107 protein-coding genes, 1 tRNA gene, 1 pseudogene, 1 CRISPR repeat array and 1 riboswitch (2 of these 111 cut by a window edge) are annotated in these 114246 nt (G+C 68.6%); of the genes and pseudogenes, 40 read left to right on the plus strand and 69 right to left on the minus strand.

Features of this window, described 5'->3' with window-relative positions; translation table 11 throughout:
• From AC1HFH_RS21005 to AC1HFH_RS21015, 3 genes are all read left to right on the plus strand, one after another.
• On the plus strand, nt 1-1830 hold the 3' portion of the coding sequence (locus tag AC1HFH_RS21005) for an NACHT domain-containing protein (RefSeq protein ID WP_480244500.1). Its footprint begins 96 nt before the window's first position; 1830 of the gene's 1926 nt are visible here — the last part of the coding sequence; the start codon falls outside the window, past its left edge; the stop codon is at nt 1828-1830.
• 231 nt (nt 1831-2061) lie between these two features.
• On the plus strand, nt 2062-2583 hold the full coding sequence (locus AC1HFH_RS21010) for an SLATT domain-containing protein (protein ID WP_480244501.1): 522 nt from the start codon (nt 2062-2064) through the stop codon (nt 2581-2583).
• On the plus strand, nt 2584-3459 hold the full coding sequence (locus tag AC1HFH_RS21015) for an SMODS domain-containing nucleotidyltransferase (RefSeq protein ID WP_480244502.1): 876 nt from the start codon (nt 2584-2586) through the stop codon (nt 3457-3459).
• A gap of 264 nt (nt 3460-3723) precedes the next feature.
• Here the strand turns inward: AC1HFH_RS21015 and AC1HFH_RS21020 are convergent, their stop codons facing one another.
• The 3 genes from AC1HFH_RS21020 to AC1HFH_RS21030 all read right to left on the minus strand — a co-directional run bounded on the left by AC1HFH_RS21020 (nt 3724) and on the right by AC1HFH_RS21030 (nt 5335).
• The gene (locus AC1HFH_RS21020) at nt 3724-3867 is read right to left on the minus strand and encodes a hypothetical protein (RefSeq protein WP_480244503.1); all 144 of its coding nucleotides are present in this window, start codon (nt 3865-3867) and stop codon (nt 3724-3726) included.
• A gap of 81 nt (nt 3868-3948) precedes the next feature.
• On the minus strand, nt 3949-4662 hold the full coding sequence (locus AC1HFH_RS21025; protein WP_480247926.1) for a hypothetical protein: 714 nt from the start codon (nt 4660-4662) through the stop codon (nt 3949-3951).
• Nucleotides 4663-5002: 340 nt separating this feature from the next.
• Complete coding sequence (locus AC1HFH_RS21030; RefSeq protein ID WP_480244504.1) at nt 5003-5335, minus strand: SDR family NAD(P)-dependent oxidoreductase; 333 nt, start codon at nt 5333-5335, stop codon at nt 5003-5005.
• 80 nt (nt 5336-5415) lie between these two features.
• On the opposite strand from AC1HFH_RS21030, the gene AC1HFH_RS21035 reads away from it, so the two are divergent.
• The 4 genes from AC1HFH_RS21035 to AC1HFH_RS21050 all read left to right on the plus strand — a co-directional run bounded on the left by AC1HFH_RS21035 (nt 5416) and on the right by AC1HFH_RS21050 (nt 8198).
• The gene (locus AC1HFH_RS21035) at nt 5416-6321 is read left to right on the plus strand and encodes an alpha/beta hydrolase family protein (protein ID WP_480244505.1); all 906 of its coding nucleotides are present in this window, start codon (nt 5416-5418) and stop codon (nt 6319-6321) included.
• A gap of 504 nt (nt 6322-6825) precedes the next feature.
• Nucleotides 6826-7440 carry a transglycosylase SLT domain-containing protein gene (locus AC1HFH_RS21040; RefSeq protein WP_480244506.1) on the plus strand — a complete coding sequence of 205 codons (615 nt, stop codon included), beginning with the start codon at nt 6826-6828 and terminating at the stop codon, nt 7438-7440.
• Nucleotides 7441-7515: 75 nt separating this feature from the next.
• Entirely contained in the window at nt 7516-7881 is a 366-nt protein-coding gene (locus tag AC1HFH_RS21045; RefSeq protein WP_480244507.1) for a hypothetical protein, read from the plus strand.
• A 146-nt stretch (nt 7882-8027) separates the two neighbouring features.
• Nucleotides 8028-8198, plus strand: coding sequence for a DUF433 domain-containing protein (locus AC1HFH_RS21050; protein ID WP_480244508.1), 171 nt, complete (start codon nt 8028-8030; stop codon nt 8196-8198).
• A 157-nt stretch (nt 8199-8355) separates the two neighbouring features.
• Here the strand turns inward: AC1HFH_RS21050 and AC1HFH_RS21055 are convergent, their stop codons facing one another.
• Genes AC1HFH_RS21055 through cas7g form a run of 4 tightly spaced genes read right to left on the minus strand, consistent with a single transcriptional unit; the run spans nt 8356 to nt 14899 of the window.
• Complete coding sequence (locus tag AC1HFH_RS21055) at nt 8356-9363, minus strand: hypothetical protein (protein ID WP_480244509.1); 1008 nt, start codon at nt 9361-9363, stop codon at nt 8356-8358.
• Nucleotides 9360-12134: a type I-G CRISPR-associated helicase/endonuclease Cas3g gene (gene cas3g / locus AC1HFH_RS21060; protein ID WP_480244510.1), complete on the minus strand. Its 2775-nt coding sequence runs from the start codon at nt 12132-12134 to the stop codon at nt 9360-9362. The genes AC1HFH_RS21055 and cas3g overlap by 4 nt, the downstream gene beginning before the upstream one ends.
• Nucleotides 12131-13687 (minus strand): type I-G CRISPR-associated protein Csb2, encoded by a 1557-nt coding sequence (csb2, locus tag AC1HFH_RS21065; RefSeq protein ID WP_480244511.1) that lies wholly within the window; start codon nt 13685-13687, stop codon nt 12131-12133. The genes cas3g and csb2 overlap by 4 nt, the downstream gene beginning before the upstream one ends.
• Before the next feature lie 3 nt (nt 13688-13690).
• Nucleotides 13691-14899, minus strand: coding sequence for a type I-G CRISPR-associated RAMP protein Csb1/Cas7g (gene cas7g / locus AC1HFH_RS21070; protein WP_480244512.1), 1209 nt, complete (start codon nt 14897-14899; stop codon nt 13691-13693).
• Between the two features lie 245 nt (nt 14900-15144).
• Between cas7g and AC1HFH_RS21075 the strand changes: the two genes are divergently transcribed.
• From AC1HFH_RS21075 to cas2, 3 genes and pseudogenes are all read left to right on the plus strand, one after another.
• Nucleotides 15145-15612: a CRISPR-associated protein Cas4 gene (locus AC1HFH_RS21075; RefSeq protein ID WP_480244513.1), complete on the plus strand. Its 468-nt coding sequence runs from the start codon at nt 15145-15147 to the stop codon at nt 15610-15612.
• A gap of 319 nt (nt 15613-15931) precedes the next feature.
• Nucleotides 15932-16399: pseudogene (cas1, locus tag AC1HFH_RS21080) on the plus strand (CRISPR-associated endonuclease Cas1); the annotation flags it as partial.
• On the plus strand, nt 16396-16698 hold the full coding sequence (gene cas2 / locus AC1HFH_RS21085) for a CRISPR-associated endonuclease Cas2 (RefSeq protein WP_480244514.1): 303 nt from the start codon (nt 16396-16398) through the stop codon (nt 16696-16698). The pseudogene cas1 and the gene cas2, both read left to right, overlap by 4 nt.
• A gap of 192 nt (nt 16699-16890) precedes the next feature.
• Nucleotides 16891-18345: direct repeats of the CRISPR family, unit length 36 nt; unit sequence GTCGCAGCGCTTCCGGGCGCTGCGCTTCATTGAGGC.
• Between the two features lie 318 nt (nt 18346-18663).
• On the opposite strand, the gene AC1HFH_RS21090 is transcribed toward cas2, so the two are convergent.
• Together AC1HFH_RS21090 and AC1HFH_RS21095 are read right to left on the minus strand one after the other, a co-directional pair.
• The gene (locus AC1HFH_RS21090) at nt 18664-19464 is read right to left on the minus strand and encodes an alpha/beta fold hydrolase (protein ID WP_480244515.1); all 801 of its coding nucleotides are present in this window, start codon (nt 19462-19464) and stop codon (nt 18664-18666) included.
• Nucleotides 19465-19614: 150 nt separating this feature from the next.
• Nucleotides 19615-20049 (minus strand): MarR family winged helix-turn-helix transcriptional regulator, encoded by a 435-nt coding sequence (locus AC1HFH_RS21095; protein ID WP_480244516.1) that lies wholly within the window; start codon nt 20047-20049, stop codon nt 19615-19617.
• Nucleotides 20050-20108: 59 nt separating this feature from the next.
• Here AC1HFH_RS21095 and AC1HFH_RS21100 point away from each other — a divergent pair, with 59 nt between their 5' ends.
• On the plus strand, nt 20109-21086 hold the full coding sequence (locus AC1HFH_RS21100; RefSeq protein ID WP_480244517.1) for a pirin family protein: 978 nt from the start codon (nt 20109-20111) through the stop codon (nt 21084-21086).
• A gap of 132 nt (nt 21087-21218) precedes the next feature.
• Nucleotides 21219-21530, plus strand: a complete 312-nt coding sequence (locus tag AC1HFH_RS21105; protein ID WP_480244518.1) for an excalibur calcium-binding domain-containing protein — start codon at nt 21219-21221, stop codon at nt 21528-21530.
• Between the two features lie 63 nt (nt 21531-21593).
• On the opposite strand, the gene AC1HFH_RS21110 is transcribed toward AC1HFH_RS21105, so the two are convergent.
• Entirely contained in the window at nt 21594-21821 is a 228-nt protein-coding gene (locus tag AC1HFH_RS21110) for a DUF3618 domain-containing protein (RefSeq protein ID WP_480244519.1), read from the minus strand.
• Nucleotides 21822-21991: 170 nt separating this feature from the next.
• Between AC1HFH_RS21110 and bcp the strand changes: the two genes are divergently transcribed.
• Nucleotides 21992-22465, plus strand: coding sequence for a thioredoxin-dependent thiol peroxidase (bcp, locus tag AC1HFH_RS21115; RefSeq protein ID WP_480244520.1), 474 nt, complete (start codon nt 21992-21994; stop codon nt 22463-22465).
• Nucleotides 22466-22620: 155 nt separating this feature from the next.
• Here bcp and AC1HFH_RS21120 read toward each other — a convergent pair whose 3' ends face one another.
• Nucleotides 22621-23862, minus strand: coding sequence for a DUF7159 family protein (locus AC1HFH_RS21120; RefSeq protein WP_480244521.1), 1242 nt, complete (start codon nt 23860-23862; stop codon nt 22621-22623).
• Nucleotides 23863-24319: 457 nt separating this feature from the next.
• Between AC1HFH_RS21120 and AC1HFH_RS21125 the strand changes: the two genes are divergently transcribed.
• Complete coding sequence (locus AC1HFH_RS21125) at nt 24320-24964, plus strand: TetR/AcrR family transcriptional regulator (protein WP_480247927.1); 645 nt, start codon at nt 24320-24322, stop codon at nt 24962-24964.
• Nucleotide 24965: 1 nt separating this feature from the next.
• Here the strand turns inward: AC1HFH_RS21125 and acpS are convergent, their stop codons facing one another.
• Entirely contained in the window at nt 24966-25403 is a 438-nt protein-coding gene (gene acpS / locus AC1HFH_RS21130) for a holo-ACP synthase AcpS (protein ID WP_480244522.1), read from the minus strand.
• A 290-nt stretch (nt 25404-25693) separates the two neighbouring features.
• Nucleotides 25694-34960, minus strand: a complete 9267-nt coding sequence (locus AC1HFH_RS21135; RefSeq protein ID WP_480247928.1) for a fatty acid synthase subunit beta domain-containing protein — start codon at nt 34958-34960, stop codon at nt 25694-25696.
• A 394-nt stretch (nt 34961-35354) separates the two neighbouring features.
• Between AC1HFH_RS21135 and AC1HFH_RS21140 the strand changes: the two genes are divergently transcribed.
• A tRNA-Leu gene (locus tag AC1HFH_RS21140) sits at nt 35355-35436 on the plus strand.
• Nucleotides 35437-35455: 19 nt separating this feature from the next.
• On the opposite strand, the gene AC1HFH_RS21145 is transcribed toward AC1HFH_RS21140, so the two are convergent.
• The 3 genes from AC1HFH_RS21145 to AC1HFH_RS21155 all read right to left on the minus strand — a co-directional run bounded on the left by AC1HFH_RS21145 (nt 35456) and on the right by AC1HFH_RS21155 (nt 38267).
• A complete protein-coding gene (locus AC1HFH_RS21145) occupies nt 35456-36445 on the minus strand; it encodes a DUF2332 domain-containing protein (RefSeq protein ID WP_480244523.1) in 990 nt (329 codons plus the stop codon).
• A 200-nt stretch (nt 36446-36645) separates the two neighbouring features.
• A complete protein-coding gene (locus tag AC1HFH_RS21150) occupies nt 36646-37278 on the minus strand; it encodes a phosphotransferase family protein (protein WP_480244524.1) in 633 nt (210 codons plus the stop codon).
• Between the two features lie 167 nt (nt 37279-37445).
• Complete coding sequence (locus tag AC1HFH_RS21155) at nt 37446-38267, minus strand: maleylpyruvate isomerase family mycothiol-dependent enzyme (RefSeq protein ID WP_480244525.1); 822 nt, start codon at nt 38265-38267, stop codon at nt 37446-37448.
• A 61-nt stretch (nt 38268-38328) separates the two neighbouring features.
• Here AC1HFH_RS21155 and AC1HFH_RS21160 point away from each other — a divergent pair, with 61 nt between their 5' ends.
• Nucleotides 38329-38877, plus strand: coding sequence for a class I SAM-dependent methyltransferase (locus AC1HFH_RS21160; protein WP_480244526.1), 549 nt, complete (start codon nt 38329-38331; stop codon nt 38875-38877).
• A gap of 152 nt (nt 38878-39029) precedes the next feature.
• Here the strand turns inward: AC1HFH_RS21160 and AC1HFH_RS21165 are convergent, their stop codons facing one another.
• The 4 genes from AC1HFH_RS21165 to AC1HFH_RS21180 all read right to left on the minus strand — a co-directional run bounded on the left by AC1HFH_RS21165 (nt 39030) and on the right by AC1HFH_RS21180 (nt 41932).
• A complete protein-coding gene (locus AC1HFH_RS21165) occupies nt 39030-39569 on the minus strand; it encodes a hypothetical protein (protein ID WP_480244527.1) in 540 nt (179 codons plus the stop codon).
• 463 nt (nt 39570-40032) lie between these two features.
• Entirely contained in the window at nt 40033-40473 is a 441-nt protein-coding gene (locus AC1HFH_RS21170; RefSeq protein ID WP_480244528.1) for a DoxX family protein, read from the minus strand.
• A 173-nt stretch (nt 40474-40646) separates the two neighbouring features.
• Nucleotides 40647-41102, minus strand: coding sequence for a DUF4189 domain-containing protein (locus tag AC1HFH_RS21175; RefSeq protein ID WP_480244529.1), 456 nt, complete (start codon nt 41100-41102; stop codon nt 40647-40649).
• Between the two features lie 122 nt (nt 41103-41224).
• The gene (locus AC1HFH_RS21180) at nt 41225-41932 is read right to left on the minus strand and encodes a VIT1/CCC1 transporter family protein (RefSeq protein WP_480247929.1); all 708 of its coding nucleotides are present in this window, start codon (nt 41930-41932) and stop codon (nt 41225-41227) included.
• A gap of 129 nt (nt 41933-42061) precedes the next feature.
• On the opposite strand from AC1HFH_RS21180, the gene AC1HFH_RS21185 reads away from it, so the two are divergent.
• Complete coding sequence (locus AC1HFH_RS21185; RefSeq protein WP_480244530.1) at nt 42062-43612, plus strand: MFS transporter; 1551 nt, start codon at nt 42062-42064, stop codon at nt 43610-43612.
• 27 nt (nt 43613-43639) lie between these two features.
• Nucleotides 43640-44194, plus strand: coding sequence for a dihydrofolate reductase family protein (locus tag AC1HFH_RS21190; RefSeq protein ID WP_480244531.1), 555 nt, complete (start codon nt 43640-43642; stop codon nt 44192-44194).
• Here the strand turns inward: AC1HFH_RS21190 and AC1HFH_RS21195 are convergent, their stop codons facing one another.
• Nucleotides 44195-44539: a VOC family protein gene (locus AC1HFH_RS21195; protein WP_480244532.1), complete on the minus strand. Its 345-nt coding sequence runs from the start codon at nt 44537-44539 to the stop codon at nt 44195-44197.
• Nucleotides 44540-44649: 110 nt separating this feature from the next.
• Between AC1HFH_RS21195 and AC1HFH_RS21200 the strand changes: the two genes are divergently transcribed.
• Nucleotides 44650-45360, plus strand: coding sequence for a helix-turn-helix domain-containing protein (locus tag AC1HFH_RS21200; RefSeq protein WP_480244533.1), 711 nt, complete (start codon nt 44650-44652; stop codon nt 45358-45360).
• Here the strand turns inward: AC1HFH_RS21200 and AC1HFH_RS21205 are convergent.
• Nucleotides 45342-45917, minus strand: coding sequence for a dihydrofolate reductase family protein (locus AC1HFH_RS21205; protein WP_480244534.1), 576 nt, complete (start codon nt 45915-45917; stop codon nt 45342-45344). The two genes, AC1HFH_RS21200 and AC1HFH_RS21205, sit on opposite strands and share 19 nt — an antisense overlap.
• Nucleotides 45918-45946: 29 nt before the next feature.
• Here AC1HFH_RS21205 and AC1HFH_RS21210 point away from each other — a divergent pair, with 29 nt between their 5' ends.
• Nucleotides 45947-46216: an NAD(P)H-binding protein gene (locus AC1HFH_RS21210; RefSeq protein ID WP_480244535.1), complete on the plus strand. Its 270-nt coding sequence runs from the start codon at nt 45947-45949 to the stop codon at nt 46214-46216.
• A gap of 37 nt (nt 46217-46253) precedes the next feature.
• Here AC1HFH_RS21210 and AC1HFH_RS21215 read toward each other — a convergent pair whose 3' ends face one another.
• From AC1HFH_RS21215 to AC1HFH_RS21235, 5 genes are all read right to left on the minus strand, one after another.
• A complete protein-coding gene (locus AC1HFH_RS21215) occupies nt 46254-46829 on the minus strand; it encodes a (2Fe-2S) ferredoxin domain-containing protein (protein WP_480244536.1) in 576 nt (191 codons plus the stop codon).
• 113 nt (nt 46830-46942) lie between these two features.
• Nucleotides 46943-47731, minus strand: coding sequence for an ABC transporter ATP-binding protein (locus AC1HFH_RS21220; protein ID WP_480244537.1), 789 nt, complete (start codon nt 47729-47731; stop codon nt 46943-46945).
• Entirely contained in the window at nt 47728-48795 is a 1068-nt protein-coding gene (locus AC1HFH_RS21225; protein ID WP_480244538.1) for a FecCD family ABC transporter permease, read from the minus strand. Before AC1HFH_RS21225 ends, AC1HFH_RS21220 begins: the two co-directional genes overlap by 4 nt.
• The gene (locus tag AC1HFH_RS21230; RefSeq protein ID WP_480244539.1) at nt 48792-49790 is read right to left on the minus strand and encodes a FecCD family ABC transporter permease; all 999 of its coding nucleotides are present in this window, start codon (nt 49788-49790) and stop codon (nt 48792-48794) included. The genes AC1HFH_RS21225 and AC1HFH_RS21230 overlap by 4 nt, the downstream gene beginning before the upstream one ends.
• Nucleotides 49790-50818: an ABC transporter substrate-binding protein gene (locus AC1HFH_RS21235; RefSeq protein ID WP_480244540.1), complete on the minus strand. Its 1029-nt coding sequence runs from the start codon at nt 50816-50818 to the stop codon at nt 49790-49792. The genes AC1HFH_RS21230 and AC1HFH_RS21235 overlap by 1 nt, the downstream gene beginning before the upstream one ends.
• Before the next feature lie 33 nt (nt 50819-50851).
• Nucleotides 50852-51058: riboswitch (cobalamin riboswitch) on the minus strand.
• A 103-nt stretch (nt 51059-51161) separates the two neighbouring features.
• On the opposite strand from AC1HFH_RS21235, the gene AC1HFH_RS21240 reads away from it, so the two are divergent.
• Together AC1HFH_RS21240 and AC1HFH_RS21245 are read left to right on the plus strand one after the other, a co-directional pair.
• Nucleotides 51162-52580, plus strand: coding sequence for a lipase maturation factor family protein (locus AC1HFH_RS21240; protein ID WP_480244541.1), 1419 nt, complete (start codon nt 51162-51164; stop codon nt 52578-52580).
• Between the two features lie 321 nt (nt 52581-52901).
• The gene (locus tag AC1HFH_RS21245) at nt 52902-54317 is read left to right on the plus strand and encodes a glyceraldehyde-3-phosphate dehydrogenase (protein ID WP_480247930.1); all 1416 of its coding nucleotides are present in this window, start codon (nt 52902-52904) and stop codon (nt 54315-54317) included.
• A 120-nt stretch (nt 54318-54437) separates the two neighbouring features.
• Here AC1HFH_RS21245 and AC1HFH_RS21250 read toward each other — a convergent pair whose 3' ends face one another.
• The 10 genes from AC1HFH_RS21250 to uraD all read right to left on the minus strand — a co-directional run bounded on the left by AC1HFH_RS21250 (nt 54438) and on the right by uraD (nt 66067).
• Complete coding sequence (locus AC1HFH_RS21250; RefSeq protein WP_480244542.1) at nt 54438-55088, minus strand: MBL fold metallo-hydrolase; 651 nt, start codon at nt 55086-55088, stop codon at nt 54438-54440.
• Nucleotides 55089-55249: 161 nt separating this feature from the next.
• Complete coding sequence (gene puuE / locus AC1HFH_RS21255) at nt 55250-56158, minus strand: allantoinase PuuE (protein WP_480244543.1); 909 nt, start codon at nt 56156-56158, stop codon at nt 55250-55252.
• Nucleotides 56155-57126 (minus strand): allantoicase, encoded by a 972-nt coding sequence (alc, locus tag AC1HFH_RS21260; RefSeq protein ID WP_480244544.1) that lies wholly within the window; start codon nt 57124-57126, stop codon nt 56155-56157. Before alc ends, puuE begins: the two co-directional genes overlap by 4 nt.
• A gap of 8 nt (nt 57127-57134) precedes the next feature.
• Entirely contained in the window at nt 57135-58400 is a 1266-nt protein-coding gene (locus AC1HFH_RS21265) for a DUF6986 family protein (RefSeq protein ID WP_480244545.1), read from the minus strand.
• The gene (locus AC1HFH_RS21270; protein ID WP_480244546.1) at nt 58397-61843 is read right to left on the minus strand and encodes a molybdopterin-dependent oxidoreductase; all 3447 of its coding nucleotides are present in this window, start codon (nt 61841-61843) and stop codon (nt 58397-58399) included. Before AC1HFH_RS21270 ends, AC1HFH_RS21265 begins: the two co-directional genes overlap by 4 nt.
• Complete coding sequence (locus AC1HFH_RS21275; protein ID WP_480244547.1) at nt 61840-62688, minus strand: FAD binding domain-containing protein; 849 nt, start codon at nt 62686-62688, stop codon at nt 61840-61842. Before AC1HFH_RS21275 ends, AC1HFH_RS21270 begins: the two co-directional genes overlap by 4 nt.
• Before the next feature lie 178 nt (nt 62689-62866).
• Nucleotides 62867-64252 (minus strand): 8-oxoguanine deaminase, encoded by a 1386-nt coding sequence (locus tag AC1HFH_RS21280; protein ID WP_480244548.1) that lies wholly within the window; start codon nt 64250-64252, stop codon nt 62867-62869.
• A gap of 3 nt (nt 64253-64255) precedes the next feature.
• Entirely contained in the window at nt 64256-65158 is a 903-nt protein-coding gene (gene pucL, locus AC1HFH_RS21285) for a factor-independent urate hydroxylase (protein ID WP_480244549.1), read from the minus strand.
• A 7-nt stretch (nt 65159-65165) separates the two neighbouring features.
• Nucleotides 65166-65486, minus strand: a complete 321-nt coding sequence (gene uraH, locus AC1HFH_RS21290) for a hydroxyisourate hydrolase (protein ID WP_480244550.1) — start codon at nt 65484-65486, stop codon at nt 65166-65168.
• Entirely contained in the window at nt 65483-66067 is a 585-nt protein-coding gene (uraD, locus tag AC1HFH_RS21295) for a 2-oxo-4-hydroxy-4-carboxy-5-ureidoimidazoline decarboxylase (RefSeq protein ID WP_480244551.1), read from the minus strand. The genes uraH and uraD overlap by 4 nt, the downstream gene beginning before the upstream one ends.
• A 132-nt stretch (nt 66068-66199) precedes the next feature.
• Between uraD and AC1HFH_RS21300 the strand changes: the two genes are divergently transcribed.
• From AC1HFH_RS21300 to AC1HFH_RS21325, 6 genes are all read left to right on the plus strand, one after another.
• A complete protein-coding gene (locus tag AC1HFH_RS21300) occupies nt 66200-66805 on the plus strand; it encodes a nucleotidyltransferase family protein (RefSeq protein ID WP_480244552.1) in 606 nt (201 codons plus the stop codon).
• Nucleotides 66806-66817: 12 nt separating this feature from the next.
• Entirely contained in the window at nt 66818-67840 is a 1023-nt protein-coding gene (locus tag AC1HFH_RS21305) for an XdhC family protein (protein WP_480244553.1), read from the plus strand.
• 74 nt (nt 67841-67914) lie between these two features.
• Nucleotides 67915-68220, plus strand: a complete 306-nt coding sequence (locus AC1HFH_RS21310) for an ArsR/SmtB family transcription factor (RefSeq protein ID WP_480244554.1) — start codon at nt 67915-67917, stop codon at nt 68218-68220.
• Nucleotides 68220-68606 carry a VOC family protein gene (locus AC1HFH_RS21315; protein WP_480247931.1) on the plus strand — a complete coding sequence of 129 codons (387 nt, stop codon included), beginning with the start codon at nt 68220-68222 and terminating at the stop codon, nt 68604-68606. The genes AC1HFH_RS21310 and AC1HFH_RS21315 overlap by 1 nt, the downstream gene beginning before the upstream one ends.
• A 144-nt stretch (nt 68607-68750) precedes the next feature.
• On the plus strand, nt 68751-70112 hold the full coding sequence (locus tag AC1HFH_RS21320; protein ID WP_480244555.1) for a uracil-xanthine permease family protein: 1362 nt from the start codon (nt 68751-68753) through the stop codon (nt 70110-70112).
• Between the two features lie 345 nt (nt 70113-70457).
• A complete protein-coding gene (locus AC1HFH_RS21325) occupies nt 70458-71315 on the plus strand; it encodes an SDR family oxidoreductase (protein ID WP_480244556.1) in 858 nt (285 codons plus the stop codon).
• A gap of 10 nt (nt 71316-71325) precedes the next feature.
• Here the strand turns inward: AC1HFH_RS21325 and AC1HFH_RS21330 are convergent, their stop codons facing one another.
• Nucleotides 71326-71769 (minus strand): winged helix-turn-helix transcriptional regulator, encoded by a 444-nt coding sequence (locus AC1HFH_RS21330; protein WP_480244557.1) that lies wholly within the window; start codon nt 71767-71769, stop codon nt 71326-71328.
• A gap of 118 nt (nt 71770-71887) precedes the next feature.
• Between AC1HFH_RS21330 and AC1HFH_RS21335 the strand changes: the two genes are divergently transcribed.
• The gene (locus AC1HFH_RS21335; protein ID WP_480244558.1) at nt 71888-72802 is read left to right on the plus strand and encodes an NADP-dependent oxidoreductase; all 915 of its coding nucleotides are present in this window, start codon (nt 71888-71890) and stop codon (nt 72800-72802) included.
• Nucleotides 72803-72809: 7 nt separating this feature from the next.
• On the opposite strand, the gene AC1HFH_RS21340 is transcribed toward AC1HFH_RS21335, so the two are convergent.
• Complete coding sequence (locus AC1HFH_RS21340; RefSeq protein WP_480244559.1) at nt 72810-73385, minus strand: CGNR zinc finger domain-containing protein; 576 nt, start codon at nt 73383-73385, stop codon at nt 72810-72812.
• A 93-nt stretch (nt 73386-73478) separates the two neighbouring features.
• Here AC1HFH_RS21340 and AC1HFH_RS21345 point away from each other — a divergent pair, with 93 nt between their 5' ends.
• Nucleotides 73479-73769, plus strand: a complete 291-nt coding sequence (locus tag AC1HFH_RS21345) for a hypothetical protein (protein WP_480244560.1) — start codon at nt 73479-73481, stop codon at nt 73767-73769.
• A 552-nt stretch (nt 73770-74321) separates the two neighbouring features.
• On the opposite strand, the gene AC1HFH_RS21350 is transcribed toward AC1HFH_RS21345, so the two are convergent.
• Nucleotides 74322-75611 carry an acetyl-CoA C-acyltransferase gene (locus AC1HFH_RS21350; RefSeq protein WP_480244561.1) on the minus strand — a complete coding sequence of 430 codons (1290 nt, stop codon included), beginning with the start codon at nt 75609-75611 and terminating at the stop codon, nt 74322-74324.
• 78 nt (nt 75612-75689) lie between these two features.
• On the opposite strand from AC1HFH_RS21350, the gene AC1HFH_RS21355 reads away from it, so the two are divergent.
• Nucleotides 75690-76055: a DUF1622 domain-containing protein gene (locus AC1HFH_RS21355; protein ID WP_480244562.1), complete on the plus strand. Its 366-nt coding sequence runs from the start codon at nt 75690-75692 to the stop codon at nt 76053-76055.
• Nucleotides 76056-76303: 248 nt separating this feature from the next.
• Here the strand turns inward: AC1HFH_RS21355 and erm are convergent, their stop codons facing one another.
• The 6 genes from erm to AC1HFH_RS21385 form a co-directional block, all read right to left on the minus strand.
• Complete coding sequence (gene erm, locus AC1HFH_RS21360) at nt 76304-77035, minus strand: 23S ribosomal RNA methyltransferase Erm (protein ID WP_480247932.1); 732 nt, start codon at nt 77033-77035, stop codon at nt 76304-76306.
• Between the two features lie 505 nt (nt 77036-77540).
• Nucleotides 77541-78158: an ABC transporter ATP-binding protein gene (locus tag AC1HFH_RS21365; protein WP_480244563.1), complete on the minus strand. Its 618-nt coding sequence runs from the start codon at nt 78156-78158 to the stop codon at nt 77541-77543.
• A complete protein-coding gene (locus tag AC1HFH_RS21370) occupies nt 78152-79075 on the minus strand; it encodes an ATP-binding cassette domain-containing protein (RefSeq protein ID WP_480244564.1) in 924 nt (307 codons plus the stop codon). The genes AC1HFH_RS21365 and AC1HFH_RS21370 overlap by 7 nt, the downstream gene beginning before the upstream one ends.
• Nucleotides 79072-79920, minus strand: a complete 849-nt coding sequence (locus tag AC1HFH_RS21375; protein ID WP_480244565.1) for an ABC transporter permease — start codon at nt 79918-79920, stop codon at nt 79072-79074. The genes AC1HFH_RS21370 and AC1HFH_RS21375 overlap by 4 nt, the downstream gene beginning before the upstream one ends.
• Nucleotides 79921-80059: 139 nt before the next feature.
• Nucleotides 80060-81013 (minus strand): ABC transporter permease, encoded by a 954-nt coding sequence (locus AC1HFH_RS21380; protein ID WP_480247933.1) that lies wholly within the window; start codon nt 81011-81013, stop codon nt 80060-80062.
• A 32-nt stretch (nt 81014-81045) separates the two neighbouring features.
• On the minus strand, nt 81046-82659 hold the full coding sequence (locus tag AC1HFH_RS21385) for an ABC transporter substrate-binding protein (RefSeq protein ID WP_480244566.1): 1614 nt from the start codon (nt 82657-82659) through the stop codon (nt 81046-81048).
• Between the two features lie 103 nt (nt 82660-82762).
• Between AC1HFH_RS21385 and AC1HFH_RS21390 the strand changes: the two genes are divergently transcribed.
• A complete protein-coding gene (locus tag AC1HFH_RS21390; RefSeq protein WP_480244567.1) occupies nt 82763-83098 on the plus strand; it encodes an ArsR/SmtB family transcription factor in 336 nt (111 codons plus the stop codon).
• Between the two features lie 77 nt (nt 83099-83175).
• Here AC1HFH_RS21390 and AC1HFH_RS21395 read toward each other — a convergent pair whose 3' ends face one another.
• The 3 genes from AC1HFH_RS21395 to AC1HFH_RS21405 all read right to left on the minus strand — a co-directional run bounded on the left by AC1HFH_RS21395 (nt 83176) and on the right by AC1HFH_RS21405 (nt 85960).
• The gene (locus AC1HFH_RS21395) at nt 83176-84384 is read right to left on the minus strand and encodes an oxygenase MpaB family protein (RefSeq protein WP_480244568.1); all 1209 of its coding nucleotides are present in this window, start codon (nt 84382-84384) and stop codon (nt 83176-83178) included.
• An 84-nt stretch (nt 84385-84468) separates the two neighbouring features.
• Nucleotides 84469-84912, minus strand: coding sequence for an NUDIX hydrolase (locus tag AC1HFH_RS21400; protein WP_480244569.1), 444 nt, complete (start codon nt 84910-84912; stop codon nt 84469-84471).
• A gap of 136 nt (nt 84913-85048) precedes the next feature.
• Nucleotides 85049-85960, minus strand: coding sequence for an alpha/beta fold hydrolase (locus tag AC1HFH_RS21405; RefSeq protein WP_480244570.1), 912 nt, complete (start codon nt 85958-85960; stop codon nt 85049-85051).
• A 165-nt stretch (nt 85961-86125) separates the two neighbouring features.
• On the opposite strand from AC1HFH_RS21405, the gene AC1HFH_RS21410 reads away from it, so the two are divergent.
• From AC1HFH_RS21410 to AC1HFH_RS21420, 3 genes are all read left to right on the plus strand, one after another.
• Entirely contained in the window at nt 86126-86725 is a 600-nt protein-coding gene (locus AC1HFH_RS21410; protein ID WP_480244571.1) for a TetR/AcrR family transcriptional regulator, read from the plus strand.
• A gap of 102 nt (nt 86726-86827) precedes the next feature.
• Complete coding sequence (locus AC1HFH_RS21415) at nt 86828-88081, plus strand: ion channel protein (RefSeq protein WP_480244572.1); 1254 nt, start codon at nt 86828-86830, stop codon at nt 88079-88081.
• 137 nt (nt 88082-88218) lie between these two features.
• Nucleotides 88219-89304, plus strand: a complete 1086-nt coding sequence (locus AC1HFH_RS21420) for an AI-2E family transporter (RefSeq protein ID WP_480244573.1) — start codon at nt 88219-88221, stop codon at nt 89302-89304.
• A gap of 21 nt (nt 89305-89325) precedes the next feature.
• Here AC1HFH_RS21420 and AC1HFH_RS21425 read toward each other — a convergent pair whose 3' ends face one another.
• The gene (locus tag AC1HFH_RS21425) at nt 89326-89883 is read right to left on the minus strand and encodes a hypothetical protein (protein WP_480244574.1); all 558 of its coding nucleotides are present in this window, start codon (nt 89881-89883) and stop codon (nt 89326-89328) included.
• Nucleotides 89884-89896: 13 nt separating this feature from the next.
• Nucleotides 89897-90154: a hypothetical protein gene (locus tag AC1HFH_RS21430; RefSeq protein ID WP_480244575.1), complete on the minus strand. Its 258-nt coding sequence runs from the start codon at nt 90152-90154 to the stop codon at nt 89897-89899.
• A 365-nt stretch (nt 90155-90519) separates the two neighbouring features.
• On the opposite strand from AC1HFH_RS21430, the gene AC1HFH_RS21435 reads away from it, so the two are divergent.
• Nucleotides 90520-90780, plus strand: a complete 261-nt coding sequence (locus AC1HFH_RS21435; protein WP_480244576.1) for a hypothetical protein — start codon at nt 90520-90522, stop codon at nt 90778-90780.
• Nucleotides 90781-90786: 6 nt separating this feature from the next.
• On the opposite strand, the gene AC1HFH_RS21440 is transcribed toward AC1HFH_RS21435, so the two are convergent.
• The 5 genes from AC1HFH_RS21440 to AC1HFH_RS21460 form a co-directional block, all read right to left on the minus strand.
• Entirely contained in the window at nt 90787-96765 is a 5979-nt protein-coding gene (locus tag AC1HFH_RS21440) for an amino acid adenylation domain-containing protein (RefSeq protein ID WP_480244577.1), read from the minus strand.
• Between the two features lie 128 nt (nt 96766-96893).
• Nucleotides 96894-97772, minus strand: coding sequence for a metal ABC transporter permease (locus tag AC1HFH_RS21445; protein WP_480244578.1), 879 nt, complete (start codon nt 97770-97772; stop codon nt 96894-96896).
• 3 nt (nt 97773-97775) lie between these two features.
• Nucleotides 97776-98594: a metal ABC transporter ATP-binding protein gene (locus AC1HFH_RS21450; protein WP_480244579.1), complete on the minus strand. Its 819-nt coding sequence runs from the start codon at nt 98592-98594 to the stop codon at nt 97776-97778.
• A complete protein-coding gene (locus tag AC1HFH_RS21455) occupies nt 98591-99538 on the minus strand; it encodes a metal ABC transporter substrate-binding protein (RefSeq protein WP_480244580.1) in 948 nt (315 codons plus the stop codon). Before AC1HFH_RS21455 ends, AC1HFH_RS21450 begins: the two co-directional genes overlap by 4 nt.
• Nucleotides 99539-100062: 524 nt before the next feature.
• Nucleotides 100063-101010, minus strand: a complete 948-nt coding sequence (locus tag AC1HFH_RS21460) for a thioredoxin family protein (protein WP_480244581.1) — start codon at nt 101008-101010, stop codon at nt 100063-100065.
• Between the two features lie 344 nt (nt 101011-101354).
• Between AC1HFH_RS21460 and AC1HFH_RS21465 the strand changes: the two genes are divergently transcribed.
• Both AC1HFH_RS21465 and AC1HFH_RS21470 read left to right on the plus strand, forming a co-directional pair.
• Nucleotides 101355-101969: a hypothetical protein gene (locus AC1HFH_RS21465; RefSeq protein ID WP_480244582.1), complete on the plus strand. Its 615-nt coding sequence runs from the start codon at nt 101355-101357 to the stop codon at nt 101967-101969.
• A 107-nt stretch (nt 101970-102076) separates the two neighbouring features.
• Complete coding sequence (locus AC1HFH_RS21470) at nt 102077-102253, plus strand: helix-turn-helix domain-containing protein (protein WP_480244583.1); 177 nt, start codon at nt 102077-102079, stop codon at nt 102251-102253.
• Nucleotides 102254-102304: 51 nt separating this feature from the next.
• Here the strand turns inward: AC1HFH_RS21470 and AC1HFH_RS21475 are convergent, their stop codons facing one another.
• The 7 genes from AC1HFH_RS21475 to AC1HFH_RS21505 form a co-directional block, all read right to left on the minus strand.
• Nucleotides 102305-102946 (minus strand): DUF3558 domain-containing protein, encoded by a 642-nt coding sequence (locus AC1HFH_RS21475; protein WP_480244584.1) that lies wholly within the window; start codon nt 102944-102946, stop codon nt 102305-102307.
• Complete coding sequence (locus AC1HFH_RS21480; protein ID WP_480244585.1) at nt 102943-103311, minus strand: hypothetical protein; 369 nt, start codon at nt 103309-103311, stop codon at nt 102943-102945. Before AC1HFH_RS21480 ends, AC1HFH_RS21475 begins: the two co-directional genes overlap by 4 nt.
• A 632-nt stretch (nt 103312-103943) precedes the next feature.
• The gene (locus AC1HFH_RS21485) at nt 103944-104165 is read right to left on the minus strand and encodes a DUF4351 domain-containing protein (RefSeq protein ID WP_480244586.1); all 222 of its coding nucleotides are present in this window, start codon (nt 104163-104165) and stop codon (nt 103944-103946) included.
• A 135-nt stretch (nt 104166-104300) separates the two neighbouring features.
• A complete protein-coding gene (locus AC1HFH_RS21490) occupies nt 104301-104489 on the minus strand; it encodes a DUF4351 domain-containing protein (protein ID WP_480244587.1) in 189 nt (62 codons plus the stop codon).
• Between the two features lie 136 nt (nt 104490-104625).
• Complete coding sequence (locus tag AC1HFH_RS21495; RefSeq protein WP_480244588.1) at nt 104626-105087, minus strand: hypothetical protein; 462 nt, start codon at nt 105085-105087, stop codon at nt 104626-104628.
• A 98-nt stretch (nt 105088-105185) separates the two neighbouring features.
• Nucleotides 105186-105368: a hypothetical protein gene (locus AC1HFH_RS21500; protein ID WP_480244589.1), complete on the minus strand. Its 183-nt coding sequence runs from the start codon at nt 105366-105368 to the stop codon at nt 105186-105188.
• Nucleotides 105369-105430: 62 nt separating this feature from the next.
• The gene (locus AC1HFH_RS21505; RefSeq protein ID WP_480244590.1) at nt 105431-105802 is read right to left on the minus strand and encodes a cupin domain-containing protein; all 372 of its coding nucleotides are present in this window, start codon (nt 105800-105802) and stop codon (nt 105431-105433) included.
• A 78-nt stretch (nt 105803-105880) separates the two neighbouring features.
• On the opposite strand from AC1HFH_RS21505, the gene AC1HFH_RS21510 reads away from it, so the two are divergent.
• On the plus strand, nt 105881-106327 hold the full coding sequence (locus AC1HFH_RS21510) for a MarR family winged helix-turn-helix transcriptional regulator (RefSeq protein WP_480244591.1): 447 nt from the start codon (nt 105881-105883) through the stop codon (nt 106325-106327).
• 219 nt (nt 106328-106546) lie between these two features.
• On the opposite strand, the gene AC1HFH_RS21515 is transcribed toward AC1HFH_RS21510, so the two are convergent.
• The 5 genes from AC1HFH_RS21515 to ehuB form a co-directional block, all read right to left on the minus strand.
• Nucleotides 106547-108841 (minus strand): esterase-like activity of phytase family protein, encoded by a 2295-nt coding sequence (locus AC1HFH_RS21515; RefSeq protein ID WP_480247934.1) that lies wholly within the window; start codon nt 108839-108841, stop codon nt 106547-106549.
• 182 nt (nt 108842-109023) lie between these two features.
• Entirely contained in the window at nt 109024-109788 is a 765-nt protein-coding gene (gene ehuA, locus AC1HFH_RS21520; RefSeq protein ID WP_480247935.1) for an ectoine/hydroxyectoine ABC transporter ATP-binding protein EhuA, read from the minus strand.
• Between the two features lie 43 nt (nt 109789-109831).
• A complete protein-coding gene (gene ehuD / locus AC1HFH_RS21525) occupies nt 109832-110509 on the minus strand; it encodes an ectoine/hydroxyectoine ABC transporter permease subunit EhuD (RefSeq protein ID WP_480244592.1) in 678 nt (225 codons plus the stop codon).
• A complete protein-coding gene (locus AC1HFH_RS21530) occupies nt 110509-111234 on the minus strand; it encodes an amino acid ABC transporter permease (RefSeq protein ID WP_480244593.1) in 726 nt (241 codons plus the stop codon). The genes ehuD and AC1HFH_RS21530 overlap by 1 nt, the downstream gene beginning before the upstream one ends.
• 6 nt (nt 111235-111240) lie before the next feature.
• Nucleotides 111241-112125, minus strand: a complete 885-nt coding sequence (gene ehuB / locus AC1HFH_RS21535; protein WP_480244594.1) for an ectoine/hydroxyectoine ABC transporter substrate-binding protein EhuB — start codon at nt 112123-112125, stop codon at nt 111241-111243.
• Nucleotides 112126-112366: 241 nt separating this feature from the next.
• Here ehuB and AC1HFH_RS21540 point away from each other — a divergent pair, with 241 nt between their 5' ends.
• Entirely contained in the window at nt 112367-113743 is a 1377-nt protein-coding gene (locus AC1HFH_RS21540) for an AIM24 family protein (protein WP_480244595.1), read from the plus strand.
• Nucleotides 113744-113752: 9 nt separating this feature from the next.
• Here AC1HFH_RS21540 and AC1HFH_RS21545 read toward each other — a convergent pair whose 3' ends face one another.
• Nucleotides 113753-114246: the end of a hypothetical protein gene (locus AC1HFH_RS21545; RefSeq protein ID WP_480244596.1), read on the minus strand. The gene runs 730 nt beyond the window's last position; the window shows 494 of its 1224 coding nt (coding positions 731-1224); the start codon falls outside the window, past its right edge; the stop codon is at nt 113753-113755.

Below are 114246 nucleotides of genomic sequence, written 5' to 3' on the forward strand. Positions count from 1 at the left end.
TGGGCTTCGTTGGCCGGGCTAGCCGATGGCCTCGCCGCCGCAGTCGACCAGGCCGAACAAGAGGTCCAGCGGGAACTGCGCGCAGGGCCAAACGTATTCATGCCTGTCCGGTTCACCGCAGCAGCGCATCAGCAGGTGGAAGAAGGGATCGGCTCCGCCGAGGTCGACGAGATCGCCACCTACTTCGACCTGCTCGACCAGCCACGGCGGATGGTCATGCTGGGGGAACCAGGTGCCGGTAAGACAGTGGCTGCCACCTACCTCGTACGCGGCCTGATCCACCGCCGCAACGAACTGGTCCCCGCGCCCCGACGCGCCGCGGAACCGGTACCGGTCCGGGTCAACACAGCCGGATGGGACGGCGGACAAGAATTCACTTCCTGGCTCGCCATCCGGTTGGAAGTGGACTACGAGCTGCCATCCAAGATCGCCGCGAAGATGATCAGAACCGGGATGATCCTGCCCGTGCTCGACGGGCTCGACGAAATGGACGACGACACCACCCACGGACACCGTGCCCGGGCACTGCTGGACCGGCTCAACGAACACGACTGGTCACACCGTCCCGCCGTCGTGCTGTGCCGCCGGAGCGAATTCCACCGCCTGACTCAGGTCGGCGGCGACAACGGCTTGCACGGCGCGGCCACGGTAACCCTCGACCCGCTCGCCACAGACCAGCCCGCCGACTACCTCACCCGCTACCAACACCGGATCGGTGCCACGCACCGGGCCTGGCACCAGATCACCACCCACCTTCGCGAGCACACCGCGACCCCACTCGCCGTGACCCTGCGTAACCCGTGGATGCTCGGCCTGACCGCCACCACCCTGCACCACACGCCGAAGACTGCCGCCACATTGCTCGAATACCCCACGTCCGACGCTGTGCGCGACGGACTGTTCGCCGCGCAGATCCCCGCCGCGCTAGTCGGCACCGACGACACCAAACAGTTCCGTGACTACACGCCCGACAACGTCGAGAGGTGGCTCCGTACTCTGGCTCGTCATCTCGGCCACCGACGAGGAACCGGCCGCAACGGCACCTCCATCCGTCTCGACGAAGTCTGGGAAATCGCCGGTACCAAACTAGTCCGCATACTTCACATCCTGGCTGTCGCGCTCCTGTGTGGCCTTGCGGCCGGGCTAGTGTCCGGCCTTGCATTCGGGCTCGAAGCCGGGCTTGGGGCAGGGCCGACGATTGCGATAATCCTCGGCGCCTCAGCCGGTCCTGTCCTCTGGATCATGAGGTTTCCCAGCGCGAGTCACATCGCGTGGAAAGTGCCTACCCGCAGGCGGTGGCCGGCGGGACTCATATCCGGGCTCGTGTCCGGCCTAATGTTCGGGATCATGGTCGGTCTCGAAACCGGGCTTGGGGTCGGGCTCGGGTTCGGGGTTGGAATCGGAATCATCTTCGGCATCACGTCTGGGCTCACCGCCACTACCAGGGACCAACTCGCGATAGGAACCGATGCGCGGTGGCTGATTCGCAATGACCTACGGGCGGCGCACTTCTCCGGTGCGTCGGTCGGGCTCGGGGTCGGACTCATGTTCGGGTTCGCTTCCCGGCCTCTACTGGGGCTGGTGATCGGATCGGTGGCTGGACTGTTTTTCATGCTGGTGTTCGGGCTCGTGAGCGGTCGGTTCTTCGTGTCCGCACTCGTGTTCAAGATCACCGGGGTCTTCCCTGGTCGACCTGCTGCCTTCCTAGATTGGGCGCGCGACAGTGGCCTGCTTCGCGTCAACGCCACCGCCTACCAGTTTCGACACCAGACCTACCAGCAATGGCTTCTCCGCGATCCGGGCATCGTTGGCGACACCCCGCTCACCTAGAGCCCCGTACCCCGAGACGAACTAACCGGCGACCGGACGCGGCCGCGAACCTCGGAATGCCCGACCAATGAACCTTTTTCAGCGAACCCTTGCACCGCACAGCGCCTTCGGTGGCAGCATGCCAGCTGATGACCCGAGACGTTCTGCTCGACTGGTCGGGCCCGCAGGGGCGGTGTGCCTGTCCGCCAGTATTATCGGTCGAACCAGCTGGTCGAGCGTGACGAGGTTGCTGTGCCACTGATTTCCCCTGATACCCCTGAGTCCCATCGCGCAATAGCGGACGAAGTAGACCGCATCCACGAGAGCGCAATGTGGAGCGCGCAGGGACAGTTCGAGCAGGCCAAACTATGGCGGCTGATCAATCTGCTGTTCGGTGTTCCGGCCGCAGCACTCGCCGCGATCTCCGGCGGAACTGCCCTCGCGGGCGAACTCGGTGCCTGGCCAGGAATTCTCGCCCTCGTAGCCGCAGCGTGTAGCGCGATCATGACCACGGTGAACGCCTCACGCCGCATGACCCACGCGCAAACCTCCGCCAACGCCTACCTCCAACTACAAACAAATGCACGTCAGTTTCTCGCCATCGACGTGGCGACACAGTCGTACGAGGACGCCCGCGAAACCCTTCGTATACTGACGAATACACGCGACGAGTTGAACGCGACGGCTGACCCGCCGAGCGGGCTGGCGTACCGGCGCGCGCGCAAGAACATCACCCGGGGTGGGCAGAGCTACGACATCGACGGAGAGAACTGAATGGCGACAACCACCGTCCAGGCGTTCAACGAGTTCAACACCAGCATCGCGCCACCAGCCGCCACTCGGACGAAGGTGTACGACCGGCGTGACACCGTGGTAGATGTACTGCGCAAGGCGTTTCCCGAGGGCTCCGACATCGTGTTCGGATCAGCCAAGATCATCGGCTCGCTCGGCAGGTCGACCGCGACGAACCCCGTGGCCGACATCGATCTCATGGTCCACATGAAGGTCACTGATGAGGCATGGATGAAGTACCAGAACAATTCGGCCCAGTTCCTCTACCGAATCCGCAACGCCGTCAACGGCGAATCGAGGGTGCAGAAGATCGGTGCACGAGGGCAGGCCGTCAGCATCTTCTACGCCGACGGCCTCACTGTCGACGTCGCGTCGATGGTGAAGTACATGAATGCCGGCTACGGGATACCTGACGGCGGCCGTGGCTGGCTGACAACGGACCCGATCAGGCACGAAGCCTATCTGGACGACCGGAACGCGCTGCTTGACGGAGACCTCAAGAAGGTCATCCGCTTGGCCAAGAAGTGGAACAAGGCGCACAGCTCCCGCCTGTCCTCCTTCCACCTCGAGATGCTGGTAGCTCGCACCTTCGGGAAGCTCGGGAATGACTCACGCGATGCCCTGCGCCTGTTCTTCGACCATAACTACCACAACCTGACGGTCATGGACCCAGCTGGCTACAGCGGGGATCTGTCGAGCTACCTCAGCTACACGAGCTGCGATGCAGTCAACGCCAGCCTCAAGGCTGCGCGCAACCGCGCTGAGCAGGCTATAGCTGCCGAACGCCGGGGCGATCACAAGGAGTCAATCCGGCAGTGGGGCATCGTGCTGGGCAAGGACTTCCCGTCGTACGGATAGGTGCTGCCTCCTCAGGGTGTTCGGACACGACGTTCGCCGAACAGCTATCAGCCGGTGATGTGGCCGGGAACCGTGTACGGGAAGGCCAATTGACGGTAGACACCCTGCCACCGACCTTCGCCGACCACCCGGATCTCATGATCTCCGGCCCGGTGGTGGCTGGCCTGTGCGGCGCGCGCGATCTGGCTCAGTCGCCGCCCCGACCCCAGCTGAGGTCGTCATCGTCGAGTACGACCTACTCGCCCAACCCAGGCCTATGTGATGTCAGACCGTGGTGAGCAGACCGATCCCAGGGACGAGAGTGATCGCCTCACTGGTGACCGTCGCGAAGACGGCACCAACCCCGGTTCGCACCCGCAACGGGGTACCGGCCTGGGCCCAGGCGGTGCCGCGCGCGCCGGTCGACACGTTATGCCAGTGCACAGCCATGTCACTCGGGCTCGGCGTCGTCGTGAGGTCTTGCCCGAGAAAACGCACGAGCACGTCGGGCTAGTCGGCGTCGCGAGTGCCGGTGACGGCTGATACCCCTAGGTCGGGCAGCGGTCGATAGTTATCCCAGTACACGACCGGTGAGGTCACTCCCGAGGCTGCGGCAGAACCCACCGCGGCGGTCAAGGTCGCCGTTGTCGCCACCAATATCGCGGCGACCACTAGCCGAGTCAATCTGAATCGCACGGCCAGACTATCGGTTTGCTGGAAAGTTGCGTTGCAGCTCCCACAGCACGCGTTCCCGCCCTCTCGACCGGGCGCGCTCGCAGGATATCGTTCGACGTTCCAGCGCGGCAGTGATCCGAGACCGGGCAGCATCACAGTCGACAGTTCGCCCGGAGTCTGCCCCAAGCTTTCTCGTATCGCTGGAGTTCGCTCGGCGTGGCGATGCTGAAGTTCGGCGCTGATCGTCTCCACGGTCGCGGCCCAGCCGTCCCACGGGTCGAACGATGTCGTGGAGCAGATGAACGGTGCGCAGTGCGGGACGACGCCGAAGACCAGATGCACTTTTCCGAAGGCCGCGCGAAGTAGGTGCCAGAGCTGGTCGGCCATCGCGGCATCGTTCCCGAGCGTCGTCCGCAAGCCGCTTCGTGGACCAGCGCGTAGTATCCGCAAGGTGCCTTCGTGTAGGACCCGCTGACGGACCATGCGCGTTGATACCGCCGCGTCGAGATCGTTGTATGTGCCGACGAACCCGATGCAGGTCCGCAGCACCTCACGGGCGTAGTCCCGCGCCTGGAGGAGAAAGTGAACAGCAACTGATTCAACCCGCGCCAAACCTACACCAAGAACTCAGGGTGAATGCCGGTGATCATCCGTGCGCGGGCGTGCGTTCAGAATCGGCGTCATCGCAGGTAGATGACCCAACGTGATCGCCCGTGACCCGTTGTGAGCATGGATCGGCCCCCGAACCCACAACAGCGGGTTCGGGGTTCGAGTCCCTGATGGCGCACTCTCAGAAATCACCCACGACCTAATTGGTCGTGGGTGATTTGCGTTGGCCCGAGATTCGACTGCGATCCTGACCACACACCCTACCGCCCTGGGTGGAGCGTCAGGAGAGTTCGAGACCACCGTCGAGGGTGAGGACCTGTCCGGTGAGCCAGGTCGTCTGCGGGTCGGCCAGCCGAACGATCCATGTCGCGATTTCATCGGGGTTGCCGCGTCGACCGAGGGGAATGCGCTGCGCCTCTTGTTCTTTGACCTGCTCGACGACGTCGGCAGGAAGCCCGGCCGCGGTCAGGGCCTCGCTTTCGGTGGGACCGGGTGCCAGCGCGTTGACGCGGATGCCGTCGACTGCCAGCTCGAGGGCCCAGCTGCGGGTGAGCTGCTCGAGCGCCGCCTTGGAGGCGGCGTAGTGGGCGGCGGGGACAGGACCGGATCTCATCATGCAACCCGGAATCGCCGGACGATGATCCACGGAACAGCCGGCATTCCTCGGTACGGTCACCAAAAGGAGGTCCGAGGATGTCGACTACCGCCGTGGTCAGGACATGGTTGATCACCGCCACCCGGCTCGCAGCAGTCATGACGGTCCTTGCCGTCGGCTCGGCCTGCGCCGGCGATGCCGGCTCCTCCTCGCCTGCCGAATCCATTCGGATCGCCTACGGCGACGACCCGGACAACTACGGCATCCTGCACCTACCGGAAGGCAAGGGACCGCATCCGGTGGTGGTCCTGGTACACGGCGGCGGCTGGCTGGAGAAATATTCGCTACCCAGCTCCGAACCCCTGGCGGACTCGCTGGTCGACGCCGATATCGCCGTCTGGCGGATCGAGTATCGCCGAGTCGGTGGCACCGGCGGCTGGCCGATCACCCTCGCCGACGCGGACGATGCCACCGAAGCGTTGGCGACCGTCGTCCAGGAAACCGCCGACGGCCGACTGGACCTGGATCGAGTGCACCTGGCCGGGCATTCGGCCGGCGCACAGCTGGCGGCCTGGATCGCCGGCCGGCACGTACTACCCCCGGATGCACCCGGCGCACAACCGGAGGTACAGCCGCGTACCGCAACGCTCATGGCCGGGGTCTACGACCTCGCACTCGCCGCGACATCCGGTCGTGACGCGTACGTGCGCGGCCTGATCGGCGGAATGCCGGACGAATACCCCGACCGCTACGAACTGGCCTCACCGATAGACCACCTCCCGATCGGACTCCCGATCGTCGCGATCCACGGCACCGCCGACACCACCGTGGACCCGGTCCAGTCGGAACGCTACGTTTCGGCCGCCGCCACGGCGGGCGATCCGGCCCGACTGATCTTGATCGACGGCGCGGATCACGGCGATTTCGGCAACACCGAATCCAGCGCATGGATGCGAGCCCGCGAGGCCATCGTCGAACAGGTCGGGTCCTCAGCAGGCCGTTGATGTCGGCGGAACCGCTTCGAGCCCGGCGCCGCACCCCAGACGGTCACGGTTCGTTATAGAACCCCGCAATCACCCCACATCAGGGGCCCGGAAGCACGTCTCTCGCCAGAAAACACCGACTAAAACTGTGATGCCTGCCACAGTGTCGCCAGCGGAAAACCCCCTGCATACATAACGATTCCGCTACCGAACTGGAACGTAACCAAGATCGGAATCACCAGCCGTTCGCTTTTCGTTCACCCTGTGTTCACCTAACGTGACCATTCTGCAATCAGGTCACCGAAACAGACCTGCGGTTTGGTTCAGCCCCGAGTCACCGAACTCGGACCTGCCGACCGTGAGCCTGTCTCCCACGCAGCCAGCTGTGGAGTCGCAGGCGACGCACCAGCGGCCCGCCATCGAGCGCCCGCCCATTCGAGAGCGTCGCCCCAACCGAATCCGACACGAAACCCTGCCCAGGTTCGGCGTGTGCCGTCCGCTGCCCAGATCAAGGAATGAACAGCTATGCCCGACAGTGACAGACAGACCAAGACCTTCCGTCGGCCCTCGCTGCGTCAGGCGCTCATCGCCGGCGTCGCCGCGGCCGGAGTTGTCGCGGCGGCCAGCGCCACCGCGGTGTCCACTGCCGACGACACTGTCACCCCCGATGTTGCCATGACCGCGAACGAGCACGTCGACCACCGTGCCGACGACCAGCCCGCCGCCGAGGTCATCCCCGCCCCCATGCCGGAGCCCGAGGTCGCCCCCGAGCCCGAACCGGCGCCCGCCCCGATGCCGGAACCGGCGCCTCCGGTCTACCCGGACAACCTGGACGGCTGGATCCGCGAGGCCCTCGACATCATGGCCCAGAAGGGCATCCCCGGCACCTACGAGTCGATCCACCGCAACATCATGCGGGAGTCGACCGGCAACCCCCAGGCCATCAACCTGTGGGATTCCAACGCCGCCGCCGGCATCCCCTCCAAGGGCCTGCTCCAGGTGATCGACCCCACCTTCGCCGCGTACCACGTCGAAGGCACCCCCTTCGACGTCTGGGACCCGGTCGCCAACATCGTCGCCGCCTGCAACTACGCGGCCGACCGCTACGGTTCGATGGACAACGTCTGGGGCGCCTACTGAGCCCAGCGAACCCCGGGAACGCCCGTGGCCGATCCACCCGGATCGACCACGGGCGTTCGCCGTAGACTCACCACCGTGCCCGACCGCGCAACCCCGGACCCCGGCGCCCCGCGAGACGCCGCCCCCGACCACGCGCACACCGACGCCGCCGGTGCTCGCCGCGCCGCCAAAGCCCGCCGGCTGGCGATCTACCTCTGGGACCGCAACATCTCCGCCCCCGAACTCCTGGCCCTCTCCCCCGCCGCCCGCCGCAAACTGGCCCGCGCCGCCGACACCAACCCACCCAGCACCGACGAAACCTGGCAGGCCGTCGCCGAACTACTCGACGCCAAGGACGCCTGGGCCGACCGTAATCCCGGCCACCCCGCCGCGGTGCGGGAGCATGCGGACGAGAAGATCCTGTGGGTGAAGCCGCCGGTGAAACCTTGGGATGCGGGGTAACCAGCCAAGGTGGGCACATCGCGGCAGGGGTCGAGCACCATCCGCTCGACGGGACAGCACAAAGCAGGCACGTACGCTCAGTGGATGTCCAGAATCACGGTCGATCCGAATCGACTCGGAGGCCGGCCGTGTATTCGCGGTACGCGGTGCGGGTAACTGACGTACTCGGGTTGCTGAGCGCCGGTGAAACCGAGGCCACAATCCTCACCGACTACCCGTACCTGGATCGTGAGGATATCCGCGCATGCCTGGTCTTTGCGGCGTGGTCCGCGGATCGAGGTAGCTCCGATCCCAGGGGTGTAGAGGGTTTCCGATAGTCGGGCAGTCGAGTCCCGGCCTGCCCGCCGGATGGCGATCCGCCGGGCCGCGCACTGGTGGTGCACGACATGGCGATCGGCACCAGCGGCGCCCCTTCTGTCGTGTAGCGGGGCGCCCCGGCACATCGTGGTCGCATCTGAAGCCGGTTGCAGCGGTCTATTTGCGCATCGGCAGGATCTCGCCGGCAAGCACCTGCCGTTCCGGCGCGCTCACGTTGTCCGACACGTGGACCGGAAACCGGATCACCGCTGCTACTCCACGCGCCAGCAGCCACTGTCGAGCCGTCTCGTTCGGGGTGAGGTCCGAGTCTGATGCTGCTGGTAAGTGGCCTGCAAGGAGTACGGTGCGCAGGCGGGCGGGGGTGATGGGCGTCGTTGGTATGGGGAGGTGCATCCGTACGGGGTGCGTGCGTTGCGGTGGGACCTCGGCTCCTGGCGTGACCGACTGTCTTGTGGTGCGGTGGATCACCGGAAACTGGCTGATCCCCCACAGTGCACACCATGCTGTTGCGTTGTCTGTCCGCCCGGGGGCGGTGAAACCGGTGGCCGTGCGTGACTTGGATGAGTTCTTGCCGATCTCGTCGGTGGTGGATTGACCGGTGAGCCCGGCGTGCGTTGAGTCTGCGGTTCGCGCAGCGACGGCCGTGGCGAGCGGCCTGAGGCGGTCGCCGACGAATTCTTCGCCACTGTTTCTGGTTTTCATCTCCCAACGGCTTGCCCCGTCGTCGGGGCGGGGCGAGTCTTCGTGCCGCCAGTAGGCGGGCTCGCCTAATCCGGCGATCATTCGGTGGTCCAGGACGGACAACTGGCTTTCCGAATCATTGTGGGGAGCATGTCGGGCAGCCTGGAGAGCCCGCCAGGCGTCGGTCCCGGAGGGGAGTTTGATCCGCGGGCTGAACGTGGCTGTGTCGCGCTTCTCGTGATTGATCCGGTGTTGCACCCAGCTGTTCTGGTCGATATGCCGCTGAGCGTGGCGATGCACGGCGGCGGCGATATCTTCTGGCCGGATACCATCGACCTCGAGCTGGGCACGAGGCGTCCGGTCTGCTGTCCACCACAAGCGGACTCCGGTATCGAAGCTGTCCTCGCACACCGCGGCGAGACCGTAGAGCGTGAAATGAGTGAGCGCGTTGGCGATCTCGCCCGGCACGGTGAACGGTGTCATCGGCCCTCCTTGGAGATTTGGCAGTCCGCCGCCCGGAGCACGGCTTCGAGGTAGGCGCAGCCCCACACCCCCCAGTCGAGATGTGTCTGCTCGATCAACCGATCCCATTCACCGGTGTCGAACAGCGCCGCGGCGCTTTCGGTGAGACGCTGCGATTCAGGTCCGAGCAGGTCCGCTGTGGTGTGCGGGAATTCGGGCCTGCCATGTCCGTGGCTGGTCCCGATAAGCCGTAGGCAGAGGTCCCGGACGCCGGCGAAGGTGGCTTCGTCATCGGCCAGTGCTACGGAGAGCTGTTCATGGCGCCATCCCGTGAGCAGTCCGCCGGTGGTGTCGGCGCGCCGGGCCTGACGCACGGACGTGCGACTTTTCGCCAGAAGCAGGTCGGCCTGATAGTTGTGCAGCCGGTGTCTTTGAAAGCGGGGATCTCTCTTACCCACATCGTGCCAGAGGCCGGCCTCGCGGAGAGTGGCCTGAACGCCCGTGGGCAGCGACAGGGACGCCGCAATGGTTGCTGCACGGTCCGCGACGTCGGCATTGTGCGATTCGAGGGGTACGTCGTTGCGCGAGCGCACTTGACGAGTGCGTTCGGTTGCGACATCGCGTATGGCAATGGCCAGCCAGGGGGTCGCACCGTCGAGCGCACCCCATTCGAAGGAAAGATCCGCGGGGGCCCGGTCGGCGATCTCGTCGAGCCGAGAATCGTGGTCGGCGTACTGCGCGGCCAGCGAAGCCAGCGCTGAGGTGGTCGGCTCGTCATCGGACTCGTCGACGAGTTCCCTCAACTCCTCGAGCAGGTCGGCGATCCAGGCCGCAGATCGGTCGTCGGCGACCAGACGGATGCGGCCGACCGACAGGTCGTCGTATACATCGGAGCCGGGCTCGGTGGGGTTGCGGTCGATCACGCCACCGGTGCAGACCTTCACGCCGGCATCGACAACGACGATGTCGCCCGACTGCACAGCCCGCAGTCCCTCACCTGCCCCACCGGCCGGCACGAACAGATGCAGCTCGCCGCCGCGGTAGACGAAGGCGCGCCCGGTCCGGGTGTCGAGCTGATCACCGAGCACGGCAGCTACGTCACCGAGGCGCGCCGGATAGATCTCGTTGTGCAGCGGCGGGGTGGCAGCGAGTAGTTCCTTCGCGGTCGGGGTGTCCTCCGGAAGTCTCCGGACGACCAACCCCACCGAGGCGGCGTCGGGTTCGAGGGAGTCGCGCAGCCATAAACCCAGGTCCGGTTCCGCGACGAGAGCGGCCGGGCCGGTGCGGCTGAGCAGCCAGGTATCGGCGGGTTCCAGTCGTTGCAACAGTGCACGGTCCAGTGGTGTCGGCGCGGGTGGATCCATCCTGAGCGCCCAGGGGGCCATCCCGACCGGGTCGGTGCTGCGGCGGCGCAGCCATTCCCAGCTCTCGGCCAGGTGGTCGTAGCCGGTTCTGTCCCCCTTGGCCGCATACGGCGGAACAGCAAGCTTGCGTGATTCGGCACCACCGGTTCGGCCCCCTCGAAACAGCTCCGAATCCTCGCTGGGCCCGATGACGACCAGCTCGGTCGTGGTTCGGCTGCCGCTGCGGTTCACGCGCCCTGCCCGCTGAGCGATGGCCTGCGCCGGCGCGTGCTCGGTGACCGCGGCAGCGAGATCCAGGTCGATCCCGACCTCGAGGGTCTGTGTCGCCACCAAGACATCGGTGTCGGGGTTACCGCAGGGACTGAGCAGGTTTTCGGGTAGCCGCTCGCGGTCGTGGGGCCGCATCCTGCCCACCACGGTCTCGACCTGCAGCCCGTTCCGCCGCAACAGGTCCGAGAGTTCGAGGGCCAGTGGCACCGTATTGACGAAACACCCGACGGTGTGGCCGCCGGAACTGCCACGACCGTAGGTCTCGTGGAGACGGTGGATCTGCTCGACCAGCTGAGCCAGATAGCGCCGCCGCCCGCCGCCCGACCGGGCGGGGGGCCAGACCTCGCCGGGGACCAGAGTGACCGGCTTCGGGGTGGCGAGCCGGGCACCAAAGTCCGGTTCGCCGGTCAGATCCTCGCTTTCCACTTCGCAATCTACGAGGTCGGTGGAGCCGGAGTCCGGGGTCGCCGTGGTTTCCACCACCTGCAGTACCGGAACCCCGATGACACCGGAAGTAGGTGCGGCGAGTTCGGCCACTCGGCGGGCCGTATAGAGCAGTTGGCGGTTGAGGTGAGCCTCGTCGAGGACCAGCACGCTGTCGTAGGCCAGCAGTCCGGCAGCTCGGGGTGCTGCCAGAGCACCTGCGCCGTACCCGTGGAACAGCAACCGGCTCCCCCACATATCAGGGGTGGCGCAGATGACTTGGGCGGCGCACGGGTCGTCGACCCAGCCACGATCCGGTACGACACCGCCTCGAAGATTCACGACATCGAACGGGGCATCGGCGGAGTCGTCGTCGGCTGTCCGCATCGAGAGCAACGCTTTGGCTACCGCGGCCAGGACGGGGCGTTCCGGATGCTTCCGCATCATCTCCGCGATCTCGGTCGCCCGTTCTCCGTGGCGGTCGACGAGTGCACGCCTGTTGACCACCACCGCAAGCCTGCGGGGTACCCGCAGCCCTCCGACTTCCGCCGACAATGCCACCGCGAAGAGGTGGATCTCCACAACGGCCGACTTTCCGGCGCCGGTCGGCGCGATGATCCGGTCCGGCCATCGGCCGGTGTCCAGAATCCGGTCCAGTAGCCGACGCTGCCACCGGTAGGGTTTCGCGCCGTCATTGACCTCGGCAAAGAACGCTTCGAAGTCGTCGCGATTCACCGCTGTACTCCTTCGATCCGATCGAGGACAGTCTCCACCGGCACATCTCGGGGCACCAGTAGACCGCCACCGAGATGACGACTCTGCCCGATGGCAACAAGACTGCGGGCACCGGCCAGGTCACCGAGACTCACGGTGGCTCGATACGGCTGGATGACCATGTCCTTGTGGGCTTTGTGGACCCACCGGGAGGCGTGCGAATCGGCGACCCGGTGGGTATCGAACACCTCGACGTGGTGATCCGACACCGCGTCAGCGACCTGTTCGAGCCGGTCCCGGCCTGCCGGACCGGGCATCTGATCTCGCCACACCAGGCCGATCGATACTTTGGCAGCATCTTTCAGAGTCCAGGAGCGTCCCGATCGGGCCCGGGCCCGGCGTGGTGGGGAGTATTCGGGGATGGCGACCGTGTCTGTGCGCCACAGGCGGACGGTGCCCGCGCCGGGTGCCGGCCAGAACTGATCGCCGGCGTGGTCGGCGACCCCGCCGAGCTCAATCGCCCGACCCGCCCGCGTGAGCTGGGAAATCCACGCCAACCCGTCGCGGATCACCTCGAGCTCGGCACGGTTGTCCGCAGGCACCATCACGGCGAACGCCGGCACATCGATCCCGAGGTGCTTGGTGTTCGCACGGCTGAGGTACTGGATCGCGACCCTGTTCGCGGGGATCGGTGTGTTCTTCGGGTATTTACCGGTGATGGCCGGTGAGGCGCCGAACCCGATGGCCGAGATCAGGGCTTTGTGCATGGTGACGCACCAGGCGACCCGATGCTGTGGTGCGATGTCGTCTCCCGGCGCCGGTACGAGAAGGACGCGAGGCCAAGGGACAGCGGGCGGGTCCTGCTCGTCGGGTGCCCGGTATCGCAGTCGGGTGAGGCAGGCCCGCGGAACGTCGCTCGGGGCCGGCGCATCGCCTGAAGTATGGCGGTCCTTGGCAACGGTGGGTGGTGCACCGGTGACGGCACGATGCGCGGCGGTGAGCGCGGCTGTTCGACCGGGTTCTGCAGCTTCCACCTGGACCCCTCCCGGTTCGAACGGTGTCGCTTCCGGATCCAGATGGTGCGTCGCGTCGAACTCGGCAACCTCCAAGATCACCGGACTGGTGGTCTCCCCCAGGCAGCTGACATCGCGGCACAGCATGTCGAGGGTCTCCGCGACCTCAGCCGGAACCGGGTCCTGCCAGCACCATCCGAAGTAGGAGTCCACAGCGCAGCCGTCGGAGAACGGTCGCGCTACGACCTTGTCCTTCCAGACGGATCCTTCCTTGGGAACGACACCCTCCCGCCGGTAAGCGCGGATCGGAGCGCCGAGCGCAACGATCCGCGGGATTCGCAGGCCGGTAGGCGGGTTCTGTTCCAGCCAGTGCAGTGCCCGGAGCGCCGAGTCGGATGGCGCCAGACCGCTTCCGGTCTCGACAGCTGTGCTGCCCTGGCCGGCAGCGTTCATCAGCGCAGCATGCAGTCGAGCGGGGCTGGGGAGCCGATCGGGCAGATGATTCGATTGATGAGCGGTATAGGTCCCCAACAGGAACCGCGCGCGGATGCCGGTAGCCAACGCTCAGGCCTCACCTGCGTCGTCGACAGCCGACCCCCCGATGAGCGGGCTACCGATCACCTCGAACACCTGGCCGGACCAGTCGATACCGGCGGTACTCCGTGCTGCCGCGAGTGCTTCACCGAGCAGGGCGTCGGCCTGGTTCCGATCGATCGCGTCGAGCTCGGTGAACTTGCCGTGACGTGCGTCGAGCCGAACTGTCGGTGTGCTCGCCTCGACAAGATCACAATTGGCGCGCAAGGACAGCTCCTCGTCCGATCGAGCCAACCCGGCAAGGGCATAGGCAGCGAGTAGCGCACGGCACGCGGCGTCACCCTCGACTCCCGCTCCGAATCGCAGCTGGCGCAGAGCAGCGAAACTCAGCACATGGGTCCGCACGATTCGTCGGCAGGAAACGGCACCCAAGGCCTCGAGGGTCGGCGGGATGCCGCCGAGCCCCAAGACCGAGCCGGAGTTTCCCTTTTCTGCCTTGGCTTTGGCCGCCTTCTCGACCTTTTCGACGAGCTTGGGACTCAACTCCTGCCGCTGGTCGCCGACCAGGGTGAGCAGGTCGTCGGCCTTGAGCTGCACACTCATGCCGACCGGGTCGACCCGTGCGCCGCCGCGCATCGGCTCCTCGTACTCGCCTGCAGGTCGCTGATCGGACAACACACCGATGATCTCGCCGACCAACGCACTACGGTATCGGCCCTGCCGTGTCTTGCGGGTCGAGTCCCAGCCTCCGAACACCAGTGCCGTAGGGGCGAATTCGAGCAGTGCCCGAGCGTTCGCCGGCGAGGAATCGCGAGCCGCGCGGTAGGCGCTGTGCGCGGTGGCGGGCCGGCCGTCCACGGACCCGGCGCGGATATGCCCGTCGAACACCCGATGCGGCAACTCGAGGTCGGTGAACGACTCACCCGAGTTCTCGTAGGTGACCCGGACCCGCGGAACCGCATCGAGCTCGGGATGACCGTCGGCGATTGCCTGGACGATCGCCGACTCGACGCGATTGAGCTGACTCTGCTTCTGGTCGATGACCACTGTGCGGAGCGGCTCGTCGTCGATGAACCGCGTTTCGTACGCGTAGGTCGGCCTGTTTCCATCGACGTACCGGGCCGGCGCAACGGCCGCATGCGGACCGCCCGCAGCCGCGAGCTCGGTGATTGCCGTCAGCACCGAAGGACCACCCGCAGAGCATGCGGTAACCAACTGATCGTACGACAGCGTTGCCATGAATCTCCTTTTGTGGAAATGAAATTCGTTAGATAGGTGCTGCGGCCGGCCGAGCCCCCGCTGTGCACCGACATCATGACCCATCGCACCGACATGTGCGCGGCGTTATACCTCATCCACCGGAGTAGTGCTACGACTTCCCGCATTCCCCAGCATCGATAGCCGACCGATTGCTACCCTGCCGATCAGCGGGGCGGGTACCGGTAGGAGATCCGGTACTCCACGGCCGAAGGTGGGGCAGTAGCGTGGAACTGATTCCGATCAGCCTGGTTGCACATCATGTGTTCTGCCCCCGACGAGCATGGCTCGAGGCCGCGGGCGAGACCACGGATACCCATCAGGTCGAGGCAGGCTCGGCAGCCCATCGCGGCGTCGACGACCCGGCGCACCCGCCGCGCGGCGAGCACCGCGCGTTGGACCTCGGGCATCGCGAACTCGGCCTCACCGGCCGAGCCGATGTGGTGCAGGACTCGGTCGGCGGGGTGAGTCTGGTCGAATACAAGGCGACCCCGGTCCGCAAGATTCCCGAGGTCACCACCGCGATGCGCATTCAGCTTGTCCTGCAGAATCTGTGCCTGCAGAACAGCGGGGTCACCGTGCGGGAATCATCTAACACCTGGACCGACGCTGCGCGAGGGTGCGTCGATCAAAGAACCACGGCGAGCCCTCGCGGCGCATTTTCTGCAGTTCACGCCCGTTTCCGCAGCCGGTAGTACGTCGAATCGGGGGCTACACCGGCGTGTCCGGCCAGACCTCTCACAAGCTCATGCGTTTCACCTGGTCAGGGGTGGTGTAATTTTGAACCCTGTCGCAGCGCTTCCGGGCGCTGCGCTTCATTGAGGCGACGAGTCCGCGAATGCGTTCGAGCGGGACCAACGCCAGGTCGCAGCACTTCCGGACGCTGCGCTTCATTGAGGCTGCCCGGATCACGCGGACGCAGAAGGGAACCCATGATGTCGCAGCGCGTCCGGTGCCCGCTACTTCCTTCAGTTTCCCGCGCTTCTCCGCGGAGCCGACGCCGACTGGTTCCGAACAGGATGGTCCGGAAGAACCGGCCGACACGCTACCGACCCATTGAACGTCTGCCTGAACTACCTGTACGGGCTACTGGTCGCCGAAACAATCCGCGCACTTGTGGCATGCGGCCTCGACCCCCACGCAGGATTCCTACACAGCAGCAGCCGGAACAAGCCCGCACTGGCACTCGACCTCATGGAGGAGTTCCGAGCTCCGCTGGCAGACGCCGTGGTCATCGCAGCAATCAACAACGGCGAACTACGTTCGACCGACTTCAGCCTGGCCCTAGAATCCGCCCGACTACGAGACAACGGCAGAAAGACGCTGGTCGCCGCGTACGAACGTCGGATCGAAACCGAGTTCACCCACCCCGTATTCGGATACGCAATCACATGGCGACGAGCCATCGAGGTGCAGGCTCGAATGATCCTCGGATGCCTGGACGGCACACAACAATCCTACACAGGCATCACAACCCGATGAGCCGCGACTCCGCCCGCCGCTACCTCATCGCCTACGACGTCACCGACGACACCCGGCGCGACAACCTGGCCAAATGCCTGCAACGCTATGGCGATCGCGTGCAATACAGCGTGTTCGTCGTCGACATCAGCCCGGCGCGACTACTCCGACTCGAAGGCGAGATCGCGAACACCATCAACGCCGGTCAAGACTCCGTTCTGCTGTGCGACCTCGGCGTCGTCGCGCGCGCTGACGAACGGCGGTATCGGACCATGGGAAGGTCCCGCCGAATCACCGGGTCGGGTGCAGTCATCATCTGACACTCGGACCAGCGCTGCGCGAGGGGTGCGTCGATCAGAGAACCACGGCGAGCCCTCGCGGCGCATTACTGCAGTTCACACCCGTTTCCGCAGCCGGTAGTAGGTCGAATCGGGGCCACATCGGCGTGTCTGGCCGGACCTCTCGCGAGCTCATGCGTTTCACCTGGTCAGGGGTGGTATATTCTGGACCCTGTCGCAGCGCTTCCGGGCGCTGCGCTTCATTGAGGCCGTCCGGCTGGTCGTCGGCCGGGACGGTCGCAGACGTCGGTCGCAGCGCTTCCGGGCGCTGCGCTTCATTGAGGCTCGAAGGCTTCCTCGACCGCGACGGGGGTGGAGATCGGGAAGTCGCAGCGCTTCCGGGCGCTGCGCTTCATTGAGGCCTTCGACCGTGAGCGTCGCCTCATCGCGTGCTACTTCGGTCGCAGCGCTTCCGGGCGCTGCGCTTCATTGAGGCAGGCCGTCGGTCCGGGCGGCACCAGATGGAACGAGCGCCCACGGTCGCAGCGCTTCCGGGCGCTGCGCTTCATTGAGGCCAAGAAGGCTATCCAGGCTGCCCGCTCGGTAGAGGGGAAGTCGCAGCGCTTCCGGGCGCTGCGCTTCATTGAGGCGTATCCCGATGGAGGAAACGTGGCCGAAGACGACAGTCGCAGCGCTTCCGGGCGCTGCGCTTCATTGAGGCAGTAGCGACCGACCGGGTGTTGTTCGGCGTTCTGTTGTTCCGTCGCAGCGCTTCCGGGCGCTGCGCTTCATTGAGGCTTCAGTTCGGTGTGGCCGACCGGCGCCTACACCAAAGAGTCGCAGCGCTTCCGGGCGCTGCGCTTCATTGAGGCACCGCCTACGAGACCGCCGCCCGCCGCCGCGACGAACAAGTCGCAGCGCTTCCGGGCGCTGCGCTTCATTGAGGCCATGGTAGGGAGTCCTACGGCTACGCACGGGGGGCGTGGTCGCAGCGCTTCCGGGCGCTGCGCTTCATTGAGGCGAATGACCGTGAGCCCACGCCGCGCGGTCGTCGCGGTCGCAGCGCTTCCGGGCGCTGCGCTTCATTGAGGCCTGTAGCATACGGCAGGCTAGTCACGGCTAGACAGGGTCGCAGCGCTTCCGGGCGCTGCGCTTCATTGAGGCCCGAGGCGGCGGGCCAGCTGCTGGGCGGCGCGCTGGTGCCAGTCGCAGCGCTTCCGGGCGCTGCGCTTCATTGAGGCATGCCGACCGGCACCGAGGCGCCGCCCCGCGCCCCGGTCAGTCGCAGCGCTTCCGGGCGCTGCGCTTCATTGAGGCTCGACCCTGGCGGTGGACTACGGCGTGCCGGTGACGGTGGGTCGCAGCGCTTCCGGGCGCTGCGCTTCATTGAGGCCGGCCGCCGATGATGGCCGACGGTTCGGGGAGCTTGTGTGTCGCAGCGCTTCCGGGCGCTGCGCTTCATTGAGGCCTCCGGTAGCGGCCTTGGCTGTGGCCCGGAGTCGAGCCAGTCGCAGCGCTTCCGGGCGCTGCGCTTCATTGAGGCCTGCGCGACGCGCTGCCGATCGCGCGGGCCGCGGCGTCGCAGCGCTTCCGGGCGCTGCGCTTCATTGAGGCGTCCGGCAGCGCACTATGCGCTGGTTCGGGTGGGACTTCGTCGCAGCGCTTCCGGGCGCTGCGCTTCATTGAGGCTTGTAGGTGCCGGTGGTGGTGAGGCCGTGGACGATCGAGACGTCGCAGCGCTTCCGGGTGCCGCGACTCCGGCAATCCGTATGTCGGCAGGTCGCGAGAATGACCACTGCACAGCGACTCCAATGCTGTCCTGCTGGTCGCTGTCACCGAGCACATCGCCGCTGTCGCGGGGCCTCCGCTGCCGACGATAGCAACCTCGAACGCCATGGACTCATCCACCGCGGGGAGCACTTCCTGACCAACCGGTTCACAACCACCCAAGCGAAATCTCATTCACTTTCGCCCAGCCCCCACCACGATACTCCACACACCACCTCCTCAACTGTTGAAGAACCCCAAGATCGCCCGATTAACCTCATCCGGCCGCTCGATGTACCCGTAATGCCCCGTCCGGTCGATCTTCACGAATGTCGCCCCGGGAATTGCCTCGGCCACTTCGCGCCCGTATCGGATCGGGGTCAGCTGGTCGTCGGCGAAGCCGATGACGAGGCTGGGGACCTTGATCCTGGTGTAGGCGGTGCGGCGGTCGGCGGAGCGGTCCATGGCGAGTTGGGCGCGGATGCCGGGGGTGCCGCTGCCGGCGGAGAACTCGAAGATGTCGAGCCATTCCTGGGCCTTGGCGGGGTCGGCGAGGGTGTGCGGGGAGAGGTTCTGCATGGCCTTGACGGCGGCGGAGTATTCGGGCGGCAGGGTGATGCCCTTGTCGATGAGGGCTTGCTGGCCGCGGCTGAGGGCGCTCGCCACCGGGTCGGGGCGGGCGGTTGCGGCCATCATGACAGCCTTGTCGAGCAGGTCGGGGCGGGCCAGGGCGAGTTCGGCGGTGATCCGGGCACCCATGGAGGTGCCGACGACGTGGGCGGGGCCGCCCAGGTGCTCGATGAGAGCGGCGGTGTCGGCGACGAGGTCGGCCATGGTGATGCCGGTGGCCGATTCGGTGGAGGGGGCGATACCGCGATTGTCGAAGGTAGCGACCCGGTAGCCTGCCCGGACCAGGGCCGGGACCTGGTATGTCTTCCATACGCGACCGGGACTGGCGGAGCCCATGATCATCACGACCAGCGGACCGGAGCCGGTGACGTCGTAGTTGATCTGGATCCCGTTCAGCGGTGCTAGGGGCATCGTCCTTCTTCCGGTCGTGGTTCGGCGCGGGCCGCGGGCAGGCGCGGGCCGCGGGGCATATCGGTCGGCGGGGCCTGCACGTTAGCGGACTCGCGATGGTCGAGGTACAGCGCCGCGCGGAACGGGGAGCCCGGCACCGTGCACAACCGGCTAACCGCTCACCTTCTCCGCGATGGAACGCAATGCTGCGGCTTCCTCGGGACTGAGCCGGTCGATGAACTGCCCCCGGACCAGCTCGACATGACGTGGCGCCGCGAGCTCCAGAGCACGGCGACCGGCCACGGTGAGCGAGACGGTGACCCCGCGTGCATCGTCACCGGCGGTCCGCCGTTCGACGAGTCCGCGCCGCGCCATCCGAGCAAGGTGTTTGGACAGCCGGCTCTTGTCCCAGCACACCTGGGCGGCGAGATCCTTGGCGCGCAGGCAGCCCGCCTCGGCAGCAGCGAGCGGCACCAGCAGCTCGTAATCGGATATGGACAGGCCGTCCTCGGCCAGTCCGGCGGCGAGTTCGGCATCGAGGCGCTGCCGCAGCCGGATATAGGCCTGCCAGGTTCGTTGTTCCTCGTCGCTGAGCCATCGGACCACGGGAATGATCCTAGTACCGATTTGGTTGACATGGACACCAACGCCCCGAGGAGGTGCTCATGCCCGCCATCACCGTCGACGACATCATGGTTCTGCCCCGCCTGCCCCGCCCGGACGTGACCGAACGGCAGCGGCCGGTGGACCGCATCGTCACTGCACAACGGCAGCGCGAGGGCGCCGGGTTCGAGGTGACCCGCCCGTTCCCCAGCCTGGACCTGCGCAGCGCCGACCCGTTCATCCTGCTGGATCAGATGGGTCCGGTCGCCTACGAGCCGTACGAGGCGAAGGGCGCACCGTGGCATCCGCACCGCGGTTTCGAGACCGTCACCTACATGCTGGACGGGATCATGGTGCACCACGACTCGCACGGCGGGGGCGGCACCATCGCGGAGGGCGACACCCAGTGGATGACCGCGGGGTCGGGAATCCTGCACGACGAATTGCCGGCCGAGGAGCTGGTGATCGCGGGCGGCACCTTCCACGGCATCCAGTTGTGGGTGAACCTGCCGCGCGCGATGAAATTCGCCACGCCTCGCTACCAGGACCTGCGCAGCAACGAACTGACCCTGGTCAGCTCGCACGACGGCAGCGCACTGGTCCGGCTCATCGCCGGTGACCTGGCCGGATTCGCCGGACCGGGGTCGACGGTCACCCCGATCACCTACGCGCACGCCTCGATCAGCCCGGACGGGCGGCTCGAGACCAGTTGGCCGGGCGAGTTCACCGCGCTGGCCTACGTCCTGGCCGGCAGCGGCAGGGTCGGCGCCGAAGGCCGCCCGATCGGTGCCGGGCAACTGGCGGTGTTCGGGCCGGGTGCGGCGATCTCCCTCACCGCCGATGCCCGGCAGCACACCGACACCGGCGATCTGGAGGTCCTGCTGCTCGGCGGCAAACCGCTGCGGGAGCCGGTCGTGCAATACGGACCGTTCGTGATGAACACCAAGGCGGAGATCATCCGGGCGATCGAGGACTTCGAAGCCGGGCGAATGGGATCAATCCCCGCGGAACACATTTCAGGACGCCGTTTGGGTGAATGAGGAACGGCCCGGAATTCGATCGAATCGGTTGACAAACATCCGCCTCGACACGACAGTAAACTCCGCGCCCGTTGGCTGTCGGGGTTCCGGGCGCCGTCCGTAACGGCAAGTACTCATCACACAGAGGAACACATGAACGTTCGTCGGCTCACCATCAGCGCCGCTGCCGCGGGGTTGACCCTGTTCGCGGCCCCGGCCGCACTGGCCAACCCGCTGCCCACCGGTTCGGCCGGCTCCGGCTCGTCCACCATCGACAACCTCCTGATGAACTCGGGTTCGGCGAACCTGGCCCAGTCCGGGTCGGCATCGGGTTCCGCGGGCGAGTCGTTCGCCAGCTGCGACGAAGTCTACGCCGCGGGCCGCGCGCCGCTGTTCCGCGGCGAGCCCGGGTTCTCCCCGCACCTGGATCCGGACGGCGACGGGCTGGCCTGCCCGACCGTGTGACGGCCGAGAACACGAAAACACCCGATGCGGTTCCTTCCGCATCGGGTGTTCTTTTTCTCCCCGTCAGCGACGGAACATCTTCACCAGCACCAGACCGGCGACCAGCGCACCCGCGCCGACGAGCGTGTACTTCACCTTCGGCTCGTTGAATTTCGCGACCACCGCCGACTTGGTGTCGTCGGCGATCTTCTGCGGATCGGCCCGCACGGCCAATTCGTCGAGCGTGCTCGCCAACCGGGTCCGCGCGAGTTCGATCTCCCGCTGGATCTGCTCGGTCTCGTCTTTTGCCACCGTCACCTCCAGAATCTGTGCCGCACCGCGGCAGGTAGGGCCCCGGAATCGGATCTGTCCTCCGCGGCCGCTGAGCGCACCGGGCCGGGCTCGCCCGAGTCTATCCGGGTCCGCAGCCGAACCGCTGGGCGTCCATCCCGCCTCCTGGCTGTCCACGCTACATTCGTCCGATGACCGACAATCATCGACTCGCCCCCGGCGATCCCGCCCCCGATTTCACCTTGCCCGACGCCGACGGCAACGAGGTCTCGCTGTCGGATTACCGCGGCCGCAAGGTGATCGTCTACTTCTACCCGGCGGCGAGCACCCCGGGCTGCACCAAGCAGGCCTGCGATTTCCGGGACAACCTGGCCGAACTGGGTGAGGCGGGCATCGACGTGCTCGGCATCTCGCCCGACAAGCCGGCCAAGCTCGCCAAGTTCCGCGACGCCGAAAAGCTCACCTTCCCGCTGCTGTCCGATCCGGACCGCACCGTGCTCACTGCATGGGGTGCGTTCGGCGAGAAGAAGATGTACGGCAAGACGGTGACCGGGGTGATCCGGTCGACGTTCCTGGTCGACGAACAGGGTGTGATCGAGGTGGCCCAGTACAACGTGCGGGCGACCGGCCACGTCGCGAAGCTGCGCCGCGACCTGTCGGTCTAGCCTCCCGCGGGCGTGCGATCGACGGGCGCCCGGACAAGGCGCCCCAGGGCACCCGAACGCCCCTCGGCCGGGCGCGCTGCCGAGGTTCGGCGGCGCGCCCGGCCGTCAGCGTGTTGATCGTAGGTGCTGCCGGTCGAATACGCGCCGCTCCCGAATCAGCGCACTGCGGCGGGCAGTGTCGAGTCGGTCGGCTCCTCGGGCTGTTCCGGTGACACCGGAGCCGGGGCGCCGGCCTGGAGTGGAATACCGGAACCGGGCATGGTCTGCACGGCGGCCGGGACGGGGTCGACGCTCGCCTCGTCGAACGGCACAAGCGGCAGGGGTTCTTCCTGGGGTGCATCGCCCCACAGCTGGGTCGGGTACTGCAGCGGGAACCGGCCGGGGTCGGCCTGTTGCGGGTTCGGGTCGACCGTATCGGCGACCGGCGCGGACGAATCGAACGGACTTCCGGGTTCGACCCGCAGCCCGCTGCCGGACCCGATGCCGCCGGTGGCCGAGCCGGTGTCGACGATGTCCCGGGCGCGCGGTGCAGCACCCGGATCGGCGCCCTCATCGGTGTTCCGGGCCGACGCGGTGGCGCCGACCTCGTCCGAGGTGTCGAGTGCGAGCACGCCACCGGTGACCAGGCCACCTGCCAGCACGCTCGCCGCGGCCGCGAGCACCGCGGCGCCCCGGCGATGGTTACTGCCGCCGGGCTCCGGGGCCGGCTCGGCCATGTCCCCCAGGGCGACCAGTGCGGCACCGGTGGCCGGCGCGAACCCGGCGATCCGGCACGGGACCACGGGGGCACCGAACCCGGCAACGGCCTCCCGGACGGCCGGAGCATCGGCGGAACTGCCGAGCAGGACGACGGCATCGGGCCGGACCGACGCCGCTTCCAACTGCTCCCAGGTCGCGGTGACCGCGGCGTCGAGCGATTCGGGCGTGGGCGAACCGGGTTGGGTGCAGGCCGCCAACACCCGGCTGCGAGCGGCATCCACGAGCGTGAGCGCCTGGTGGCCGGGCACCACCTCGCACAGCAGCAGATTGTCGAACTCCTGCAGCCAGCTCATGGCGCCGGCGACGTACAGGTGCGCCGAGCGGCCCGAAACCAGGGAGGCTGTGCGCCAGGGGCTGGTGGCCAGGCCGGTCACGATGGCCCGGCGCTCCGCCGCATCCCGGTACGCCACTGCCACACCGGCGATCTCGTCCTCCGGCCCCAGTTCGGCGGCGACGATGTCGAGTGCGGAACGGACCGCACCGGCGGTCTCCTCCCGGCTGTCGCCGGCAGTGCGCACGGCGCGGCGCACCACCAGGCGTTCGGCCAGCGACTCACCCCGTTCGGCGAGTGCGACCGCGTGCACGGCGCCGCGCTGGGTGCTGACGCCGAGGGTTACCACCACAGATCCACGAACCACAACCATTGCCTTCCGTGTGCGAACCGCGCGGCACGGGCCACGCGGGTACCGACTCCGAGCTCACGAAAAACCCCGGCCGATCGGGCCCGTCCGGGAAACGCGACGGGGCCACCGGGCGGCACCTGGCCGAGCGCACCGCATTCGGGGCGAAACCGATCAGACACCCGATCGCCGGTGCGGCCGCGGCGCGCGCCGGCCGCGATCGGGCACGACCCGACTCGCTGGAACACCGCCGGACCCGAGGCCGGCGGACACGGTCGGATCTGCGCGCGAATGCACGCGCGCTCATTTGATGATTCGACACCGATCGACACCCGGATGGGTCCTTTTGTCCCACAAATCGGAACACGCATGTCCCGTGCGCGTGTCGCCCGCGTGTCGGTGCAGCTAGCCTGGATGGGTGGAGGTACAAACGCAGGCCGGATCCCAGCAGCGTCGACCCGATCCTGCGTTGGAGATGCAGGCCGACCCGCAGGAACTGATGCCGCGCAAGCGGCCGACCCAGGAACGCAGCAAGCGCAAGTTCGACGCGCTGCTCCAGGCATCCCGGGAACTGCTGGTCGAGGTGGGATTCGAGTCGTTCACCTGCGAAGAGGTCGCGGCCCGCGCCGAGGTGCCGATCGGCACCCTGTACCAGTTCTTCGCGAACAAGTACGTCATCGTCTGCGAACTGAACCGGCAGGATCTCGTCGCCGTCTCTCAGGAGCTGGCCGATTTCCACGGCGAGATCCCCTCCCTGCACTGGTTGCGGCACATGAACCAGTTCGTCGATCACCTGGCCCGGCTGTGGACCTCGGACCCGTCCCGGCGGGAGGTGTGGCTGGCGATGCAGTCCACTCCGTCGACGCGGGCCACCGGCGCCATCCACCAGAAGGAGTTCGCCGAGGTCGTCTCGCAGATGCTGCGCCCGCTCACGCCGCGCACGCCACGCGCCCGGCGCACCATGATGGCCGAGGTGCTGGTGCACGTCGTCTACTCGATGCTGAACTTCTCCGTACAGGACGAGCAGGCCGGTGACGAGGCCGTCGCCGAACTGAAGCGGCTGATGCTGGCGTATCTGCAGGTGGCGGAGAAGGAGTCCCGCACCGCGAGCGAGACCTGAGTCAGGCTTCCGGGGTCCGGCCCTCGATCAGGTCGGCCAGCTCGCCGGGGTCCTCCAGTACGACCATGGCGGCGGCGGTGTCGCCGTCGTGGGTCAGCGACAGGTGCACCCGGACCCGGGGCAGGAATTCGGCCGCCAGGCCGTGCAGCTTGATGCTGGGCCGGCCCCAGGCGTCGTTCACGACCTCGATCAGCGGGTACGGGTTGTCCCCGATCTGCGGACGGCGGGCGAACCGTGAGGTCGCCCAGGCCTTGAGCACGGCTTCCTTCGCCGCCCACCGCGCCGCGAAGCTGCGCGCCGGGTCGGTGCCCTTGCTCTGGCAGTAGCGGCGCTCCCCCGCGGTGAAGCTCTCCCGGAGCATGGTGGTTCCGGCACGCTGCAGCTGTTCGCTGAACTCCGAGATGGTCACCAGGTCGAGACCGATTCCGAGGATTGTCACAGCACCGGAGCCTACGGCTCCCGGCAGCGGGACACGCGCATATCGGGTCGGCACCATTCGGTAGACCGCGGTTGCCGTTCTCGGACACTGTCGCTGCCCGAAGCCGCCGATCGGGCACTTGTCGGGAGAAAGTGTCACAAACGGCAAGTCCTGGACGTGGCCCGGACGCCGACCCTGCACAGCGCGGCTATCGGTTTTCCCCCGGCGGCGTCGGACGGGTGACGGCAACGCGGCCCGGCACCGAAGTGAATGGTGCCGGGCCGCACCCGGGTCGGACGTCCGGTGACCGGTCAGGCGGTGGGCGCCGGGCCCTGCGCGAACGAACCGGTGCCGCAACCCCGTCCATCGGCCAGGTAGGCACCGTCGGCGCCGAGCCGGGCCTGCGGCGACAGCAGCACATCGGCTTCCAGCTGCCGCACCTCGGCCGCGGGGGTACCGTCGCCGCCGAGCCGGCGGTCGGCGGGCCGCTCGTACAGCGGTGCACCGCCGCACATCGCCTCGGCCAGCCGCTGCCGCCCGGTCAGCATGCGCTGATCGGCCCGCTGCCGGTATTCGGCGCGCTGCTGCGGATCCAGTGCGGCCAGGAATGCCTGCGGGTGCACGACCGCAATCAGTCCGGATACGTGGCCGAAGCCGAGCGAGGTCACCAGACCGGCCTTGAGCGGGAACCGCTCGCCGAACCGCAACGGCTCCCGGGCCCACACCAGATGCGGGTAGTCCTGCATCTTCTCGTCCACGCAGTCCAGACTGCGGTTCGGCGGCACCACACCGGATTCCAAAACCTGGCACAGGCCGATCAGCTGGAAGGCGGCCGCACCGCCCTTGGCGTGCCCGGTGAGGGTCTTCTGCGACACCACGAACAGCGGTGCCCCGGCCTCCCGCCCGAGCGCACCGGCCAGCCGCTCGTGCAGTTCCGACTCGTTGGGATCGTTTGCGGCCGTGGAGGTGTCGTGCTTGGAGATCACCGAGATGTCGTCGGCGCCGACACCGAGGGTGCGCAGTTCCCGCGCCAGCCGTGATTCGGCGCCGCCACGGCCCGCCCCGAGCGCGCCGAGTCCGGGTGCCGGGATGGAGGTGTGCACGCCGTCGGCGAACGACTGCGCGAAGGCCACCACGCCACGCACCGGCAGGCCGAGCGCCGCGGCGACGTCACCTCGGGCGAGCAGCACGGTGCCGCCCCCCTGGGATTCGACGAAGCCGCCGCGCCGACGGTCGTTGGCGCGGGAGAAGTAGCGATCGCTGATCCCCTTGGCGCTCATGGCGGCCGAGTCGGCGGTGGCGGACATGTCGCCGAAGCCGACGATGCCTTCGATCCCCAGGTCGTCGTATCCGCCGGCCACCACGACTTCGGCCTTGCCGAGCCGGATCTTGTCAACACCTTCCTCCACCGACACCGCGGCGGTGGCGCAGGCCGCGACCGGATGCACCATGGCGCCGTAGCTGCCGACGTAGGACTGCACCACATGCGCCAGCGCCACATTCGGCAGCGCTTCCTGCAGGATGTCGTTCGGCCGGGATTCACCGAGCAGGTTGTCGATGTGCAGCGAGCGCATCGACGTCATACCGCCCATACCGGTGCCCTGGGTGTTGGCGACCAGGCTGGGGTGCACCCAGTTCATCAGCTCGGCGGGGCTGAATCCGGCACCGACGAATGCGTCGACGGTGCAGGCGATGTTCCACAGCGCCACCCGGTCGATCGAGGACGCCATGTCCGCCGAGATACCCCAGACGGTCGGATCCCAGCCGGTCGGGATCTGGCCGCCGACGGTGCGGGTGAGCTTGGTCTGCCGCGGTACCCGGATCTCGGTGCCCGCCTTGCGAGTGACGCTCCATTCCGCCCCGTCCGGCAGCGGCGCGATGACCGTGTGCTCCGGGTCGGCGGTGTGGAAGGCGCGGGCCTCGGCTTCGCCGCTGACTGTGAAGGTCAGGTCCCGATCCAGGAACACCGAGGTGAGCAGTGGCGCCGAATTGTCGGTCATCGGGCCGTCGTCGGCGTAGCGGCGGACGCCGCAGCGTTCCACCACGGCGTCGTGGTAGCGCTGGGCCAGCTCGGATTCCGGTACGAATTCGCCGGATTCGGTGTCGTACCAGCCGGGCTTCGGGTCGTTCTCCCACACCACCATGCCGGTGGTCCAGGCCAGCTCCAGCACACCGGCTGCGGAGAGCCGGTCTTCGACCTCGATCTCGAACCGGGTCCGCGACGATCCGTACGGTCCCAGTTCCGCGGCGCCGACGATGACGACCATATCGGCCGGATCGGCGGTCACCTCACCCCATTCCGGTTCCGGCCGGTCCGAACGGAGCATCGGCGGGGCGGGCAGTGCCGCGACGGTCGCGGCGGGCTCGTCCGTATCGTCCTCGGCCGCGGCGGCATCCTGCCGGGCCTGTTCGGCCAGCTCGGCCAGGTTCAGCTTGGCGCGTGCCAGCCCGCCGGTGAGGTCGATCTGCTGCGGGCCGTCCGTGGTGACCTGGCGGGCCCGGGCGGTGCACCACTTGAGCAGTTCGTCGGCCATCTCGGTGGTGGACCAGGTGTGTACACCGGCCTTCTCGACGGCCTCGACCATCGGATCGTTGTGTCCCATCAGCCCGGTGCCGCGCACCCAGCCGATCAGCGCGTGCACCATGGTGACCCGCGCGGACCAGGACTTCTCGGCCCGCCAGCGAGTGACCACCGCATCGAGGGCGGCCTTGGCCTCGCCGTAGGCGCCGTCACCGCCGAACAGGCCGCGGTTCGGGGAACCGGGCAGCACCACATGCAGTTTCGCGTCCACATCGTGGTCGGCACCGAGCGCGGACAGTCCGCCGATCAGGCGTTCCACCGACCACAGCAGCACCCGCATCTCCAGCTCGGCGCGGGCACCCGCGTCGCTGAGATCGCCCGCGACCCGCGGGGCTGCGAACGGCAGCAGCAGAGTCGGCGTGAGCGCATCCTTGATCTTGACCTTCGCACCGCCGGCGGTATCGGTCTGCTCGCTTCCGATCCAGTCGATCAGGGCGTCGAGATCCTGGTAGGAGGCCATGTTGGCGGGCACCACCCAGAGCACCGCACCGTGCCGGGCGTGCTCGCGGTAGAGCTTCCGGTACATGCGCAGCTTCTCGTCGTTCAGCGAGGAGGTGGTGAGCACCACGGTGGCACCGCCGGCCAGCAGCTTTCCGGCCGCGGCGGCCGCGATCGAACCCTTGCCGGCACCGGTGATCACCGCGACGTCCGCAGACCAAGGGCCCTCGGTGCTGTCCAGGGCCGAGGCGGCGATCTGTTCGTAGACTCCGGCCAGCACGGAACGGGCCTCGTGCATGGCGCGGCGGCGCCACCAGTTCGCCTGCGCGGCCACTGCGGCACCGGCGCCGATGTAGCCGTCCAGCGGGAGCTTGCCGGTCTCGGCGTCGTCGCCGAGCCACATGGTGGCCAGGTCCTCGCGGGCGGTGGCCCAGCGGTCGTCGATGAGGACCGCGCGGCGGGCGTCGAAGGCCGGGGCGACGGTGCGCCGCCAGTCGCTGCCGAGTTCGGCGGCGACCAGATCGGCCAGATCGTCGGCGGTCGCCTCCGGCGCCGAGGCCTGCTCGGCCAGCCCGAGCTGCTCGAGCAGGGTGCGGGCGGTGGTGGCGAGCACGCCTTCGGGGCCGGTGATCTGCTCGGTGAATTCGCCGAGCGCTGCGGCGTCGACGGTGCCGCCGGCGCCGCCGCCGGTGGCCGGCAGGGCCACGGTGATCCCGCGCCGCCCGGCGACCGCCTGGACGGCGGCGTCGATGGCGGAATCCACTGCGGCGCCGTCGCTCAGCGCACCCGGCACCAGTCCGCCGAGGTCGCCGCCCCGGACACTGGCGCCTTCCCGGGTGCCGAGCGACACCTCGGCCAGCACATGGCTGGCCCAGCCGGGGCCCAGCTCCCACACCTTCTCGACCCGGTCGGTGACGGCCGCGGGCCGCTTACCGGACGGGCCGAACACCTTCCGCAGGTGGTCGCCGATGGCGTCGGTGAGCACCGAGCCGAACGGCTTGTAGGTGCGGGCCAGCCGGTCGACCGTGGCGGCCAGGGCGCCCATATCGGCGTCGGCGGCACCGTCGATGGCGCCCAGCGACAGTTCGGCGCCGAGGTCGACCAGCAGCTGGTTACGCCGCGAGGAGACGCCGTCGCACAGGCCCTCGATGGTGTCTACCGGGCCGATCTGGTCGAGCCGCAGCTTGGTCCACAGCGCGATCAGCACCCGGGTGGCATCGGCGGCGGTGAAGGCGATGTCGTCCGGCCGGGGGCCACCAGTGGTGACGGGAGCGGCGGCCGGCGCAGCGGCCGCCGGAGCGGCCGCGGCCGGAGCCTCTTCCGGCACTTCGTCGATATCGTCGACCGGGGCCGGATCGGTGTCGGTGGCGTACACCACCGCGGCGTCGCGCTCGATGTTGAGCACCTCCACCGGGTCGGTCCCGAAGCCGGGCAGCTTCAGCGTCTGCGCGGCGAGGTTGGCCACCGTCGGGGTGGCGCCGAGACCGATCTCGACGAACCGCTCGACACCGAGTCCACCCTGATCCACATCGGTGAACAGCAGGTCCTGGGTCTCGATCCAGCGAACCGGGCTGGCGAACTGCCAGGCCAGCAACTCGATCAGGACCACCCGGCACAGTTCGGCCGGCCGGTCGGTCCAGGACTCGAAATCGGCCAGCACCGCACGCAGCGGCTCCGACGGCACCAGATCCGCGATCTCGGTGAGGAACGCCCGCTCCAGGTTGAACGGCCGCGGCACCAGGTTCGGAATGTAGCGGCCGACCAGGACCTCGGGATCGATTTCGGCGGGCAGCAGCTGTTCGAGCTTGTGCCGGAACTCCGGCACCCCGTCACGCAGCACCGTGGAGTGGAACGGCACGTCGATACCGGGCACCAGAATGAATGCCCGCTTGCCACCGAATTCCGCGCGACGGCGGTCGATCTCGGCTTCCAGGGCCGCAAGCCCGGCGACCGTGCCCGCGATCGCGTACTGCGAGCCGCGCAGGTTCAGGTTCACCACCTCGAGGAATTCGCCGGTGGTCTCGGAGATTCCGGCGACGAAGCCGATCACCTCGTCGTCGGGCAGGCCGATCTGCGACGGACGGATGGCGGCCATCCGGTAGTCGCTGCGGCCCCGGGCATCCCGCGGCACCAGCTCGTGCATGGCCGAACCGCGCTGGAACACCACCTCCAGGACCGCCTCCAGGGGCAGCACCCCGGCGACGGCGGCGAGCGCGTTGTATTCGCCGACGGAGTGTCCGGCCAGCATGGCGCCCTCGACGAAGGCACCGGCTTCCCGCAGTTCGGCGACCTGTGCGACACCCAGCGTGGCCATGGCCACCTGAGTGAACTGGGTCAGGTGCAGCACCCCGTCGGGATGCCGGTGGTCGACACCGCGGGCCCGCAGATGGGTGGGGTTGTCGCGCACCACCGCCAGGATCGAGAAACCGAGCGCTTCGCGGGTGTGCGCATCGGCGCGCTCCCAGATCTGCTTGGCGGCCTTCGAACGGGTCAGCGCATCCAGCCCCATCCCCTTGCGCTGGATTCCCTGGCCCGGGAAGGCGTACACGGTCTTCGGGGCGGCGGTGCGCCCCGTCGCGGTCATCACCAGGTCGCCCTCGACCCGGCAGGAGACCTCGACGATCTCGTCGCCGGCGTCCACCGCGATCCGTTCCACCCGCACGTCGATCTGCGCGCCGGGACGCACCATGCCGAGGAAGCGCGTGGTCCAGGCGGTGACAGTGCGGGCGGGCACCGTGGCGCCGGTTTCGACCGCCGACACCGCGTGCTGGGCGGCGGCGGACAACCACATCCCGTGCACGATCGGCGCACCCAGCCCGGCCAGGCGGGCGGCGGCGGTGCAGGTGTGGATCGGGTTGTGATCACCCGAGACGGCGGCGAACGCGTGCATCGCGCGCGGCGCCTGCATCCGGAGGTCGCGGCGGCGTCGGCGCGGGGTGTCGGCCGCCTGCTCGGACAGGGTGCCGCCGGCGACCGGCGGATCGGTGAGTTCACCGGCGCCGGTGCGGCCGCGGATGGCGAACCGCTCGACCAGGCGGGCCAGCGGTACGACCTCCAGACCTTGATCCCGCATCTCGCCGACGGTGACTTGCACCTCGACCACCCGGCCGAGATCGGTGTCGACGACCGCACCGGATTCGGCGCGCACCACCAGGATGCTGGTGTGATCGGGCAGTTCCCGCAGCAGTTCGATGCGGTGATCCAGGTGGACCAGGTCCAGCATGCCCTCGATCACGGTCGTACCGCGGTCGCTGCGTGCTGCGCCCAGCACCGCGAACACCGCCGGCCAGCAGGCGCCCACCAGCACATCGGGTGCCGTGCGGCCGAGGGTGCTCAGCTCCGCCGGCAGACCGCTGCCGGACACCCCGGCGTGGTCCGCGATCAGATCCGGGGTCCAGGCCAGGTTGACGTGCGCGGCGTCATTCTTGACCTCGGGCAGCGACTGCCCGGCGGCCACCGCGAGCAGCGCCGACATCGCCTCGGCGGCATCGGTTTCGGTGATCACCGGGGCGCCGCCGCTGTACACGCTGACGGGGACGGTGATCCGGATCCGGACGACATCCCGGCCCAACAGCGGGACGGTGAGCTCCAGGTAGCTGAATTCGGCTTCCGGTCCGGTGGTTTCGGTCAGTGTCGCCCCACTGGGCGGGTGCACGGCACCGGTGGTGTCGACGGTCCACTCGCCCGGGTCGCCGAGCCGGTGCACCGGGTTGACGGTGGTGCGGCCGGCCCACTGTACATCGGGCGCCGCGAGCACGGTATTGATCGGACCGGCCGCCACACCGGCTACCCGGCGCGAATCCACGGGCGCCGGAACCACACCCGCACGGACCAGGGAGTAGGCGGTGTCCTGTTCGAACCGGTCGAGGAGCTCACCGACCGGCTCGTCGACGCGGGTGATGCCGGCGACCGAGACCGTGCCCGGGATGACGCACACCTGGTCGGCCGAGTATCGCGGGTCATGGGCCTGCCACAGCGAATCCGAACGCCACCAGCGCCGGACGTCGCCGTCGATGACCGGCACGAAGTTCACCGGCTTGCCGGGGGTCTTGCACAGTGAGATGAAGAACGGCACGTCGGCCGGGTGCAGCACGGTCTCGGCGACCGCGGGGTATGCGGCCCGCAGCGCGCAGAGGGCGTCCACCGGGCGTTCGAAGGCGGCGTCGTCCGGGAACAGCGTCGGGACCTCGCCGTCGTCGGCCGGATGCAGCCGGGCCTCGGCGCGGCGGACCATCTCGGCGAACCGGTCCCGCCAGGTGATGTCGAGCCAGGTCGACTTCGCCGCGTCCCGGATCGCCTCGCCGACATCGGCACCGCAGTCGAAGTCCTTGCGCCGGTCCAGGCCGACCGCCAGCTCCACGTAACGCTGCAGCCAGTCCTCGTAGGTCATGGTGGCGACATCACCGAAGTACGGCTTCGCGGTGCCGTCCAGGGCCTCGATGATCTCGTCCCGGCGGGCGGCGACGGCATCGGCGTCACCGGCGACCTCGTCGAGCAGCCGGCCGGTGCGCGAAGCCGCGTTGTCGATCTCGTGGATGTCGGCGCCCAGCTGACTGCGACCCGATGCCATGCCGCCGGTGGCAGTACCTGCGCCGACCCAGTCCGGGGTGCCGGGGGTGTCGACCAGCAGCTGCTTCACCTCGGGGGCCGTGGTGGCTTCCAGCGTCGCCATGGCAGCGGTGCCCACCAGGACGCCGTCCAGCGGCATCGCCGGGTAGCCGTGCGCGGCCGACCAAGTGCCCGTGAGGTATTCGGTGGCACGTTCCGGGGTGCCGATTCCGCCGCCGACACATACCACCACGTTGGCCCGGGCCCGCAGCTCCGCATAGGTGGTGAGCAGCAGATCGTCGAGGTCCTCCCAGGAGTGGTGGCCACCCGCCTTGCCGCCCTCGACGTGCATGATCACCGGGTAGTCCGGCACCTCGTCGGCGATCCGCAGCACCGCGCGGATCTGCGCGACGGTGCCCGGTTTGAACGCGACGTGGGCGATGCCCGCCTCGGTGAGCTCCTCGATCAGCGCGACCGCCTCGTCGAGCTCCGGAATACCCGCGGTGACCACGACGCCGTCGATCGGCGCACCCGCCGCGCGGGCCTTCTGCACCAGCCGCTTGCCGCCGAGCTGCAGCTTCCACAGGTACGGGTCCAGGAACAACGAGTTGAACTGCACGGCCCGGCCGGGCTGCAGCAGCTGCTTCAACTCGTCGATCCGGTCGGTGAAGATCTGCTCGGTGACCTGGCCGCCGCCGGCCAGCTCCGCCCAGTGGCCCGCATTCGCCGCGGCGGCGACGATCTTGGCGTCCACGGTGGTCGGGGTCATCCCGGCGAGCAGGATCGGCGAACGTCCGGTGAGTTTGGTGAACGCGGTCTCGACCACGACGCGGCCGTTGGGCAGCCGGATCGGCTGGGGCGCGAACGCCGACCACGGCGTGTTCGGCTCCGGTGCCGCACCCGGGGTGAGCAGGCTGCGCTGACCCGGCCGGGTAGCGGCGGCCAGCACGCCGACGCCGGTCCCCTTGATCGTGCCCGCGGTCACCCGGGTCAGCAGGTCACCGGGCCCCAGATCCAGAATCCACTCGGCTCCCGCCGCGATCACACCGTCCACGGTGCCGACCCAGTCGATCGGCTGGACCAGGACCTGATCGGCCAGTTTGCCGGCAAGGTCGGCGTCGAGACCACACTGCCGCGCCCAGCCGGTCACCAGCTCCACGGTCTCCGCCAACGCCGGGTGGTGGAATCCGACATCCACCGCGATGTCCTCGAAGACCGGTGCGAACACCGCACCGCCGCGAACCTTCGCCTCCCGGTCGCGGTTCTGCTCCTCGTGCAGCCGGGCGCAGCGCTCGCGAACCCGGTCCAACTGGGCAGGCGCACCGGAGAGCACTACCCGGCGCCGCCCGTTGCGGATCGAAATGACCGGCGCCACCGCCGGATCCACGCCCGCGGAGACCTCGTCGACGAGTTCGCGCAGCTGCACCGGGTCGACATTGGATACCGCGACCATGGGCGAGCGCTCCCCGACCGGCATCAGACCACGGCGGCGCGCCACGAGCCCGGCTGCCGCACCTACCAGCTGCGCAATGGCCAGCAGTTCCACATCACGCTGTCCACCGGCGCCGATCGCCGCGGCCGCCAGCAGGCCCTGTGAATGCCCGATCACCGAACACGGCGGTGTGGCGGCCGGATCGAGGCCCTGCAAACGCAGCGCACGGGTGGCGGCCAGCTGCGCCAGCAGCACACCCGGCATGGATACGGCGGCCGAACGCAGCACCGCATCCGACGGGGCGGCCGAATCCTCGGCCTCCAGCTCGTCCTCGAGCATCCAGCCCATCGGATCGAAACCGCTCGGCCGGACCACCAGCAGCCGCTCGGCCACCGGCTCCAGCAGCGCGGCAGCCTCGTTGACCAGGCCGGTCAGATCGTCCTCCAGCGCGCCGTCGCGCGCGATCTCCTCCAGCTCACGCAACCACTGCGCGCCCTGGCCACCGAACGCGAGCGCGTACGGCGTGCCGTCCAGCAGGCGGTCCAGTAGTGGCGATCGCGTGCTCGAACCGGTCCCCATCTCGGTGCTCTCGTGGATCGTCAAGGCGCTTCGACTTCCTTCTCCCCACGATCCGGTGCTCGGATCGCGATCGGGTACGCGGACTACGGGCAGTGTCTGTGGCCGAGGATTCCACAGAATCATGAGGAAACCCTCACGTTTGTTCCGCACCCCGCGGGCTACCGATCGGTATTTCTGCACGCCCGTACCAAACGCATCTGAAACATGAGCGTGCCTCATGTTTGAACCCCCAGGTGACAGCACTGGACACCGTCCAGAAACATGAGCGCCCCTCATATTCACGGTTACCCAATCGTTATAATCCCAGGTCGTGTTACTGGCGAGTACGCCACGCCCGCCCAGTGCTTCGCACATCCCGATTCGCCCGGTAGAGTTTGGACGGTCGTACCATCGAGCGCGAGTGGCGGAATTGGCAGACGCGCCAGATTTAGGTTCTGGTGTCCTCGGACGTGGGGGTTCAAGTCCCCCCTCGCGCACAGTTTTGTGGCATGTGTGTCACTTCTGCTCACGTTCCCGAGCAAGCCAGTCGAGGGATTGGCCGTGTGCCCCGGCGTAACCCAGTGGAGCACCATCCAGCGCAACCACGAACTGCCCCGGAGTGTTTTCTGCCGGTTCAGGGAGCCGGGCCGCAATCGAGGGCATGACCCCACAGCCCTCGTTGGACAACCAGCGGCACGGCAGCCCACGGACGGTGCGTTCGAAGCGCATGCGGTCGGCGACGGTCAGGTAGTTCAGTACCGCGCTGTGGAAGACGACAGCCGTCGCACCCGCCGGAGCGGCAGCGACCAGGGCCGCGACGGTTTCGTTCAGGTCGCCTGACAACACGGATGCCGGGTGTGCCCGCGCGATGGCCACTGCTTCGCGCAGCCGCTCCAGCCGGCCGGGCCGGCCGGGCCAGACCAGACACTCGAGCCAGCGGACGTCGTCGGCACTATTCACATCAAGAGGATTCAGATCGACACCCGCGCGCGACACCACCTCGGGAAGACGATCCGGAATCGGCGGAGCGCCCGACGTCGAGCATCGAAGAACCACACCGGATGGGCCCGTGGCGGGATCGAGAACGCCCCGATCGTCGTAGCAATAGCTGAACAGATCCGGGTACAGGCACAGCCCTGCGGAAGCACCTACCTCGATCAACGCCAGCGGGCCCGGCAACTGTGCGAGTACAGGCAGCAGCACCGCCGCCCGCCCGACCTCATTCGTCTGAGTTCTCCGACTCATCGCGGTCCGGACCAGGCTGTCCCAATTCTCGACAACCCAATCCCGGAACTCAGCGAACGGCGGCCCACCGACCCCGAGAAACCTGGCTGCCGCGAAAACCAGATTCGGCTGCCGTTTCTCTTGTGGCAATAGATCCAGCAGCGCCAACAACACCGGATCGGAGGCGACGCCCCGGGCCCATGCCTCGTAGCACGAGGAGTTGCCCCGGGCTTCGATGTCGGCGAAGCGCCGATACCTCGAAGCCGTCGATCCTCGGATCACATGCGCCTCCCACGGAGTCGTCGCCAGTTCAACGGGACAGGCTACGACTCGTCGTCCACATTCTGCACGCGGCGATGGGCCCAACCATCGGAGGCAGGCTTCTGCCATCGAGGCACAGCAACGAGCCTCACCGGCGACTGGCACCCCGCCCTGGACGATCCTGACACCGACCAGTGTCGAGCGAATGTTGCTTCGTCCGCTCAGTCCCCCATCGCCCGGCTTCGCAGCACGTCGACCTCACAGCCCGGTGCCGCCGGATCGAATCCGTGCTCGACCGACCAGCGAACCCCCAGCAGGCTCCGCACCGACCACCACGCGCGGATCACGTCGAGGTCCACGTCGGCACCGTAGCCGGCAAGAACGTCATTCAGGCGCTCCGGTTGTCCGAGCGTCAAGGTGGCGAGGTCGTACAGGGCATCACCCGGGGCCGCCTCCGACCAGTCGAGCACGCCGGTGAGCTCGTCACCGGCGACGAACACGTGCGCGGCCTGCAGGTCACCGTGCGTGAACACCGATGTCCACGGCCGCAACGCGGCCTCGGCAACCCGCCGGTTGCGAGTCACCACGTCGGCGGGCAGCACACCATTCGCGACGAGCCACTCGCATTCACCATCGAGCTCCGCCGCCACTTCCTCGCAGCTCCTGCCAGGCCATGGCGGCAGCGGTGCGTCGTGCAGCATCCGCACGGCGGCACCAGCCGCCGCCCACGCTGCCGACGACGCGGTCGACGACTCACCTCGGCGGCCGAGCGCCGAACCGGTGAGCGCAGCCAGCGCGAGTACATGCGGCTTGCGCCACAGGACATCCGGAGTCGGGATCGGCGCCGAAGCCATCGCCTCGACCTCGATGTCGGTGCGCGAACGATCGGCGTCGATTTTCAGGAAAACACCAGCGACCCGCAATGTCGCGCGCTCATGGTGAGAAACGACAACCTCGACCTCGCCCGCAGGCGGCCGGATCGCGGAGTGAGGTTCCGAACACCGTTGCAGAGAGGGACTGTTCACCCGACGGCCCGGTCGCAGCGACGGCGCAGTTCTGCAACACCGTCGCCGGTCAAATCGTCGAGGGCGACCGGGCGTCCGGCTACAGCGAGGGCGATGGCCTCACCGGGGCCGCGAATTTCGGGGCCGGCACCCGATGTCCACGGGACGTCGGTGGCTACGAAGCGTAATCCTTTGGTGCGTCGGCCCGGGAACGCAAACGGGTCGGGATGGTCGAGGACCGCGATCATCCGGTCGCGCGGAATTTCACGGGGGCGGCCGAGTGGGCGACGAATGTCCTGTTGGTGCACCAGCAGATCCGCCAGCATCAGTCTCGGGGCGAACTTCGACAAGCGGCCGCTCCGGTGCGTCATCGCATCCACCAGCTGTGTCGGCGCCGTGTTCGCGAACCGGGCTACGATCGAACCGTTGATCCGGTCGACGGAGCCGAAGTTCCGTGCGACCAAGGCCGTGTAACCCAGCGGCGAATAGGTGTCCTGCAGCAGGTGGGCGACCACGTCGCGGACCCGCCAGCCCGCACACAGGGACGGTGAGTCCCAGTCCGTATCCGACAGATCGCGCAGCAGATCAATCAGCTCTGCGTACTCCGCCGCCAGCATCCCCCGAGTGCTCATGGCGACGAGTCTATCGGCCCGCGGTCCGGGCGATGTCCACACAACGGTCTGGGCACCGGAATCGGTGTATGCAAGGCTGTGATCGAGACCGACAACCAGCAACGCGGGGGTAGTGATGGGCGGTTCCCAGGACGACAACGGGTCGCCAGCGTCCGGCGATGCGGTCCGAAAGGCGGCGGCACCGTACTGCCTGCCATTTCTGGCCATCTACGACATCTGGGTGATCCGGCTGAGCAACCGATTCGGGTGGCGCTGCCCCGCGGACACCATGCTCGGCCGGTATCACCGCCACGTCGACCGACGGCATCTGGAAGTCGGCCCCGGCTCGGGCTGGTATCCGGCCCACACCCGATTTCCCGGCAATGCCGAGATCACGGTGACGGACCTGAACCGCACCTCCCTCACCTACGCTGCCCGTCGACTGCGCAGAGCCGGACACACCGTGCGCGAAACCATCGCAGATGTTCTCGCGCCGGCACCCGAGGAGGTCGGCACGGGCTACGACTCGATCGGCATGAACTTCGTTTTACATTGCGTACCTGGCGATTTCACCACGAAGGGTATCTCTTTCGCCCATCTTTCCCGGGTGCTCGCCGATGACGGCACGCTGTTCGGCTCCACCATCCTCGGAGAGCAAACACCGCAAACCTGGTTCGGCCGCCTCCTCACTACCACCTACCGGCGGATCGGTGCATTCAACAACCGTGACGACACCCGGGCCGACCTCGCCGCAGCACTCGACGCCGCGTTCGGCGAATATCACCTGACCGACGTCGGCGACGTCACCCTGTTCACCGCTGCACAACCACGCCGATAACCACCATGGAGACCTGGAGCACGAACTTCGGCACCGCTCGATGCCCGCCGATCGGACGACTCCAGCGAGCCCCCCCAGCGCGACTGCGCTTTCACCGCAGCAGCACCGGGGGTCCCGGAATTGGAGGCAGTCCCTGCCGACCCATCTACTTCTCAGGGCAAGACCTGCGGAACGGCCTCGGGGTTCACGTGGCCGACGATCCCACCGATGACGGCGCCGACGGCCGCATGGGGAAGTGTGGCGACGAGGAGGCAGATCGGGTAGCCCACGCCCAGCACGATCACGGACGGGATGCAGTTGACCAGGGTGGCGAGTGCACCGATACCGGCACCGGCGACGGCACCGTTGACCACCGGGTCGGAGTTCTCGGCTTTCGGATCGGTCGCGACGTCGTGCAGCTGGGGCTCGATCACATCCGAAACGACGGGAGCGGCCACCTCCGGGGCAGGGCTTTCGCTCGAAAGCTCCGCTGCATCCTCCGAAATCACTTCGGCCGCCGGGCTATCGGATCCGAACGAAAACTCGGCGATGGCGGTCTCGTAGCCGCCACCCTGGACGGCCATCGCGGTCGCCGGCTGAGCCGGGTGGTCGGCGTCGGCGTTCGCTGACGCGAGACCGCTGCCGGCAAAGGTGACCACCACAGCCAACGGCAGTGCACCGAGGAGAAGATTGCGAATTGAACGCATGAACACTGAGTACTCCCTCTCGACTTTGCCCCCACCCGGACCAACCGAACATCGATCGAGCTATTAGTAATAGCCACACGGCCTCATTGGCAACTTTTGTGATTTAACTAACATTGACAATGTTGGACCCATCCGATCGTCCACCTGCTCACCACGCGCGAGAATACGGCGGTCGGACGTCGATCAGAGGTGTGGTGCGCACCGGCCCGGAAATGAGGACATGGCGACGACGGCGGACCTCGGCGGACTTGTCGGGCGCCACCCCGGTGACCGAACTCGGAGGCCCGGTCCCAGTGAGCCGCGCCCCGAATATCAGGATTCGCACTGCCCGGCACGCCGCGATCCTCCGGCATCCGTCCACCACCACGAAGACGAATGCCAGCGGCTCGCTGTGCCGTTTCCGACCCGGAAACGCACGAACGGGCGATCGGTGGTGGTCCACCGATCGCCGGTCCTGCCGGTGAGTTCGTCACCGCGTGAGCGAGTTCCGCAGGTCGGTGATCGTGGCGCGGCGTTCGTAGGCGATCCAGACGAAGATCGCGGCGAGCACCAGCGGGAAGATCGCCATGCCGGGCGCTTCCGCGATGAAGGCCTGGGTTCCGGCGGCCAGGACGGTGAGCACGGCCAGGCCCGCAGCGGCCAGGGCACTGAGCCGGGGCACCATCAGGCCGATACCGCCCGCGACCTCGGCGACACCGATGAAGACGAGCAGCCCGATGGAGATGTTCACGTTCGCGGGGGCGTTCTCCATCAGTGCGTTCGGCATCACCAGCTTGGGGCCGCCGGACGCGATGATGAAGAACAGGCCGAGCACGATCTGCAGCGTCCACAGGATGCGATTGCGGATCCTGCTGGGGCGGTGCGCAGTTGCGGCGGAGAGGGCGGTAGGAACGTTCGTGGTGGTGGTCATCTCTGGTCCTTCTGTCGGGCACCGGGTCGGTGGCGCGTTCAGAAGATGAGACGGGGCACGGATCGCGAACTCATCGCGCGCCGCAGATTTTTTCGGACTGCGATACCGACAGGGCCGGGCATCCGTACGGATGCCCGGCCCTCATTCCGGCCCGCACGGGGCCGATTGCCGGATCAGCCGGCGTTGCCGGTGCATTCCACCGCGATGATGCGGCCCGGCCCGGAACCCGGCGCCGAAGAGCCGAATGCCGCCAGCGGCGAGGGCGGCGGCGCGGCCGCGGCGAGCTTGCCGAGGGCATCCCGCTCGGCCTCGAACCGGTTACGTCCCGACCCGCCGTGCAGCAGCATGCCGTCGCCGCTCTCGGCGACGGCACCGCAGCCGTCGCGGAACCGGGACAGCACCTTGCAGCCCACCATCCCGCATTCGCCGAGCGCGCGCAGATCGGCCTGCTCCCAGCTGGGGTAGTTCCAGCCGGCACCCACGACCGTCTGATCGGGATCGGCATAGACGGCGATCGAACCGTACAGTGAGCCATCCGGCCCGGGTTCGGCCACGGCGGGTCCGGCGGCGAACGCGATGCTCGCCCCCGAAACCGCAATCGCCGTCAAACATTTACCCAGAAACGACATTCGAGATCTCCCCATGACACCCGCTCCGGGACCGGAGCGGTAGGTCGATCATGGTATAGGCGGGTCAGCAGCACCAAATATTCAGAAATACTGCGGGATGGGGCATTTCATCCGTGGCCGGTTCAGACTCCGGATACGCCGACCAGTTGGCCGATACCGTAGGTGACGACCATGGCCAGCGCGCCACCCAGCACGACTCGGACGACCGCCCGCCGTCGGCTGCTGCGGCCAAGCCCCGCGCTGACCGATCCGGTGATCGCCAGGGCGACGAGTACGGCGCCGAACGTCACCGGGACACGGGCCGTCACCGGCGGCAGCAGAATCGCCAGCAATGGCAGCAACGCACCGAGCGTGAACGCCACCGCCGACGAGAACGCGGCTGCCCACGGGTTGGTCAACCCGGCCGGGTCGAGCCCGAGTTCCGCCTCGGCGTGGGCGGTGAAGGCATCGTGAGCCGTCAGTTCCTCCGCCACGGTGCGCGCCGTTTCCGGAGAGAGTCCCTTGGCCCGGTAGATCTGGGCCAGCTCGGCCAGTTCGTACTCGGGTTCTTCGGCGAGTTCCCGGCGCTCCTTCGACAGCAGAGCGCGCTCCGAATCACGCTGTGTGCTGACGGACACATACTCCCCGACCGCCATCGAGATCGCGCCCGCCGTGACCCCGGCGACGCCCGCCGTCAGCAGGGTGGTCGTGCTGGTGGTTGCCGCCGCGACGCCGACGACCAGTCCCGCCGTCGACACGATGCCGTCGTTGGCGCCCAGAACACCGGCCCGCAGCCAGTTCAGACGGGCGGCCAGCCCCTCGGCATGCGGCTCGTGCGGATGCGGCTGCATCTCCGCATCCGGCTCGATCGTCTCGTCCACACCCCGTAGCCTAGGCCACCCCTGCAGGCGGATTCGCGACTTATCCGACCGGTTCGGCTCGCGGACGACATCACCGGAACTCCCCAGTACGCTGTGCGCGTGAGACCGAAGGGTACGGCGCCGGGGGCCGCGGCGCGGCCGGGAGTCGCACTGGGGGCCGTTGTCGCCGTGGTGTTCGTGACTTTTCTGGACACCACCGTGGTCAGCGTGGCGCTCGGGGACATCCGGAACGAGTTGAGCACCGATGTCACGCTGCTGCAGTGGGTGGTCAACTCCTACACCGTGGTGTTCGCGGGCCTGATGCTGGCGGGTGGCTCGCTGGGCGACCGATGGGGACGCAAACGGGTGATGATCGTCGGGCTGGTGATCTTCTGCGCCGGGTCGGTGGTGTCCGCAATGGCGAGCAGTGTCGCGATGCTCATCGCCGGGCGCGCGATCATGGGGCTCGGGGCCGCCGCATCGGAGCCCGGCACGCTGTCGGTGTTGCGGCATGTCTTTCCCGGCGAGCGGGCCCGGGCGAAGGCGGTCGGCGTGTGGGCGGCGGTGTCCGGGCTGGCACTCGCAGCGGGGCCGGTAGTGGGCGGCGTCCTGGTCGACGCGTACGGCTGGCGTTCGATCTTCTGGTTCAACCTGGTGATCGGGGCGGCGGCGCTGCTCGCGGCGCTGTGGTCGATCCCGGAGAGTGCCGACCCCAGGCGGGAGCCGGTCGACTGGGCCGGGGCGCTGCTCGGCGCGACCGCTTTCGGTTCGGTGGTGTACGCCGCGACCGTGGGGCAGGATCGGGGTTACACCTCGCCGCCGGTGTTGGCACTGTTCGGGCTGGGAGCGGCCGCCTTCGCGGGATTCGTCGCCGTCGAACATCGGGTACGCGCTCCGATGCTGGAGTTCCGCTATCTGCGCCTGCGCGCGGTGCGCAGCGCTCTGGTGGTCGCGTTCGCCGTCTATTTCGGCATCTTCTCGATCTTCTTCATCACCGCGTTGTATCTGCAGGTGATGCAGTCCTATTCGGCCGGCCGCACGGCTGCGGTCTTCGTTCCGATGGCGGTCGCCATCGTGGTCGGGGCGCTGCTCACCGGCTTTTGGGTTGCGCGCCGGGGCGCACACATTCCGATGATCGCCGGTTGCGTCCTCGGGGCAGGCGGGATCCTGCTCACCCGCCAGGCCCTGGCCGGGACACCGCACGATCCGACCCTGTCGGCGGCGATGGCGGTGGCCGGATTCGGATTCGGTGTCGCGGTGGTGCCGTTGACCTCGGCCGTGATGTCGGGGGTGCCTGCGGAGCATTCGGGGATGGCGGCAGCGGTGACGAACACGATGCGCCAGATCGGGTCGGCATTCGGTGTCGCGGTGCTCGGGGCGCTGGTCAGTGGCTTCCTCTCGGCGGACCTGCGCGCCCGGATGACCGAACTGGGGCTGCCCACCACCCTGCAGCCCGACGCCATTCAGGCCGTGGAACGGGGCCGGATACCCGAGGGCGTCGACATCGGGCCGTATCTGCAGTATCTGTCGAAGGTGTCGGAAGTGCTCGACGCCGGCAAAGATGCGTTCCATCGCGGGCTCGAGATGGCGCTGCTGGTCTCCGCGGTACTCATCCTGGTTGCGGCGGCGTTCACGGCACTCGACACCGATCGGCGAGTCCGGCACAGATAGCTCGATACGAGGGTGAGGAGTTCGACCATGCTGCTCGTTTCCATGGGTGTTTCGGTGGACGGTTTCATCGCCGACCGCGCCGGCTCGTTCGACTGGGGAGCACCCGACGACGAACTGTTCCGCTTCCACCTCGACTCGGTCGCGGAACTGGGCGGATGCCTGTGCGGCCGGAAACTGTACGAGACGATGCTGCCGTGGGAGACCGAACCGTCGATGCGCGACACCGACCTCGGTGCCGCCTTCGCCGATGTCTGGTCGGCACTGCCGAAGGTCGTGTTCAGCAACACGCTCGAGCAGGTCGAGGGCAATGCGCGGCTCGCCGAGCGGCCACTGGCCGATGAGGTCGCCGCCGTGCTCGCTTCGACGGACCGGGATGTGGAGATCGGTGGCGCGCACCTGGCCGGGCAAGCGATCGAACTCGGGCTCGTCGACGAGTTCCGGATCTTCCGCAGTCCGATCATCCTCGGCGGCGGCACGCCCCTGCTGCCACCGGTCACCGAGGCCATCCCGCTCGAGCTGGCGGAATGCCGGACATTCGGATCGCGAGTGGTCTACGAGCGGTATCGGCGCACCGCGGCCTGACTACCGGTGGCTCACCACGTTCACGACGGCTCCCCCGGGGTCGCGGACGAAGAAGCGCCGCACACCCCAGGGCTCGTCACGCAGTGCGTAGACGATATCGGCGCCGGCGGCGACCATGGCCGCGTGCAGCGCATCCACATCATCGGTTTCGACGCTCAGGTCGGGCTGCGGTTCCTCGGCTCCGGGTTCGAAGAGCAGCACTTGGGCAGTGGGGTTCCCGGGTGAGGCCATGGCCACCACCCAGCCCAGATCCATGGCCACGGTGAACCCGAGCCCTTCGTAGAAGGCGCGGGAGGCAGCCATATCGGGGGCGCGAAGGTCCGGGGTGGCGCGGCGGATGGTCATGGGCGCAAAGTATCGGGCCGTGTCGAGGTGCGGCTTGGACGGATGGAACTCCGTCCCGCCCCACGACCGACGAGCCGCAGGTCGGGGTCCTCCGGACTAGAATCCCGATGGTGGGACTGCGCTTCGGGACGCGGGAATCGGACTCGCCGTGGGTGGAGTCCATCTGGACCTGCCGCAGCGAGCAGGTTTCGACGATGACCTCGGTCGCCTCGGAGACCTGGGGGCTGGTGTTCTGGGAGCAGGAGGGTCGGCGCTACGCGGTGATCACCGGGCCGGAGAGCCGCACCGGGACCGCACCGGTACCGGAAGGGGCGAGTTTCGTCGGGATCCAGTTCGCGGTCGGCACCTCGCTACGCACGGTGGCGACGCCATCGCTGCTGGACGGTGGCATCACACTGCCGGATGTCACCGGGCGAACGTTCTGGCTGGACGGCGCGCACCGGGAGACACCGCAGGCCGATGACGCCGAGGCCCTGGTCGAGCGCCTCGTCCGGGAGGGCGTCGTGGTCCGCGACCCGCTGGTCACCGAGGCTCTGCGGGGCGGATCGCCGGCGGTGAGCGAGCGGACCCTGGAACGCCGATTCCGGACGGCGACCGGACTCACCCAGGGCGCCGTCCGGCAGATCGGACGCGCCCGCACCGCGGCCGTGCTGCTGGCCTCCGGCGAGGCACCGGGCGATGTGGTCGCGAAACTCGAGTACTACGACGAACCGCATCTCGCCCGGGCGCTGCGCCGATACGTCGGGCGGACCACCCGGCAGTTGCGCGAAGGAACCGGCGGCCCGCTCGCCCTCGATCCGGCTCAGCGGACGACGTCGTAGATCAGCTTGGTGACGCCGTTGGCGTAGCTCGCCGACTCCCGCAGCCGCAGCGACTGCTTGTCCCGATCCGACCGGGCGAACAGGCTCTTGCCCGCACCCAGCAGCACCGGGAAGACGAGCAGGTTGTAGCGGTCGATCAGGTCGGCGTCCTGCAGGCGGCGGGCCAGTTCGGCGCTGCCGTGGATGTAGATGGCGCCGCCGTCGGACGCCTTCAGCTTCGCGACGTCCTCCTCGGACCGGAGGATGGTGATCGGACCCCAGCCGTCGATCAGGGCCGAATCGTCCAGGCCGGACGACACCACATACTTCGGCAGCTCCTTGTACGCAGCATGATCCTCGGAATCCCGCCAGATCGGCGCGAAGGCCTCATAGCTGCGGCGGCCGAACATCAGTGCCGTGGTATCGGCGAGCTCCTCCCCCTTCAGCGCGAACGCCTCGGGCACGAACTCGGTGTCCATCACCCAGCCACCGCTGCGATGCCCTTCGGCAGTGCCACCGGGCGAGTCCACCACACCGTCGAGCGACATGAAGCCCGTGTACACCAGTTCGCGCGCCATTTCTTCCTCCTGAGATCGGGTCCGGCTCGTTGCCTGAATTCAACCTAGAGGTGTTCGCCGCCGGTGTCTTGGACGAAACCGACACCGCTCCAGATGCGATCGGGGCGAGTCCGGCGGAGTGCACGATCGTGCGCCCACCACGCCTGCTCGATACCGAACGCACCGAGAACTACCGCGAGGCGCTCGGCGGTGCCGTGCCCGGCGAACACCGGATCTCGCGAGCCGACCTGGCCCACGCCATACTCGGTGCCCTGGACCGGCCGGAGACCGTCCGGCAGATCCTCGGTATCGCAGACTGAATCCGAACAGCGGAGGTGCCCGGGACAGCACCCGGTCCTACACGGCCGCACCGGCCCCTTCGGCGCCGACCCCGGCATCGGTATGCCACTCGCCACTCGGATAGGTGATGTACAGCGGCCCCAGGTTGCACGGTGACAGACAGCCGGTCGGCGTGACCAGCGCATCCGGGTTGTCCCGGCGCAGGTTCCGATACAGCTCGCCCGCCCCGTACACGGTGCAGCGCGGGCCGCGGCAGACCAGGATGTGTTCGGCGTGCTCGGGAATCTGCGACCAGGCAGGGCTGCGGAAGGCACGTGGGCTCGCGGTGACCGGGGTGCCCTCCTCGGCCATCCGGCTGCGCACCACTTCGGCGAATTCCGCTGTCGAGTCGATACTTCGGGCGATCCGCACATCGTGGTCACAGCCGCGAACCTCGCGCCAGTTGGCGACGGCTCGGGCAATCCAGGTCTCCAGGTAGCGGTCACGCGGCACTGCCAGCGGGATCAGGGTGACCGGCAGCCCGGCTGCGACGGCAGCGTCGAGGACGTCGCGAACAGTCGGTTCGTCCTGGTCCAGCAGTGCGTAGCCGACACCGCAGGCCCCGGCCAGCGCTTCGACCGCGGGGATGTCCACACCCGAGGGGGTAGGTCGGGCAACCAGGATGTGCCGACGGCTCATAACGTTTCGCGCCTTTCGTGTGCCGCTGGGGTACGGATGTCCGGTCGGGCGACGGGACGGCCGCGGACTCATCCGGTGCGCACCTTCCGCGCTACGGGAACGACCAGCGGCGTACCGGTTTCCGGATCGTCGATCACGGTGCACGCCACTCCGAACACCTGGGCCACCAACTCCGGCCGGACGATCTCGGCGGGTGTCCCGTGCGCGACCACCCGGCCGTCCTCGACGGCGACGAGCCGGTCGGCGTAGCGGGCGGCCAGGTTCAGGTCGTGCAGAACGGCGATGATGGTGCGGGGCAGCAGGTTCCGCAACACCTCGAGGATGTCGAGCTGATGGGCCAGATCGAGGAAGGTGGTCGGCTCGTCGAGCAGCATCACCTCCGCGTCCTGGGCGATGGCCAGCGCGATCCACACCCGCTGTTTCTGGCCGCCGGAGAGCTCGTCGACGGTACGGTCGGCCAGGTCGAGGGTGCCGGTCACCGTCATGGCATGCCGAACGGCGGTCTCGTCGGCGTCGGACCACTGCCGGAACCACCGTTGGTGCGGGTGCCGGCCGCGGCCGATGAGCTCGGCGACGGTGATCCCGTCCGGCGCCTGGGGCTGCTGTGGCAGCATCCCGAGCCGCCGGGCCAGCGTCCGGGCGGGCAGGTCGGCGATATCGGCTCCGTCGAGCAGCACCGCACCCGATGCGGGGCGGACGAGGCGGGCCAGCCCGCGCAGCAGTGTCGATTTACCGCAGCCGTTGCGGCCGACGATGACGGTCAGCTCGCCCGGCGGGAAATCCACGGTGGCCTCGGTGATCACCGTGCGGTCGCCGTAGCCGAGGCTCAGGGCGGAAGTGGTGAGATGAGCGGTCATCCGGCGTGTCCGATCCTTGTTGCGCGGGCGAGGAGATAGACGAGAACCGGCGCACCGAGAATCGCGGTCACCACCCCGACCGGCAGTTCGGCCGGGAACAGGCGGCGCGCGGCCAGATCGGCCGACACCACCAGCAGCGCGCCCGCGGCGGCGGCCGGGGCGAGCCCGGCACCCCGTTCACCGAGCAGGCGCCGGACGATCTGCGGAGCGACCAGGGCGACGAATGCGATCGGTCCCGCGGCAGCGGTGGCGAACGCGGCCGCCGCGGCGGCGAGCACGATCAGCGTGCCCCGATGCGGACCGCGCCGGCCGGACAGCGTGGCCGCGAGATCGTCACCCAGTTCCAGCACCGGAAGGGTGCGGGCGACCACCAGCAGCGGTGGCGCCACCAGGGCTACCGCCGCCACCCCGAAACCGACGTGCAGCCAGCTGCGGTTGGCCAGACTTCCGGTCAGCCACATGGCGGCGGTATGCGCCTCGTACACGCTCGCCCGGGTCAGCAGGAACGAGATCGCCGCCGACAGCATCGCCGTGACACCGATCCCGACCAGGACCAGCCGATACCCGTCGAGCCCGTCCTCGGTGGCCACGGCGACGATCAGCAACATCGCCACCGCGGCCCCGCCGGCGGCCCCGGCGACCAGGACCAGACCGGCCCCGCCGAGTACCACGCTCACCGTCAGCGCGCCCAGCGAGGCGCCGGCGTTGATGCCGATGATCTCGGGACTGACCAGAGGATTCCTCGCGATCCGCTGCAGAACGGCACCGGAGAGGGCGAAAGCGGCCCCGACGCACAGCCCGGTCAGGATGCGTGGCAGCCGGTCGGCGACGACGACGTCGTATTCGATGAGTGTGCCACCACCTCCGAGTACCCGGAGCACATCGGCGACGGTGAGCCGATAGTGCCCGACGGTCAGCGACCACGCCGCCACCGCGAGCGCGGCCGCGGCGAGCAGAACGGTGATCAGCACCGCGCGCCGCCGGACCCGGAACGCGACGCCGCGGCGCGGCGAACGCACCAGGAGCGTCCCGGTGGGCAGCACGGTGTCACGCGTGGCAGTCACAGCGCCGCCACCTTCCGGTTGCGGACCAGGTAGAGGAAGAACGGCGCACCGGCGAGCGCGGTGACGATGCCGACCTGGACCTCCTGCGGCCGCGCCGCCACCCGCCCGACGATATCGGCGAGCAGCAGCAGACCCGGCCCGAGCACGACACACCAGGCCAGGATCCACCGGTAGTCGTGTCCGGCGAGCATCCGGGCGATATGCGGAATCACCAGCCCGATGAAGGCAACCGGACCGGCGACGGCTACCGCGGCCCCGGCCAGCAGCACCACACTCGCCGCACCGGCGGCCCGCACCGCGACGAGGCGGGCACCGAGCGTGCGGGCCATATCGTCGCCCATCGCCAGCGTGTTCAGCGTCCGTGAGACCGCTACCGCAAGCAACGCGCCGGCACCGACGAAAGGCACCATCGCCACCACGTCGCCGAGTTCGGCTCGGGTGAGCGATCCGACCACCCAGTACCGGAAGTCGTCGAAAGTGGACCGGTCCAGCAGCGTGATCGCCGTGGTGATCGACGAGCACAGCGCGGCGAATGCGGCGCCGGCCAGCGCCAACTTCACCGGTGTCGCACCACCGAATCCCAGCGACCCGAGCGTGTACACGAACAACGCGGCGACCGCCGCACCGAGGAAGGCGAACCAGACGAACCCGCTCGGTGCGGCGAGTCCGAGGGTGCCCATGGCGACGACGATGGCGAGGGACGCGCCGGAGTTGATGCCGAGCAGGCCGGGCCCGGCAAGCGGGTTGCGGGTCAGGCCCTGCATGACGGCACCGGCGAGGGCGAGCGCGATCCCGGCCAGCAGACCGGCCAGGGTGCGCGGCAGCCGGATGTAGCGGACGATGCGGTCGGTGTCGGTCCCCTGGAAATCGGTGAATGCCGACAGGGCCTGGTCGAGGGTGACCGGATAGGACCCGACCAGCAGCGAGCCCACGCACACCACGGCGAGCCCGGCACCGGCGACGATCAGCCCCGAGCCGCGGAAGCTGCGGTTCATCAGTCGAACAGATCCGGGTGGATCAGTTCGGCCACCAGTTCGGTGGCGTGCGCGATCCGGACACCGGCGGCCCGGTCGGCGAACAGGAACGGGTACACGTCGCCGTTGCGGACGGCGGTCAGGTTGGCGAACGCCGGGTCGGCGAGGAGCCGGTCGGCCTCGGGCTGCCCGTCGGCTCGGGTGTAGCTCGCATCGCAGCACAGGCTGGTCAGGATGACGTCCGGGTCGCGGGCGATGATCTCCTCCGCGCCGATCGGGACATTGCGACGCTGGGTGAGATCGGCGAAGAGATTCGTGCCGCCGGCGGCATCGATGATTCGGGTGACGAAGTCGGTGCCACCGGCGACGGTGTACGAACCGTCGTCCTTGACCGAGACGACAGCCACCCGCGGCCGTTCGGCGCCTTCGACGGTCGTGCGCACCGCTTCGATGCGGGTGCGCAGATCCTCGACCACCTCGTCGGCGCGCTCGGACACGCCCCACAGGGCGCCGAGGTCGGCCAGGTCGGCGTACACATTGTCGAAGCGGACGGTCGCCGGGTCGATGGCCTCGTCGGACAGGCCGTCCTCGCTCGGGCACAGCGGGCTCAGAATCCAGGTCTGCACACCCAGTTCGTGCAGGCTCGCCCGGGTCCCGACGCTCTGCTGCATGGACTCGGCGAAGACACCGTTGTATCCGGAAAGGACGAAATCGGGTTTCTTCGCGAGCATCTCGTCGCGGCTGGGCAGCTTCTCCACATAGTCCATCTCGGCCTGGGCATCCCGGTACTCGGGTAGTACCGCCGAATCCAGGAACGCCGTCCCGGCGAGCCGGTCGGTGACGCCGAGCGCATGCGCGATCTCGATCGACGGCTGATAGGCCGCGTAGATTCGCTGCGGCGGTTCGGGTACTGCGATCTCGATCCCGCAGTTCGTGCGGGTGGCCGACACGGCACTGCTCGCAGCCGGTTCGGTTCGGACGCCACAACCGGCCAGAACGGCCGAACAGGCGATGACGGCGCCGATACGCAGGCGCGCGGAAACAGACATGGTCACAGGTGACCGCCTTCCAGATCCTCGTGGAGCGGGTGCTACGCCGTGGCCGGTCTCCTGGCTGACGGGATGTCGTGCGGTGCAGCTACCTTCCCGAGGCCTGCCGGCCTCAGTGGTTCCGGACGTCGTCCGGGACGCTGCTCCGCTCCCGATCACAGTGGCGAGGGCCGCACCGGTTCCACACCGGTTTCCCGAACACCACGACCCGGGGAGAGTACCAAGGCATGACTGCAGCCGGGCCGCCACACTCGACGAAACGGTCGTATCGGACATCCCGGGCTGAGATACTCGAAGCGGAGAGCTGAGTAGCTGATTCCCGCGGTCGGGAGGTGCGACCGGGATGGAATGGTTCACGGCACCCGAATACTGGCTGAGTCGGCAGGTCTTCCAACACGGCCTGGCGGCAGTGTATCTGGTCGCCTTCCTGGCGGCGGCCAGGCAGTTCCGGGCACTGCTCGGAGCGCACGGCCTCACCCCGATTCCCCGGTTCCTGGCACGGACCGGATGGCGCCGGGCGCCGAGCATCTTCCGATGGCACTATTCGGACCGGTTCTTCGCGGTGATCTGCTGGTCCGGGGTGGTGCTGTCGGCCGCGCTGATCGCGGGACTCGGTGACCTGGTGCCGCTGTGGGCGGCGATGCTGCTGTGGACCGTGCTGTGGGCGCTGTACCTCTCGATCGTGAACGTGGGCCAGACCTGGTATTCGTTCGGCTGGGAATCGCTGCTGCTGGAGGCCGGATTCCTGGCGATCTTCCTGGGCAACGACGACACCGCCCCACCGATCCTGATCCTGCTGGCCCTGCGCTGGCTGCTGTTCCGGGTGGAATTCGGCGCCGGGCTGATCAAGCTCCGCGGCGACCGCTGCTGGCGTGACCTGACCTGCCTCTACTACCACCACGAGACCCAGCCGATGCCCGGGCCGCTGAGCTGGTTCTTCCACAACCTGCCGCGGCCGGTGCACCGCGCAGAGGTGGCGGCCAACCATTTCACCCAGCTGGTGGTCCCGTTCGGGTTGTTCGCACCGCAGCCGGTCGCGAGCGTGGCGGCGCTGATCATCATCGCCACCCAGCTGTGGCTGGTCCTGTCCGGCAACTTCGCCTGGCTGAACTGGCTCACCATCGTCCTTGCCACCAGCGTCGTCGACGTCTCGTGGGTGGTTGCCGCACCGGCCCTGCCCGCACCACCGGTGTGGTTCACCGTGCCGGTGATCGCGGTGACCGCGCTGATTGTGGTGCTGAGCTACCGGCCCGCGCGGAACCTGCTGTCCCGGCGACAGCGGATGAACACCTCCTACGACTCGCTGCACCTGGTCAACAGCTACGGAGCGTTCGGCAGCGTCGAACGGGAACGGTGGGAGGTGGTCCTGGAAGGCACCGACGACCCCGTCCTCACCCGGAACACCCGATGGCAGGAATACGAGCTGAAGGGCAAACCGGGCGACCCCCGACGGCTACCCCGCCAGTGGGCGCCCTACCACCTGCGCCTGGACTGGCTGATGTGGTTCGCCGCCATCTCGCCGGCCTACGCCCGCGGATGGCTGGAACCCCTCGTCGTCCGGCTGCTCGAGAACGACCCCGCTACCCTGCGCCTGCTCCGGCGCAACCCCTTCCCCGGAGCACCGCCGACCTTCGTCCGGGCCCGCCTGTACCGCTATCGCTTCACCACGCCCCGCGAACTGCGCCGCAGCCACGCATGGTGGCACCGCACCCCGGTCGGTGACTACATCCCGCCGACCACGCTCCGCCACCTGGACAGTTGACCGCCGACGTAGGACAGGGCAGCAGGGTGGTGGCGGCCGGTGTGCCCGCCGCCTGCGCCGAGCCGACCTTGCATCCAGATGCGCCATCTTGCATCGCCGGTGATGCACGGTCGCACACCTGGATGCAAGGTCGCGACCGCGACGCCGCACCGCCGGCGGCACGAGGCGGGGATCTCACAAGGGGGTAGCCGGGTTCGGTGATATCGCGGGCGTCGTTAGCATCGGTATCGATACGGCCACCACTTCGAGGAATCCCGAGGATCCGCCTTGACCACCGAGCAACTCGACCGCTGGAACACCCAGGAAGCCGCCGCTGAGGCGATGATCCCCGCCATCGGCAGGTTGTATCGCGAGAAGGGTGTGACGGTCCTGCTGCACAGCCGGTCGCTGGTGAACAAGTCGGTGATCAGCATCCTGCGCACCCACCGGTTCGCCCGCCAGATCGAGGGCGAAGAATTGTCGGTGCACGAGACCCTGCCGATCCTGGAGGCCCTCACCGAGCTGGATCTGGGGCCGTGCAAGATCGACCTCGGTCAGATGGTCACCGCCTATCGCGCCGATGACCGTGGCCTCTCGATTCCCGAGTTCACCGCCGACATCCTGGCCGAGGTGACGAACGGCAACAAGACGCAGCCGCAGGGACCGCGTGATGTCGTCCTCTACGGCTTCGGCCGGATCGGCCGGCTCGTCGCCCGGCTGCTCATCGAGAAGGTCGGCTCGGGGAACGGCCTGAACCTGCGGGCCGTGGTGGTGCGTCGCGGTGGTGCCGACGACCTGGTCAAACGTGCCTCGCTGCTGCGCCGAGATTCGGTGCACGGCCAGTTCAACGGCACCATCAAGGTCGATACCGACAACGACACCCTCATCGCCAACGGCAACGTCATCAAGTTCATCTACAGCGACGACCCGGCGAGCGTCGACTACACCGCCTACGGCATCGACAACGCGATCCTGATCGACAACACGGGCCGGTGGCGTGATCACGACGGACTGTCGCAGCACCTGCGCCCCGGCATTACCAAGGTCGTGCTCACCGCGCCCGGTAAGGGCGACATCCCGAATATCGTGCACGGCGTCAACCACCGCGATCAGGACCTGAACCGACAGATCTTCTCCTGCGCCTCCTGTACGACCAACGCGATCGTGCCGCCGCTGAAGGCCATGGACGACGAATTCGGCATCACCCGCGGCCACGTGGAGACGGTGCACTCGTTCACCAACGACCAGAACCTGCTGGACAACTACCACAAGGCCGACCGGCGCGGCCGTTCCGCACCGTTCAACCTGGTGCTCACCGAGACCGGTGCCGCGTCCGCGGTCGCCAAGGCGATGCCGGACTTCAAGGCCAGGATCACCGGCAACTCGATCCGTGTCCCCACCCCGGACGTCTCGATGGCGATCCTCAACCTGCAGCTCGAGCAGGAGACGACCAAAGAAGAGGTGCTGGCCTACCTGCGCCAGATGTCGCTGTTCGGACCGTTGAGCCGCAACCTCGACTACACCGCCGCCACCGACGCGGTATCCAGCGATTTCATCGGCTCCCGCGCCGCATCGATCATCGATGCCAACGCCACCATCGTCGAAGGCGACACCGCCATCCTCTACGTCTGGTACGACAACGAGTTCGGCTACTCGTGCCAGGTGGTGCGCACGGTCCAGTACATCTCCGGCATCGAATACCCGACCTACCCGCAGGTCGGCACGCCCGCGGCCGCGGTCGCGACACTGGTGTCCTGACAGCCGGACGGGTGGCCACCACTGCGCGCGCTGCGCCCATCCGGCGGCCGGTACCCTTCGCCGCCGGTTGATCGGCGTTCCGACAGCCGCCCACGCACCAGCTGTCGGAACCAGTCGGTCTCAGACACGGATGCCGCCTTCCGCGATCAGGCGGCGGCGGGCCTCGTCGACGCAGTCGCGCCATGGGCGGCCGGCGAGGTCGGTGACGCCGGTGTCGCCCATGAATGCGCTGGAGACGACGACGTCGGGGTTCAGTTCGGCCAGCAGGTCGAGGGTGGCGAGCATGGCTTCGCGGTCGCTGAATCCTTCGATGAAACCGGCCACCCAGTTGCCGTCCGGGTCGGTCAGGATGGTGTCGCCGGTGAACAGGTACCGGCGGCCGGCGATATCGGCCAGGTAGCAGCTGCTGCCGGGGGTGTGGCCGGGGGTCGGGATGACTTCCAGGTCGTCGGCGGCGCGGTGTCGTTCGGTGAATGGGTCGTCCACGGGTGATTTCTCGGCGGCGAGCTCGGCTTCGGCAGCGTGGATGTGCAACTGCGCGCCGTATCGCTCCCGGATGGTGGACAGCGATCCGGCGATCTCGTCCTGGTGACTGAGGTAGTGGTGGGCGATGCCGCCCAGGTCCGCAGGCGCATCGATCTCGGCGGCCACGGTGGTGTTGTAGAACAGCACGTTGCCTGCGGCCCTGGTCCACAGGAATGCGCGCGTGGTGAGCCCGGGTGCGGGGTTCTCGGTGGTGGTCTCCCACAGCTGGGGTGCGATCTGCTGCACGGTCGTAGTCCCTTCCGGCTCGGTGATCCAGATGAGACGAGGATGCGGGCAACGCGTTCCGAAATCGTTCCGGTCCGGTTCCGCCGGAGCAGAACAGCAGGTCAGGCGCGTGATCCGCGGATTCGGTGTCGGCGGGCAGGGCATCGCCCGGCCGGTACGGGTCAGGTCGTCGGTGCCGGGTGAGTTCGGCGCCAGTGCTCGGCGATGTCTATCCGGCGGGTGATCCATACGCCGTCGTGGGACTGCACGTGGTCGAGGAAGCGTTCCAGGGCGGCGGTGCGGGCGGGGCGGCCGGCCAGGCGGCAGTGCAGGCCGACGGACAGCATCTTCGGACTGCCCTGTTCGCCTTCCCGGTAGAGGACATCGAAGGCGTCGCGGAGGTGGCCGAAGAACTGGTCACCGCTGGGGAATCCGGCCGGGGAGGCGAAACGCATATCGTTGGTGTCGAGGGTGTACGGGACCACCAGATGCGGATGTCCCGAAACGGTCACCCAGTACGGCAGGTCGTCGGCGTAGGAATCGGAGTCGTAGACGAAACCACCGTGTTCGACGACGAGTTCACGAGTGTTCGGCGAGTCCCGGCCGGTGTACCAGCCCAGCGGCGCGGCGCCGGTGAGCTCGGTCAGGATGTGGACGGCCTCGATCATGTCCCGGCGTTCGGTGTCCCGGTCGACCAGCTGATACGACAGCCAGCGCAGGCCGTGGCAGGCGATTTCGTGGCCAAGTTCGCCGAAGGCGGCGACCGCCTCCGGGTTGCGCTGCATCGCCCGTGCCACGGCGAAAACTGTCAGCGGGAGGCCGCGGTACTCGAATACCCGGAGCAGCCGCCACAATCCGGCGCGGGAACCGTACTCGTACAGCGATTCCATGCTCATATGCCGGTTCGGGAACGGCTCGGCCGGGGTCATTTCCGACAGAAACGTCTCCGAACGCGGATCACCGTCGAGGATGCTGCGTTCGCCGCCCTCTTCGTAGTTGAGTACGAACTGGACGGCGATCCGGGCCGCCCCGGGCCAGCGCGGATCCGGCGGGTGCGCACCGTATCCGACGAAATCACGTTCGCCGGTCACGGCTCGCTCCGCTCACCGTAGAGGCGCAGCCTGGCCATGCCGCCGTCCGGATATACATCGAGGCGGACTTCGGTGATCGGGTCCGGTGTATCGGCAGCCAGCGGAAACCGGTGCCGGGTATCGGGCTGCAAGGCGACTTCGGGTAGCAGTTCCACCGCCGCACCGTCGATCGAATAGCCGGTGAGCTTCGCCCGTCCCGGGCTGTTGCCCAGGAAGTAGGAGGTGTCGAGTTCGGCCAGCCGGACCCGGCCCGGCCCGGCCAGTTTGATCCGCACCCAGTCGTTTCCGTCGTCGCGGCGGCGGGCGGTCTCCCAACCCTCCCCCATGGATCGTGGCGGACCGGGGTAGAGCAGCTGTTGCGGTGCCGAGTAGAAACGGTCGGAGCAGTCCAGGACCAGGCCACCGTTCTCGATCGCCGCGAGGTCGTAGGGGCCGAGACCGGTCAGCAGCGGATCCGGGCGGCCTTCGCCGTGCACCCGCAGCCGGGCGATACCGCCGTCCGGGTGCATGGTGAGCCGGACATGGGTCCAGCGCTGTTCCGATTCGATGCGGAACGGGTTGCGGCTGTCCCCTTTCACCGGGGTGGGCGGCAGCAGCGGTTGCCAGTCGGTGCGAGCGGCGATCTCCTCGGCCACCGGGTATCCCTCGACCGCCAGTGCCGACACCGATACCTGCGGCGGATAGTTGCCGGTGAACCAGGCCGTGTCGACGACGATGCCGCGGATCACGCCGGGCACCCCGAGCCGGACGACCGCGGAATCGCTCCCCGGCACGCCCCGGCGACGCCGGGTTTCCCAGCCGTCGTAGATCTGGCCCTTGTGTCCGAAGGTCGCCGGCCGATATTGCGCCTCCCCGGGGGAGATCAGGTTCTCCTTCTCGGCGAAGAAATCGTCGTTCGCCCAGATCACCGCACCCCCCAGGGGGCGGACCGCCAGATCGGGCAGCTGTGTGAAATCGTCCGTCGCCATCGCGCCGTTCATCCTCGTCCTGGTTCGTTCGCCGCGGCAGTCTGCCGGGGCGTGGGCAGCCGCGCCGCCAGAGCGTCGACCACATCTTCGGTTACTTCGGGCGCCCACGCGGTGATCTCGTCCGGAGCGCACGCACCGCAGGCCAGGGCGCGCGACACCGTGCGGGCGAGCGCCTCGGCGGTGGCCGGTTCGTCCAGGACATCGCCGGTGCGGCGGTCCAGGTAGGCCTGCAGGCGCGGTACGGCAACTGCGGTGGCCGACCGGAAGAAGTCCAGGGTGGCCAGCCAGCGGGTGACGAGATGGCCGGGGTGCATATCCCAGCCCTGGTAGTAACCGCGGTGCAGTGATCCGGTGACCAGCCGGTGGTGGTTGCGCAGCGCGGCGGCCTGAGCGGCTGCGTCCCCGACCGGAACTATCTGGGTGGAGCCGTCGCACACCCACACCCCGGTCTGTGCCGCGGCCACCTGCATGACCGTCTTGGCGTGCTCGGCCACGGGATGGTCGAGTGCCTGGTCGCCGGCGGCGACACCGCAGGCGGCGGTGTAGTCGTAGGTGCCGAAATGCAGTCCCGCGCAGCGGCCGCCGGCCGAATCCAGCATCCGCGCGACCGGCGTCCCCCCGTCAGGTCCGATGATCGCCTGCGGGCTCTCGATCTGTAGTTCGAAGCGCAGCACGCCGGCCGGTGCCCCGTACCCGCGTTCGAGTGTTTCGCACAGTTCCACCAGCGGCGGAACCTGTTCGGCGGCCCGGATCTTCGGCACGGTGAACACGAACCCGGGCAGGATCGCACCGGCGGACTCCAGGACCAGTTCCAGGGTGCGCAGGGCACGATCCCGTTCACCGCCGGCCAGGCCCTTCATCCGGATTCCGTATCCGGTCGGACCGGCCGATTCGGACCAGGCCCGTAGGCAGGCTCCGGCGGCGGCCGCCGCACGATCCTCGACCGGGTCCGGGCGGATGCCGTAGCCGTCTTCGAAGTCGATCCGCAGATCCTGCACGGGGCGGCTCCCGAGCGCGGCCCGGACCCGGGCCAGGCTGCCGGTCCCATCCAGTTCGGTGAGCAGCTGCTCGTGCCGGTCGAGCAGTTCGAGCGCCTGGGCACCCCAGTCCGGCGGTGTCGTCACGGCCACCGCATCGGCCGGGACGTAGACCGTGTGGATCGGCTGCACCCCACCGGCATCGCCCGGATAACGAGCGGCGACCCGGTCGTCGACTGCATCGAGCACCGCATCGAGGTGGTGGCGCACCGAATCGGGAATCCGGCCGGGGCTCATCGTCGGTCTCCTTCGGGTTTCTGCCGGACGGCACGGATGTCGTGCCAGAGCCGGTCGGCGGTCATCGGTAACCGGTGGGGACGTACACCGACCGCGTCCCGGATAGCATTGGCCAACGCCGGGGCCACCGGGTTGTACGGCGATTCACTCATCGACTTGGCACCCAGCGGGCCCAGTTCGTCTGCGGTGTCGGCGAACAGCACATCGGTGTCCGGTACATCGGCCAGTTGCGGGATGTGGTAGTGCCGCAACGTTTTCGTCGTCACCACACCGTCGTCGACGAGCATCTGCTCGTACAGCGCCGTACCGATCGCCTGCGCGACACCGCCCTCCACCTGTCCCCGGCACTGTGCCGGGTTGAGCACCGTCCCGGCGTCGGCCGCCTGGACCGACCGCAGGATCCGCACGGCCCCGGTTTCCGGCTGCACGGCAACTCGGAAACCCTGCACGTTGAACGCCAGTGACCGGGGGCTGCCGTGATGCTCGCCGCGACCGCACAACGGACCCCCGGCCAGCAGTTCGGCGAACCCGACCAGCCGCCCGGCCTCGTGCTCGGCCGACTCGTCCGCGGCTGGTTCGTCCGCCACCGCGGGTTCCCCCGGCGCGGCCGGTTCGCCTACCAGCGCCGGTCGGCCCGGCACGGGGTCGTGCGACCTGTCCGGCCTGGGTTCCGACTGCGCTGCGCCCGGCGACAGCGTTGCCGACTCTGCACCGACCCGCGCACTGTCCGCCGCGATACTGATCTCATCCGCTCGCCGCACCACACCGGCGGGCCGCCCCTGACCGGGTACCGGGCTCGGCATCTTCCCCGGCGGCCGGTCCGAAACCGGACGCCGACGCTGCCCCGGCCGCTCGGCTCCGGCCGGCACTGTGTCGCAGACCAGGACGCCCTCATTCGTCAACCGGCAGGAATCGGGTGCGGCGCCGGTCAGTTCGGCTGCGCGGGTGATCATGCGATCGCGCAGTGCCAGGCAGGCCGCGTACGAGGCGCGGCCGGCGACGACGACACCGGTGGAGCCGAAGGCGCCGGTGTCGTGGTCGGTCAGGTCGGTATCGGCGGTGCGCAGCCGGATGCGGGAAAGTTCGGCGCCGAAGACGGTCGCCGCGATCTGGGCGTGCACGGTACCGGTCCCGTTACCGAACTCGACGGTGCCGACCCGGAGTTCGTAACTGCCGTCCGCTTCGACGGACACCTCGGCGGTCGCGTGATGACCGCGTGGCGGGACGGTGGCGATCATGGCCGCGGCCATACCGGTGCCCACCCGCCAGCCGCGCCCGGCTGGCATCGGGGCGTCGGCGCCGGTATCGCGCAGGGCCGCTTCGGTCAGGTCCAGGCACTGATCCAGGCCGTAGCTGGCGATACCCAGGTCGTCGGCTGCGGCCGCGGCCGGGTCGCAGGTCGCGCCGATCAGTTCGTCGCCGGGCACGATCACATTGCGCCGCCGGAGATCGAAGGCGTCGATACCGAGTTCGCGGGCCAGCTCGTCGAGCGCCGATTCCACCGCGAACACGACCTGCCCGAGCCCGTAGCCGCGGAACGCGCCGGACGGAACATTGTTCGTGTACACCGATCGCGCGTCGACCCGCTTGTTCGGGCAGCGGTACAGCTCGATCGATTCGCTCACGCCGTGGAACAGCACTCCGGCACTGTGGTTTCCGTAGGCGCCGGTATCGGCGAGCACGTCGACGGTCAGCGCGGTCAGCACCCCCGCAGCGTCTGCCGCCGCGGTGACGTCGACCTGCATCGGATGCCGGCAGGTCGCCGAGGTGAATTCGTCGGAGCGGGTGAACTCGTACTGCACTGGCCGCCCGGTGCGCAGCACGGCCAGGGCGACCAGGTCCTCCGACAGCATCTCCTGCTTACCCCCGAACCCGCCACCGACCCGGGCGGTGAACACCCGCACCCGGTCCCGGGGCAGCCCGAAGACGTGACAGAGCTCGTCGCGCACCAGGAACGGCACCTGGGAGCTGGTGCGCAGGACCAGGCGGCCGTCGTCGTCGAGCCAGCCGACGCTGCCGTGCGTCTCCAGATGCACATGCTGGACCCGCTGGGTGTGCCAGCGGCCGCGCACCACCCGGTGTGCCCCGGCCACCCCGGCGTCGATATCCCCGATGGCACCGTGCAGTTCGGCGGCGATATTGCGGGCCGGATCGGCGATCCGCACCGCAGCGGCCCGGCCGGTCTTGTCGCCGTGGACCGCGGGCGCACCAGAGGCGGTTGCGGCCAACGGATCGAACACCGCAGGCAGCACCTCGTAGTCCACCCGCAGTGCCCGGCGACCCGCCCGCGCCGCGCCGGGACTGTCGGCGACGACCGCCGCCACCCGCTGTCCTGCGAACCGCACCACACGGTCCAGCACCATGGTGTCGTCCGGATCGTCGGTCCGCTGCTCGTGGCGGGCGGTGGAGAACGCCGTCGCAGGGGCATCGAGATGGGTGAGAACCACGCGGACACCCGGGATGCGTGCTGCGGCAGCGGTGTCTATCGATCGGACCCGGGCATGCGGATGTGGGCTGGTGAGCACCGCGAGGTGCAGCAGACCGGGCGGTGGTTCAAGGTTGCGGCCCTCGATCGGCGGCGCCGCACGTCCGTCGAACCGTGTCGGTCTCGTGCGTGCCATGTGGCCCGGGATCGTGCTGCTGCCCGGCGTCGAGTCGCCCCTCGCCTGAAAGGACGGGTCCGGGTCGGCAGTACCTCGCCCGATGCCCGCGGGTTCCGGGCCTGCCACCGCCGGGCCGGTACCTGACGACGAGCCGATATCGTCGCAGCCCCACGGCCGGGTAGTCGGCTGGGTGCCCTCGGCTCGGCCTGCCGAGCCGACAGCAGCCCCGGCGCCCTGGTTCTCGCCACCCTGGACCGGGTCGGGCGCTGTCCGGTTGCCGGGAACATCCATGGTGAACGGTTCGGTGCCGGTGACGATCCGGGGGCCGGCGGGGGCGCCGGGCGAGCACCGCAGGGCCGGGCGGTCCGGTGGGCCGATATCGCTGCCGTCCGCTACGGCCTGGATCGCCTCGATGATCGGCCGGTAGCCGGTGCACCGGCACAGGTTGCCCTTGTACCGCTCGGCCAGCTCGGCGGGATCGGCGGCCACGGCCGCCAGCTCGCCCGATGCGGCCAGGTCGCAGGTGGTCACAACCATTCCGGCGGTGCAGAATCCACATTGGAAACCCGCGGCGCGGACGAATTGCTGCTGCACCGGATGCAGATCGTCCGGGGTGCCCAGCCCGGCAGCGGTGCGGACCGCGCGGCCCTCGACGCGATGCGCCGGATACAGACAGGAGTGCACTGCAGTGCCGTCGATGAGCACGGTGCAGGCACCACAGTCACCGGTATCGCAGCCCTTCTTCACGGCGAGCGCATCGTTTTCGCGAAGCAGCGTCCGCAGGCACTGTCCGGGCCGCGGGTCGGCGGCGACGGCGACACCGTCCACCTCGAACTTCACGGCCGCCTGCCTCGCTCACGTAGTTCGGCCACGGCGTCATCGGCGAGCAACCGGACCATCTGCCGGCGCCAGGCGGGTGTGCCGTGCGGATCGTCGAACCACAGGTCGTCGTCGAGCCGATCGATGGTTGCGAGCAGTTCGCCCGCTGCCGGGATCCCGGCGAATTTCAAGATCACGGGTCGGGTGGTGGCGGCACTGAGCGTCACCGTGCATCGTCCGTCCGGGGCGTGTCGGCCGATCACGACGGCACCCGAGCGTCCCTGAGGCGCCAATGCCGCCTTCCGGAAGGCGGTCCGCGACCGCAGGCTCGTCGCGGGCAGCCGGATCGCGCGCAGCACCTCCCCCGGCTCCAGCACTGTGCGCCCCGGCCCGGTGACGAACCCGGTGAGTGGGACCGTCCGATCGGTTCCGTCCGGACGCCACACCACGGCGACACCGTCCAGGGCCGTCAGGGCGGCCAGGACGGCCCCCGCCGGCAGGGCGAGGCACACGTTTCCACCTACGGTGGCGAGTCGGCGGATCTTATAGGAGGCCAGCAGCGCCCGGACCGCCTGGCCGAACACCGGTAACGCGGGCCACGAAACGTCCCCTACCAGCAGGTTCCCGGCGGGATCGAACTCGGCCAGCTCGGCAAGGGTGCAAGTGGCCGCCACCGTCAAGCCGTCGGGGGTCGCCTCCAGGGACGGCCAGCCGAGGGCGGTGATGTCGATCAGCTCCGACAGGTGCTCCTGCGGCTCGGAGTACAACCAGGTGCCGCCGGCCAATACCGCGGTCCGCGGGCCCAGCCCGGCCAGATCCCCGCGGTCGGTCGCAACGACCACGCTCCGGATGGTGTCCAGGTCCATCGTCGCCTCACCTCGCCGCCACCGCCGGCGGCGCGGTCCGCGCGCGGTCCGGCGACCCATGTTCTCCAGCCGGCGGGCGGCACGGCCCTGCGGCCCCGGTATCCATGACTCCACCCTAGGAGCCGGTGGTTGCGCGGAGATTGCGCACGCGCCGCGAAGATTGCGGCTCGGTTACCGCTTAGCCTGCCTTGGCGATCAGATCGGTCTGGGCTTTCGCCACCTGGGCCCCCACCCGGTCCTCGGACACCGTGCACACTCGGCCGTCCCGCACCACCGGGCGGCCGTTCACGACCAGCGCCGCCAGCGGCGGCGCGGCGCCGAGCACCAGGGCGGTAACCGGGTCCGCAATTCCGGCATGTGCCGGGGTGTCGAGCCGCCACAGCGCCAGATCGGCCAGCTTGCCCGGTTCGAGGGAACCTATTTCACGGTCCCGGCCCAGTACTCGCGCGCCACCGATGGTGGCCAGTTCCAGTGCGGTTCGCACCGAGACCGCCCGCGGCCCACCTCGTAACCGGGCGTACAGCAGGGCGTTGCGGGGTTCCTCGATCATCGAACACGATTCGTTGCTGGCGGCACCGTCCACGCCGAGACCCACCGCCACCCCCGCGGTCAGCAGGTCGGCGGTGCGGGCGATTCCGGCACCGAGCCGTCCGTTCGACGTCGGGCAGTGCGCCACCCCGGTTCCGGTACCGGCCAGGGTGGCGACGGCCGAGTCGTCGAGGTGAACGGCGTGCGCGTACCAGACATCGGGCCCCACCCAGCCGAGCTTCTCCAGGTACTGCGCCGGGGTGCAGCCGTGTGTTTCCAGGCAGTACTCCTGCTCGTCCAGGGTTTCGGCGAGGTGGGTGTGCAGCCGAACCCCTTCGGCCCGAGCCAGTGCCGCCGACTCCAGCAGCAGTTCCGGTGTCACCGAGAACGGGGAGCACGGTGCCACACCGACTCGGAGCATCGAATCGAAGGACGGATCGTGCCAGCGGGCCACCGCCTCGGCGCTCGCGGCGAGCACTTCGTCCAGGGTTTCCACCACGCTGTCCGGGGGTAGTCCACCGGCACTCGCGCCCAGGTCCATCGAGCCGCGACACGGATGGAACCGCAGGCCGACCTCCCGGGCGGCGGCGATCTCGGCGCCGAACAGGTCACCCCCGTCACGGGGGAACAGGTAGTGGTGATCGGAGGTGGTGGTACAGCCGGTCCGGGCCAGGGTGGCCAGCGCACCGGTCGCCGCGACCCGCACCATATCGGCGTCGATCCCTGCCCAGACCGGATACAGGGTGGTCAGCCACTCGAACAAGGTGGCGTCGGCGGCGAGGCCCCGGCTGATCCACTGGTACAGGTGGTGGTGGGTGTTGATCAGGCCGGGCGTCAGCAGGCAGCCGCGTCCGTCGATTCGGGCGGCGCCCGGGACGTCGGGCGCGGGGCCGGGGCCGACCGACCGGATCCGGTTGTCTCGCACCACCACATGACCGTCGCGGTACTCGGTACCGGCCGGGTCGACGGTCGCCACCGCGCACCCTTCGACGATGAGCACCGATTCCCGGGCGAGTGTTTCCTCGCGGATGGTCACCGTTCACACCTGCCAGGCGGAGCCGGCGGCCGGGGCGTCGGCTCGTGCGACGGTGGCGTGGATCGACCCGTACGGCCGGTCCGCAGCATGGAAGACCTCGTCGGGGTTGTCGATGCCGAACGGCGCGAGGTCGTAGCGGAAGTGGTGCTTGTTCGGTGCGCTGAGCCGGATCTCCGCCACCAGCGGACAGGCGGTGAGCACCGCCTCGCCCATGTCGAAAAGCGTCTGCTGCAATGCCTTGGAGTGCCTGGTGGCGAAGGTCGTGATCAGCTGTGCCCTGATCTCGGCATACACGTCGTCCCAGGCCAGCTCGGTGGTGGTGAACCGCCACTGCGCCGACAGCGCGGTGGCCAGCATCCGATCGGCGGCCGGTGCGAGAACGGTGAACTCGTCGGTCAGGAATCCGGTGAACTCCGAGCCGGTCGATTTCAGCAACACCAGGTCCCGCATGCCACCCACCACCCAGGCCTGCCGGCCCGCACCGGCCCCGGCGACGGTGACCGCGGCAGTCCGGATTTCCTGACCTCTGCGCACCCAGGTGTGATCGTGTTCGGAGCCATCGATTCGTACCCGCTCCCAAGCATATTCGTCCACCTCGACCCGGGCCCGATGTACGGGTGCGACATCGTCGACGAAGTGCGAGGCCAGCGCCAGTGCGTATTCTTCGATCGAATCCAAGCCCGGCTCTTCGGCATACGCGTAGGCCGTCTGCTTCTGGGTGTCAGTGGGGAGCACGTTGCGCTGGTCCCCTTCGGTGTAGGCGGCGGCGAAATCACCGCGCAGCACCGTGGATACGTTGACGTCACGGATCTCGTGCCGCGCGGTGTCGCGGCGGATCCGCACGATCCGGTTCTCGGATTTGCCGTATCGGTCATCCGTCAGCACGATCGGCCCGGTCAGTTCCATCGGCGGCTCAGCTCCCTCGATAGGTGGAGTAGGCGAACGGCGACAGCAGCAGCGGCACATGACAGTGCCCGTCGGCGGCCAGCCGGAAGGTGACCACGACCTCCGGGTGGAAGTGCTCCTGCCCGAGTGCGGTGAAGTAGTCGCCGGTACCGAATCGCAGCCGGTAGGTGCCCGCCGGCAGCTGGGCGCCGAGATCGACGATCCGGCCGTCGTGGTCCGTCACCGCCTCGGCCAGGGGCACGTCACCGGCGTCGAACAGCGTGACCGCGATACCGGCGGCGGGTGTGCCGCGCACCGAATCCAGGACGTGGGTGCTCAGGGTGCTCATCGATCCCCTCCTTCGACACCCAGCAGACGGTGCAACCGGATGCGGTTGATCTTCGCCAGCTCGGATCGCACGACAGCGCGTTCGGTACCCGGTTCGTTGCCCAGCCGCGTGGTGAGCAGGTCCAGCAGTTCGGTTGCGGACCTGCCGGTAGCGCACACCAGATAGACGTGCCCGAAACGCTCTTCGTAGACCCGGTTGCCTTCGGCGATCGCCGCCCGGACCGAATGATCGGCCTCCGCCATCCCGGCCTGTTCCCGCGCGGAGTGCGCATTTCCGGGCCGGTCCCCGATGCGCGGATGCCCGGACAGCGCCCGATCGAGTTCGCATTCGTCCAGCGCGGTCACCGCGGCATCGGCGGTGGCCAGCAGGTCGGCGAGGGTGGCGTACGGCCGCCGGTCGGCGACCCGTCTCGCCCACTCCGGGGCCGAACAACACGTCAGCAATGCTTCGGTCGCCTCCGTTTCGGTCAGTGCGTTGAACCTCTCCAGTTCGCTCCCGGCCGGCGCGGCACCGGACTCGGCTTCGGCGGCTGCGGCCGGGTCGATGGTTTCCGCGCTGCGCTCACTCGTGTCATCTGTCATCGATTCCAGCATTGTTGATCCGCTACGGCGCCGCCAGCCCGAAACACACTGGTTACAGACTCGGACTACCGTCGCGGACATGGGCAGCATCCGATCGGCATCCGGGCGCGGCCGTCGTCGACCGCTGCGCAGGTGCCGGATACCCGGGCGGTCGGCGTGACCTCCCGGCCGGTGGTGGTCGGGGTCGTGCTGGCTGCCGGCGCGGGCAGCCGGTACGGGCGACCCAAGGCACTGGCCGCAGGCGGCAGCTGGTTGCGGGCCGCGGTTCGGGCACTCGCCGAGGGTGGGTGTGCGCCGGTGTTCGTGGTGGTCGGGCCCACCGGGCTCCGGCTGCCGATTCCGGCACCGGCGATACCGGTGTGGGCACCCGACTGGGCCTATGGTCTCAGTGCTTCGCTCCGGGCGGGTCTGCGCGCCGCCGCTGCGACCGGTGGCCTGCCGGGCGACCGGTACCTCGCGATCATGCCGGTGGACACTCCGGATGTCGGGCCCGAGGTCGTCGCGCGGGTCGTCCGGGCCGCGACGGCCACACCGAGCGGGCTCGCCCGCGCAGAATACGCCGGGCGGCCCGGGCATCCGGTAGTCCTCGCCGAATCGCACTGGCGGGCCGTGCACGATGCCGCCACGGGTGACACCGGAGCGCGGGACTATCTGGTCAACCGGGCCGACGTAGTGCCGGTACCGTGTGGCGATCTGGCGACCGGTGCGGATATCGACTTCCCGGTCCGGCCGGGGTGATCGGAGCAACCCATGCGCGAGATCGTCGAGCCGATGCTGCAGCTGTGGCGAACCGGCCGCACCGGCGGCCTGGCAACCGTCGTCCGGGCGACCGGTTCCACCCCGCTACCGGTCGGTTCGGCGATGCTCGTCGACCCCGGCGGGCAGGTGCACGGCTCCGTCTCGGCCGGATGCGCGGAGGCCGCGGTGTTCGACGCCGCCGCTGCCGCCGCCGAGACCGGTGCGACCGGGCTGCACCGATTCGACCCCGCTACGGAACCCGGATTGGCGTGCGGCGGCACCGTCGAGGTGTTCGTCGAACCGTTCTCGCGGCTGCACTTTCCCGAGTTCCCGGTGGTCGCCGCGGCGATCGCCGCGGGACGGCAGGTGACCGTGTTCACCGTGATCCACGCACCGGACGGCCGGGTCACCGGCCGACACCTGATCGCCGGCACACCGCACCGGACCGAACTGGTGACCCACCGGGGCACGACGGTTTTCGTCGCCGCGTACGGTCCGGCACCGCATCTGGTGGTGTTCGGCGCCAACGCCTTCGCCGCGGCATTGTCGGCGCAGGCACAGCTGCTCGGCTACCGGGTGACCGTATGCGATGCCCGGCCCGCTTTCGCCACCCCCGGTTGCTATCCGGGCGCCGAGCTCGTCGTCCGCTGGCCGCACCACTATCTGAGCGAGCTGGCCCGCTCCGGTGCCGTCGATGCCACCACCGCCCTGGTGGTGCTGGCCCACGACCCGAAGTTCGAGATACCGGTGCTCACCGAGGCATTGCGGCTGCCCGAGGTCGGCTATCTGGCCGCGCTCGGTTCGCGGGCCGCCCATGCCCGGCGATTGGCCGATCTGCGTGCCGCGGGCTTCGAGGATGCGGCACTCGCGCGGCTCCGGGCACCGGCGGGCCTGGATCTGGGCGCCCGGAGCCCGGCCGAGACGGCGCTGGCCATCACCGCCGAGATGCTGGCCGTCCGGACGAGTTCCACGGGCCGGGCGCTGTCCTGCGGCTCCGGACCGATACACGGTACGCAGCCCCGGCCGGGCCGATGACCGTCAGGATGCCCGAGCGCCGGATGCTTCCTTCCACCCAGCTCGATTGACATGCAAGTACACGCTTGCCTATCGTGGCGGGTGTGGACGCGTACCCCGACCTGTTCAAGGCGCTCAGCGATGCGACGCGCCGCATCATCCTGGACGAACTGACCGATTCCGACGGGCAGACTCTGTTCGAGATCTGCGGCAGATTGACCATGAAACACGGCCTGACCTCGTCACGGCAGGCGATATCGCAGCACTTGGCCGTTCTGGAACAAGCCGGTCTGGTGTACACCCGGCGCCAGGGCCGGTACAAGTTCCACCACATCGACACCGCCCCGCTGCGTTCGATCGTCGAGCGGTGGCCCATCGACCGAGAGGAACCGAACCGATGATCAAGATCAACCTGACCAGTGTGCTGGTCGACGACCAGTCGAAGGCCCTCGCCTTCTACACCGAGAAGCTCGGCTTCATCAAGAAGACCGACGAGCCCGCCGGGGAGGCGCGCTGGCTCACTGTCGTCTCCCCCGCCGACCCGGACGGTGTCGAACTGCTGCTGGAACCGGACGCCCACCCCGCCGCCGGCACGTTCAAGAAGGCCTTGGCCGACGACGGAATCCCGTACACGCAGTTCGCCGTCGACGACGTATATGCCGAGGTCGACCGGTTGAAGGCACTCGGAGTCGAGTTCACCCAGGACGCCGTGGACATGGGCCCGGTGGTCACCGCCGTATTCGACGACACCTGCGGCAACCTGATCCAGCTCGCCGCTATGAAGTAGCCCGAAATCGTTTCACTCGGCAATATCGCTGAAACGCCCGGGACACGGCCTGCACAAAACCGTCCCCGAGACTGCTGAACCAGACCGGCGCCGGACCACGGCGCCGCGTCCACAGCATTTCGGATCTGCACGGACGGAGCTCGCATGCCCGCACCACATCCCGTCGACACCCGGCTGCCCTGGGCGCGTCTGTTCACCTTCGGGCTGCAGCACGTGCTGATCATGTACACCGGGTGCATCACCGTCCCGCTGGTGTTCGGCGCCGCCGTCGGCCTGGACCGGACCACGATCGGCATGCTGATCAGCGCCGACCTGCTGGTGGCCGGAGTCATCACCGTCGTCCAGAGCCTGGGGCTGGGCAAAGTGGCCGGGGCCCGGCTGCCCATCGTGTGTGGCGCCACCTTCGTGGCGCTCAGCCCGATGATCCTGATCGCCGGAGAGTACGGTGTCCCGGCGGCCTACGGCTCGATCCTGGCGGGCGGTGTCGTCGGCATCGCACTGGCCTGGCCGTTTGCAAGGGTGGTCCGATTCTTCGGGCCGATCGTGACCGGCACCGTGCTCACGGTCGTCGGGATCTCGCTGATCGGGGTCGGCGGCGGATTGGTGATCGGCAGCAACCCCGAGGCGGCCGACCACGCCGCTCCGGCCCATATCGCGCTCGCGGCGACGGTGCTTGCCGTCGCGCTCGGGTTCATCTGTTTCGGCCGTGGCGTCTGGTCGCAGCTCGGCGTACTGATCGCGCTGGTTCTCGGCGTCGTCATCGCGGCCCCGATGGGACTGGTCGACCTGTCCGGCATCGGGGACGCTGCGTGGCTGGGTATTCCGAAACCGTTCCACTTCGGGGCACCCGAGTTCCCACTCGCCGCGGTGGTCGCGATGACCATTGCGATTGCGGTGGTATTCGCCGAATCCATTGCCAGCATGCTGGCTATCGGGGAGATCACGAACAAGAAACTCGCGAAGGCCGACCTGGCCCGCGGGCTGGCCGCCGACGGATTGTCCGCGGTCCTGGCAGGCATCTTCAACTCGTTCGTGGACACCGTCTTCAACCAGAATGTCGGCGCTGTCGCGGCCACCCGGGTGTACAGCCGGTACGTGACAGCCGTCAGCGGCGCGATCCTGATCGTGCTGGGAACCATCCCGCGATTCGGGGCCGTGGTGGCGGCCGTGCCCGGCCCGGTCGTCGGGGGCGTCGGCATCATTCTGTTCGCGATGGTGGCAGTGGTCGGGCTGAACACGTTGCGCAAGGTGGATCTGACCGACCGGATCAACCTCACCGTCGTCGCCGTCTCGATCGGCGTCGGCCTGCTGCCGGAGCTCACCGAGGGCATGTTCGGCAAGTTCCCGACACAGGCGCAGATTCTGCTCACCAGCGGGGTCACCCTCGCCGCGATCACCGCCTTCCTCCTGAACCTGGTTTTCAATCATTCACCGCTGGGCGCCTGGGCCCGCCGATCCGGCAGCCCCGAATCGGCGCAGGTGGCCGAGGCCGCACCGGCTGGGTGACGTGCTCCGGGCATATCGGGGACTACGCTGGTCGGAGGCCTATCCAGCGACGATTGGAGTGCCATGTCCGACAAGAACCGGCGTGAGCAGGAGATCGAAGAAGAGGAACGCCGCCGCCAAGAAGAGCGTGACCGCCTGGAGAAGGAAGAACAGGAACGCCTGAAGTAGCAGCGCACCGGCCCGTTGCCGCGCTGACCGGTTGTGGTGGGAAGACAACGGGCCGGTCGATGTTCGTCGGCCGATGACGGTGAGTCGGATCGAGCGAACTTCTACCGTCGACATATCCCGGAAGCGGCGGCGAGCCCTTCCCGGAGATCCAGGTGTCGATGCCGACAGGGAGTGGCGATGACTGCGAGCGAAATCCGGCCACTGGCCGGCCGAACCATGATCATGTCCGGCGGCAGCCGGGGAATCGGGCTGGCGATCGCGCTTCGTGCCGCCGTCGACGGCGCGAATATCACGCTGATTGCCAAGACCGACACGCCCCATCCGTCACTGCCCGGCACCATTCACACGGCCGCCGACGAGCTGGAGCAAGCCGGCGGCACGGTGTTGAAATACGTCGGCGACGTGCGCAAAGACGACCAGGTCGAACAGGCCGTGCAGCAGACCGTCGAGCGCTTCGGCGGTATCGATATCGTCGTCAACAATGCCTCGGCCATCGACCTGTCACCCACCGACGACCTGCCGATGAAGAAATACGACCTCATGCAGGACATCAACTGCCGGGGCAGTTTCCTGCTCTCGAAACTGTGCCTGCCCGCACTGCGCGAATCCGCGGCCACCGGACGCAATCCGCATATCCTCACCCTCTCCCCGCCGCTGAACCTGAATCCGCAGTGGGCCGGGCAGTTCCTCGGCTACACCATCGCCAAGTACGGCATGTCGCTGACGACCCTCGGCCTGGCCGAGGAGCTGCGGAAGGACGGGGTCGGCGTCAACTCGCTGTGGCCGCGCACCACCATCGCCAGCGCCGCGGTCCGGAACCTGCTCGGCGGGGAGGAAATGGTCGCGCACTCCCGCACGCCCGACATCTGTGCCGACGCCGCCTACGCGATCCTCACCTCCCCCGCCGCCGAGACCACCGGCAACTTCTTCATCGATGACGACGTGCTCGCCGCGCACGGCGTCACCGACTTCGACCGGTACCGGGTCACCCCGGGATCCGAGCCCTTGCAGCCGGATCTCTTCCTGGACGGCTGAGCCGAGCCCCTCACTCGGCGCGGTTGTCGTAGGCGGCCCGGTTGGCGAGCACCTCGGCCATATTGGCCTCGGCCCAGCGTTTGATGCCGCGCATCGTCTCGTTCAAGGAGAGCCCGAGGTCGGTGAGTTCGTAGGTGACGGTCACCGGAACCGTCGGGGTGACGGTCCGGGTGAGCAGACCGTCGCGTTCCAGCGAACGCAAGGTCTGGGTGAGCATCTTCTGGCTGACGCCGGCCAGCCGGCGGGACAGCTCGGAGTAGCGCAGCGCGACCGGGCCGGACACCGCATCGACTCCGGCGCAGTCCGGGTCGCTGTTACCGAGCGCGGTCAGGATCAGTGCGACCCACTTGTCGGATATCCGGTCGAGCAGCTGACGGCTGGGACAGTTCGCCAGGAAGGCGTCGTAATCGGCCTTGGCCAGGGCGCGTTGCTGAGCTGCGGTCATCGTGGGCACAGTCGCTCCTTCCTACCGCGGGGTGACCTACGCACTTCGGAGTGCGTACTTCCCAATAGAGAGTAACCCATCCAAAGTGGTGTGGCACGACATCAGCACAAGCCACACAGGAGATTCGATGGGAACCGCAACCTTCCGCACCGCTGTCGTTCGCACGCCGAACGGCCCCGATTCGATCGAGTTCGTCGACGCGCCGCTGGCCGAACCCGGCCCCGGAGAGGTTCGGGTCGAGATCGCCGCTGCGGCCGTGAACCCGGTCGATCTGTGGGTCACCGGCGGCAGGTTTCACGACCTGGGCTGGATCAGCCGGGACCGCGTCGGCCTGGGCTGGGATTTCGCCGGAACGATCAGCGCTGCCGGACCGGGCGTGGAACTCACGGCCGGCACCCGCGTCGCCGGACTGGTCGGCGGGGTCGATCGCGACTTCGGCACCTACGCCGAACAGCTCATCGTGCCGGTCGCCGATATCGCCGTCGTACCCGACGGCCTGGACCTCGACGCGGCGGCGACCGTCCCGCTGAACAGCCTGACCGCCGCCCAATTGCTCGACCTCCTCGGCGACGCCCCCAGCGGCGGCCGCCGGCTACTCGTGACCGGAGCGGCCGGCGCGGTCGGCGGGTACCTGCTCGGCCTGGCACCCGAACGCGGCTGGCAGGTGACCGGCTGGGCCCGACCCGAAGACGAACAGTTCATCCGGGACCGCGGTGCGGATTTCACCACCGAACCCGGCACCGGCTGGGACGCGGTGGCCGACGCCGCCGCGCTGCAGGAGCAGGCCGTCGCCCTGGTCCGCGACAACGGCACCTTCATCGGCGTGCATCCGCCGGCCGTACCGGCCGCGGAGCGGGGCATCTCGGTGACTGCCGTGGCAGTCGAGCCCGACGGCCGGCGGCTGAGCGCTCTGCTGGCCCGTACCGCCACCGGCGAACTGCCGGCCCGCATTCACGAGGTCCTGCCGCTGGAGCGGGCCGCCGACGCGCACCGGGCGATGGCCAAGCGCGGAGTGCGGGGTCGCTACGTCCTGCACCCCTGACCGGAACTCATCCGGCCGAGCCCCCGGCGACCGCCCGGTTGCGGCGCCGATGACGGCCCGCCCGGGCGCGGGTACCGCACCGCCCGGTGCACCAACTCTGGTCGCGGCGGCCGGGTTCGAAAAACATGCCGCACCCCGGCGCGGGGCAGCGCCGTACCCGGCGGCGACCGGCTTCGATGTCGGCGAGCAGCCGCAACGTCTCACGGGCCAGGCGGCCTTCGGCATCCTCGGCAAGTTCGACGGTGCGCACCTTCCCATCCTCGTCGAGCGCGAAGGTGATCGGCGCACGGGCGGCCAGTTCGTTGAGCCGGAGCCGAGCCGATTCCGGGACCGGTGCCGCCCGGTCGGCGGCATCGAGCACCACGCCGACCACCTTCCGCAGGCGCTGCAGCACCGCAAGTGGGGCTGCGGCGAGGTGTGCGTCCGCCACCTTGCTCCGCCAGATGGCCAGGGTCTCCGATGCGGCGAGCAGATCCAGGCTCGCCGAATCGGACACCGCCGGATCTTCGACCACAACCGTGTTGGCGAGCGCCAGCACCAGGTCATCGTCGATCCACGGCATCTCGGCGAGATCGCTCTGCATGCATCGACTATAACGCGCTTCGTACGCAAAACCGTGATACCGTTCGTAACGGCTTTTGATCTAAAAGCCGTTACGAACGAAAGGATGGCGCGGATGCCTGTGATCGAGTACGTACGGTTCGAGTCGACCGACCGAACCGGCCTCATCGGTCAGCGAGACGACCTCATTGCCCTGCTGCAGAAGAAGTACGGAAACGACTTCGTCGGGGCCCAACTGGCAGAATGCGCCGACGGCTCGTTTCTCGAGCTGATGGTCTGGGCGACGCGGGAAGCCGCCGAACGCGCCGCCGCAGAAGTGCCCAACGACCCCGAAGCATCCGGCTTCTTCTCCCGCATCGGAGCGGTCCGGGAGATGGGACACGCGGACGTACTGCACACAGCCTGACCAGGATGAACGAGCGAGCCGACCGGAACCCGGGCCGGTCGGCTCGCCCCGCTGGTGCAGCACTCGGCGCCCAACCGGCCGTCGGCGAAATACAGGGCCGCCGCGTCCGGCAATCCTGGCCGAGACACGGCACGATCACCCAGCGGTGCCACCGAGGCCCGGGCAATTGCTGCCCGGCACCGCGTCGCCCGACCGGGCACAGCACAGTCGACGTTTGTCGCCATTGCCGCGCTGGGCCGCAGCCGCCGGCCCAGCCGGCATCGAGAGCCTGCAGTCACTGCCCCAGTGACTCGCGCGTGGCTCCACCGAGGCCCAGAATCGCATGGGTTCCGGCGAGCAGTCCACAGAGCGGACGAAGACCCGGTTCGGTTCCGCAGCACATATCTCGAACGGCTCACCGCGCCACCGGCACGGCATCTTCGGGCCCTGCCTCATCGACACAACCTGACCTGCTGCGGGTTTCCGCACCGGCTGTCGGTCCAGCCGGTAGGCCCGGTTCACTACCGAGCCAACCGGATCCGGCGGCCGTACGACCGGCCGGCGGTCCGGGTGTCAGACCTGTTCGAGGACCGCGGAGGCGCCGATGCCGCCTGCGGCGCAGATGCCCAGCAGGGCGGTCTGTTTGCCGGTGCGGGACAGTTCGTTGGCCATGGTGGTCACCATGCGGGCGCCGGTGGCGCCGAACGGGTGGCCCAGCGAGATGGAGCCGCCGTGCACGTTGAGGTTGTCGATGTCGACGGTGCCCACCGGTTCGTCGCGGCCGAGGCGGGCGCGCGCCCATTCGGGGCTGGCGAGCATGCGCAGCACCGACAGGGTCTGCGCGGCGAAGGCCTCGTGGATGTCGACGAGGTCGATATCGGACAGCGTCATTCCGGCCCGCTCCAGAGCGCGGGGCATCGAGATGGCGGGGCCGATGAGCACCTGGTCCGCCGGGTCCACGCTGACATAGCTCCAGGACCGGAAGGCGGCCAGCGGCGTGAGGCCCAGTTCGCGCGCCTTGGCCTCGCTCATCATCAGCACCGCGGCGGCACCGTCGGTGAGCGGGCTGGCATTGCCCGCCGTCACGGTGCCGTCCTTCGCGAACACCGGCTTCAGGGTGGACAGCTTGTCCACACCGGTATTCGCCCGGACCAGGCCGTCGGTGCGCACGTACTTGCCGTCCGGCGTCTCCACCGGGACCACTTCGTCGTCGAACCGCCCGGATTCGATTGCGGCGGCGGCACGCTGGTGCGAGCGGGCGGCGAAGGCGTCCTGATCGGCGCGGCTGATCCCGTTGATCCGGGCCATCTTCTCGGCTGACTCCCCCATCACCTCGCCGGTGGTCCGCTCGGCGATTCTGGGCTGGCGCGGCAGGATGTCGGTGAACGGGGCCAGCTGCCGGATCACGTCCAGATAGTCCTTGGGGCCCGGTTTGCCGAGCGCCACCGGCGCAAGGGCGTGCACCACCTTCTGCGGCAGTGTGACCGCGGCATTGCTGGTGGAATCGCTGCCACCGGCGACCAGGATGTCGTATTCACCGCGCTCGATGGCCGCCGCGGCGGAGGTGATCGCCTGCAGGCCGGACGCGCACGCCCGCGTCACCGTATAACCCTCACAGCCGTGGTCGAACTTCAGATCCAGGGCCACTTCCCGGGCGATATTCGGAGCATGCGGCGGCAGTACCACCCCGCCCCAGACCATGGCCTGGATCTGTTCCGGTGCGACCCCGGCCCGATCCAGCAGCCCGCTCACGGCGGCGTCGGCGAGGGCGATGCTGTCCAGCCGGGTGAAATCGGTGAACGCGCGCACGAACGGTGTCCGGGTTCCCGCGACGACGACGGCGCGGTGGCTATTCTCGGCCATGAGATCCCCTCCAGTAGGTGATACAGGCAGTATCATAAACCACTGCGCGGTACCGCAGGGACGACGTCAGGAGCGTTCATGCAGTTCACCGAGGTCATCGAGATCACCGGAAAGTTCCTGGACGTCGCCGGGGTGGCCGCCATTGTCGTCGGCGCCCTGATCGGCACCGTCCAGTTCGGCCGGGCCCTGACGCAACGCCGCGAGTTCGAGCCCGCCTACCGCCGATACCGCCGGGGGCTCGGCCGGGCAATCCTGCTCGGCCTGGAATTCCTGGTCGCCGCCGATATCATCCGCACCGTCGCCATCTCCCCCACCTTCACCAGCGTCGGCGTCCTCGCCCTGATCGTGCTGGTGCGAACCTTCCTCAGCTATTCTCTCGAACTCGAGCTGACCGGGCGCTGGCCGTGGCAGCGGGCGGAACAGCCCGAAGGCGGGACCGCCTGACCGATGCGGTCACGCCCGGCGCCCGGGCACGCGGCGCCCCGTCCCGAGCCGCCGGCGCGGTCGACGACCGTTTCGCGCTTGCACCTGACGTAACGTCAGGTCATACCGTCGACCACGCCGGTGCAGGGTGCGCCGGTGGAAGTGGGATGACGTCGAGGCCGACCGCATCGAGAACGAGTTCTGCGGACCGTCGGGAGGAGCCGACATACCACGGCAGCGAGGGCTCGGCGGATGTCCGCAGACTGTTGTCAGCTGCGGCCGCGCTCCACCCCGGCCAGCTCGTGATACAGGGCGATCCACTGGTCCGGGTGCACGTAGGCGACCACCGTGTCGCGCCGGATACCTGCCCGGTCGAAGGCCCGGGACGCACCGCGGTAGTGCGGGCGTAGCGACGCGTACAGGGTGCCGCCGGTGCCCCGGAACCCGATCTCGACGAGCCGGCGGTAGCCCGCCGCGTCGCCGACCAGCGGTCGCGGGCGGCGTTCGATCCGCAGGATCGCCGAATCGACGGACGGGACGGGGCGAAAGCTACCCCGCCCGATCCGCCCGGCGAGCGACCAGGTGAACCACGGCCATTCGGCCACCGTCAACCGGCTCCACCGGCCGTAGTCACCGGTGCGTTTACGCGCGTACTCGAGCTGGGTGACCAGCGTCGCCGCGTCGAGTCCGGGCGCGTGCAGGCACCAGGACACGATTCGGGCGGTCGCCGAGTACGGGATGTTGCCGACCACCACGAACGGTTCGCGCGGTGGCCGGGCCTGCAGGAAGTCGCCGGTCACGATCTCGACATTGCGTGCGTTCCACAGCCGGGACCGCAATCCCGACGCGTATCGCGGATCGATCTCGTAGCCCACCACCCGGGCGCCGGTGGCGGCCAGTGCGCCGGTCAGCGCGCCGGCACCGGCGCCCGGTTCCAGCACCAGACCGGCCATCGGTGCGGCGGCCGCGAGTATCCGGCGCACCGCGGTCCGGTCGGCCAGGAAGTTCTGCGACCGTTCTCGGCGCGTCCGGTCGCGCGGAGTCCGTTTGCCTGCGCCGGGGGTGTACTTCCGGCGCGCGCCGGAATCGTTTCGGTATGAAGATGTCTGCGCCACGGCAGCTGCCCTTTCGGGTCCTCGAGATGAACAGGTCTCGATGGGGCCCGGGCACGCCGGCAGGCGCGCTGTACGCCTCGCCTGCTAGCGGACCGGAGCCCGGTAGCTGCGGATACGCACGTAGACGGACGCTGCGTTGAAACACGACATGGTTCGTGACGCTACGGATCGCGGCCGGGCCGACGCAAGGGATTTTCGGCCGCAGCGCCCCGACTCGGCCGGCACCCGGTGCGCAGACGCGCTACCCGGCACCGCAGCCGTAGTCGACAGCAGCTTCTCCGGAGCGGGTCCGGCCGCACCGAGTTGCGCTTTCCGCACACCCGAGTTCGGAATCGGCAGGCTTTCGGGCAAACCGGGGCGATTGCGTGCGAATAGCGCAACTCATCGCGATTCAGCCCGGCGCCAGGACTCCCCGATCCAGCCGCAACACCCGGTCGCAGCAGGCAGCGAGCAGGGCCTCATCGTGGCTGACCAGCAGGACGCCGGCGGCGGGAGTGTCGGTAATGACGCGGGCCAGGGCGGCGGTGGTGGCGGCGTCGAGCATGGCGGTCGGCTCGTCGCAGAGCAGGTAGCGGGGTTGCTGGGCGAGGGCGCGGGCGAGGCAGGCGCGCTGCAGTTGGCCGTCGCTGACCTGGTGCGGGCGGCGGTCGAGGAGGCCGGGGGTGAGGCCGACGCGGGTGGCGAGGCCGGTGATATCGGGACGGCGGTCACCGCGGATCCGGAGCGGTTCGGCGATGATCTCGGCGAGGGTGAATCGGGGATTCGTCGCGGTGCGCGGTGTCTGGAAGACCACTGCGATCGCACCGCGGGGTGCGGGGCCACCGTCGACGGTCACTCTTCCGGCGGCCGGGCGCAGCAGGCCGGCGAGGACCCGTACCAGGGTGGTCTTGCCCGACCCGGAGTCGCCGTAGAGGCCGACCACCTCGCCGGGAGCGACGGTCAGGTCGACGGCGGTGAGCACGTCGGTTCCGGTGCGGTGGCCGGCGGTCACCGAATGTGCGGTCAGCATGCGGTACTCCGTTCCCGGATCCGCCGGGCTCCCCTGGTCACCATTTCGGATGGGCCGCCGGCGTAGGGGCAGGGTGCGGAGGGGTCGGTCGGTTCGGGCGGGGCGTGCGGGAGTGGCCGGAGGCCGCGTTCGGGCAGGGCGGCCAGCAGATCGGCGGTGTAGGGGTGCCACGGATCGTCGAGTACCGCACTCGCCGGACCGGTTTCGACCAGCCGGGAGGCGTACATGACGGCGAGCGAGTCGGCGACACCGGTGCGCAGCAGGGCCGCGAGGTCGTGGGTGATCAGCAGGACGGCGGCCCCGGCCGCGGCGCAACCGCGTAGCAGGCCGAGGAGGTGGTCGGTGCCCGCGCGGTCCAGTCCGGCGGTCGGTTCGTCGGCGACGATCACCTCGGGGTCGCCCGCCAGTGCGGCGGCGACGGCCGCCCGTTGCGCCATACCACCGGACAGTTGATGCGGATAGCGATCCAGGGCTTCGACCGGGAAGCCGGTCCGGGCGGCGAGCTCGGCGCCGGTGTACGAGGCGCCGAGGGCCGCGATCGTTTCGTCCAACTGGGTGCCGATGGTCCGGACCGGCGTGAAGTGGGTGATCGGTGACTGCGGGATCAAGGCGACCTGTCTGCCGCGATACGGGTCCGTGGTGGTCCGTACATCGATGACACGATCGCCGAACCGCACCGTGGCGGTACCGGTGATTTCGGAACCGGGCGGCAGCAAGCCGAGCACGGCCGCTGCCACAATGGACTTCCCGCAACCGGACTCGCCGGCCAGGGCGGTCACGGTCCCGGCCGGGACGGACAGCGTCACATCGGTGACGGCGTGGACCACGCTGTTGCCGCGCAGCGGGATCCGCACCGAGAGCGCATCGATCTGCAAGCCGCGAGTGGCGGCCGTCCCGGTCTGTGGTGGTGCGGTCATCGGGGCATCCTCGACGGTTTCGGTGGGGCCAGGCGGGTGCGCAGCACGGCCCCCGCGCCGGCGACGGCAAGGGTGGTGAGCACCAGCCCGGCGGCGGGGAAGACGAGCATCCACCAGCCGCCGAGCAGCAGGGAGTCCCGGGCCTGGGCCAGCAGGGTGCCCAGGCTGGGCTCGTGTGGCGGCAAGCCGAAACCCAGGAACGACAGGGTGGATTCGTGCCAGACCGCATGCGGCAGCAGCAGCACCACCGCGATCAGGGCCTGCGGCGCCACCGCCGGCAGCAGGTGCCGGGTCAGCAGATGGCCGCGTCCGGCACCGGCCAGCGCCGCCACCTGCAGGTAGTCCCGTTCACGCAGGCTCAACGTCTCAGACCGGACGATCCGGGCCACCTGCACCCAGTGGGTGAGGCCGATGGAGAGCACCACGGCGACGACATTGCCCCGGAACAGGGCGACGATGACGATGCCGAGCAGCAGGTGCGGCAGGGCATTCGCGGTGTCGGCGAAGCGCATCACGACCCGGTCGGTCCAGCCACCGGCCAGCCCGGACACGGCACCGATCAGGACTCCGACGACGGTGGACAGCAAGGCGGCCGCCGCCGCGACCAGTAGTGAAGCCCGCAGTGCCGCGGCGGTGAGCACGAACAGGTCCCGCCCGGCCGCATCGGTGCCGAACAGATGATCCGCCGACGGCGCCTGCCGTGCGCTCGCGAAATCCGTGAGTCGCAGATCGACGCCGGTGAGCCACGGGACCAGTACCGCGTAGGCGGCCAGCACGGCGAGCACCGCAACGCAGACCAGCAGCCGCCTGCTCTGCCGCTCTGTTCGTAGGACTGCGCACCGCACAGCGGGCCTCCCATCCGTCGATCCGTCGTCGCCGGGCGGCCGAACCGGGCGTCTGCCCTTCGAACCCGTACCCCTCGGTACGAGCATCACCCGATCCAGCAGCCCGCTCGGTTCCCGGATCGCCCGGCGCGAGCACCGCCTACCCATCGGCCCGCACCCTCGGATCGAGTACGACACAGGCGATATCGGCGAGCAACGAACCCAGCAGCACTGCCGCTGTGGTGCCGACGGTGAGCACCGCCAGCAGCGGCATGTCCAGATGGCGGGCCGATTCCACGAATCCGCCCGCGATACCCGGCCAGGAGAAGATCTCCTCGACCAGCACTGCCCCGACCACCACCTCCGGCAGGCGGACGCCGACGATGGTCACGAACGGCGCCAGCGAGGCGGGCAGGATGTGCCGGCGCACGATCACCGGCTGCGCGATACCGCGCGCGGTCGCACCTGTCACGAAGTCCTCACCGCGATTGGCGGATACCGACTCCCGGACCGCCAGCAACAGCCACGGCAGCTGGGAAATCGCCAGCACGGTCACCGGGAGCATCAGATGCCGGGCCACCTGGCCGACGGTCGGATCGGCGCCCGCATCGGTGAGCCCGGCCGGCGGCAGCCAGCCGAGGCCCACCGCGAACACGCCGATCGCGGCCAACGACACCACGAACGGGGGCAACCCCTGGACGATCACACAGGCCGCCGCGAGCATCCGGTCGAGCCGGCCGCCCCGATGCATTCCGGCCCAGGTTCCCGCGGTCAGGGCGACCAGTACGGCGGCCGTCATTCCCGTCACGACCAGCAGCATCGTCCACGGAATACGTTCGGCGAGCACCTGACTCACCGGCTGGCCGAAGCCACGAGAGACGCCGAGGTCGCCGGACACCACCGCTTGCAGCCAGTCTCCGTATACGTGATACCACGGGTCGTCGAGTCCGAGTTCGCCGGCGATCACTGCCTTGTCGGCCTGCGAGGTCACCTGGTAGCGGTCTCCCAGGTAACCGACCAGCGGATCGAACGGCGAGTACGCGGCGGCCGCGAACAGCCCGGCCGATACCGCGAACAACACCGGCACCAGGGTCAGTAGCCGCAGCGCGGCCATCCGGGGCAGGCCACGCCCGCGCATCCGGGCGATCACGGTCGCCGGGTCCAGGTGTGCAGCGACCACCAGGGCCCCCAGGTGACCCCGTGGGTGTGCGGCTCCAGGATCGGCCCCGACATCTGCCAGTCGGCGTCGCGGACCACGTAGGTGTGATCCAGGAAGGCCAGGAAGACATAGCTGGGATCGTCGAGATAGGCGGCCTGCACGGCGCGGTACGCTGCAGCGCGGGTACCGGGATCGGCACTGCGCCGGGCGATGTCGAGTTGCCGGTCGATCTCGGGGTCGGCGTGCCGGCTCGCATTGTCGTAGACGCTGCCGACGTCCGGATCCAGATAGTCCGAATGCAATGTCTTGTAGGCCTGGGTGTCCGGATCGTAGGGTTCGTCACCGCCGCCGAGCAGGATCGCGTCCTGCTCGACCCGCGGCTCGATCCGGTCCCAGGACAACGCCTCGAGGTCGACCTCCACACCGATGCGACGGGCGTCGGAAGCGAACGCCTGCGCCAGATCCCGGCGCAGCGTGTCGGTCGAGTTGTACAGCACGGTGAACCGGGCCCGTACCCCGTCCCTGGCCCGGATGCCGTCCGGGCCACGCCGCCAGCCGGCGGTGTCGAGCACTGACTCGGCGCGGGCACGGTCGAACGGGAAGGTCGCGTCCGGATCGTGGCTGTCACCGTACACCTCGGGGAACGGCGTGTAGGCGGGCCGGCCGTAGCCGCCGAGCACATTGTCGGTGATCGCCTGCCGGTCCACGGCCAGGTTCAGCGCCCGCCGGACGGCCGGGTCACCGGCGACCGGATCGGCCTCGGGCAGCGAGACACCGCGCCAGTCCGCCGAGGTGTTCGCGATCACCGAGATCCCGTCCCGGTCGGCGAAGCCCGCCGCGGCCAGCGGCGGCAGGGTGGTGCCGTCGAGTTCGCCGGCCGCCATCCGCTGGGCACGGGTGTTGTCGTCGGGCGCGTAGAGCAGGGTCAGCCGGCGTACCTCGGGCGCGCCACCCCAGTAGTCGTCGTTCGCCGCCAGCACCGCACGGTCGGGACCGAGTTCGGCCAGCCGGTACGGCCCGGTGCCGATGGGTGCGGTGTTCAGCGGCGATTCGGCGGCCGGCCCGGGTTCGGCGACCGCCTCGGCGGGCACGATACCGATCAGCAGTTTGGTGGGGAATGCTGCGTAGGGGTAGTGCAGCGTGAATCGGACGGTGCTGTCGTCGAGCGCCTCGACTCGGTCGATCATCTCGAACGAGGAGCGCGCCGGCGAGGCCGAGGCCGGATCGAGGATCGCCCGGTAGGTCGCGACGACGTCATCGGCGTCGAAGGCCGAACCGTCGCTGAACCGGACGCCGGACCGCAGGCTGACGGTCCAGGTGTCGGCCTCGTCGTCGGGTCGTGGCGCAGCGGCAGCGAGCGCCGGTTCGAACCCGGGCATTCCGGGCCCACCGGTCAGGCGCAGCAGGCCGTCGTAGAAGCGCCCGTCACCGGCGGCACCGTAGCCCGCGATCGGGTTGTACCCGCCGAGTTCGTAGGCGTCCGCGAGCACCAGCCCTTCGGTGCGGGTGGGTGTCCCGCAGGCGGCGGCCGTCAAGGCCACCAGTGCGGCGACGACCACCCGCCGGAGCCACCGGGGCCGTCCTCGATCCGGTCCCGGCATATCGAACCCTTTCGCTGTTCATCTGTTCAGACAGACAGATGATAGCAACCCCTGCGCCCGGTCGCCGCGGCACATCGGCCGAGCCCGCTAAGCTGAGACCGCCATGGGAGAACCGCAATCCGTGCCGGGGTCACCGGTAGAACGCGGGCAGCATGCCCTCCGGGACGTCGATATCCACGCCTGGTCCCGGCGTTTCGACCTGCTCTCCGATCCGAACCGGCTGGAGATCCTGCTGTGCCTGCACCGGGCCCCCGGCATCAGCGTGGGCGAGCTCGCGGCCGCGATCGGCCGTAGCGAGAACTCGATCTCGCAGGCGCTGCGCGTCCTGCGCCAGGAGAACTGCGTCAGCTCGACCCGGGTCGGCCGCTCGGTGCGCAACCGGCTCGACGATCCGATCGTCCACGAGATCCTGCACAGTATCGGCGCCCGGCACGGCTGAATCCGACTCGCCGGACTACCGGCAGGCTCCGCGAGACCCGGCAGATCAGCAGCACAGCCGGATCTGTCGGACTGGGGTCAGGCGACGTGCCGGGCGGCATCGCCGATCACCGCGGGGGCCGAGCCGATGAGCGTTGCCAGGAACTGCCGCTGTTCCCGCCGCCCGCGCCGGTCGGCACGGGTCCGCCCGCCGGGCACCACATGATCGGACACCGAGCGGATCGCGTTCACCGGCGCCCGCATGACCGGATACCAGGGCAGGGTGTGCGCGGGAAGGCCGAGCCGGCGCATCGCCGCCGGACCGAGAAACGCCATGGCCACCGACAGGTGCCGGCTGCGCGCGATGCGGCCGCGTAGCGCCGGCAGGTTGCGGTAGTGCCAGTCCAACGGTTCGTCGGCCATCGGCCGGGCCAGCTGCGCTGAAGTGCAGTCGGGGTTGGTGATGGCGGTCATGCAGTGGTAGAGGATCCGTACCGAATCACGGAAACCGCTGGGCAGGAACGGCTCCTGCACGCCGATCAGCCAGCCGACGTAGCGGGCCAGGTGGGCGGCGTCGTCGGCTTCCCGCGGCGTGGCCAGCAATCCCATGGCGAACCCGCCGACCATCGGTGCGATCAACGCCCCGACCAGCGTCGCCGCCATATCCGTCTGATTGACGGGTACACCCCATTCGTCCTCGCGCCAGTCGGGCAGTGCGGCCACATAGCGGCGCACGAGGCCGTGGATGAGCCGGACGCGCAGCGTGGAGCGGTACCCGACGCCGAATCTGGCCATCCCACCTTCGGAACTGACGTCGAGCGCCCACTGCAGCGTCTCGGCGAACCGCTTCGCGGGCCCCTTCTCCAGCGCCCCCGTACGCAGCAGGGTCTGGTTGAAGCCGGACGCCAGATAGCCGCCGAGCAAGGAGACGTCCCGCGCGATGTAGAGCCCGTCGGCACCACCACTGCGGTAGACCCGTTCGGCGCGATGCACCCGTTCCCGGTCCAGCCAGGGCGGATCGGTCTCGACCAGCCGGAAGAAACGAACCAGCGGCTCGGGCGCATCGGCGACCTGGTCGATGCCCGCGCACAGTGCCTGCTCGAACAGCGGGCGGGTGTTCGGCAGCCCCTCCGAGTACATCCATTCGACGAGTTCGTCCATCGGCGGATCACCGATGGACAGTGCCTCGCCCAGCAGCCGCCATTCGGCGGGCCCCGGCGCGCCGATCCCCATCAGCATCGCGAACGGCCGCAATCCGGGAACAGCGCGCGGGGCAGCAGGGTGTCGCCGCGGAACGGTGCGGACCATTTCAGCTCTCCTTCGAGCCACCCGATCGCTGTGACCTCGGGGTTGACACAAAGTTACTGAAATACTCTCACCAGTTCAAGAGGGCTATTCCCCGAGTTGCCGATACGCCTCGAGAATCTCGTGGATGGACGGCGTCACCGAGAGGTCACCGTCGAGCGGAACCCAGCAATAGCGCGCATGGGCACTCAGCACGATCGGCGCGGTGGCGGCTACGTCCACCGCGAAGTGCAGCCGGCGCACCGGCTTTCCCGCCGGGGACAGGTAGTCGAAGTCGCCGACGTGATGCCGGATGGCGGTGACCTCCAGCCCGGTCTCTTCGAGCACCCCGCGAATCACGGCCTCGTGGACCGATTCTCCCGACAGCACGGTGGCCCCGGGCAGCTTCCGGGTCGGATGGATCGGCCCGCTACTGTGCGGCTCGAGTAGCAGGACACTCCCGTTCCGAACGATTATCGCACCCACCCGCAGGCCGATTCCGTCGAGCTCACCGTGTGGAAGCAACTCGTCGAACATCGATGCGGGCACCATCGAACTCACCAGCCTTGCGATCGCAACGGAACGGCCGTAGTGGAATCTACGTCGTATCCGACAGGTTACTACCGGATAACCACCCGCCTCGATCCATCCCGGAGATTCGACCCCGAATCGTGCTTCCGGCAAGGGTTTACACGTCATCTCCGGCGGACGCGTCCTCCCGTCCACGGATCCGTGCACAGATGATGTCGGCGAGCCCGAGCGGACGTTCGTCGGGGATCCAGTGACTCACCCCGCGGAGCACCTCGAGCCGGTACGGTCCGGTGACGTATCGGGCGGCAAGTTCCGCCGAACGGCGCCCGATCGCCGCGTCCTCGTCGCTCCACACATGCGTGGTCGGCGCCGAGACGGGCCGGCGCAGCGCCCACGGCGCGGTAAAGGGCACTCCGCGATACCAGTTCACCGCCCCGGTGAGCACGCCGCGGTCCAGCACCTCCCGGTGCACTCTCTCGATCTGATCGGCATCCATCCCGGTGCCGGCCAGGAGCCGATCCAGCACCCGCGGGAACCGGCCCAGTACCCACTCCGGCAGCCAGGGAACCTGGAGCGCACCCATGTACCAGGACCGCAGCGCCTGGTCACTGCCGAACATCGAACGCACGAACGCCGCCGGATGCGGCACCGAGACCGTGGTCAGGGTGCGCACCAGCTCCGGCCGGCGAGCGGCCAGGGACCAGGCGACCACCGCACCCCAGTCGTGCCCGACGAGATGCACCGGACCGGTACCGACCCGATCGATCAATGCGACCACATCGGCCACCAGGGCGGCACTGCGGTAGGCCACCCGACCCCGGGGCCGGGCACCCGGCGAGTAGCCGCGCTGATCGGGCGCGACCGTCCGGAAACCGCGCTCGTTGAGAATCTCCGCGGTCGGTTCCCACGAGGTGGCGGTCTGCGGAAATCCGTGCAGCAGGACGACGACCGGACCGTCCAGCGGCCCGGTGTCCAGAACCGGGAAGACCAGCCCGGCCCTGGTGAACGACAGCACTCGGGTCGGTGCAGCCGTCGCGGCATCCCGCCGTTGCGATGCGCGAGCGTCCATGGGAACTCCTCCCGGTTCGTCCCGGACCACCATATGCGGTACCGGACGTAACACAAACAATTGACCAATGAGTAATTTAGGAACCGGACGCCGTGGCGTCAATGCCCGACACGGCTGCTGATAGCGTCGTCGCCGGTATCCGGCCCGGCGAGAGAAGGGGGAAGGGTGGCCAGCAGGTCGGGCTCCAAGGGCGTACCGCGCCCCGAACGCGAGACCCAGATTCTGGACGCCGCCGCGATCGAGTTCAGCGATCGCGGGTACGCGGGCACCACCGTCGCCGCCGTCGCCACCCGGGCCGAAATATCGAAACCACTGGTCTACAGCTATTTCCAGTCCAAGGAAGGGCTGTACCGGGCGTGTGTGTGCCGGGCCGGTGACGAGCTGACCGCCGGTATCGCCGCAGCCATGGACAACCCGGGCCGGACCGGGATCGAGCGCGCCGTCGACGTCCTCGATGCCGTGTTCGCCGCCCTGGAACCGCGCCCGCACGACTGGAACGTGCTCTTCGACCACACCCTGCCGCCGGGCAGCAGTGCGGAACAGACCGCCCGCGGCTACCGCCAGGCCCTCACCGAACAGGCCGCGGTCGGTGTCTCCGGGTCCTACGCCGGCACCCTGACCGACCCGCGCGATCTGTCCGCCCTCATCCACGTCTGGACCCACACCGTCACCGCCCTGGTCCGCTGGTGGCTGCGCAATCCCGATCAGTCCGCCGCCGATATGGCCGAGCGCAGCCGGCGGTTGTTCGCCGCCCTCACCGCCTGAGATCCACGCGACAGGGTTCCGCGCGACAGGCCGTCGGAAGGTCCACGGCCGCGAGGCGGCCACCGGGGAGAATCGGCGCATGCCGACCCCCGGGGAGTCCGGATGAGCATTCCGCACACACCGACCGATGTCCGCGCGCTGTCCCGGCACGTCCTGCCGGCGACGGTGATCGGACTCGGCTGCGCCCTGATCCTCATCACGATCGACGTGGTGGCCGAGCAACTGGAACATCTGATCTGGGATTCGGCCCCCGGGCTGCTGGGCACCGACGGGGATCGGTGGTGGTGGATTCTCGGCACCCTGACCGTCACCGGCATGCTGGTCGGCGCGGTGGTGTGGAAGATGCCCGGTCATGCGGGTGCCGATCCGGCCACCCTCGACCTGCTCGACGAACCGATACCGGTCCGGGTGGTCCCCAGCCTGACGATCGTGCTGATCATCGGCCTGGCCGGCGGGGTCAGCCTGGGGCCGGAGAATCCGATCACCGCCATCAACACCTCGTTGACGATCTGGCTGATCGCCCGATACTGGACCCACGTGGCACCGGCGACCGGTGTCATGCTGGCCACCGCCGGCACGGTCGGCGCCCTCTTCGGCACGCCGGTCGCCGCCGCGCTGATCCTGACCGAGGTGGCCTCGCGCTCCGACGACGACCGGCCGCTGTGGGACCGGATGTTCGCCCCGCTGCTCGCCGCCGGCGTGGCCGCCATGACGATGACCACCTTCACCCGGCCGGTTTTCGCCGTCGACGTGCCCGCCTATCAGGGACACCTCTCGGTGCTCGACCTGGTGGCCGGGTTCGCGGTGGCCGCTGCGGCGACCGGACTGTGTCTGCTCGCCGTCTACGCCCTGCCGGCGACGTATCACGCCTTCCGGCGCCTGCCCAACCCGTTCGTCGCGATCACCCTGGGCGGCTTCGTCCTGGGTCTGCTCGGCATCCTGGGCGGCCCGCTCAGCCTGTTCAAGGGGCTGACCCAGATGCAGGAGATGACCGACCGGGCGCCGGAGCTGGGCACCGGCGAGCTCGTCGTGATCACCCTGGTCAAACTGGCTGCGCTGCTGATCGCCACCAGCTGCGGCTTCCGGGGCGGGCGGATCTTCGCGGCGGTTTTCATCGGCGTCGGAACGGGTTTGATCGCGATCGGGCTCTTCCCGGCGCTCTCCCCCGCCGTGGCGGTCGGCTGCGGGGTGCTGGGTGCGGTGCTGGCAGTTGCCCGATTCGGCTGGCTGGCCCTGTTCATGGCGGTGGCAACAGTCGGCGATATCGCCATCCTGCCGTTGGCCACCCTGGTGATCCTGCCGCTGTGGCTGCTGGTGGCCAATCAGCCGCAGATGGTGGTCCGTACCGCGGCCTAGCGGCCGCGGTTCACCCGTTTCGGGCGAAATCGGGCGGAACTCCGGACGGATACGGTGCGCCGCCCGGATATTCGAAAGGCCGCACCGACAGAATCGGGTGGGCAGCCGTGCCGCCCGGCGAGAAGGAGCTCTGGCAGATGCCGAACGACACCAGTACCACCGCCTCGCCCTGGTCGATCCCCCGCGGCTTGATCGTATTGCTCGCTTCCGGCGCCGCGGTGGTTGCCGTCGCCGGGATGAAGCTTTCCGCCGGGCTCCTCGGGCCGGTGATGCTCGCGCTGGTGCTGGCGGTCACGGTACAGCCGCTGCAGACCTGGTGCCGGCGACGCGGCCTGCCGGCCTGGGCAGGCATGGTCGCCGCGTTTCTCGGTGTCCTGGCGATCGTGGTCGGGCTGATCGGCGGGCTGGCCGTCTCGGTGGCCCAGCTGGCCACCGAACTACCGCAGTACTCCTCGCGGTTCGATGATCTGCTGGACAATATCCGGGATCTGCTCGCCGGTTTCGGCATCGGAACCGAGGAAATCCACGACATGCTCGAAGGCGTCCAATTCGGCAAGCTCGTCGGATACCTGAGCGCCGCGCTGGCCGGGCTCCTCGCCGTCTGCTCGAATGTCGTGTTCCTGCTGGCGGTCGTCCTGTTCATGGTGGTGGACGGCATGACGATCCGAGCTCGGATGGCGATCGTCTCCCGGGTGCGGCCCGAGGTGGTCGACACCCTCGCCGGATTCGCCGCCGGTACCCGCAAATACCTGGTGGTCTCCACCGTCTTCGGGCTCGTCGTGGCGGTGTTCGACGGTGCCGCACTGTGGTTGATGGGGGTGCCGCTGCCGGTGCTGTGGGCGCTGCTGTCGTTCATCACCAACTACATTCCGAACGTCGGATTCGTGCTCGGCCTGATCCCGCCCGCGTTGCTGGCCCTGCTGGAAGGTGGCTGGCAGCTGGCCTTCTGGGTGGTCGTGGTCTACAGCGTGATCAACTTCGTGATCCAGTCGATCATCCAGCCCAAATTCGTCGGTGATGCCGTCGGTCTCAGCGTCACCATCACCTTCCTGTCCCTGGTGTTCTGGGCCTGGATTCTCGGGGTGCTCGGCGCGCTGCTCGCGGTCCCGATGACGCTGCTGCTCAAAGCCCTGCTGATCGATATGGATCCGTCCACCCGCTGGCTGGGTGTCCTGATCAGCGGCAAGGTTCCCGATGCGGCAGAAACCCCGGCCGGGTCGTGACCCGGCCGGAGCCGGTCCGGGTCAGCTGGTCAGCGGCAGCGACAGCCAGCGGATGTCCCGGGCGGTGACCTGCCCGCCGCCGGCCGCGGTCACCGCGACGGTGACATCCTCGGCCAGGGCCAGATCGTCACCGTCGAGAGCGTAGATCGAGACCAGCAGCTCCCGTCGATCCGGATCCGGTGCCAGCGCGAGCCGGCGCCGCCCACCCGAAGGCAGCCGGTGCACCGGCACTTCCACGGTGGCCGGGCAGCCGGAGATCAGCATGATGGCCGCCGCGAATTCACCGAGCGGATCGGTGGCCGCCACCGGTGTTCCGGCCACGGCACCGCGCAGCACCGCGGCCAGTGCGGCCTGGCCCGGAGCCGTCGCGGGCAGATCCACATTCCGCCAGCGGCGTACCGGCGGAAAGGAATCGACTCCGGCGCCGCCCCGGCGCCGCCACCGCAACCCGCCGGAGCGGCACATTCGGTCGATCACCGTTCGCCACCGGGCGACGTCATCGATCACCACCAGCAGCTCGACCACCCGGCAATCGGCCGCCGGCTCCTCCGGGCCGGGGTCGGCGAACATCACACTCATCGAATACCTCGCGTCAGGTCCCTCGCTCATGGCTGCGCCGCCAGGCGATGGTGAAGGCCGCCGCCGCGGCCGACACCAGCGCGATCGACAGCGCTGCGGTAGCCAGCAGGGCTCCGGGCCCCGACGGAGCCACCGCACCTGCCTGGCGGATCAGCACCGCCGCGGCCATCGGACCGACCGCAACGAGCACCGGAATCAGAAGTAGCAATCCGACGGCAACCAAACGGTCCGGTGCCAGCGAGAATCGCCGCACCGACGTGGGGTTACCCATCGTTTCCGAGGTTGGGGAGCGTCCCCCGGCTGCCATGGCCATTTCCGCACCTCCCGATCGTCCCCGCATCGTCAGAAAGCCGTACAACCTGCGGATATAGAGATTACCCGGCTCATGCGGCGACATTCGTGATCTTGTCCGAATGGTACCGAATGGTGATGATTCGTTCCGGCAGTGAACCGCGGGCACACCCGGGGAAAAGTTCAGAACTGATTTATTTTCAGAATTGCCCGCCGGTAGCCGTCAACCGGAGCATACTGACCCACCAGCGGTGCCGCGCCACCGCCCAACCGAGTCCCGGCCGACCGGGCGCCGACCTCGTCCCGGCAGCACCCTGGTTCGGCCACCCCGACAGGAGCCGTCTCGTGTCCGTGCAAGTCCCCGCCGCGACAGTACAAACCCCCGACCGCGAAGTTCGGACCCTCAGCCGACACGCCTATGAACACCACCAGTACACCGGGTCCGCCGGCACCGTCGATTCACTCGACGACGCCGCGGCCGTGGCGCGCTGGCAGCGCGACTATCCGGCCTGGACGGGCCGGTACTGGGTGTTCGAGGCGAGCGGCGACGGTGGCCGGTTGCGGCCGGTCAACGTCGCCGCCCGGACCGCCCCGGCCGCAGCCTGACCGGATTCAGCCGGCCGTCGCCGGATCCGGCAGCAACCCGTCGGCGACGAAACAGCCGAGGTAGCGGTCGATGAGCGCCGCATCGATCGGCGGGCAGGAGATCTCCGTCCCGGCCAGCGCCGCGCGGGTCCGCCCGTCGTCCAGGATCACCTCGGCCGTTCCGGATCCGACATCGGCGAAGTTGCCCACCAGCAGCGCCGCCCGGGTCAGCGTGTCGTGTTCACCGGCCCGGTCCGCCAGCCGCCGTTTCGCTTCCTCGGCGCCGACCGTCTCCAGCGGATATCCGCACCGGACCAGGCCCGCGAACAGTTCGGCGATCCGGGTCTGCCGGGGATTCATCAGGTGATACCGGTCCCGGTCCGGAAGCTGCTGTCCGGCGATCGCCACGATCGCGGCCGCGACATAGTCCACCGGTGCCAGCGATACCGTCGCCGCACCGACATCCGGGGCGATACCGAGATGAGCCGCCGCCCGCAGCATCGTCCACATCGAATCGTCCGCGGCGGTGATGCCGGTGCCGGTGGCACCGCTGATCAGCCCGGGCCGGTACACCGCGACCGGGAGGCCGCGCGCACCCGCTTGCAGCACCAGTTGCTCGGCCACCCACTTCGCCGCGACATAGCCGTGCCGCGGCACCTGTGCCGCGGCGATCTCTGTCTCTTCCCCGACCACGCCGGTCGTCTCGGTACCCAGCACCGCATTCAACGTGGACACGAAATGAACCGGTTTGACCCGCTTGGCGGCGGCCAGCCGGAGCACATCACGGGTCGCCCCCACATTGGCGGCGCGCAGGTCCGCATAGCGCTCGAGGTGATTCACCCGGGCACCGTTGTGGAAGATCGCACCGATCCGCCCGGCAAGGTCGGCCCAGGTGGATTCGTCGACACCGAGCCGGGGCCGCCCCAGATCCCCGGGTACCACCCGGACCCGCTCGGCGAGCCCGGCCGAGTCCAGCCGGTAGCGGAGGAAGCCGTCCTGCAATCGGGCGAATCCGTCGGCGGGGCCGGTGCAGCGCACCAGGCAGTGGATCCGGGCGCCGGTGCGGTCCAGCAGTTCGCGCAGCAGGTGGGCGCCGAGGAAACCGGTGGCACCGGTGAGCAGGATGTCGTCGGGCACGAGTTCGGCGGGCCGCGCCGTTTCGGCGATCCCGAACGACGCGTCCAGCCGGGCGTCCGCAGCCAATTGCACCGGCCAGGCCGCCTCGTCGTCGGCCGCCGTCCGCTCCAGTTCGGCCAGGGCATACGGGGTCGCCGCGGTGAAAATGGCGCGTGGATCGACGTCCAGGCCGAGCCGCTCACGCAATCGCGCCCGCAGCGCGAACACCAGCAACGAGGTGCCACCCAGCTCGAAGAAACCGACACCGGGCGCGACCTGCGGCAACTCGAGCACCTCGGCGAACACCGCGGCGATCGCGGCCGCCCGGGCGTGGGTGTCCGGGTCCGCATCGCTCGGCTCATCATGGGCCGGACCGGCGACCCGCCGCCCGGCGGCGACGGGCGACCCGCCGGCGGCCGCCCCTGCGACAGCGGACAACCCGACGGCTGTCGGCCCGGAATCGGCCGGCCCGGCGACGAGCGGGCGGGCCGGGCCGGCACCGATCGGGCGGTCCGGATCGGCGGTCACCGCGGCAAGGAGATCGCGATACTGTTCGGCCAGTGCAGCGACCGTCGATCGATCGAACAGGTCCGTGGCGTAACGGAACTCGCCGACGAGCTCGTCCCCGGATTCACGCAAGGTCAGCGCCAGCTCGAAATGTGCCTGGTCGAGCGGTAATTCGAGCCTGGACCAGTGCAGGTCACCGAGTACCGGGTCCGGTGCGGCAGGCAGGTTGTCGACCGCGAATGCGACCTGCACCAGCGGATTCCGGCCCGGCTCCCGGGGCATTTCCAGCGCCTCGACAATCCGGTCGAACGGCAGCTCGGCATGGTCGAACGCATCGAGCGTGCGCGCCCGGACATCGGCCAGCAGCGCCGTGAAGGATTGCCCGGCATCGATCGTGGTGTGCAACGGCAGGGTATTGACGAACATCCCGACCAGCCGATCCAGCGCCGGATGGCCACGTCCCGCCACCGGGGTTCCGACGGTGATTCCCGGGCTGCCGGTGATCCGGTGCAGCAGCAGAGAATAGACCGCACACCCAGCCATGAACAGGGTGGTGCCGGTGCGGGCGGTCAGCTCGTTCAGCGCGGCCGTATCGGCCGCCGGTATCCGGAATTCGATGCTGTCGCCGTGCCGTGCGGTGCCGCCGTAGGGCCGGTCCGTGGGCAACGGCAGATAGCCGGATACGCCCCGGAGAGCCTCGGTCCAGTATTCGATCTCTGCTGTTCCGGCCCGATTCTGCTGCCACAGTGCATAGTCGGCGTACTGCAGCTCCAGCGGCTCCCAGCTCGGCGCCTGTCCGGCGACGGCCGCGGCGTAGGCGGCGGTCAGATCGGCGATCAGCGGACCGAACGACCACCCGTCGGCGGCGATGTGGTGCAGCACCACGGCCAGCACGTGCTCGTCGGTGGCGGTGCGCAGCAGCCGCACCCGAACCGGCAACTCGGTGGTCACGTCGAACGGTGCCCGGACGAACGCCGCCAGCTCGGCATCGATATCGGCGGCCCGGATCGGCACCGGCACAACTCGTTCCGCGGCTTCGGCACCGGGCAGGATGCGCTGCCACGGCTGCCCGTCCACCTCCGGGTACACGGTGCGCAACACCTCGTGCCGGTCCAGCACTGCGGCGAACGCGGCCCGCAGCGCGGCCGGGTCGAGGTGGCCACGCAGGCGCAGGGCCACCGGCAGGTGGTAGGCCGACGATTCGGGGTCGAGCTGATTCAGCAGCCACAGGCGCAGCTGGGCGGGCGCCGGCGGAATCCGGTCCGGGCGAAGTCCGGCCGTCGGCGCCGCGACCTCATCCGGGGCACCGGTGAGCCGGGTGGCCAGTTCGGCCACGGTGGGGGCATCGAAGATCTCCCGTACCGCGATCCCCAGCCGGGCCGCGGCCCCGGTCGCGGTCAGCGATGTCCCGCCGAGCGCGAAGAAATCGTCGTCGGCACCCACCCCGGTGGCTGCGAGGACGTCGGCGAACACCGCCGCTACCCGCCGTTCGTCCCGGGTCTCCGGCAGCCGGAACTCGGCCCGGCCGAAATCCGGCGCGGGCAGGTTGCGGGTGTCGAGTTTCCCGTTCGCGGTCAACGGCAGCCGATCGAGCACCACATAGGCCGCCGGCCGCAGATAGGCGGGCAGCGCGGCAGCGGTTTCGGCCCGAACCGCGGCGATATCGATCGTCGCGTCCGAATCCGGCACCAGATAGGCCACCAGGTGAGCACCGGTCCGCGGATCCTGGTGCGCGGTGACCGCGGCCCGCGCGATCTCGGGCCGCGCGGTCAGCGCGATCTCCACCTCACCGGGCTCGATCCGGTGCCCGCGCACCTTGATCTGAAAATCGGTGCGCCCGTGGTAAAGCAGTTCCGGATCGGCGCCCGGGGTGAGGGTGACCAGGTCGCCGGTGCGATACAACCGGTCCCCCGGTGCGCCGTACGGGTCGGCGACGAAGCGGGCCGCGGTCAGCGCATGCCGGCCACGATAGCCACGCGCCAGCGCGGGACCGCCGATGTACAGCTCGCCGGGGACGCCGGGCGGAACCGGTCGCAGCCGGGCGTCGAGCACCAGCGCCCGGAAACCACGCAGTGGGGCACCGATGGTGACCGGCCGACCGGACACCAGATCCCCGATGGTGGCGATATCGGTGGCCTCGGTGGGGCCGTACCCGTTGCGCATCTTCCGGCCGGGTGCCCAGGCATCGACCAGGTCGGCCCGGATCGCCTCGCCGCCGACGCCGAGCACCCGGAGTGCGTCCAGCTCGGCGGGGTCGAGGGTGGCCAGGACGGCGGGGGTGATGATCGCGTTGGTGACCTGCTCACGCTGCATCAGCGCGGCCAGATCCGGCCCGGCCACGATGTCGCGCGGTGCGACGATCAAGGTCGCCGCACCGGCCAGGGCGCACAGCTGCTCCCCCACCGCCATATCGAATCCGGGCGAGGCGTGATGCAACGTCCGGGCGCCCGGCGCCAGGTCGTAGCGGTCCCGGCGCTCGGCGGCCAGATTGGCCAGTCCGCCGTGGGTCACCACGACGCCCTTGGGGGTGCCGGTGGAGCCGGAGGTATAGATCAGGTAGGCGGGGTGTGCCGGATCCAGCCGGGCAGCCCGATCCGGGTCGGTCACCGGGGCCGCCGAATGTCCGGCGGCGGTTTCCGGGTCGTCGATACGCAGCCACCGGACCGCCGAGGCCGCGGCGTCGGAATCCGCGGCGCCGGGACCGAGCAGCCCGAGCCGCACCCCCGAATCGGCCAGGATGTGCGCGATGCGTTCGGCCGGATATCCGGGATCGATGGGAACGAACCCGGCGCCGGCCTTGGTGATCGCCCAGATCGCCGCCACCGACTCCGCGGACCGGTCCATCCGCATCGCCACCAGGGTCTCCGGCCCCGCCCCGGCCGCGATGAGCGCGCGGGCCAGCCGGTTGGTCCAGGCATCGAATTCGGAATAGGTCCAGCGGCGTTCACCGTGCACCACGGCATCGCCGTCCGGATTGCGGTGCACCGCAGCGGTGATCAGGTCGGCGAGCGTCGCGAGCGGGCCGGTTGCCGGGCCGTACCAGGGCACCAGCAGCTCGGTCTCCGCGGCGGTCAGCAGAGCGAGATCGCCGAGTTCGGTGTCCGGCCCGGCGCCCGCCAGATCACCGAGCAACCGTTCGAACCGCCGATGATGTGCGGTCAACTCGGCCGGGCTGTATCGGTTCGGATTGGCCTCGAACTCGACCCGCAGACCGGTCTCGGCGACCGGATAGACGTTCATCGCCAGATCCGCGACCGGGCCGCTGGACAGCAGATGAAGGGTCCCGCTCGCGGCGCCGAGGTCCAGCCCGGCCCGGAAGTTCATGATGTTCACTGCCGGGCCGAACTCGCGCTGTCCCGGCAGAAGTTCGCCGTCGCGCCGCAAACGCTGCACGTCCTCCCCGCGGAAGCGTTGCCGGCGGAGTGCACCACCGAGTTCGGCGCGGGTCGCCGCCAGCAGTTCGGCCACGGACTGCCGATCCCGCACCGGAATACGCAGCGGCAGCACATTGCTCACCATGCCGGCCGCGCGGCGCAGGCCCGCGGTGGTGCGAGCGGTCACCGGCAGGCTCAGCGTCACCTCCTCGGTGCCGGTCAGCCGGCCGAGGTAGGCCGCGAGTGCGGCCACGGCGACGACGGTGCCGCGACTCGTGTCCGCACCGTCCCGCAACGCGTCCCGAATCCGATCGGGCAACGGACCACCGGCCCGGACGGCCACCGGGTCGGGGGCGCCGGGCCGCAGCGCGAGGCTCACCGCCGCCGGCAGGTCGCCCGCCCGTTCGGCCCAGTAGTCGCGGTCGGTCCGATACCGCGCCGAGTTCCGGTAGCTCTCGTCCGCGGCCACCAGCAGTCCGGGGGTGTCCACCGGAGTACCGGCAGGGCGGCCACCGGCGGCGAGCTCGGCGTAGCACTCGGCATGACGCTGCTGTAGCAGCATGGCTCCGTACCCGTCGAGCGCGATGTGGTGCGCGCGCGAGTACGCGAAATGCCGGTCTGCGCCGACCTGAAGGATCGTCGACCGGATCGGCGGGTCGGTGCGCAGATCGAACGGGCGGCGCTGGTCGGCGCGCATCCATTCGTGTGCTGCAGATATGGGATCGGCGGCATCGCGCAGATCCAGGTAGCCGATGTCGTCGGCGATCGAATAGTCGACCCACTGCCGTACGAATCCGTCCGCGGCGCGGCCGAACCGCACATACGCGCCCAGTTCCCGGGCCGCGGTCCGGGCCGCTTCCTGCCAGCGCTGCCGGTCGAGGGGGCCCTCGATATCGATGTACTGGGTGGTCGTGAGGGGGATCTCGCCCAGGACCTCCTGGGCGACCCACACCTCCTGCTGCGCCGAGGTGAGGGGGAGCGAATCAGCGGCCGGGCCGGTCGGAACCATGGAACACTACCTCGGAGTCAGCGAACATAATCCGCTCTAGGTTAGCTTAGCCTTATCTTCTCCGGAGTTGCGGGGCGGGTGCTGGAGAACCGCACCCGAGCCACCCGGCCCGGCCGTCGTTCGTCGGGTCAGACGACCGCCACCGGATCGGTGCGGCGTGCCCGGGCCGCCGCGATCCGGCGCCCGATGATGCCCTGCCGCGGCGCGAACAGATAGGCGGCCGTGAATGCCGCGCCTTGAGCCAGCACCACCATCGCCCCGGCGGCCGTGTCCGCGTAGTAGCTGACGTAGAGGCCGGCCACCGCGCACCCCACCGCGACGACCGGCGCAACCAGCAACATCCGGCCGAACCGGTCGGTCAGCAGGTAGGCGGTCGCACCCGGAATGATGAGCATGGCGACGACCAGCACCACCCCCACCGCCTGCAGTGCGACGACGGCGGTCAGCGCCAGCATCGCCAGCAGCAGGGCACCCAGTATGCGCGGATTCAGCCCGATGGCGTGGGCGTGCGTGGGGTCGAAGGCATACAGGGTGAAGTCCCGCCGCTTCGCCAGCAACACCACGAGCACGATCGCCGCCAGGATCAGGATCTGGGTCATCTCACCGCTGCTGACCCCGAGCAGGTTGCCGAACACGATGTGGTTGAGGTCGGTATTGCTCGGTGTCACCGACACCAGCACCAGCCCGAGGGCGAACAGCGTGGTGAACACGATGCCGATGGCGGCGTCCTCCTTCACCCGGCTGGTGTCCCGGACCACCCCGATCAACGCGACCGCGAGGAACCCGAAGATCACCGCGCCCACCGCGAACGGCCACCCGACGATGTAGGCGAGCACCACACCCGGCAGCACCGCATGCGATACCGCATCGCCCATCAGCGACCAGCCGACCAGCACGAGCCAGCAGGAGAGCACCGCACAGACCGCAGCGGCGACGACGGTGGTGATCAGGGCCCGCACCATGAACTCGTAACGCAACGGGTCGACGACGAGGTCGAGCAATTCCATCGGTCAGGCCACCTCGATTCGTTCGGCCCGGCGGCCGGTCGCCGCAGCATCCCGATCCAGCGCCGCCGGACTGCCGTCCGGCCGCACCTCCAGGCCGAACGCGCGGGCCAGGTTCTCCGGCCGCACCACATCGTCCGGATCGCCGTGTTCGAGCACCCGGCGCATCAGCAGCACCGCCTCGTCGGCCAGCCCCGGCAGGGCATGCAGGTCGTGCGTGGACACCAGGACGGTGGCCCCACCGGCCGCCAGTTCCCGCAGCAACGCGGTGATGGTGGCCTCGGAGCGCTTGTCCACCCCGGCGAACGGCTCGTCCAGCAGCAGGATGGTCGCCCCCTGCGCGATCCCCCGCGCGACGAACGCACGCTTCTTCTGCCCGCCGGAGAGCTGCCCGATCTGCCGATCCGCCAGGTCGGTCAGCCCGACCCGCGCCAAGGCATCGGCGACCGCGGCACGATCGGCGCGGCGCGGCCGCCGGGTGAACCCCATCCGCCCGTACCGGCCGGTCATCACGACCTCACGCACCGAGATCGGAAAACTCCAGTCCACGTCCTCGGCCTGCGGCACGTAGCCGATGCGGCCGGCCCGGCGAGCCACCGCAGGCGCGCGACCGTCGATCCGAACCTGCCCCCGGTCCGGATCCACGAGCCCCATGACGGTCTTGAACAGTGTCGATTTACCCGAGCCGTTCATCCCGATCAGGCCGCATACCCGACCCGGCCGCAGCGCCAGATCCACCCCGTCCAGGGCGAGCACCTCGCCGTAGCGGACGGTGACACCGGACAGCTGCACCACCGGCGCGCCGTCTTCACCCGTAATCGTCATCCCTGGCCTCCGGTGAGTGCGGAACCTATCGTCTCGGCATCGTGGCGGATCAGGTCGAGATAGGTGGGCACCGGCCCGTCGGCCTCGGAAAGCGAATCGACGTAGAGGGTGCCGCCGAAGGTTGCGTCGGTGGCCTCGACGACCTGCTGCATCGGGGCGTCGGAGACCGTCGATTCACAGAAGACCGCGGGAACGTCACGCTCCCGGACGAAGTCGATCGCCGAACCGATCTGCTGCGGGGTCGCCTGCTGTTCGGCATTGACCGGCCAGATGTACTTCTCGGTCAAACCGGCGTCACGGGCCAGATAGGAGAAGGCGCCTTCGCAGGTGACCAGGGCCCGCTGATCCTCCGGAAGCACCGCCAGGGTATCCACCAGATCGTCCTGCAGGGCGGCGAGTTCGGCGCGATAGGCGGTGCCGTTGGCCCGGAAATCGTCGGCATGCTCGGGGTCCAGATCGGCGAACGCCGCCACCATGTTGTCGATGTAGATCTGCGCGTTCACCGGGGACATCCAGGCATGCGGGTTCGGAGTCCCCCGGTAGGCGTCCGACGCGATATCGATCGGCTCGATTCCCTCGCTGACCACAACGTGCGGTACCTCGAGATCGGCGACGAACTGCGCGAACCAAGCCTCCAGGTTCAGCCCGTTGTCCAGGATCAGATCCGCCTCCGCAGCCTTGCGGATATCGCCGGGCGTCGGCTGGTAGCCGTGGATCTCGGCACCGACCTTGGTGATCGACCGCACGTCGAGATGATCTCCGGCGACATTGCGCGCCATATCGGCCAGCACAGTGAAGGTGGTGAGCACCACCGGCCGGCCGTCACCACCGGCCGGACCGACACCGCAGGCAGTGGCCACCACGGCTACCGCACCGACGACACCGGCGACGACGAACCTACGGGCCGACGACATCGACGGCAGGCGAAACTCAACCCTCATCATGTCCGGATTGTATTCTTCGGGTACCCGAACTTTCAAGTTCGAGCACCGGGCCGAGACGGCCGGCTACCCGGCGGCGACCACCCGTCGATCCGTCGGCCCGATCACCTGCTCCACGGTGGCAAGATCGTCGGACCATCCGGCTATCCGGCAGCTACGCCTGCCCGCGTAACGGCCGGGAAACGAGCGGATCGGCGACGACGCCGTCGCCTACGACTGGTAGCACCCGCAGGCGCCGACACTCGGTCGAGCGTCCGGGTCGCAGACGACCGGGCGAGACAACCACCGGACCTGCGATCTCGTCCACAGGTCGGCGGAGACGACTCATGAGCGTCGGCCAGAGCCCCTTACTGGCCATCAGTGAGTCGGGCGCGCTCGGCCATGGCCTGGCATCCGTCAAGCCCGCTGCGGGCAGTCACAAATCTCGGCGTCGGGGATGCCGTGCCGACGAGCCTATTCGCACTTCGCTACCGACAGATCAGGCCACACCGAGGTCGGTGCGCATGCTTGCGCACCGACCGGCCGGATCATTCGTCGATCGCTGCGAGATGCGGCTCGAACTCGGCGACCAGGCTCTCCCTACCGCCGAACCCGATCACCCGATGGATCTCCGCACCGTTCTCGAACATCAGCATCGCCGGGATCCCCCGGAACCCGAACCGTTCCCACACCCCGTCGAACCGGTCCACATCGAGCTTCCGCACGACGACCCGCCCAGCCCACTGTTCGGCCAGGCTCGCGAGCACCGGGGTCACCTGCCGGCACGGCCCGCACCACGCCGCCCAGAAATCGACGAGCAGCGGAACTCCCGTCGAGCTGGCCGCCTCGATCTCGTCCGGGCCGATCGCCGCCAGCTTGTCCCGCGCGGCGAGGTATTCCCGCTCCGCTTCCGCCTCCTGCGCGAGCACCTCCACGGCGACCCGCTCCCCCGCGCCGCGCACCCAGCCGGTGAACTCGTCGAACCGCGGCCCCGGCGCATCGTGTTCGCCCGCCGCCTCCGCAACCGCGGCAGTCAACGCCTGCACCGCAGCGCCGACGTGCTCACCACGCCCTTCCAGCCCGAACGCCCGCACCGTCACGCTGTCACCGTCGCGGAACAGCTCACAGTCCTGCCAGAGCCGAACCGTGTACTGCTCGTCCTCGGTGACCCGCCACCGCACCACCATCTCGCGCAGCTGCGCCCGATCACGTTCCGCCACTTCCGCTTCGGACAACCGGGTCCCCCGCTCCCGGACATACCCGGCGAACGATTCGAACGCCGCGGTTCCGGGACCGTCTCCGATCCGCTCCTGCAGCACACCGAGCAATTCCTGATAGACCTCGCCCGCACTCGCACCCCGGGCTGTCAGATCGAACGCCGGCCAGTACCCCCTGACCTGCCCATCAACCTCTTGGACCTCAACCCCTTCGAGCAACTGAACCAGATAGGTGCCGTCCTCCGGCAGCCCGACAGTGAACTCGTGCCCGCGCTCCATGGCCCCCTCCAGGTACTCGCGTACGGTCCGGTCTACGCTAACAGCTTCCCGGTGCTCGTGTCTGCGATCACCAAGGAATGTGCCCGCTGCACAAGACCGACCCAAGTTCACCCGAACATCGAGCACATACGGGACGTGGACACCGAGTGCCGACGCCTGCTGACGCGCTGCCACACAACAAATCGAAGTCGAGGGTGGTAGCACGGCACAGACCGCTCCACAGCTTGCCACCAGGGACCATCGCTCGAACGTTCCGGGCCGCCGAGGGTCGCTGATATCCGCGGTCCACGGCCTGGTTGCGGCGCTATGAGCCGAGGTAGTAGTTTGTGCAATGAGCACGAAAGTTGCTCCAATACAAGGCTTTTGGGGGAATATTGACTACCACGGGTTGGTACAAATTACTGACGACCATGGTGTTTTCCGTAGCGTTCGTGGTGGGGTGTTCGAATTCCTCTCCGGAATCCTCATCACAAGATTCTCGACAAGAATTCACAGGCGAAGACCTGTGTGCCGCTCTGGCCGATCTGTTCACCGAAGAGTTGAACACGAATGAGCTGACGAAAGAAGTCGGTTGGGGTGATCAGGACCAACCGTTTACCCAGAGAGGGAGCTGCGGCGTCCGGCAAGAGGGCAACTCGGCGTACAGCGGCACCATCATGGTGGAACGAGCTGCAAAGGAAACATCTCCGGCCGGCATGGACCTGTCCGGGCTCACCGTGGCAACAGGAACCAAACATCCGGTCTGGGTGGACGATACGACATCGGACCCAGCGAGGAGCGACCACCCGCAGGTGATCTTCGTGACGCGGGTCGGTGGCTGGGACGGCAGTCTGGTCATAAAGGAGTTCGCCACCGAGACCGCGGATGGTCCACTGAATCTCACGGAGGCGAACAAGCAGCGGGCAGCTCAGTTCCTCGTCGATTGGACCGGCCGCATCTCCAAGTCCCGGCCACGGTGAGCATGGGTGCGCTACATCGCAAGTATCCTCGCAGCCCCGGACGTGGCCGTATGAGAAATATCCCCCGCAGCCTTCATCGGCGATTCCTTCGTCCGCAGAAACGTTGAGTGTCTACGTACCAAGCCGACCTCGCCGAACGACTGCGCGTCACACGAATGACCGTGTCCCGGTTGGAACGAGGCGGCGCGGTCAGCATGACGACAGCCATCCGGGCGCTTTCCGAGTGCGGCTACGAAGCGATCGTCGTACCCAAGTTCAGCCGGGTCACCATCGAGAAGCGATAGGGCGGCCGCAGACTCGGCGTCACTGGACGGTGCTTTGATCCGCGCCCACGCTCAGTTCTCGTCGCCGATCGAACGCTCGATGACCGCCGCGGTCTCCATGATGTTTCCGCACGGGTCCACGTCCTCTGGCGTGGCCATGCCACGCAGCAAAGTCGTCACGAACACGACGCCGACCTCGGTACGCATGTGCACGGTGCACGAGTCCCTACCCCCACCGCTCCCGTCGGGGTTCTGCCCCATGGCCGCTTCGCGACCGTTGACCGTCGTGGGCTGCAGCCACGACCCGTTTTTCCGCTGATCTTCGTCCCAGGTGATGTTTCCGGACGACATCAGCAGCGACATCTGGTCCGTGTTTACACCGCAGGTCAGGAAGGTGTATTCCGCGACGAGGTCTTCGCCCCGCCGACGAGTATCGGGCGGATACCCTGCGGCAAGCAGGTCGGCATCGCTGACCCAGGTACATGGATCGAACACCACATGCGGCCTACCCCCAGCCCGCGTGTACTCATTGTCCTGATCCGGCGGCTGCACTGCAGGATCCGTAATCGTCGGACGTGCCGCCACAGTCGACGACACCACCGTGGCCCCGGCACCGGACGGATCCGATGGTTCCGCAGAACCGGCCCCATCGGACGAACACCCGACCACAGCCGCGAGCACCACCGCCCCGGAGACCACCACAGCTGCCCTCATGTTTCCAGCCCCTCCCGAGACCGCCGCAACGCCTCCGCGTTCAACATGTCCGCCTCCTCGAGCAACTGCCCCGCCCGAAGATATCCCGCCGCCATCCGCATCGCCGCCGACTGCAACGACCGCAGCACATCCCCCAACTCGACAGCCTTGCGCGCAAACCCGTTCTGCAACTGCTGCGCCGAATCGAACGGACCGAAACCGTGAATATCCTCCAGGAATCGCGCCTTGAAGAGCCACTCATCACACTGCTCCGCGAACCGCTGATACGCCCCAGCCACCTCACGGGCCGCATCCGGCGCCAACCGCAACTCCCCCGACGTAGCCGCCCGCCACAAATCATCCGCAGCCTGCTGCCCGACAGTCATCGCGCCCCCTTCTTGCCGAATCGGCGCCCACCCTACCAAAGCACAACCCTGCCCAACACTCGCCGGATTCACGACCTGACGGATCACCGCCCCGGCCACACGACACACCGCGCCGAACCACACCACCGCCGGCTACTGGTCCACTCGCTCAGGTGTCCTGTTCCGGCCCCATACCGTTCAGCCTCTCGATCGCGTCGGCCACCGTCTGAGTGAATTCGTCATCCGGCCCCGCAACAGATGCAGGTCCTCGAAGAGTTCTTCCCACAGTGTTCCGGCCGCCGCCGGGTCGCCGGTCATTACGTGCAGCAGTCCGAGGTTGTAGCGCAGGTTCTGGGCCAGTTCCGATCCGTCGCCCTGGGCGGCCCGCACGTCGGTGAGTGCGGCTCGGCTCCGTCGAGGGCGGAGGTGTACTCGCCGAGAACCATGCGGCAGTCGACGGCGTGGCTGCGGCATTCGAGTGCCGTCTCGTCGGTGTATCCCGCAATCCACGTGAAGGCTTCTGCGAGACTGTCGAATTCGGCACGAGCCTTGCGGTATTCGCCGCCCGCCAGATGGGCGAGGGCGATATCGAGGCGAAGCTCGAGCACTCGCCTTCGTCTTGCGGAGCACCGATCACAGGAGTGCACCGGCGGCTAGACGAGCACCTCATCGACGGTCGTTGCGTCCAAGACACGCACTATCCAGTCCTCGAGCTGCGCGGGCGGCGCCGACCGAACACGCTCGACCACATCAGCCGAGACCGCGCCGAACTTCGCGGTCATCTGCCGCAGGAGAATTTCGATCAGGCTCTCCGCCCGGGCCTCCGCCCGGCCTTCAGCTCGACCCTCCGCTCGGAGTTCATCTGCCGCGGTCATTGCTACCTCCCGTTGTCGTGAGACCCACCTGCTCCGTGATTGCGGGGATGCCGGCTGCCATGCGAACACCGACATCGCTCGCTGCAGCACGTCCGTTGCAGGGCGAAGCGGGGGCGACATTCCCCAAGTGGCGAGTCACAGACGAAACACCTCATCGACGGTCGTTGCGTCCAGGACACGCACCATCCAGTCCTCGACCTGCACAGACGGCGCCGACCGAACACGCTCCACCACATCAGCAGAGAGCGAACCGAACTTCACCGTCATCAGCCGCAGGAGAATCTCGACCTGCGTGTCGGCGCGGATTCGTTCTGCCGTGGTCATCGCTACCTCCAGTGCTCGCGGCCCCACCTGCTCGGCAACACCAACAAGATCAGCCCTACTGCGATCGATCCCCTGATACGCGCTGCAGCGCTGCCCGCTCGCAGGGCGATGCGGGGCGACACCTCCCAGGGGTGAGTCACAGACGAAGCATCTCATCGGCGCTCGTTGCGTCCAGGACACGCATTACCCAGTCCTCGACCTGCGCAGGCGGCGCCGACCGAACACGCTCCACCACATCAGCAGAGAGCGAACCGAACTTCACCGTCATCAGCCGCAGGAGAATTTCGACCTGCGTGTCGGCGCAGCCTGCAGCGTGGCCTGCAGCGTGGCCTTCAGCGCGGATTCGTTCTGCCGTGGTCATCGCTACCTCCAGTGCTCGCGGCCCCACCTGCTCGGCAACACCGACAAGATCAGCCCTGCTGCGATCATGGTTCCCACGAGTGATGAAGCTCGCCGACACCCGCGTGAAATCATCCCAGTCGATACCGCGACGCAGTGCCGGCGACACCTGCGACCGGACCTCACTGACCGCATTGGCAGGGTCGGAAAGAACCGCCCTGAAATAGGTGTCATGCGGATACCCCCGCGGATCGCCCATACCCACGAAACTACGCCCCACCACCGACAAACCCGCCGGTGCCGACCGGCAGCCAGTCCACAACCACCGCCTTCACCGGACAACCGTACGGTTGTCGCTCACCGGTGGGCGTTCCGAAAAGCCTCCCGGACCGGCCCCCACAGCAACCGGCCCGTACGGAAGTCGCGAATCACGCCACCTTCGACCTTCTCCTGCACCCACCCGTTGGTGGCCTGCAGTTCCGGCAGCAGATCGCGATCGAACTCCCTGTCCAGCACGGCCGTCTCGTCGGTACCGGTCACACCGTCCGCGGCCGGACGGCAACCCGATAGACGGGGGCGGGCCACAGGGGCAATCGGCCCGATCACAGCACCCAGGGCGGCGAAACCGTCGAACCGTCCGGCAGCTCGGCTGCGAACCCGACCGGCACAACGGCCAGGAAACGCACCGGATCGGAGCCGATGTTGTCCACAGCGATCATGGAACCAGCAGGCGCAAGCGCCGCGTCACCCGGCGACAGCGCTTCCGCCACACCGTCGACGGTCAGGCGCAACTGCCCGGCGAGCAGCACGAATGCCTCTTCCTTGCCGATTCGGTGCGGTACGCCGGTCGAACCGGCCGGCAACTCGGTCTGCCATACGCAGATTTCGGAACTGCCGGTCGCCGGCCGGACATAGGGCGTGAAACGGGCTCCGTGCATCTCGTGCACGGGTGCCTCGGCAGCGGAAATCAGCATGGCAACCTCCTGTAGTCAAGCAGCTTGTCTATATAGTCAACCTACTTGACTATCATGTCAAGGTGCCAGAATGCCCGTATGCCTGAACCTGCCGGACCGGATCTGCCGCTTCTCCTGCTCGCGGCGGCCACCGAGGTCATCGATGCGGTGCAGGACAGTGTGCGGGCCGCGGGGTTCGCCGATGTGCGCCCGGCACACGGATTCGCTTTCCTGCGGATATCCCATGGCGGCGCCACGGTCGGTGAACTGGCGGAGCACCTGGGGGTCACCAAGCAGGCAGCCAGCCAGCTCGTCGACGAACTGGTCGGCAAGGGTTACGCCGAACGGCACCCCCACCCGGACGACGCCCGTGCCAGGCTCATCGTGCTCACCGAGCGGGGCCGCGCCTGCACCCGCGCCGCGGATCTGGGCCTGGCCAACTACACCCGACACTGGCACGATGTCGTGGGCGACGAAGAGACCGACCGGGTGCGGAAAACCCTGGGGCGCATGACCACCGGACGACACATCCGGCCCAGCTGGTGAGTCGCCGACGGCCGGTCCCGGCCCAGCCGGTTCGTCCCTGCCGGCGCCGATCGACCGGCCGCTATACGCCGGGGAGCCTGCGCGTCGGTGCCCTGAAGTCCGGGCGGGCCGGCCGGTCCGGAAGCGGACAGGACCGCTCCGCGCCCCATCACCACAACCGGCCCGTGCAGAGATCGCGGGTTCGGCAATCTCCGCACGGGCCGCACGCTGCGATCAACGTCAGGAATCGAACCGAAGCAGCACGGTCTCACCGGTCGCGTCGTCGACGCCGTCGTTGTCGGTGACCACGAACAACACACCGTTCCCGGCGATCGCCATACCTTCGACCTTCTCCTGCACCCAGCCGTTGGTGGCCTGCAGTTCCGGCAGCAGATCGCGATCGAGCTGCTTGTCCAGCACGGCCGGCTCGTCGGTGCCGGTCACGCCGTCCTCGGCCGGGATGGCGACCCGGTAGACGGCCTTGAGCGCGGCGTCGGGGCCGAGCAGCTTGTCGCGTTCCAGCACCAGCAGATCATCGCCGTCGACGACGATCTCGGACAGGCCGATCCAGTCACCGTCGGTATCGGTCTGCTCGAGCCGGTAGCCGTACCACTGCCACTCACCGGATTCCGGCAGGTACTTGCCGATCCGGGCGATCCCCGCCGGGTCGGATGCCAGTTCCCGCTGCAAGGCGACCCAGACGACCTCGTCGGCACCCGAGCCCTGGACCGCAACGCCTTCGATACCCTGCTTGCCCAGCTCGGCAGCGATCTCCTCGGGCAGTGCGATCCGCTGCTCCACGGAGCCGTCGGCGGCCACCTGCACGAGGGCGTTCTCGCTGCCTTCCTTACCTTCGACACCGAGGTAGAAACCGCCGTCGGCCCGGGCGGCAATGCCTTCGACATCGAGTTCGACCGGTTTGCCGTCCTCGGTGACCGGCAGTTCGGTGTCGATCACTGCCGGCGCAGTGGACACATCCATTCCGAGGATGCGCGCCGGGCCGTACGCGGAATCGGTTGCCGTGTACAGCCGGTCGCCGGCGGCGGGGTCCGCGCTCAGCGCCCCGAGCGCGCCCCAGCCGATCGGGGTCGCGCCGTCCCGGGCCGAAACCACCGACGGGAACTGCGGCACGCCCGCCTGCTCGGCGAATTCGTCACCGTAGCCGAAGGTCGCCACGGAACCACGCATCCCGATCTCGACGTCGTCCTCCTCCGAGGACACCGCGAGCAGGTTCCGTTCCGGAATCGGCAGCAGGCCTTCCGGACCCATGTTCGTGGACAGAATCTGCCGGAACTGCGGATCGGCCGGATCCGAGACGTCGTAGACGGCAACGAAATTGCTCCGCTCGGACCCGACGAAGGCCATCGGGGTGCCGCCGAACTCGGCCACCGCGATCCCTTCGGGCTCGATGCCCTTCTTGCCGGCTCGGCCTTCCAGGTGCAGGCCGGTCTCCACCGCCAACTGCTCCATGCTGTTGCCGGCGTCCCAGACCACCGCGCCGGTCTCGGCATCGAAGACGGTCCAGCCGCGGCTGCCACCCTTCCAGTCGCCCTCGTTCGCGGTGGCGACATGATCGTCGTCGAGCCAGGCGAGCGCATCGGGTTCCCGGGGCGCGTCGGTGATCGATCCGGTCTGATCGAGGGTGCCGTCGTCCTCGGTATCGATACCGTCGACCGTCACCGACCCGGCCGAGAATATGGTGCGCACCTCGCCGCTCGCGGCGTCCACGATGGCGATGCCGTTGTTCTCCTGCAACGACATCGCCACTTCACCGCGCGAGTTGAAGCTCACGTACTCCGGTTCGAGGTCCTCCGGAGTGTCCAATCCGGCTTCGCGGGCAGCGTCCTCGTCGAAACGCACCGGTTCGGCGGCCCAGTTCTCCGGCTCACCGTCGAGCGCAATGATCTGCAGGAACCCGGTCGGCGGCTGCGGCAGATCGCCTTCCTCGCCACCTTCGGGGGTGAACTCCTCGTCGCGCTGATTCTCCATGGCAATGGCGGCGTAGACGCCGTCCTTGCTGATCGCAATCGAATCCGGCTGGCCGCCGAGGTCGATGCTGTGCACCTTGGTGCGGTCACTGATCCGCACCACATCGACCCGGCCGGACGGTTCGGTGTAGTCGCCGCCGGTGGTGTCGACCACCACCAGCACGTAGTCACCGGCTACCGCGACCGAGGTCGGCTGGTCGTCGGCGTGGCCGAGCGATTCCAGCGACACCGAACCCAGGCCCTTCGGCGCGGCCGGGTCGGTGATGTCGAGGAACCCGATCCGCTTACCCGCCGCGTCGGTGTAGATCAGAGTGTTGCCGTCCTCGGTGACGTCGGAGATCTCCGCGACCGTCTCGTCCTCAGCCGACACACCCTCGGGACGATTCTCCACCACCGGATAGGTGCCGAGCCGGTGAAAGCTGGTCGCGGCCTCGCTCTCCCACCCGGCCGCCGGCGCCGGGCCCGGTCGGTCGGACTCTCCGGAGCCGCAGCCGACCGCGGCCACCGATACCGTCGCGACGGTTGCGAACAGCAACCCTTGCCTCATCCTGGCCACAACCAGTCCCTTCATCATTGTCGAGCCTTCCCGGGGAAACGGGAATCCTGCGGATGGTGCGGGGCCCAGGTGACGGCTGAGTGACCGGAAGATGAGATGCGGCGAACCTCCCGCCGAACAGCACAACGGCGCCTACGGTGCCGGATGGGCAACGCAGGCGCCGGTGCCGGGTGCTATTCGGCCTCGAGTACCGCGTCGAGGAACTGCCGGGTGCGATCGTGGTCGGGGTCGGTGAAGATCTTCTCCGGCGAACCGGTCTCCAGGATCCGGCCGCTGTCGAACATCATCACCCGGTCGGAAACCTTGCGCGCGAACCGCATTTCGTGGGTGACGCACAGGAAGGTGATATCGGTGTCGGCCGCGATATCGGCGAGCAGGTGCAGCACGCCGGTGACGAGTTCCGGGTCCAGCGCCGAGGTGACCTCGTCGAGCAGCAGCACCTCCGGTTCCATGGCCAGCGCCCGGGCGATCGCCACCCGCTGCTGCTGGCCGCCGGAGAGCTGGGTCGGGCGGGCGTCGATCTTCTCGCTCAGCCCGACCAGTTCCAGCAGCTCCCGGGCCCGGTGCTCGGCCTGCTCTTTGTCGGTGCCCAGGCTGCGGATCGGCCCCTCGGTGATATTGCGCAGCACCGACATGTTCGGAAACAGGTTGAACTGCTGGAAGACCATGCCGATCTTGCGCCGCATCTGCCGCAGATGCGCTTCACCCGCGGGCACCAGCTTGCCGCGCTTCTCCTCGTGGGTCAGGCACTGCCCGGCGACGTCGATGGTGCCGCCGTTCACCTTCTCCAGAGTCATCACCAGGCGCAGGATCGTCGTCTTTCCCGAGCCCGAGGGCCCGATCAGGGTGACGAACTCACCGGGCGCGACCGAGAAGTTCATCTCGTCGAGGACGACCGTGTTCCCGAACCGCTTCTGCACATCGGTGAACCGGATCATCGGCTCGGCTGCTGGGTCCGAGGGTTTGCTGAGGTCGGTTGTTTCAGGCTCGGTCGGCACGTTTCTCCAACTTTCGAATCAGCAGGGAACACGGATAGCTCAGCGCCAGGAAGGTGAGGCCGACGGCGGCCCAGGCCTCCGGTCCGACCCCACCGCGATCGGCGGCAAGATTGGTCTTCACCTGGTACACCATGTCCAGGATGACGATCGCCGACAGCAGCGGCACTTCCTTGAACATGGCGATGGTGTAGTTGCCCAGCGCCGGCAGTACCCGCGGCACCGCCTGCGGCAGCACGACATCGGTCCAGGTGCGGCTGCGGGGCAGGTTGAGCGCGACCGTCGCCTCCCATTGGGCGGCCGGTACGGCATCGATCCCGGCCCGGTACACCTCCGCGGTGTAACAGGCATAGTGCACACCGAGTGCGGTGACACCCACGATCAGCCGCTGGGTGTCGGTCTCCAGCCCGCCGAGCAGCTCCGGGCGCACCACCCAGTACAGGAAGAAGATCTGCACGAGCAACGGTGTACTGCGCACGAACTCGACGAATGCCCACACCAGCTGGCTGAGCACCGGAACCCCGGACCGCCGGATCAACGCGAAGATCAGGCCGAGCGCGTACGCGACCAGGGAGCCCAGCAGGGTGAACTGGATGGTGACCAGCAGCCCGTCCCAGATGTAGGGAAAGGCCTCGAAGAACCGGTCCCAATTCCACTTTCCCATCAGGTGGACACCCCCATCGACAGGCTACGGTCCCGGCTCGGCATCGGCCGGCCCGACCAGCGCACCGCCGCCCGCTCGAGCACCCGCATCACGAGGGTGATCGCCACGGCGATCAGCAGATACACCACCAGCTGCATGCCGTAGATGACACCGAGTTCCCGGGAGAAGGCCGGTACCGCACGCAGTTCGTCCGCCTTGTGGAAGATCTCCGGCACTGCGATGAAACTCAGCAGCGCGGTGCCCTTCAGCAGCTGGATGAACAGATTATTGAACGAGGGCAGCATCTCCACCACGGCCTGCGGCAGGATCACCCGGCGCATCCGTTGCCATTTGGTGAGGTTCACCGCGATCGCCGCTTCGACCTGCCCCTTGGGCACCGCCTGGATGGCGGCGCGCACCACCTCGGCGCCGTAGGCCCCGTGATTGAGGCCGAGCACGATGATGCCGATCAGCAGCAGACCACGATCGGTCGCCCCCAGTGACACTCCGATGAAGATCGGAATCGCCACGGCGAAGAAGAACAGCTGAACGACCTCCGAGGTACCGCGCAGGCCCTCCACGTAGACCCGGGCGATGAAGCGCACCAGCCGCGAATTCGACAGCATGGCGACGCCCGCCACCAGGGCGAGGACGACGGTCAGCGCGATACCGCCGACCGTCGCCCACAGCGTGAAGGGCAGCCCCTCGAGAATCCGCTCCAGATAGATCGAGAAGTTGTCCGACATCAGGTATCAGGGGGTGCAGTATTGCTCGGTGGTCGCCGCCGGATCGGGCTCGTTGGCCTCGGTCAGGCCGAACGGCTCCACCAGCTCCAGCCATTCGCCGCTCTCGTGCAGCTTGCGCAGCTCCCGGTTGAAGTCCTCGCGGAACTGGTCGTCGTCCTTGCGGAAGTTGAAGGTACCGACATCCGGCCGGTCACCGTACTGGAAGGATTCGGTGGTCTCCAGACCGGCGTTCGGACTGGTCTTGACCAGCCACTCACTGGTCACGTCCAGCAGTGCCGCCCCGTAGACGTCGCCGTTCTCCACCGCACGCAGGATGTCGTCCTGTTTGGCCATCGGCTCGATGAGCTCACCGGGAACACCGGACTCCTCGGCGTAGCCGTTCTCCACGGCACCACCGAGGGTGGCGATCCGGACGTTCTCGCGAGTGATGTCGTCGAAGCTGTCGATATTGCGCGGATTACCTTCGGGCACCATGAACGACGAACCGACCTGGTAGTCGGGGATCGCGAAATCGGAGCTCTCGCACCGCTCCGGGTTGATGAACATTCCCGCAGCGACGAAGGCGTAGTTCTGCGCGTTGACGCCGTCGATCAAGCCACTGAAGTCGGTCAGCACGCCCTCGATCTCATCGATACCCAGGTTCTTCAGCACCGCCCGCGCCACCGCCGGGGCGTACCCGGTCAGCTCGCCGTCGGCGTCCCGGTAGGCCCACGGCGCCTCGTTGGCGAAACCGACCTTGATCTTGCCGGACTCCTGGGCTTCCTCGTAGGTCACCGCGGCGGCCCCGTCTCCGCCGAGTCCACAGCCGGATACTGCCAGCGCCAACGCCGCGACCGCCGCCGCAGCCACCCGGCGCGCGCCCCGACGCGAACCCTTCACATCGTTTCCCACGATCCGACCATCCTTCTCTGTTCCGCCGAAGGACGCCTCGCGGTCCGCCTGCACCGGACCACCGCCCCTCGGTCGTGTCCGTGCCGATCCGTTCCCCCGTGTACATCGCGGGTTCACCGATCGACATCTTTCCGCTCGGGTGCGAACGCTACGCCAGTAGCGAGGCTTCGGCACGCCGGGGCACCATCGAGTTCATGAACCATTTACCACGCGCCGGTACCGGCGCCGAGGAGGAGGCGGCGTGAACGAGCTTGCCCGAGGCGAGAATCGCCCCGCTCCGGCAGACCGGATGCAAGTCACGGTGACCTGCGATTTCCCGGTTGACGTATCAGCGCTGCTGCTCGGTGCCGACGGTGCGGTACGCACGGATTCGGATTTCGTCTTCTTCAATCAGCCGGCCGGTCCCGGTGTCACCCTCCGGCACGGCAACGGCGCGCCGGATGTGGTGGATGTGGATACCGGTGCCGTGCCCGCCGATATCGAACGGGTGGCGGTCACCGCGAGCCTCGACGGTCGTGGACCGGCGACCTTCGCCGGTGCCGCGCCGGTGGCGGCCATCGCCACCCCGCAGGGGACCCTCACCTTCCCGATGGCCGGGCTCACCACGGAGAGCGCCGTGGTGTGCGTCGAAATCTACCGTCGTAACGGCGCCTGGAAGGTGCGTGCGGTCGGCCAGGGCTACGACAACGGCCTGGCGGGTATCGCCACCGCCTTCGGCGTGCACATCGACGACGAGCCGGTCGATACGGCGCGCACCCCGGCGACGTCGAGCCGTACCGCACCCACCGTGCACGCGGCCCCGACCGCGGCCCCGCCGGCCGCCCCGAATCCGGCCTATTCCTCTCCCGCACCGACCACCCATCAGCAAGGAGCTCAGCCCGTGCACAGCGATCTGTTCAATCCCGCCCACTCCGAGGTGAACGGCTTCGGCATCCAGAAGCAGGGCAGCAAGATGGTCAAGGTCGGCATGAACGGTGAGGTGATGGCCCGCGCCGGTTCGATGGTCGCCTACCAGGGCGATATGCATTTCGAGGCGCTGGGTTCCGGCGGGATCGGCAGGGCCATCCAGCAGGCCCTGACCGGCGAGGGCGTGCCACTGATGAAAGTGAGCGGCCGCGGTGACCTGTTCCTGGCGAACAATGCGGCCGATGTCCACCTGATCGACCTGGACGGCTCCGACGGGCTGACCATCAACGGTGCCAATGTGCTCGCCTTCGACTCGACCCTGCGCTACGACATCCGGCGGGTGCAGGGCGCCGCCGGGCATTCGAGCAATGCCGGCCTGTTCAACTGCGTGTTCACCGGCCGCGGCCGGATCGCCATCACCACCGAAGGAACACCCGTGGTACTGAATGTCGATCAGCCCACCTACGCAGATCCACAGGCGGCAGTGGCCTGGTCGTCCAGCCTGCAGACCGGCATCAAACGCAACGATTCCTTCGGCATCGGCACCCTGCTGGGCCGGAGCACCGGCGAACGGATCACCCTGTCCTTCGCCGGGCACGGCTTCGTGATCGTGCAGCCGTCGGAGCTTCCGCCCGGCGGCTTCATCGGCGGCACCGGAGGTGGCCAGGAGGCCGGGCAGAACGGCGGCATGCTGGGCGGGCTGTTCGGCTGACCGCGCCGATCAGGACCCGGTGCGCTCCTTACGGGCCTTGCGCCGGGACTCGCGCATCTCCGCGAGTTCCTGCTCCAGGCTCTCCGCGATCCGGAACTGTCCGGTGTCGTAGATATTCGTGGGCTGCACCGCCTCGTAACCGAAATCGATCTCGGCGAGCGCCCGATCGACCCGGGCCTGAATATCGGAGGGCTCGTCGGCGCCGCCGAGATCCTTGGTGACCACGGACGGCTCCCGGTCCGGCTTACCCCGGTCGGAGCCGGCCGTCGCGGCAGTCGATGCCTTACCGGCACCGGACTTGCTGCTGCGCTGCTTCGGCCGGGCGGCGGTTTCGGTGGCCGCAGCGGGCTTCGCGGTGATGGCCGGCTGCTCGGCGACTGCGGCCGACAGGGTCGGCGGCTGGTACTCCATGCGGGCCGCGGTACCGGCCGGCCGGTTCAGGATCTCCTCGGCCGGATCGGGCAGGCCGCGAACCTGTTCGGTCGCCCGGGCGATCGCCAGCC

Source organism: Nocardia sp. KT25-26, assembly GCF_056627695.1.

What these genes read in the sequence shown, in the direction of transcription:
- AC1HFH_RS21015 (WP_480244502.1), top strand. Translation starts at nt 2,584, where the DNA reads ATGGCGACAACCACCGTCCAGGCGTTCAACGAGTTCAACACCAGCATC.
- AC1HFH_RS21030 (WP_480244504.1), bottom strand. Translation starts at nt 5,335, where the DNA reads ATGAGATCCGGTCCTGTCCCCGCCGCCCACTACGCCGCCTCCAAGGCG.
- AC1HFH_RS21035 (WP_480244505.1), top strand. Translation starts at nt 5,416, where the DNA reads ATGTCGACTACCGCCGTGGTCAGGACATGGTTGATCACCGCCACCCGG.
- AC1HFH_RS21040 (WP_480244506.1), top strand. Translation starts at nt 6,826, where the DNA reads ATGCCCGACAGTGACAGACAGACCAAGACCTTCCGTCGGCCCTCGCTG.
- AC1HFH_RS21055 (WP_480244509.1), bottom strand. Translation starts at nt 9,363, where the DNA reads ATGACACCGTTCACCGTGCCGGGCGAGATCGCCAACGCGCTCACTCAT.
- cas7g (WP_480244512.1), bottom strand. Translation starts at nt 14,899, where the DNA reads ATGGCAACGCTGTCGTACGATCAGTTGGTTACCGCATGCTCTGCGGGT.
- cas2 (WP_480244514.1), top strand. Translation starts at nt 16,396, where the DNA reads ATGAGCCGCGACTCCGCCCGCCGCTACCTCATCGCCTACGACGTCACC.
- AC1HFH_RS21090 (WP_480244515.1), bottom strand. Translation starts at nt 19,464, where the DNA reads ATGCCCCTAGCACCGCTGAACGGGATCCAGATCAACTACGACGTCACC.
- AC1HFH_RS21100 (WP_480244517.1), top strand. Translation starts at nt 20,109, where the DNA reads ATGCCCGCCATCACCGTCGACGACATCATGGTTCTGCCCCGCCTGCCC.
- AC1HFH_RS21105 (WP_480244518.1), top strand. Translation starts at nt 21,219, where the DNA reads ATGAACGTTCGTCGGCTCACCATCAGCGCCGCTGCCGCGGGGTTGACC.
- bcp (WP_480244520.1), top strand. Translation starts at nt 21,992, where the DNA reads ATGACCGACAATCATCGACTCGCCCCCGGCGATCCCGCCCCCGATTTC.
- AC1HFH_RS21125 (WP_480247927.1), top strand. Translation starts at nt 24,320, where the DNA reads ATGCAGGCCGACCCGCAGGAACTGATGCCGCGCAAGCGGCCGACCCAG.
- AC1HFH_RS21135 (WP_480247928.1), bottom strand. Translation starts at nt 34,960, where the DNA reads ATGGGGACCGGTTCGAGCACGCGATCGCCACTACTGGACCGCCTGCTG.
- AC1HFH_RS21150 (WP_480244524.1), bottom strand. Translation starts at nt 37,278, where the DNA reads ATGGCTTCGGCGCCGATCCCGACTCCGGATGTCCTGTGGCGCAAGCCG.
- AC1HFH_RS21155 (WP_480244525.1), bottom strand. Translation starts at nt 38,267, where the DNA reads ATGGCCAGAAATGGCAGGCAGTACGGTGCCGCCGCCTTTCGGACCGCA.
- AC1HFH_RS21160 (WP_480244526.1), top strand. Translation starts at nt 38,329, where the DNA reads ATGCTCGGCCGGTATCACCGCCACGTCGACCGACGGCATCTGGAAGTC.
- AC1HFH_RS21170 (WP_480244528.1), bottom strand. Translation starts at nt 40,473, where the DNA reads ATGACCACCACCACGAACGTTCCTACCGCCCTCTCCGCCGCAACTGCG.
- AC1HFH_RS21175 (WP_480244529.1), bottom strand. Translation starts at nt 41,102, where the DNA reads ATGTCGTTTCTGGGTAAATGTTTGACGGCGATTGCGGTTTCGGGGGCG.
- AC1HFH_RS21180 (WP_480247929.1), bottom strand. Translation starts at nt 41,932, where the DNA reads ATGCAGCCGCATCCGCACGAGCCGCATGCCGAGGGGCTGGCCGCCCGT.
- AC1HFH_RS21190 (WP_480244531.1), top strand. Translation starts at nt 43,640, where the DNA reads ATGCTGCTCGTTTCCATGGGTGTTTCGGTGGACGGTTTCATCGCCGAC.
- AC1HFH_RS21195 (WP_480244532.1), bottom strand. Translation starts at nt 44,539, where the DNA reads ATGACCATCCGCCGCGCCACCCCGGACCTTCGCGCCCCCGATATGGCT.
- AC1HFH_RS21205 (WP_480244534.1), bottom strand. Translation starts at nt 45,917, where the DNA reads ATGGCGCGCGAACTGGTGTACACGGGCTTCATGTCGCTCGACGGTGTG.
- AC1HFH_RS21220 (WP_480244537.1), bottom strand. Translation starts at nt 47,731, where the DNA reads ATGACCGCTCATCTCACCACTTCCGCCCTGAGCCTCGGCTACGGCGAC.
- AC1HFH_RS21230 (WP_480244539.1), bottom strand. Translation starts at nt 49,790, where the DNA reads ATGAACCGCAGCTTCCGCGGCTCGGGGCTGATCGTCGCCGGTGCCGGG.
- AC1HFH_RS21235 (WP_480244540.1), bottom strand. Translation starts at nt 50,818, where the DNA reads ATGTCTGTTTCCGCGCGCCTGCGTATCGGCGCCGTCATCGCCTGTTCG.
- AC1HFH_RS21240 (WP_480244541.1), top strand. Translation starts at nt 51,162, where the DNA reads ATGGAATGGTTCACGGCACCCGAATACTGGCTGAGTCGGCAGGTCTTC.
- AC1HFH_RS21245 (WP_480247930.1), top strand. Translation starts at nt 52,902, where the DNA reads ATGATCCCCGCCATCGGCAGGTTGTATCGCGAGAAGGGTGTGACGGTC.
- alc (WP_480244544.1), bottom strand. Translation starts at nt 57,126, where the DNA reads ATGGCGACGGACGATTTCACACAGCTGCCCGATCTGGCGGTCCGCCCC.
- AC1HFH_RS21265 (WP_480244545.1), bottom strand. Translation starts at nt 58,400, where the DNA reads ATGAGCCCCGGCCGGATTCCCGATTCGGTGCGCCACCACCTCGATGCG.
- AC1HFH_RS21275 (WP_480244547.1), bottom strand. Translation starts at nt 62,688, where the DNA reads ATGGACCTGGACACCATCCGGAGCGTGGTCGTTGCGACCGACCGCGGG.
- pucL (WP_480244549.1), bottom strand. Translation starts at nt 65,158, where the DNA reads ATGGAACTGACCGGGCCGATCGTGCTGACGGATGACCGATACGGCAAA.
- uraH (WP_480244550.1), bottom strand. Translation starts at nt 65,486, where the DNA reads ATGAGCACCCTGAGCACCCACGTCCTGGATTCGGTGCGCGGCACACCC.
- uraD (WP_480244551.1), bottom strand. Translation starts at nt 66,067, where the DNA reads ATGACAGATGACACGAGTGAGCGCAGCGCGGAAACCATCGACCCGGCC.
- AC1HFH_RS21305 (WP_480244553.1), top strand. Translation starts at nt 66,818, where the DNA reads ATGCGCGAGATCGTCGAGCCGATGCTGCAGCTGTGGCGAACCGGCCGC.
- AC1HFH_RS21320 (WP_480244555.1), top strand. Translation starts at nt 68,751, where the DNA reads ATGCCCGCACCACATCCCGTCGACACCCGGCTGCCCTGGGCGCGTCTG.
- AC1HFH_RS21325 (WP_480244556.1), top strand. Translation starts at nt 70,458, where the DNA reads ATGACTGCGAGCGAAATCCGGCCACTGGCCGGCCGAACCATGATCATG.
- AC1HFH_RS21335 (WP_480244558.1), top strand. Translation starts at nt 71,888, where the DNA reads ATGGGAACCGCAACCTTCCGCACCGCTGTCGTTCGCACGCCGAACGGC.
- AC1HFH_RS21340 (WP_480244559.1), bottom strand. Translation starts at nt 73,385, where the DNA reads ATGCAGAGCGATCTCGCCGAGATGCCGTGGATCGACGATGACCTGGTG.
- AC1HFH_RS21345 (WP_480244560.1), top strand. Translation starts at nt 73,479, where the DNA reads ATGCCTGTGATCGAGTACGTACGGTTCGAGTCGACCGACCGAACCGGC.
- AC1HFH_RS21350 (WP_480244561.1), bottom strand. Translation starts at nt 75,611, where the DNA reads ATGGCCGAGAATAGCCACCGCGCCGTCGTCGTCGCGGGAACCCGGACA.
- AC1HFH_RS21355 (WP_480244562.1), top strand. Translation starts at nt 75,690, where the DNA reads ATGCAGTTCACCGAGGTCATCGAGATCACCGGAAAGTTCCTGGACGTC.
- AC1HFH_RS21365 (WP_480244563.1), bottom strand. Translation starts at nt 78,158, where the DNA reads ATGCTGACCGCACATTCGGTGACCGCCGGCCACCGCACCGGAACCGAC.
- AC1HFH_RS21370 (WP_480244564.1), bottom strand. Translation starts at nt 79,075, where the DNA reads ATGACCGCACCACCACAGACCGGGACGGCCGCCACTCGCGGCTTGCAG.
- AC1HFH_RS21380 (WP_480247933.1), bottom strand. Translation starts at nt 81,013, where the DNA reads ATGGCCGCGCTGCGGCTACTGACCCTGGTGCCGGTGTTGTTCGCGGTA.
- AC1HFH_RS21385 (WP_480244566.1), bottom strand. Translation starts at nt 82,659, where the DNA reads ATGCCGGGACCGGATCGAGGACGGCCCCGGTGGCTCCGGCGGGTGGTC.
- AC1HFH_RS21390 (WP_480244567.1), top strand. Translation starts at nt 82,763, where the DNA reads ATGGGAGAACCGCAATCCGTGCCGGGGTCACCGGTAGAACGCGGGCAG.
- AC1HFH_RS21395 (WP_480244568.1), bottom strand. Translation starts at nt 84,384, where the DNA reads ATGGTCCGCACCGTTCCGCGGCGACACCCTGCTGCCCCGCGCGCTGTT.
- AC1HFH_RS21400 (WP_480244569.1), bottom strand. Translation starts at nt 84,912, where the DNA reads ATGGTGCCCGCATCGATGTTCGACGAGTTGCTTCCACACGGTGAGCTC.
- AC1HFH_RS21405 (WP_480244570.1), bottom strand. Translation starts at nt 85,960, where the DNA reads ATGGACGCTCGCGCATCGCAACGGCGGGATGCCGCGACGGCTGCACCG.
- AC1HFH_RS21415 (WP_480244572.1), top strand. Translation starts at nt 86,828, where the DNA reads ATGAGCATTCCGCACACACCGACCGATGTCCGCGCGCTGTCCCGGCAC.
- AC1HFH_RS21420 (WP_480244573.1), top strand. Translation starts at nt 88,219, where the DNA reads ATGCCGAACGACACCAGTACCACCGCCTCGCCCTGGTCGATCCCCCGC.
- AC1HFH_RS21425 (WP_480244574.1), bottom strand. Translation starts at nt 89,883, where the DNA reads ATGAGTGTGATGTTCGCCGACCCCGGCCCGGAGGAGCCGGCGGCCGAT.
- AC1HFH_RS21430 (WP_480244575.1), bottom strand. Translation starts at nt 90,154, where the DNA reads ATGGGTAACCCCACGTCGGTGCGGCGATTCTCGCTGGCACCGGACCGT.
- AC1HFH_RS21440 (WP_480244577.1), bottom strand. Translation starts at nt 96,765, where the DNA reads ATGGTTCCGACCGGCCCGGCCGCTGATTCGCTCCCCCTCACCTCGGCG.
- AC1HFH_RS21445 (WP_480244578.1), bottom strand. Translation starts at nt 97,772, where the DNA reads ATGGAATTGCTCGACCTCGTCGTCGACCCGTTGCGTTACGAGTTCATG.
- AC1HFH_RS21450 (WP_480244579.1), bottom strand. Translation starts at nt 98,594, where the DNA reads ATGACGATTACGGGTGAAGACGGCGCGCCGGTGGTGCAGCTGTCCGGT.
- AC1HFH_RS21455 (WP_480244580.1), bottom strand. Translation starts at nt 99,538, where the DNA reads ATGATGAGGGTTGAGTTTCGCCTGCCGTCGATGTCGTCGGCCCGTAGG.
- AC1HFH_RS21460 (WP_480244581.1), bottom strand. Translation starts at nt 101,010, where the DNA reads ATGGAGCGCGGGCACGAGTTCACTGTCGGGCTGCCGGAGGACGGCACC.
- AC1HFH_RS21475 (WP_480244584.1), bottom strand. Translation starts at nt 102,946, where the DNA reads ATGAGGGCAGCTGTGGTGGTCTCCGGGGCGGTGGTGCTCGCGGCTGTG.
- AC1HFH_RS21480 (WP_480244585.1), bottom strand. Translation starts at nt 103,311, where the DNA reads ATGACTGTCGGGCAGCAGGCTGCGGATGATTTGTGGCGGGCGGCTACG.
- AC1HFH_RS21485 (WP_480244586.1), bottom strand. Translation starts at nt 104,165, where the DNA reads ATGACCGCGGCAGATGAACTCCGAGCGGAGGGTCGAGCTGAAGGCCGG.
- AC1HFH_RS21490 (WP_480244587.1), bottom strand. Translation starts at nt 104,489, where the DNA reads ATGACCACGGCAGAACGAATCCGCGCCGACACGCAGGTCGAGATTCTC.
- AC1HFH_RS21495 (WP_480244588.1), bottom strand. Translation starts at nt 105,087, where the DNA reads ATGGGCGATCCGCGGGGGTATCCGCATGACACCTATTTCAGGGCGGTT.
- AC1HFH_RS21505 (WP_480244590.1), bottom strand. Translation starts at nt 105,802, where the DNA reads ATGCTGATTTCCGCTGCCGAGGCACCCGTGCACGAGATGCACGGAGCC.
- AC1HFH_RS21510 (WP_480244591.1), top strand. Translation starts at nt 105,881, where the DNA reads ATGCCTGAACCTGCCGGACCGGATCTGCCGCTTCTCCTGCTCGCGGCG.
- AC1HFH_RS21515 (WP_480247934.1), bottom strand. Translation starts at nt 108,841, where the DNA reads ATGAGGCAAGGGTTGCTGTTCGCAACCGTCGCGACGGTATCGGTGGCC.
- ehuA (WP_480247935.1), bottom strand. Translation starts at nt 109,788, where the DNA reads ATGATCCGGTTCACCGATGTGCAGAAGCGGTTCGGGAACACGGTCGTC.
- ehuD (WP_480244592.1), bottom strand. Translation starts at nt 110,509, where the DNA reads ATGGGAAAGTGGAATTGGGACCGGTTCTTCGAGGCCTTTCCCTACATC.
- AC1HFH_RS21530 (WP_480244593.1), bottom strand. Translation starts at nt 111,234, where the DNA reads ATGTCGGACAACTTCTCGATCTATCTGGAGCGGATTCTCGAGGGGCTG.